This is a genomic window from Mycobacterium sp. E342 (genome assembly GCF_001667665.1).
Lineage (GTDB): Bacteria > Actinomycetota > Actinomycetes > Mycobacteriales > Mycobacteriaceae > Mycobacterium.
This window is the reverse complement of sequence record NZ_LZJM01000154.1, coordinates 1-82,320: the sequence shown is the minus strand read 5'-3', so window position 1 is coordinate 82,320 and position 82,320 is coordinate 1. Positions and strand designations below refer to the sequence as shown.

At 67.4% G+C, this 82,320-nt stretch carries 86 protein-coding genes and 4 tRNA genes; 42 read left to right on the top strand and 48 right to left on the bottom strand.

Annotated features, from left to right (window positions below):
• Positions 1-813 (bottom strand): thiolase family protein (locus tag A5692_RS10805; protein WP_068055551.1); only part of this gene is annotated, 813 nt, incomplete at its 3' end.
• A 200-nt stretch (positions 814-1,013) separates the two neighbouring features.
• Here A5692_RS10805 and A5692_RS10800 point away from each other — a divergent pair.
• Positions 1,014-1,862: a proline iminopeptidase-family hydrolase gene (locus A5692_RS10800; RefSeq protein WP_068055548.1), complete on the top strand. Its 849-nt coding sequence runs from the start codon at positions 1,014-1,016 to the stop codon at positions 1,860-1,862.
• Positions 1,863-1,889: 27 nt separating this feature from the next.
• Here A5692_RS10800 and A5692_RS10795 read toward each other — a convergent pair whose 3' ends face one another.
• Genes A5692_RS10795 through A5692_RS10780 form a run of 4 tightly spaced genes read right to left on the bottom strand, consistent with a single transcriptional unit; the run spans position 1,890 to position 6,085 of the window.
• A complete protein-coding gene (locus A5692_RS10795; protein WP_068055545.1) occupies positions 1,890-2,657 on the bottom strand; it encodes an enoyl-CoA hydratase/isomerase family protein in 768 nt (255 codons plus the stop codon).
• Positions 2,658-2,714: 57 nt separating this feature from the next.
• Positions 2,715-3,812 carry an acyl-CoA dehydrogenase family protein gene (locus A5692_RS10790; protein ID WP_068055543.1) on the bottom strand — a complete coding sequence of 366 codons (1,098 nt, stop codon included), beginning with the start codon at positions 3,810-3,812 and terminating at the stop codon, positions 2,715-2,717.
• Positions 3,799-4,704 carry an acyl-CoA dehydrogenase family protein gene (locus tag A5692_RS10785; protein ID WP_068055540.1) on the bottom strand — a complete coding sequence of 302 codons (906 nt, stop codon included), beginning with the start codon at positions 4,702-4,704 and terminating at the stop codon, positions 3,799-3,801. Before A5692_RS10785 ends, A5692_RS10790 begins: the two co-directional genes overlap by 14 nt.
• A complete protein-coding gene (locus A5692_RS10780; RefSeq protein WP_068055537.1) occupies positions 4,682-6,085 on the bottom strand; it encodes a class I adenylate-forming enzyme family protein in 1,404 nt (467 codons plus the stop codon). The genes A5692_RS10785 and A5692_RS10780 overlap by 23 nt, the downstream gene beginning before the upstream one ends.
• A 123-nt stretch (positions 6,086-6,208) precedes the next feature.
• On the opposite strand from A5692_RS10780, the gene A5692_RS10775 reads away from it, so the two are divergent.
• From A5692_RS10775 to A5692_RS10765, 3 genes are read left to right on the top strand one after another with little or no spacing between them, the layout of a single operon-like run.
• The gene (locus tag A5692_RS10775; RefSeq protein ID WP_068055534.1) at positions 6,209-6,544 is read left to right on the top strand and encodes a 2Fe-2S iron-sulfur cluster-binding protein; all 336 of its coding nucleotides are present in this window, start codon (positions 6,209-6,211) and stop codon (positions 6,542-6,544) included.
• A 23-nt stretch (positions 6,545-6,567) separates the two neighbouring features.
• A complete protein-coding gene (locus tag A5692_RS10770) occupies positions 6,568-6,882 on the top strand; it encodes a DUF4286 family protein (protein WP_068055588.1) in 315 nt (104 codons plus the stop codon).
• A gap of 3 nt (positions 6,883-6,885) precedes the next feature.
• On the top strand, positions 6,886-8,151 hold the full coding sequence (locus A5692_RS10765) for an amidohydrolase family protein (protein WP_068055531.1): 1,266 nt from the start codon (positions 6,886-6,888) through the stop codon (positions 8,149-8,151).
• 70 nt (positions 8,152-8,221) lie between these two features.
• Here the strand turns inward: A5692_RS10765 and A5692_RS10760 are convergent, their stop codons facing one another.
• Genes A5692_RS10760 through A5692_RS10735 form a run of 6 tightly spaced genes read right to left on the bottom strand, consistent with a single transcriptional unit; the run spans position 8,222 to position 13,222 of the window.
• Entirely contained in the window at positions 8,222-8,821 is a 600-nt protein-coding gene (locus A5692_RS10760) for a carboxymuconolactone decarboxylase family protein (RefSeq protein WP_068055528.1), read from the bottom strand.
• A complete protein-coding gene (locus tag A5692_RS10755; protein ID WP_068055524.1) occupies positions 8,818-9,573 on the bottom strand; it encodes an SDR family NAD(P)-dependent oxidoreductase in 756 nt (251 codons plus the stop codon). The genes A5692_RS10760 and A5692_RS10755 overlap by 4 nt, the downstream gene beginning before the upstream one ends.
• A 4-nt stretch (positions 9,574-9,577) precedes the next feature.
• Complete coding sequence (locus tag A5692_RS10750) at positions 9,578-10,855, bottom strand: cytochrome P450 (RefSeq protein ID WP_068055521.1); 1,278 nt, start codon at positions 10,853-10,855, stop codon at positions 9,578-9,580.
• On the bottom strand, positions 10,852-11,325 hold the full coding sequence (locus A5692_RS10745) for a hypothetical protein (protein WP_068055518.1): 474 nt from the start codon (positions 11,323-11,325) through the stop codon (positions 10,852-10,854). The genes A5692_RS10750 and A5692_RS10745 overlap by 4 nt, the downstream gene beginning before the upstream one ends.
• Complete coding sequence (locus A5692_RS10740) at positions 11,322-11,846, bottom strand: hypothetical protein (protein ID WP_068055515.1); 525 nt, start codon at positions 11,844-11,846, stop codon at positions 11,322-11,324. Before A5692_RS10740 ends, A5692_RS10745 begins: the two co-directional genes overlap by 4 nt.
• On the bottom strand, positions 11,843-13,222 hold the full coding sequence (locus A5692_RS10735; protein WP_068055512.1) for an SRPBCC family protein: 1,380 nt from the start codon (positions 13,220-13,222) through the stop codon (positions 11,843-11,845). Before A5692_RS10735 ends, A5692_RS10740 begins: the two co-directional genes overlap by 4 nt.
• 288 nt (positions 13,223-13,510) lie before the next feature.
• On the opposite strand from A5692_RS10735, the gene A5692_RS10730 reads away from it, so the two are divergent.
• Positions 13,511-14,119: a TetR/AcrR family transcriptional regulator gene (locus tag A5692_RS10730; protein WP_068055585.1), complete on the top strand. Its 609-nt coding sequence runs from the start codon at positions 13,511-13,513 to the stop codon at positions 14,117-14,119.
• Here the strand turns inward: A5692_RS10730 and A5692_RS10725 are convergent, their stop codons facing one another.
• Together A5692_RS10725 and A5692_RS10720 are read right to left on the bottom strand one after the other, a co-directional pair.
• Positions 14,120-15,013, bottom strand: coding sequence for an LLM class flavin-dependent oxidoreductase (locus tag A5692_RS10725; protein ID WP_231984283.1), 894 nt, complete (start codon positions 15,011-15,013; stop codon positions 14,120-14,122). It lies immediately after the preceding gene.
• 8 nt (positions 15,014-15,021) lie between these two features.
• Positions 15,022-15,915, bottom strand: coding sequence for an SDR family oxidoreductase (locus tag A5692_RS10720; protein ID WP_068055509.1), 894 nt, complete (start codon positions 15,913-15,915; stop codon positions 15,022-15,024).
• 165 nt (positions 15,916-16,080) lie between these two features.
• On the opposite strand from A5692_RS10720, the gene A5692_RS10715 reads away from it, so the two are divergent.
• Positions 16,081-16,995, top strand: coding sequence for a LysR family transcriptional regulator (locus A5692_RS10715; RefSeq protein ID WP_068055506.1), 915 nt, complete (start codon positions 16,081-16,083; stop codon positions 16,993-16,995).
• Positions 16,996-17,057: 62 nt separating this feature from the next.
• Here A5692_RS10715 and A5692_RS10710 read toward each other — a convergent pair whose 3' ends face one another.
• From A5692_RS10710 to A5692_RS10680, 7 genes are all read right to left on the bottom strand, one after another.
• Positions 17,058-18,041, bottom strand: a complete 984-nt coding sequence (locus A5692_RS10710) for a CaiB/BaiF CoA transferase family protein (RefSeq protein WP_369830285.1) — start codon at positions 18,039-18,041, stop codon at positions 17,058-17,060.
• Between the two features lie 47 nt (positions 18,042-18,088).
• Positions 18,089-19,045, bottom strand: coding sequence for an LLM class F420-dependent oxidoreductase (locus A5692_RS10705; RefSeq protein WP_068055501.1), 957 nt, complete (start codon positions 19,043-19,045; stop codon positions 18,089-18,091).
• Complete coding sequence (locus A5692_RS10700) at positions 19,030-19,461, bottom strand: cobalamin B12-binding domain-containing protein (protein ID WP_068055498.1); 432 nt, start codon at positions 19,459-19,461, stop codon at positions 19,030-19,032. The genes A5692_RS10705 and A5692_RS10700 overlap by 16 nt, the downstream gene beginning before the upstream one ends.
• Positions 19,461-21,038 (bottom strand): methylmalonyl-CoA mutase family protein, encoded by a 1,578-nt coding sequence (locus A5692_RS10695; protein ID WP_068055495.1) that lies wholly within the window; start codon positions 21,036-21,038, stop codon positions 19,461-19,463. Before A5692_RS10695 ends, A5692_RS10700 begins: the two co-directional genes overlap by 1 nt.
• A gap of 96 nt (positions 21,039-21,134) precedes the next feature.
• Positions 21,135-21,947 (bottom strand): methyltransferase domain-containing protein, encoded by an 813-nt coding sequence (locus A5692_RS10690; protein ID WP_068055492.1) that lies wholly within the window; start codon positions 21,945-21,947, stop codon positions 21,135-21,137.
• A gap of 57 nt (positions 21,948-22,004) precedes the next feature.
• Positions 22,005-22,706 carry a M15 family metallopeptidase gene (locus tag A5692_RS10685; protein ID WP_068055489.1) on the bottom strand — a complete coding sequence of 234 codons (702 nt, stop codon included), beginning with the start codon at positions 22,704-22,706 and terminating at the stop codon, positions 22,005-22,007.
• Positions 22,707-22,748: 42 nt separating this feature from the next.
• Positions 22,749-23,348, bottom strand: coding sequence for a TetR family transcriptional regulator (locus A5692_RS10680; RefSeq protein ID WP_156766018.1), 600 nt, complete (start codon positions 23,346-23,348; stop codon positions 22,749-22,751).
• 61 nt (positions 23,349-23,409) lie between these two features.
• On the opposite strand from A5692_RS10680, the gene A5692_RS10675 reads away from it, so the two are divergent.
• Positions 23,410-25,119: a CocE/NonD family hydrolase gene (locus tag A5692_RS10675; RefSeq protein WP_068055486.1), complete on the top strand. Its 1,710-nt coding sequence runs from the start codon at positions 23,410-23,412 to the stop codon at positions 25,117-25,119.
• A gap of 22 nt (positions 25,120-25,141) precedes the next feature.
• Here the strand turns inward: A5692_RS10675 and A5692_RS10670 are convergent, their stop codons facing one another.
• Together A5692_RS10670 and A5692_RS10665 are read right to left on the bottom strand one after the other, a co-directional pair.
• Positions 25,142-26,422 (bottom strand): cytochrome P450, encoded by a 1,281-nt coding sequence (locus A5692_RS10670; RefSeq protein ID WP_068055483.1) that lies wholly within the window; start codon positions 26,420-26,422, stop codon positions 25,142-25,144.
• Positions 26,423-26,453: 31 nt separating this feature from the next.
• Positions 26,454-26,666 (bottom strand): ferredoxin, encoded by a 213-nt coding sequence (locus tag A5692_RS10665; protein ID WP_068055576.1) that lies wholly within the window; start codon positions 26,664-26,666, stop codon positions 26,454-26,456.
• 228 nt (positions 26,667-26,894) lie between these two features.
• On the opposite strand from A5692_RS10665, the gene A5692_RS10660 reads away from it, so the two are divergent.
• Together A5692_RS10660 and A5692_RS10655 are read left to right on the top strand one after the other, a co-directional pair.
• The gene (locus tag A5692_RS10660; RefSeq protein ID WP_068055572.1) at positions 26,895-27,449 is read left to right on the top strand and encodes a TetR/AcrR family transcriptional regulator; all 555 of its coding nucleotides are present in this window, start codon (positions 26,895-26,897) and stop codon (positions 27,447-27,449) included.
• A gap of 182 nt (positions 27,450-27,631) precedes the next feature.
• Positions 27,632-28,471 (top strand): mycofactocin-coupled SDR family oxidoreductase, encoded by an 840-nt coding sequence (locus A5692_RS10655; RefSeq protein WP_068055480.1) that lies wholly within the window; start codon positions 27,632-27,634, stop codon positions 28,469-28,471.
• 23 nt (positions 28,472-28,494) lie between these two features.
• On the opposite strand, the gene A5692_RS10650 is transcribed toward A5692_RS10655, so the two are convergent.
• Genes A5692_RS10650 through A5692_RS10635 form a run of 4 tightly spaced genes read right to left on the bottom strand, consistent with a single transcriptional unit; the run spans position 28,495 to position 32,482 of the window.
• The gene (locus tag A5692_RS10650) at positions 28,495-29,979 is read right to left on the bottom strand and encodes an aldehyde dehydrogenase (RefSeq protein ID WP_068055476.1); all 1,485 of its coding nucleotides are present in this window, start codon (positions 29,977-29,979) and stop codon (positions 28,495-28,497) included.
• 33 nt (positions 29,980-30,012) lie between these two features.
• Positions 30,013-30,825: a carboxymuconolactone decarboxylase family protein gene (locus A5692_RS10645; protein WP_068055473.1), complete on the bottom strand. Its 813-nt coding sequence runs from the start codon at positions 30,823-30,825 to the stop codon at positions 30,013-30,015.
• Positions 30,825-31,646 carry a mycofactocin-coupled SDR family oxidoreductase gene (locus A5692_RS10640; RefSeq protein WP_068055569.1) on the bottom strand — a complete coding sequence of 274 codons (822 nt, stop codon included), beginning with the start codon at positions 31,644-31,646 and terminating at the stop codon, positions 30,825-30,827. Before A5692_RS10640 ends, A5692_RS10645 begins: the two co-directional genes overlap by 1 nt.
• 5 nt (positions 31,647-31,651) lie before the next feature.
• Positions 31,652-32,482 (bottom strand): mycofactocin-coupled SDR family oxidoreductase, encoded by an 831-nt coding sequence (locus A5692_RS10635; protein WP_068055470.1) that lies wholly within the window; start codon positions 32,480-32,482, stop codon positions 31,652-31,654.
• An 85-nt stretch (positions 32,483-32,567) separates the two neighbouring features.
• Here A5692_RS10635 and A5692_RS10630 point away from each other — a divergent pair, with 85 nt between their 5' ends.
• Positions 32,568-33,182 carry a TetR family transcriptional regulator gene (locus A5692_RS10630; RefSeq protein WP_082962561.1) on the top strand — a complete coding sequence of 205 codons (615 nt, stop codon included), beginning with the start codon at positions 32,568-32,570 and terminating at the stop codon, positions 33,180-33,182.
• 81 nt (positions 33,183-33,263) lie between these two features.
• Here the strand turns inward: A5692_RS10630 and A5692_RS10625 are convergent.
• The 3 genes from A5692_RS10625 to A5692_RS10615 form a co-directional block, all read right to left on the bottom strand.
• Positions 33,264-33,337: transfer RNA gene (locus tag A5692_RS10625), tRNA-Phe, on the bottom strand.
• 29 nt (positions 33,338-33,366) lie between these two features.
• Positions 33,367-33,440 (bottom strand) — tRNA-Asp (locus A5692_RS10620).
• 29 nt (positions 33,441-33,469) lie between these two features.
• Positions 33,470-33,542: transfer RNA gene (locus tag A5692_RS10615), tRNA-Glu, on the bottom strand.
• A 124-nt stretch (positions 33,543-33,666) separates the two neighbouring features.
• Between A5692_RS10615 and A5692_RS10610 the strand changes: the two genes are divergently transcribed.
• Positions 33,667-33,739 (top strand) — tRNA-Lys (locus A5692_RS10610).
• 33 nt (positions 33,740-33,772) lie between these two features.
• Here the strand turns inward: A5692_RS10610 and A5692_RS10605 are convergent.
• Complete coding sequence (locus tag A5692_RS10605; protein WP_068055467.1) at positions 33,773-34,669, bottom strand: class I SAM-dependent methyltransferase; 897 nt, start codon at positions 34,667-34,669, stop codon at positions 33,773-33,775.
• A 92-nt stretch (positions 34,670-34,761) separates the two neighbouring features.
• Between A5692_RS10605 and A5692_RS10600 the strand changes: the two genes are divergently transcribed.
• The 3 genes from A5692_RS10600 to A5692_RS10590 are packed head-to-tail and all read left to right on the top strand — an operon-like array spanning position 34,762 to position 35,913.
• On the top strand, positions 34,762-35,262 hold the full coding sequence (locus tag A5692_RS10600) for a nucleoside deaminase (protein ID WP_068055464.1): 501 nt from the start codon (positions 34,762-34,764) through the stop codon (positions 35,260-35,262).
• 44 nt (positions 35,263-35,306) lie between these two features.
• Positions 35,307-35,696 carry a metalloregulator ArsR/SmtB family transcription factor gene (locus tag A5692_RS10595; RefSeq protein ID WP_082962560.1) on the top strand — a complete coding sequence of 130 codons (390 nt, stop codon included), beginning with the start codon at positions 35,307-35,309 and terminating at the stop codon, positions 35,694-35,696.
• A gap of 13 nt (positions 35,697-35,709) precedes the next feature.
• Positions 35,710-35,913 carry a zinc transporter Slc39a7 gene (locus A5692_RS10590; RefSeq protein WP_068055461.1) on the top strand — a complete coding sequence of 68 codons (204 nt, stop codon included), beginning with the start codon at positions 35,710-35,712 and terminating at the stop codon, positions 35,911-35,913.
• A 6-nt stretch (positions 35,914-35,919) separates the two neighbouring features.
• On the opposite strand, the gene A5692_RS10585 is transcribed toward A5692_RS10590, so the two are convergent.
• Positions 35,920-36,972 carry an oxygenase MpaB family protein gene (locus tag A5692_RS10585; protein ID WP_068055458.1) on the bottom strand — a complete coding sequence of 351 codons (1,053 nt, stop codon included), beginning with the start codon at positions 36,970-36,972 and terminating at the stop codon, positions 35,920-35,922.
• 67 nt (positions 36,973-37,039) lie between these two features.
• On the opposite strand from A5692_RS10585, the gene A5692_RS10580 reads away from it, so the two are divergent.
• The 5 genes from A5692_RS10580 (at position 37,040) to phoU (ending at position 42,956) form a co-directional block, all read left to right on the top strand.
• Positions 37,040-37,645, top strand: coding sequence for a TetR/AcrR family transcriptional regulator (locus tag A5692_RS10580; RefSeq protein WP_156766016.1), 606 nt, complete (start codon positions 37,040-37,042; stop codon positions 37,643-37,645).
• 153 nt (positions 37,646-37,798) lie between these two features.
• On the top strand, positions 37,799-38,821 hold the full coding sequence (locus A5692_RS10575; protein WP_068055451.1) for an acyl-ACP desaturase: 1,023 nt from the start codon (positions 37,799-37,801) through the stop codon (positions 38,819-38,821).
• A gap of 5 nt (positions 38,822-38,826) precedes the next feature.
• Entirely contained in the window at positions 38,827-39,960 is a 1,134-nt protein-coding gene (dusB, locus tag A5692_RS10570; RefSeq protein ID WP_068055448.1) for a tRNA dihydrouridine synthase DusB, read from the top strand.
• Positions 39,961-40,183: 223 nt separating this feature from the next.
• Positions 40,184-42,229: an LCP family protein gene (locus tag A5692_RS10565; RefSeq protein WP_068055445.1), complete on the top strand. Its 2,046-nt coding sequence runs from the start codon at positions 40,184-40,186 to the stop codon at positions 42,227-42,229.
• A gap of 58 nt (positions 42,230-42,287) precedes the next feature.
• Entirely contained in the window at positions 42,288-42,956 is a 669-nt protein-coding gene (gene phoU / locus A5692_RS10560) for a phosphate signaling complex protein PhoU (protein ID WP_068055442.1), read from the top strand.
• 16 nt (positions 42,957-42,972) lie between these two features.
• Here phoU and pstB read toward each other — a convergent pair whose 3' ends face one another.
• The 6 genes from pstB to A5692_RS10530 all read right to left on the bottom strand — a co-directional run bounded on the left by pstB (position 42,973) and on the right by A5692_RS10530 (position 48,738).
• The gene (gene pstB, locus A5692_RS10555; protein ID WP_068055439.1) at positions 42,973-43,749 is read right to left on the bottom strand and encodes a phosphate ABC transporter ATP-binding protein PstB; all 777 of its coding nucleotides are present in this window, start codon (positions 43,747-43,749) and stop codon (positions 42,973-42,975) included.
• A 13-nt stretch (positions 43,750-43,762) separates the two neighbouring features.
• Entirely contained in the window at positions 43,763-44,677 is a 915-nt protein-coding gene (gene pstA, locus A5692_RS10550) for a phosphate ABC transporter permease PstA (protein WP_068055560.1), read from the bottom strand.
• Positions 44,674-45,705, bottom strand: coding sequence for a phosphate ABC transporter permease subunit PstC (pstC, locus tag A5692_RS10545; RefSeq protein WP_369830284.1), 1,032 nt, complete (start codon positions 45,703-45,705; stop codon positions 44,674-44,676). The genes pstA and pstC overlap by 4 nt, the downstream gene beginning before the upstream one ends.
• A 48-nt stretch (positions 45,706-45,753) precedes the next feature.
• The gene (pstS, locus tag A5692_RS10540) at positions 45,754-46,878 is read right to left on the bottom strand and encodes a phosphate ABC transporter substrate-binding protein PstS (protein ID WP_068055557.1); all 1,125 of its coding nucleotides are present in this window, start codon (positions 46,876-46,878) and stop codon (positions 45,754-45,756) included.
• 166 nt (positions 46,879-47,044) lie between these two features.
• Positions 47,045-47,956, bottom strand: coding sequence for a mycothiol synthase (gene mshD, locus A5692_RS10535; protein ID WP_068055432.1), 912 nt, complete (start codon positions 47,954-47,956; stop codon positions 47,045-47,047).
• Complete coding sequence (locus tag A5692_RS10530; protein WP_068055429.1) at positions 47,953-48,738, bottom strand: response regulator transcription factor; 786 nt, start codon at positions 48,736-48,738, stop codon at positions 47,953-47,955. Before A5692_RS10530 ends, mshD begins: the two co-directional genes overlap by 4 nt.
• Positions 48,739-48,915: 177 nt before the next feature.
• On the opposite strand from A5692_RS10530, the gene lmeA reads away from it, so the two are divergent.
• The 8 genes from lmeA to A5692_RS10495 all read left to right on the top strand — a co-directional run bounded on the left by lmeA (position 48,916) and on the right by A5692_RS10495 (position 56,642).
• Entirely contained in the window at positions 48,916-49,728 is an 813-nt protein-coding gene (gene lmeA / locus A5692_RS10525; RefSeq protein WP_068055554.1) for a mannan chain length control protein LmeA, read from the top strand.
• 80 nt (positions 49,729-49,808) lie between these two features.
• A complete protein-coding gene (locus A5692_RS30390) occupies positions 49,809-49,898 on the top strand; it encodes an Ms5788A family Cys-rich leader peptide (protein ID WP_368730642.1) in 90 nt (29 codons plus the stop codon).
• A gap of 111 nt (positions 49,899-50,009) precedes the next feature.
• Positions 50,010-50,480 carry a DUF4395 domain-containing protein gene (locus A5692_RS10520; protein WP_068055426.1) on the top strand — a complete coding sequence of 157 codons (471 nt, stop codon included), beginning with the start codon at positions 50,010-50,012 and terminating at the stop codon, positions 50,478-50,480.
• A gap of 35 nt (positions 50,481-50,515) precedes the next feature.
• Positions 50,516-51,358 carry a sulfurtransferase gene (locus A5692_RS10515; RefSeq protein WP_068055423.1) on the top strand — a complete coding sequence of 281 codons (843 nt, stop codon included), beginning with the start codon at positions 50,516-50,518 and terminating at the stop codon, positions 51,356-51,358.
• A 1-nt stretch (position 51,359) separates the two neighbouring features.
• The gene (locus A5692_RS10510; protein WP_068055420.1) at positions 51,360-51,662 is read left to right on the top strand and encodes a DUF1416 domain-containing protein; all 303 of its coding nucleotides are present in this window, start codon (positions 51,360-51,362) and stop codon (positions 51,660-51,662) included.
• 146 nt (positions 51,663-51,808) lie between these two features.
• Positions 51,809-52,465, top strand: coding sequence for an FABP family protein (locus A5692_RS10505; protein WP_068055417.1), 657 nt, complete (start codon positions 51,809-51,811; stop codon positions 52,463-52,465).
• 159 nt (positions 52,466-52,624) lie between these two features.
• Positions 52,625-54,970 (top strand): hypothetical protein, encoded by a 2,346-nt coding sequence (locus A5692_RS10500; protein ID WP_231984282.1) that lies wholly within the window; start codon positions 52,625-52,627, stop codon positions 54,968-54,970.
• A gap of 142 nt (positions 54,971-55,112) precedes the next feature.
• A complete protein-coding gene (locus tag A5692_RS10495; protein ID WP_068055412.1) occupies positions 55,113-56,642 on the top strand; it encodes a sensor domain-containing protein in 1,530 nt (509 codons plus the stop codon).
• 242 nt (positions 56,643-56,884) lie between these two features.
• Here the strand turns inward: A5692_RS10495 and A5692_RS10490 are convergent, their stop codons facing one another.
• Positions 56,885-57,757, bottom strand: a complete 873-nt coding sequence (locus A5692_RS10490) for an aminodeoxychorismate lyase (RefSeq protein ID WP_082962573.1) — start codon at positions 57,755-57,757, stop codon at positions 56,885-56,887.
• A 149-nt stretch (positions 57,758-57,906) separates the two neighbouring features.
• On the opposite strand from A5692_RS10490, the gene A5692_RS10485 reads away from it, so the two are divergent.
• Positions 57,907-58,989: a folate-binding protein YgfZ gene (locus A5692_RS10485; RefSeq protein ID WP_068055406.1), complete on the top strand. Its 1,083-nt coding sequence runs from the start codon at positions 57,907-57,909 to the stop codon at positions 58,987-58,989.
• Positions 58,990-59,135: 146 nt separating this feature from the next.
• Positions 59,136-59,321: a DUF3073 domain-containing protein gene (locus A5692_RS10480; protein WP_068055403.1), complete on the top strand. Its 186-nt coding sequence runs from the start codon at positions 59,136-59,138 to the stop codon at positions 59,319-59,321.
• A 64-nt stretch (positions 59,322-59,385) separates the two neighbouring features.
• On the opposite strand, the gene purM is transcribed toward A5692_RS10480, so the two are convergent.
• From purM to A5692_RS10465, 3 genes are all read right to left on the bottom strand, one after another.
• A complete protein-coding gene (purM, locus tag A5692_RS10475) occupies positions 59,386-60,480 on the bottom strand; it encodes a phosphoribosylformylglycinamidine cyclo-ligase (RefSeq protein ID WP_068055400.1) in 1,095 nt (364 codons plus the stop codon).
• 71 nt (positions 60,481-60,551) lie between these two features.
• Positions 60,552-62,078 carry an amidophosphoribosyltransferase gene (purF, locus tag A5692_RS10470; RefSeq protein WP_068055397.1) on the bottom strand — a complete coding sequence of 509 codons (1,527 nt, stop codon included), beginning with the start codon at positions 62,076-62,078 and terminating at the stop codon, positions 60,552-60,554.
• Positions 62,079-62,217: 139 nt separating this feature from the next.
• Entirely contained in the window at positions 62,218-62,607 is a 390-nt protein-coding gene (locus A5692_RS10465; protein WP_068055393.1) for a sterol carrier family protein, read from the bottom strand.
• 19 nt (positions 62,608-62,626) lie between these two features.
• Here A5692_RS10465 and A5692_RS10460 point away from each other — a divergent pair, with 19 nt between their 5' ends.
• The gene (locus A5692_RS10460) at positions 62,627-63,841 is read left to right on the top strand and encodes an MCE family protein (protein ID WP_068055390.1); all 1,215 of its coding nucleotides are present in this window, start codon (positions 62,627-62,629) and stop codon (positions 63,839-63,841) included.
• On the opposite strand, the gene A5692_RS10455 is transcribed toward A5692_RS10460, so the two are convergent.
• Genes A5692_RS10455 through A5692_RS10445 form a run of 3 tightly spaced genes read right to left on the bottom strand, consistent with a single transcriptional unit; the run spans position 63,823 to position 67,588 of the window.
• Positions 63,823-64,461: a CPBP family intramembrane glutamic endopeptidase gene (locus A5692_RS10455; RefSeq protein WP_068055387.1), complete on the bottom strand. Its 639-nt coding sequence runs from the start codon at positions 64,459-64,461 to the stop codon at positions 63,823-63,825. The two genes, A5692_RS10460 and A5692_RS10455, sit on opposite strands and share 19 nt — an antisense overlap.
• A gap of 19 nt (positions 64,462-64,480) precedes the next feature.
• The gene (gene purL, locus A5692_RS10450) at positions 64,481-66,778 is read right to left on the bottom strand and encodes a phosphoribosylformylglycinamidine synthase subunit PurL (RefSeq protein ID WP_068055384.1); all 2,298 of its coding nucleotides are present in this window, start codon (positions 66,776-66,778) and stop codon (positions 64,481-64,483) included.
• Between the two features lie 18 nt (positions 66,779-66,796).
• Positions 66,797-67,588 (bottom strand): helix-turn-helix domain-containing protein, encoded by a 792-nt coding sequence (locus tag A5692_RS10445; protein ID WP_068055381.1) that lies wholly within the window; start codon positions 67,586-67,588, stop codon positions 66,797-66,799.
• Positions 67,589-67,713: 125 nt separating this feature from the next.
• Between A5692_RS10445 and A5692_RS10440 the strand changes: the two genes are divergently transcribed.
• Complete coding sequence (locus A5692_RS10440; protein ID WP_068055378.1) at positions 67,714-68,109, top strand: nuclear transport factor 2 family protein; 396 nt, start codon at positions 67,714-67,716, stop codon at positions 68,107-68,109.
• Between the two features lie 118 nt (positions 68,110-68,227).
• Here A5692_RS10440 and A5692_RS10435 read toward each other — a convergent pair whose 3' ends face one another.
• Together A5692_RS10435 and A5692_RS10430 are read right to left on the bottom strand one after the other, a co-directional pair.
• A complete protein-coding gene (locus A5692_RS10435) occupies positions 68,228-68,575 on the bottom strand; it encodes a VOC family protein (RefSeq protein WP_068055375.1) in 348 nt (115 codons plus the stop codon).
• A gap of 18 nt (positions 68,576-68,593) precedes the next feature.
• Entirely contained in the window at positions 68,594-69,868 is a 1,275-nt protein-coding gene (locus A5692_RS10430; protein WP_082962570.1) for a M18 family aminopeptidase, read from the bottom strand.
• 166 nt (positions 69,869-70,034) lie between these two features.
• Between A5692_RS10430 and A5692_RS10425 the strand changes: the two genes are divergently transcribed.
• From A5692_RS10425 to A5692_RS10415, 3 genes are all read left to right on the top strand, one after another.
• The gene (locus A5692_RS10425) at positions 70,035-71,045 is read left to right on the top strand and encodes a Dyp-type peroxidase (protein WP_068055369.1); all 1,011 of its coding nucleotides are present in this window, start codon (positions 70,035-70,037) and stop codon (positions 71,043-71,045) included.
• Positions 71,042-71,839 (top strand): family 1 encapsulin nanocompartment shell protein, encoded by a 798-nt coding sequence (locus A5692_RS10420; protein ID WP_067921096.1) that lies wholly within the window; start codon positions 71,042-71,044, stop codon positions 71,837-71,839. Before A5692_RS10425 ends, A5692_RS10420 begins: the two co-directional genes overlap by 4 nt.
• Before the next feature lie 65 nt (positions 71,840-71,904).
• Positions 71,905-72,645 (top strand): SDR family NAD(P)-dependent oxidoreductase, encoded by a 741-nt coding sequence (locus A5692_RS10415; RefSeq protein WP_068055366.1) that lies wholly within the window; start codon positions 71,905-71,907, stop codon positions 72,643-72,645.
• 14 nt (positions 72,646-72,659) lie between these two features.
• Here A5692_RS10415 and A5692_RS10410 read toward each other — a convergent pair whose 3' ends face one another.
• On the bottom strand, positions 72,660-74,363 hold the full coding sequence (locus A5692_RS10410) for an MOSC and FAD-binding oxidoreductase domain-containing protein (protein WP_068055363.1): 1,704 nt from the start codon (positions 74,361-74,363) through the stop codon (positions 72,660-72,662).
• A gap of 203 nt (positions 74,364-74,566) precedes the next feature.
• Here A5692_RS10410 and A5692_RS10405 point away from each other — a divergent pair, with 203 nt between their 5' ends.
• The 7 genes from A5692_RS10405 (at position 74,567) to A5692_RS10375 (ending at position 81,360) form a co-directional block, all read left to right on the top strand.
• Positions 74,567-75,439 (top strand): alpha/beta fold hydrolase, encoded by an 873-nt coding sequence (locus A5692_RS10405; RefSeq protein WP_068055360.1) that lies wholly within the window; start codon positions 74,567-74,569, stop codon positions 75,437-75,439.
• A 79-nt stretch (positions 75,440-75,518) separates the two neighbouring features.
• Positions 75,519-76,880 (top strand): TetR/AcrR family transcriptional regulator, encoded by a 1,362-nt coding sequence (locus A5692_RS10400; protein WP_068055357.1) that lies wholly within the window; start codon positions 75,519-75,521, stop codon positions 76,878-76,880.
• Between the two features lie 139 nt (positions 76,881-77,019).
• Positions 77,020-78,066 carry a zinc-binding dehydrogenase gene (locus tag A5692_RS10395; protein WP_068055354.1) on the top strand — a complete coding sequence of 349 codons (1,047 nt, stop codon included), beginning with the start codon at positions 77,020-77,022 and terminating at the stop codon, positions 78,064-78,066.
• A gap of 76 nt (positions 78,067-78,142) precedes the next feature.
• A complete protein-coding gene (locus tag A5692_RS10390) occupies positions 78,143-78,736 on the top strand; it encodes a TMEM175 family protein (RefSeq protein WP_231984281.1) in 594 nt (197 codons plus the stop codon).
• Between the two features lie 2 nt (positions 78,737-78,738).
• Complete coding sequence (locus tag A5692_RS10385) at positions 78,739-79,419, top strand: haloacid dehalogenase type II (RefSeq protein WP_068055349.1); 681 nt, start codon at positions 78,739-78,741, stop codon at positions 79,417-79,419.
• A 27-nt stretch (positions 79,420-79,446) separates the two neighbouring features.
• Positions 79,447-80,901: an NAD(P)/FAD-dependent oxidoreductase gene (locus A5692_RS10380; RefSeq protein WP_068055346.1), complete on the top strand. Its 1,455-nt coding sequence runs from the start codon at positions 79,447-79,449 to the stop codon at positions 80,899-80,901.
• Between the two features lie 3 nt (positions 80,902-80,904).
• The gene (locus tag A5692_RS10375; RefSeq protein ID WP_068055343.1) at positions 80,905-81,360 is read left to right on the top strand and encodes a cupin domain-containing protein; all 456 of its coding nucleotides are present in this window, start codon (positions 80,905-80,907) and stop codon (positions 81,358-81,360) included.
• 3 nt (positions 81,361-81,363) lie between these two features.
• On the opposite strand, the gene A5692_RS10370 is transcribed toward A5692_RS10375, so the two are convergent.
• Positions 81,364-81,771, bottom strand: coding sequence for a VOC family protein (locus A5692_RS10370; protein WP_068055340.1), 408 nt, complete (start codon positions 81,769-81,771; stop codon positions 81,364-81,366).
• A gap of 129 nt (positions 81,772-81,900) precedes the next feature.
• Between A5692_RS10370 and A5692_RS10365 the strand changes: the two genes are divergently transcribed.
• Positions 81,901-82,320 (top strand): GntR family transcriptional regulator (locus tag A5692_RS10365; protein ID WP_156766012.1); only part of this gene is annotated, 420 nt, incomplete at its 3' end.

Genomic DNA, 82,320 nt, shown 5'->3' with positions numbered 1-82,320 from the left:
GGCGGGGTCGACGCCCACCGACGCCCAGGACCGCACGGTCGCCAGCGCCGGCAGGCCGAGTTCGTCGCTCGCGATCGTCAGCGCGGCCGCACCGTCGTTGGCGCCGCACGCGTTTCCCGCCGTGATGGAAAACCCCTCGATCTCCGGATGCAACGGCTTGAGTGCGGCCAGCTTCTCCATGGTGGTGTCGCGGCGGGGGTGCTCGTCGACCGCGAACAGCCCGTGCGGCGTCTCGATCGGGACGATCTCCTCTTTGAAGCGGCCCTCGTCGATCGCGGCGATGGCGTTGCGGTGCGAACGCAGCGCCCACGCGTCCATCTCTTCCCGACTCACGCCGGCTTTCACCGCGGCGTTCCAGCCCACGGTGATCGACATGTCGAGGTTCGGCGCCTCCGGACTGTCCGGGTGGGTCGGGGGGAACCAGTCGACCCATTCGCCGTCCACCTGCATCCGTGCCCGTGGGGACGTGGACGCGGAATTCACGCCGCCGGCGATGACAAGCCGGTCCATCCCGGCGCGAACACTCGCCGCCGCACTCTGCACCGCCGCCTGGCCGGCCGCGCAGTGGCGATTGTTGGCCAGGCCGGGCACCTGGGTCAGGCCGGTCGTGATGGCGGCGTGGCGTGCGATCACGCCGCCGCCGTAGAGCCCTTCGCCGAGGATCACGTCGTCGACTTGCGTGGGGTCTAAGTCCTTCGCCGTTTCGGAGACCACGTGGTGCGCGAGGTCGAAGGCACTGGTGTCGCGCAACGTGCCCTTCCGGGCGGTGCCGATGGGGGTGCGCAGGGCGGACACGATGACGGCTTCAGGCACGGTCTTCTCCAGTTCGGCGAGCGCGTGGCGGGCGCTCGACGGCCCCCGCGATACATGAGAACACTATTCTCTCATTCTGAGAGTCAGCGTTGCAAGGAGCGGTGCGGTCGCGGGCAGTCGCAAAATCGCATATACCGGCATCGCAGGCTGCGACTTCGCGTCTGCTCACCAACCGAGGAGGCATCGTCGGAGTGCAGGGAATGATCGCGGTCCCGGGCGGCAACGTGTGGTTCGAGCGGGCCGGCGGCGGCGCGGGTCTTCCCCTGCTGGTGGTTCACGGTGGGCCCGGTCTGCCCCATAGCTACTTGCGTTCGCTGGAACGGTTGGCCGACGAGCGAGAAGTCATCTACTGGGATCAGCTCGGCTGCGGCAAATCCGACCGCCCGTCCAACCGCGAGTTGTGGACCATGCAGCGGTCGGTGGCAGAAATGCACGCCGTGGTGACGGGACTGGGACTCGACCGCTTTCACATCTTCGGCAATTCGTGGGGCGGCATGCTCGCGCAGCAGTACGCGCTCGACGTGCCGTCCACCGCCCGCAGCCTCACCATCTCGAACAGCATCGCGTCCATACCGCGGTTCGCGCAGATGGTGGCCCGGCTCAAGTCCGAGCTGGATCCGGCCACCCAATCGGCCATCGAACGACATGAGGCCGCGGGCACGACGTACACGGCCGAATACCAGGACGCGATCCGCACCTGGAACGAGACCTACCTCTGCCGGCTGCGTCCCTGGCCGCCAGAGCTTTTGGCGGCCTTCGCCGAGATGGGCACCGAGATCTTCGAGACGATGTTCGGACCGAGTGACTTTCGCATCGTCGGGACCATCCGGGAGTGGGACGTGTTCGAGCGGTTGGCCGAAATCCGGCTGCCCACCCTCATCCTGGCCGGCAGGTTCGACGAATGCGTGCCCGAACACATGTGGGACATGCACCAGCGCATTACCGGCTCGCGGTTCGAGCTGTTCGAGTCGACCGCCCACATGCCCTTCATCGAAGAGCCGGGAAAGTTCGACCGCGTGATGCGTGAGTTCCTGCAGTTGCACGACTGACCGCGGGCTGGGAATCGCCCCGGTCAGTCAGTTCTTGCCGGCCGCCAGCTTGGTGACGATCGACCGGAAGTCCTCGGTCGTGAACGACTGTTGTTCGGCCGAGAGGGCATAGTCGAGGCTGGCCAGCACCGCCCGCTCCAGGTGAATGTTGAGCACCCGCTTGGTGCTTTCGACCGCCTGCTGGGGCAGCTCCAAAATCTTCTTGGCACAAGCGATTGCCTCGGCAAGCGGGTCGGACGCCACGTGGTTGGCCAGCCCCAGCTCGACGGCGCGCTGCGCGCTGATGCGGGTGCCGGTCAATGCGAACTCCTTGGCCAGCAGCAGGCTGATGTGCAGCGGCCAGGTCAACGGGCCGCCGTCGGCGGCCACCAACCCCACCTGCACGTGCGGGTCGGCGAGGTAGGCCTCCTCGGCGATGTACACGATGTCGCTCAGCGCCACCAGGCTGCAGCCCAGTCCGACGGCCGGCCCGTTCACTGCGGCCACCACGGGGATTCGGCAGCGCGCCATGCCCAGGACGATCTCGCGCCCGTCCCGGATGGTCTTGGCGCGCAGATCGGCGTCGGCCGACAATTCCTTGAGGTATGAGAAATCGCCGCCGGCCGAAAACGCCCGGCCGGCGCCGGTGATCACCGCGGCGCGAGCCGTCGGGTCGTCGGTCAACCGCTGCCACAGCCGCGCGAGCCCGACGTGCAGGTCGTCGTTGACCGAGTTGAGCGACTCCGGCCGGTTCAAGGTGATGATCCGCAGCGGTCCGTCGGCTTGGACGTCGATTTCGGCAGGCATGTCGTACACGTCAGACTCCTTCTATGGTCGTGACCCGCTTCACCCGGGCTCCGCCCGCGCTCGCGATCACTCCAACAATCCCAAGATGCGTGAAGCGATGATGTTCTTTTGTATCTGTGATGTCCCGCCCATCACGCTCTGCGCGCGGCTGTACAGGTAGGCGCTGAGCAGGTCCGGATCGCCGGTTCCGGTGACCGCCAATGCGGCGTGCCCGACGGACTGTTCGACCCAAGTCATCAGCAGCTTGTCGAGTGACCCTTCAGGCCCGTGCGAGACACCGTCGAGCTGTTCGGACAGCCGCCGCCGCACGTGGTGGGTCAACATCTCCGACTGGACCGCCGCCCACGCGAGCTCTTCGGGAACCGGGCCTCCGGAATGCCGGTTGCGCGCGTAAAGGTTTCGCACCAACTTCCCGTATCGGGCCGCGTAACCGAGCGTGGAGGGTTCGCGCTCGTGCCCGACGACGGTCATGGCGACCGTCCAGCCGTCACCGGGCGCGCCGACCATGCGGTCGGCCGGTATCTTCGCGTCGTCGAAGAACACCTGACCGAACTCGTTGGTCACCCCGTTGATCATCCGAAGCGGGCGCTGTTGCACGCCAGGCTGTTTCATCTCCAGCACGAACGCCGACAGGCCGCGGTGGCGTTTGGCCTCGGGGTCGGTGCGCGCCAGCAACAGGCACCAGTCCGCGACATCGGAGTAACTGGTCCAGATCTTGTGCCCGTTGACCACATAGGTGTCACCCTCGAGGCGAGCGGTGGTGGTCAGCGAGGCCAGATCGGAGCCGGCGCCGGGCTCACTGAAGCCCTGACACCATCGTTCGGTGCCGTTGATGATCCCGGGCAGGAACCGTTGCCGCACTTCGTCGTTGGCGTGCCGCCCGATGCCATAGATCAGGTAGCCCACGCTGGGGCGCGGTGGGGCGCCGGCTCGGGCGAGTTCCTCGTCGACGATGACGTCATACACCGGCGGCAGCTCCCGTCCGCCGTATTCGCGGGGAAACGACAGCCCGAAGAAGCCCTCCCGGTACAGGGCCTGGTGCCATTCCGCCTGGCGGGCCCAGTATTCGTCGCCGGATCCGGCGAACTCCGCGGCGTGCACGGAAAGCCAGGACGACAGCCGCTTCCGGAAGGCGGCTTCCTCCGGTGAGTCACGAAAGTCCAAGGTCGATCTCCTTCGGCGCGACGGGCCACAGCTCGGTCGATATCAGGGCGCGCCGCAGGTAGACGTGCGCCAAGCAGTCCCAGGTGTTGCCGATTCCGCCGTGCACCTGAATGGCCGTCTCGCAGACGGTGCGGGTGGCGCGCGCGCAGTAGGCCTTCGCGACCTGCGCGGCGCGGATTGCCTCGGCGGGGGGCAGTTCGTCGACCGCCCAGGCTGCATGCCGCGATACGCTGATCGAACCTTCAATCAGCGCAAGGCTTTCGGCGAGCAGGTGGGCGATGGCTTGGTAGGAGCCGATCGGCTTGCCGTATTGTTCGCGGATCTTGGCGTAGTCGCAGGCGACGGCGTGCGCCCCCCTGGCGATCCCCACCAGGTCCGCCGTCGTGGCGACCAGTGCGAGCGCCAGCCACTGCGCCGCGACGTCGGCGGACACGTCACCCAGCGCCACCGACGTTCCCGCGATGTTCGCATCCATCCGGGTCAAATCCGCGCCGACCCTCGAGTCCAGCACGTCGGCGGCCAGTACCTTGCCATCGGAGAGGCTCAGCGCCCGCTGGGCGCCACGCGCGTCGATGGCTCGGCCGTCGACCGCGACCGTCGCGCCCGCGCCTGAGGCAACGACGCGGCGGGTCAGGTCGTCGGCGAGCACCGAACCGAGAAACGGTGTGTCGACCAGCCGGCGCCCGAATTCCTCGGCGACGATGGCCACTTCGACACCCGAGGCTCCATCGGAGCGCAACGACCTCCAGCCCGTCCCCGCGATCTGCTTGTCCAGGCGGGCAATCCGGCTCTGGTCGTCGAGGTCCTGGACCGCCGAGGGTCCAAGGTCGTCGGCCAACTTGGCGGCGGCGTCGCGCAGTTGCCGCTGTTCAGCTGTCAGACGTACATCCATAGCGCTCCTTCAGAACTCGGCGCAGCACCTTGCCCGAAGGCAGGCGGGGAATGTCGGGCACGAACACGACACGGCTCAGGTGTTTGTAGGAGGCCAGTCGCTGATCGACCCGGGCGGTGAGCTCGCCGGCGTCAACGGGTGCGCAGGTCGCCACCGCGGCGACCACCGCTTCGCCGTTGATGCCGTCGGGCACGCCGAATACCGCGCAGTCCTTGACGGCCGGATGACCGTGCAGCACCGTCTCGATTTCGGCGGGCGCGACCTGGAAACCGCGCACTTTGATCATCTCTTTGAGTCGGTCGGTGATTCGCAGCCAGCCGCCGGCGTCGAGCCAGCCGACGTCGCCGGTCCGGTACCACCCGTCGTGGATGACCTCGGCGGTCGCTTCGGCCGGCAGGTAACCGGCCATCAGCGACGAAGACCGGGCCTGGATCTCGCCGACCTCGCCCGGACAGGCCGGCTCGCCCGTCTCGAGTGAGACCACCCGCACGTCCACGCCCGGCACCGGACGCCCGACGGCGTCCAGCCGGGCGCCGTCGATCGGATTGCAGGCGATGACAGGCAGTTCCGTGGTTCCGTAAGCCGGGACCCAGCCGACGCCGGTGCGCCGGGTCACCGTCTGCGCAACCTCGGTGCTGACCGGAGTGGCCCCCCACATGATGTAGCGCAGGGAGGACAGGTCATAGGACTCGAGCGCGGGATGCGAGGCGATCGCCAACGCGATGGGCGCGACCGCCATTTCCACTGTGATGCGGTCGGTTTCGATGTGATGCAGCATCCGGTCGACGTCGAATCGGGGGTGCAGCCGGACTGGGGCCCCGGTGCGCAGCGCGGTGAGGATGTTGAGCAGCCCGAGGATGTGCGACGGCGGAGTGGCGACTTGAATCCGGTCGCGCGGCGTCAGTCGCAGCGCCTCGCGCCAGTGCCGCACGGCCTCGTCGAGCGCCGCGTGGGTGTGCCGGACGGCCTTCGGCAGCCCGGTGGTGCCGGAACTGAACACCAGCACCGCGTCGGACCGAGGCGGCGGCGTCCCGTACAACGGCTCCCCGGATGCCACCGGCTCGTCGAGGTGGCGCATCGGCATCGCGGCGGCCAGCACGGGATGGTCCCCCACGGCGTGGGCGGGGTCGGTCAGCGCGAGCGCGTGGTCGACCTCGTCACGCTTCCATGCCGGGCTGAGGAGTACCGCCGTTGCCGCCCTCCTCCAGATGCCCAGCACCGCGGCGACGAATTCCGGCCGGTTCGACGCCATCACCGCGACCCGTTGACCCGGGGCGACACCGCTTTTTGCCAGGGTGGCGGCCCAGCCGTCGGCCAAAGCGTCGAGCTGAGCCGGGCCGAATCGCCGGTCCTCGAACACGACCGCAGCCGGCTCGGTCACGTCCCGTCCTTCCCTGACAGGCCGGGCCGACCTGACATCCGCACAAGCTTGAGAAGATCCTATCGCTCTGTGAGAATAGTATTCTCTATAGTGAAGAATGCAAGTACGGGAGGGTGGTGACGAATGACAGTCACCCGAAGCATCGAGGAGACCCCACGGGTGACTGATCCGTCAAACGGCTCCGGGGCGGGAACGGTGACCATCCACTTGGACCGCAAGAAGGTCTCGGTGCCGCTGGTCCCCGGCGAGACGCTGCTGCAGAGCGCGCGGCGCGCCGGTCTCGAGCCACCGTTCAGTTGCGAGGCGGGTAACTGCGGCACGTGCATGGCCAAGCTCGAAGAGGGCCGCGCGACCATGCGGGTCAACGACGCTCTCGACGACGACGAGGTCGCCGAGGGCTACATTCTGACGTGCCAGGGCGTGCCGGACACGGATTCGGTCACGGTGCGCTACGAGTAGCGGCCCGAAGAGAGGTGGCGGCGATGGCCAAGGGCATCATGTACGTCGAGAGTCGGCCCAGTTCCCCGGACCGCGAGGACGAGTACAACACCTGGTACGACGAGGTACACATACCCGAACTTCTGAGGCTCGACGGAATCGTCGCGGCACGCCGGTTTCGTCCGGTCGACGGGAACGGCCCCTATGTCGCCATCTATGAGCTGGAGGGCGATGACCTGCAGGCCATCTTGGACAACATGATCGCCAATGCCGGGCAGCTGCACATGTCCGATGCGTTGCTGTTGGATCCTGCGCCCGTGCCCCGAGTGCTCAAGACGACTAGCGACCAGAGCCGCTGAATCATGGATGTCGACGACCTGATCCTGGTGAGCATCGACGACCACGTGGTCGAGCCGCCGGACATGTTCCTGCGCCACGTGCCCGCCAAATACCGGGACCAGGCCCCGATCGTCGTTGTCGACGAGAAGGGCGTCGACCAGTGGATGTACCAGGGCAGGCCGCAGGGCGTGAGTGGGCTCAACGCCGTGGTGTCATGGCCCGCCGAGGAATGGGGCCGCGACCCGGCCGGTTTCGCCGAGATGCGTCCCGGCGTCTACGACGTCCATGAACGCGTTCGGGACATGAACCGCAACGGCATCCTCGCGTCGATGTGCTTCCCGACCTTCACCGGCTTCTCCGCGCGTCACCTCAACATGACGCGCGAGGATGTCACTTTGGTGATGGTGTCGGCCTACAACGACTGGCACATCGACGAGTGGGCCGGCTCCTACCCCGATCGCTTCATTCCGATCGCGATCCTGCCGACCTGGAATCCAGAGGCCATGTGCGCCGAGATCCGCCGGGTGGCGGCCAAGGGCTGCCGGGCGGTGACCATGCCGGAATTGCCTCATTTGGAAGGGCTTCCGAGCTACCACGACGACCACTACTGGGGACCGGTCTTCCGCACGCTCTCCGAGCAGAACGTGGTGATGTGCCTGCACATCGGCACCGGGTTCGGCGCGATCAGCATGGCCCCGGACGCGCCGATCGACAACCTGATCATCCTGGCCACCCAGGTCTCGGCGATGTGCGCGCAGGATCTGCTGTGGGGTCCGGCCATGCGCGGCTACCCCGACCTGAAGTTCGCGTTCTCCGAGGGCGGCATCGGCTGGATCCCGTTCTATTTGGACCGCAGCGACCGCCACTACACCAACCAGAAGTGGCTGCGCCGCGACTTCGGCGACAAGCTGCCCAGCGAGGTCTTCCGCGAGCACTCGCTGGCCTGCTACGTCACCGACAAGACGTCGTTGAAGCTCAGGCACGAGATCGGCGTCGACATCATCGCCTGGGAATGCGACTATCCGCACTCGGACTGCTTCTGGCCGGACGCGCCCGAGCGGGTGCTGGCCGAGCTGAACGCCGCCGGTGCCGACGACTCCGACATCAACAAGATCACCTGGGGCAACGCCTGCCGGTTCTTCAGCTGGGATCCGTTCGCGCGGACGCCCCGCGAAACCGCGACCGTGAAAGCATTGCGCGCGAACGCCGTTGACGTGGACGTGTCGATCCGGTCCCGCGCCGAATGGGCGCGGCTCTATCAGGAAAGGCAACTGGCCGGGCTGAGCTAGCGCGGCAAGTCCACGGGCGCTCGACGCCCTGTGTGCAGCCGGCTGCACACAGGGCGGTGGCCTTTTAGGTTCAGGGCAACGGCGCACTTCCGGCGGGAGGCGCAAGCCCCCAGGTCTGAAAAGCCATGGACAACATCGTGTACGTGCCGACGACGAAGATCAGTTCCATCGCGGCGTGCGTGTCGAGCGCGGCGACCAGCCGCTCCCACGTCCCGCCATCTACGCGCCCGTCGGCGAGCATTTCGTCGGTTGCCTGCAGGGTGAGCAGGTCGGCGCCGGAGAACCCCTCGTTACCTTCGGCGAGCCTGGCGATGTCCTCCCCCGGGACACCGCATTCGACCGCCAGTTTGGTGTGCTCACCCCAGAAGAAGGCTGAACGGCCGATGTGGGCGACCCGCAAGATCGCCAACTCACGAAGGCGCGGCGACAACTCGCCGCGCCGCAACAGGAAGCCGTTGAAGGTCAAGAATGCTTGAGCCAGCCCAGGGTGGCGGGCAAGCAGGCCGATGATGTCGAATTTCAGGGGGTCCAGGGCGTGTCCCGAACCGGCGCGGGGCACCTTCTCCCCCGGAATCCCCAGCAGGACAGCGAAAGCCGCATACTCCGCATCGCCCCACTGGTCAGGGGCCAGTGGGGCCAACGTTTGCCGCGGGACGCTTTCGTCGGTCATGTTCTCCGCCCTCCGTTGACGCCGATGACTTGGCCTGTGATGTAGGACGATTCGTCTTGGCAAAGAAATATCGCCGCGTTGGCGATATCCTCCGCGCGGCCGGCCCGACGCACCGGTGTGATGCTTGCGAAGTGCTCCAGGCTCGCGGTAAACCTGCCTTCCGCGATCGCCTTCTCCAGCATCGGCGTGACCACCATGCCGGGCGGGATGGTGTTGACCGTGATGCCCTTCGGGCCCAGTTCCAGAGCAAGACTCTTGGTCAGGCCGATCACACCGGCCTTGGAGCTGACGTAGGCGGCCATCCGCGCCTGACCACCCTGGGCGCTGGATGACGAGATGTTGACGATGCGGCCCCACCGGGCGTCGAGCATGTCCGGCAACACCGCCTGCGTGCAGATGAACGGACCGCGCAGGTTCACCGCCATCACCCGATCCCACTGCTCATCGGTGATCTCGGCGAATTTGCCGAACTGCTCAATTCCGGCGTTGTTCACCAGCATCAGCACCGGGCCGAGTTCGGCCCGCACCTTGGACACTGCGGACTCGACCTGGGCGCGATCGGACACGTCGACGACATGGCCGCTGACGGTGGCACCGTTTTCGGTCAGCCGAGCCACCTGCGCCTCCACCGACTCGGCGGCGATGTCGAAGATCGCGACCTTGGTGCCGCGGGCGGCGAGGGCCTCGGTGATGGCCAAGCCCAGCCCCATGGCGCCGCCCGTCACGATCGCGGTTGTTCCCGAAAATGGCATCCCGCTACTCGAATCGGATGTGTAACCGGGTGAGCCCCCGCAAGATGAACGTGGGCAGATACCGGTAGCGGCGATCGCCGGGAGGGCCGTGCCTCTCCTCGTCGATCCGAATATCGTTAGTGCGGGCAAGGAGCCGCTCGAGACTGACCCGCGCCTCGGTGCGTGCCAGCGGCGCCCCGGGACAGGCGTGCGGGCCGCGGCCGAACGCGACATGGCTGCGCGCGTTTGGGCGGTGGATGTCGAATACATCGGGGTCGGGGAATTTGCGGGGATCGCGATTGAGTGCGGCGTTGACGAGCATCACGGTGGTGCCCGCCGGAAGATCGACGCCGCCCACAGTCACCGGGCACTTGGACAGGCGGAAGTCGCCGCGCACGGGGCTCTCGTAACGCAGCGCCTCCTCGACGAAGTCGGGGATCAGTTCGCGGTTGGCACGCAACTTGCGTTGCAACTGTGGGCTTTCCGCGAGCATCATCACCGCGGCGCTGAGCAGGCGCACCGTCGTTTCTTGCCCGGCCGCGAAGAGATTCGCCGCCACGCGCACCGCGTCGATCACCTCCGGCGTGCTGCCGTCGGGGAAGGTGGCCGCCGCGACTCCGGTCAGCACGTCGCCGCGCGGGTTGCGACGCCTGTCCTCGATGTAGGCGGTGAACTTGTCGTAGAGGTACTCCAGCGGCGAATGACGCATCGTATCGCCCTCGCTGCTGCCGATGGTGCCCGCCTCGCTGAGCAACGCGACGCGGAACTCCTCGTGATCCGACTCGGGCACACCCAGCAAGTCCGCGATGACCAGCATCGCGAACGGCGAGGCGAATTCCCCGATGAATTCACACCGTCCACCGTCGAGCGCGACGTCCAGCTGACGGTCGGCGAGACGCCACATGAATTCTTCGTTTTCCTTGAGCCGCTTGGGGGTGATCATCCGCGACAGCAACGCCCGGTGCGAGGTGTGCGCCGGCGGATCGAAGGTGGGCAACTGGTCGTTGAACGGCAACTCTGCGCGCCGCGTCGCGATCAGCTCGGTGATGTCATCATCGCCACGATCGTCCAGTGCCACGGTGAATCCCGGAAAAGGCCCCGTCACCGAGATGCACGACGAGAACCTTTTGGTGTCGTTGTAGATCGCCACACCCTCGTCATATCCGGTGACCATTACCACGCCGTGGTGCTGCTCGCGGCGCAGCGGGCATTCCTCGCGCATGGCCGCGAGATAGGCGTACGGATCGGCGAGCAACTCGTTGTCGGTGAAGAAGTCCCTTGTGTCGATGTCGTCGGCCTTCACTGCGGCAGTTCCACTCCCTCAAAGCTTTTGAACATCTCCGACTGTGGCGGTGCCATCTGAAGGTAGAGGTCGATGTGGCGAATCCTGTCGTCGTCGGTGAACTCGTATACCGACAGCGAGTTGACGACGCTGTTGAAATCGCCTACTTCGCTGCGTTCCTCGAGTTCGAGGAACACGCGGTGCCCGGACTCGGTGATGTTTTTGAACGAGCACTCCCACTTCGACGATGTGGCCCAGTTGGTGAGGAATTCGACATAGCTTTGCCAGTCCATCACCTCTTTGAAGGCGCCGACTCGTTGGAACGCGTCGACAGCGACCAGTTCCGCCAGCGGCCCCCAACTGCCCACCGAGAAGCCGGGTTCCTTCGCTTCGTCGACCAGACGTTTCGTCACGGCGCAGTACTGCAGCACCGTGCGCGACCGCCCGGTGTGCGACTCGATGACATCCTCGACCTCGAGCAAGGCCTTCACACCGATACCCCGGCTTTCGCCAGGCAACGTTCGAGCGCTTCGACGTACTCCCCGGTGCCATGGAACGGGCCGTGCACTCCGATGGCAACGTCCAAGAACGCGTTGTACTCGTCGTTGACGTGGGTCTCCCAGCGGGTCAATTCCCCCACATCGTTGGTCTCGATGAAACTGTATGAGTAAAAACCCATCTGGACGCCGTCCTTGGTGTGGCCCTCCCAGCGGGTCTTCATGACGACACCGTTCTCGGCCGGCCAGTATTTGAAGTCTGCTGGTTTCCAGTCCGGGAAGGTGAGCGAGTAGGCCTTGGCCTCCATGGTGGAGGCACGCGCGGTGTCCTCGGGGAACTGGCTAAATTTGAACACCTGGTCACCCGTGAAGTACGGCGAGACGTAGATCCCGTCTTCGGCGAACTGCCACGCGTCGGCGAACGCTTCGCCGCTTTGCACCCCCTGGCGCAGGTAGGCGTCGCGGTAGGCCTCGGCCATCCGGCGATGGTGGGCGATGCGCTCTTCGATGTTCATTCGGCTCGCTTCGGGGTTGGGGCGCCGTTGGCCATGTAGCGGTCCACGACCGAGTGGTAGTGGGCGATGACGACTTCCTCTTTGACCAACGACATGTGGTCCAGTCTGTTGTTGCGTAGACCGAGTTGCTGCCGTGGCATCTGCTCGTAATCCTGTTGCAGCGCTTCGAAGTACTTGTAGCAACCGGGTTCGTCGACTTCGGTCAGCGGGACGCTGAAGGCGTCACGGTGCTCCGGCGGCAGGTACATGTAGCTGCTGACGTGCCAGATGCACCGATTCGGATCCCCGTCGGGATGAGGCACCGCCATGATGACGTGACATTCGCCGGCGCGAATTGTCATGAAGTAGTTGGGAAACAACACCCAGCCCTGGTTGTCGCTCATCTGGTCGTCGGTGAGGCCACCGACGTCCAGCCCCATCACGGTCAGGGTGTCGCGGGTGGCCCGTTGGAGCAACTTGCGCGCGGTCACGCCGTCGGGAAACTCGACCGAGCCGTCCGACGCCCGGTATTCGGCGACCAGTTCCTGGAAGCGCGGGATGACCGCGACGGTCGAGGGGAAGGTGTCCGGCAGGTTCAGGATGCCCTCGATCTGCTTCTCGGCACTGGCGCCTTTCACTTCGAACGGGGCGACCGCGACACTGTGGTTCTCGAAGAACCGGTATCGGGCGGTCGTCGGATCGATGACGAGCACACTGAGGAGTTGCGGGTGGATGCCGTTGATGTGGTAGCCCTCTTCGAAGGCATCCATGACGACTTTCCAGTTACACTCCAAGGCTTCTCGAACATCCATCACGGTGACCATGTCGGCGAGATGGTAGGGGGCGAGCAGTTCGATGACATCAGGGCCGAGAAAGTCGCTGAGCGGCTGCGCGTTTGGGTCGGGGTTGAGGAAGATGAATCCGCCGAAGGTGTCGACCGGCACTTCCAGGAGGGAGTTCTCGTTCTTGTCGATCGGGCCGGCGAGGTTCTCCCGCAGCATCCCGCGCAGCCTGCCGTCCAGGTCGTATGACCAAAGATGGTATTGGCAAAGGAAGCCGCGCTTGGCATTCCCGGCGGCGGCGTTGCAAAGGATGTTTCCGCGATGGCGACAGGCGTTGACGAATCCGCGCAGTTTCTCGTCCTTGCCACGGACGATCACGAACGATTGGTTCAGAATCCGGTACTGCTTCCAGTCACCCGCATTCGGAAGCTCGTCGACTCGTCCGGCGATCTGCCACACCCGCATCCAGATGCGCTCGTGCTCGTGCTGGGCGTAGTCGCGCGACGTGTAGCGGTCGGTTGAGATGGACATGTTGAAGGCGTCGAGGTCTGGCCGGTCGATGCCCAGCCCTGCATCCCGCTCCACCCACTGTCCCGGTCGGGTCACCTGGCTCATGCCGATCTCCTCATCGTGGTGACGTCGTACGCGAGCGGAGCCCACCGCCAGTGCGGTGTCCGCTCCATGTGACGGCTGTCACCTTATACAGAGATGCATGAAATATACAATAATGTATTAAAGTGGTGGGCGTCACATAGGTGTGCGTTGCGGCCACGGTCTTGACGTCGGGCGCGCGCGCCGGCACGACGGCCTGGCGATCGGGTAGGCAGAGCAATCAATAGCTCTGCGCACCAAACTATTTCGATGAATCGCAGTGGGTGAGCTGCAATGTGGGAGGATGGGCCGGTGGCGGAACGGTGGACGAGGGAGCGACGCCTCGAGCACACCCGCGGCCTCTTGCTCGACGCCGCGGAGGAGGTCTTCGCGCGCAAGGGCCTCAGCGGTGCAGCGCTGGAGGACATCGCCGATGCGGCCGGGTATACCCGCGGCGCCATCTACTCGCACTTCGGCGCCAAAGAAGAGTTGTTCCTTGCGGTGACTGACCGTCAACGCCAACGGTTCCTCGACGGCTTCGCCGAAATCATTCAGTCCTTCGACCGGCTCGGCGACATCGACATCGACGAACTCGCCGATCGGTGGGCCCAGGCCAGCAGCGATCCGAACCGGGCTGCGCTCAACTACGAACTCACGTTGTTCTTACTGCGGAGCCCGGCGGCGCGCGACCGGCTCGCCGTCCAGCGACTGGAGACCATCCGCTCGCTGGCAGAATTCATCGCCAAAAACGTGGCGAGACTGGGCGCCGTCCTCGCGATGCCGGCCGATGAGCTGGCCCGCGTCATCCTTGCGGTCAATGACGGTGTCACCCTCGGCAGCCACCTCGACGGGGTGAATCTCTATCGCCCCTATCTGCAGCTGGTGGTGTCGGCGGTGGTGCCCACCGGTGACACGTCGTAACTAGAGCTCGGCCAACGCCGGACCCAGTTCTGCGAGTTGGTCGATCCCGGCAGCGAATTCGCCGCCCATGGTTGGCATCAGCGTGACGTGGTCCGCGCCGGCGGCCAAGTGCTCCCGGGCTTTGGCAGCGATGTACGCCGGATCACCATGGGCGACAAGCGCGTTGACCAGCCCGTCGCTCATCTCGTCGATGTCACGGGCCGAGTAGCCCAACTCTGCCAGCCTGGACGCATACGACGGCACGCCGAGCCGGCCCGACACCGCGTCCCGCGCGCTCTGGATGTCGCGGACGACAGACAGCCCGACGACCAGAAGCTTGTCCGGTCCGAGTGTGTGCCGCGCCCGCGCGGTGAACTCCGTCGGCAGACCGGCGGGAAAAGCCCCATCGGCGAGCTCACCCGCCAGCGCGAGCATCTTGGGCCCGTTGGCGGCGACGATGCGGGCATAACCTGCGTCGGGCGCCGGCGGCCAGGTGGCGCTGTTCATCCGGCCGAGGTAGTCGCGCATCGTGGCCAGCGGGCTGCCGAAATCCTGACCGACGCTGACGGCCTGCTCCGGGTAGCCCACCCCGAGTCCGAGCACGATTCGGCCCGGATAGGCCTGCGCCAGTTGGGCGGCCGCGGCATGCATGGTCTGAGCCGGCCGCGCCCAGATGTTGGCGATGCAGGTGCCGAATATCGTTCGCTCGCCGTCGCTCAGCAGCAGGGCGAGTTGCACCAGCGCGTCCTTGCCTACGAGCTCGTTGGTCCACACCGCCCGGTATCCGGCCCGTTCCAGCCGGCCCACCGCCTCCCTTTGCAGCTGGACAGGTGGCGGCCTGGTGAATGAGACCGGCAGGCATACGCCCGCCGGTCCCAACGCTTTCCGGGCGGCGTGGACGACCGAAGCAGCCACGGCGTCGCTCACTCGCCGAAGTAGTGGCCGGCGTCGAGGTCCTCGAGCAGTCCCGGCCCCTCGGGTTGCCAGTCCACCACTTTCTGCGTCAGCGCACTCGACGTCGGATTGTCCAGCGCCGCGAAGAGGGCAAGGAAGCCGAAATGACCGGCTTCTTCCGCGGGAAGGCTGACCGTCGGCACATCCAGGTGGCGGCCGATGACGGCGGCGATCTCGCGGAACCGCACCCCTTCGTCGGCTACACCGTGCAAACGCGTTCCCGGGGGCGCCTTTTCGAGCGCAAGCCGGTAAAGGTGGGCGGCGTCCAGCGTGTGGACCCCGGGCCAGCGGTTGGCCCCGTCACCGATGTATGCGGACTTTCCGGTGCCGCGGGCGGTGCTGATGAGGTGATTCGTGAAGCCGTGGTGGTCGAGGTCGCTGTGCACGATTGGGGACAGCCGGATCACCGAGGACCGCACCCCGCGCTCGGCCAGTGCGATCACCGCGTTCTCCGAGTCGACCCGCGGCCCGCCGGGCAGCGTGTCCTGTTCCGTTCCAGGACCGCCATGCCCCAGCAGCGAGAGAAGCAGGGTGCCCGAGGTGCTGACAAACGGGCGGTCGGAGCCGACGAGCACCTCCCCGATGGCCTGCACGGCGCGCAGGTCCGCCTCGGCGGCGCCCACGAAGTCGTCGAAGTCGTGTTTGAAGGCGAGGTGGATGACGCCGTCGGACGCCGCGGCGGCGGACCGCAAACCATCGAGGTCGTCGAGGTCCCCGCGGTGCACCCTGACGCCCTTCGTCGCCAGTGCGGCGGCAGACTCGTCGGAGCGGGCCAGGCCGGTGACCTGATGCCCGGCTTCCAGGAGTTCGTCGACGACGGCCGAACCGATGTGCCCGCTCGCTCCCGTCACAAAGACATGCATGAAAGTCCCTTTCGCTGTTCCATGTTCGCGAATTCCAGTCAACTGACCCGGCTCACCGGCTGTCCAAGACCCGTTTCATATGACGTGATACCGAATCGACATCACCGCACGTCACTCTGGGCTTGCAGCGCGCAGCGCGGCTGCCGACGCCGTTACACTTCTCGCATGACCGAATCGGTATTGCCCGTGATCGACCTCGATCTGCGGCTGGTCGGATACTTCGTCGTGGTGGCCGAACATCGACACTTCGGCCGGGCCGCGACCGCGTTGCGCGTGGCGCAGCCGTCGCTGAGCCGGCAGATCCGCCGGCTCGAGCAACAACTGGGCGCTCGACTGCTGGATCGCACGCCGCAAGGCAGCAAGCTGACCGAGGCCGGGGAGGTGTTTCTGCCGCGGGCCAAGGCCCTGCTGCGTTCGGCCACGCAAGCCGCCGCGCAGGCCCGGGCCGCCGCCCAGCCGAGCCGAATTGCGATCGGATACACGACCGGGATGATCGTCACCCCCGCGGTACGCGAGATGCGCCGCGAGCACCCCGACGCCGAAGTGCAAGTCTCGCACCTGGATTGGGACCAGGCCCTGGACGCGCTGCTCGGGCATCGGGTGGACGCGGTGGTCACCCGGCTACCGTTCCCGACCGACGGCCTACACGTGACGGTCCTGTACGACGAGCCGCGGGTGCTGGCGATCCCCGTTGACCACCGCCTGGCGGGCCGGGATTTCGTGACACTCGACGACATCGCCGACGAGCCGATGCCCCGCGTGCGCAACTCGGACCCGGCGTGGAGCGCCTATTGGCGAATCGACCCCCGACCCGATGGCCGCCGGGCGCCCGACGGCCCGTTCATCGACGCACTCGAGGACAAGTTCGAACTCATCGCCTCGGGACAGGCCGTGGCCATCACGGCGGGGTTTCACGGCAACAGCCTGCGGCCGGACATCACCACGGTCCCGTTGAAAGGCGTCGACCCTTGCCATGTGGTGCTGGCGACGCGCGCCGGAGACCGCAGCCGGTTGGTGGCGGCGTTCCGCAAGCTCGCCGAGGCACACCTCACGGGACCGCGCGCCTCAGCCCGAGCGTGAAACCAACCTCACGGTCGCGCCCGTGGGCGTGAAACTACGTTCACGCTCGGCGGCGGCCGCGGCTACCCCTCCGGAAGCTCGGGCGGCGGCCGGTAATCGGGCTCGTAGCCCGCGATGCGGATCGGACTGCCGACCAGGCGGAAGTCGCCCGCGGTGATGACGGCCTCGGGGGTGGCTTCGAGCGCCTCGGGCAGCGTCCTGACCGCTGCCGCCGGCACCCCGAGTGGTCGCAGTCGGCCTTCCCATCCGGCGGCGGTGTCGGTCGCCAGCATCGCCGAGACCACCGCCAGCACTTCGTCGCGGCGGGCCACCCGTTCGGCCATCGTCTCGAAGCCGCCGATACCTGCCTCGCTGGCGAAGGATTTCCAGAAGCCGTCGTGCGTGATGAACAGCGCCAGATACCCGTCGGCCGTCGGGAAGAGCTGGGCCGGAACGTAATACGAATGCGCCCCATAGGGGTGACGCTGCGGTTCGACGCCGCCGTTGAGGTACGCCGACGCGTGATAGTTCAGCTGCGACAGCATGACATCGCGCAGCGACACATCGACTTGTCCGCCGGTGCCGGAAATGATCTTGGCCAAAAGTCCTAGGGCCGCGCACATCCCGGTCGAGTTGTCGGCCGAGGAGTAACCCGGCAGGGTTGGCGGGCCGTCTGGGTCACCGGTCAACGCGGCGATCCCGAAACCCGCCTGGACAACGTAGTCGAAGGCCGGATCGTCGCCGCCGTGCAGACCGAACCCGGTGATCGCCACGCAGACGATCCGCTCGTTGTGCCCTCGCAGCTGCTCGTAGGTCAGCCCCAGCCGGCGGATCGCCGACGGCTTGAGATTGACCAGCAGCGCATGGGATTCCGCGGCCAGCTCGCCCAGGTGATGCTGCCCCGCCTCGGAGTTCAGGTCCAGACAGACGCTCGACTTGTTGCGGTTGAGGCTGGCGAAGTAGGTCGCCCCGACCCCGCGCGAGATCTCGCCGCCGCGCGGCTCGATCTTGGTGACCTCGGCGCCGAGGTCGGCGAGCAGCATGGTCGCGTACGGGCCGGCCAGCATGGTGCCGACCTCGAGGATGCGGATTCCGGCGAGCGGCCCTTCAGACGTCAACGCAATTCCGTTGCGAGCGAGGCGATCATCTCGCGGGTTCGACGTTTGGACGCGACCAGCTCGTCGCGGTTGTCACCAATCGGCAGCAGCCGCACCGACAGATCAGTCACGCCGGCATCAGCGAACCGGCGCATCCGGGCCAGGATGGCCTCCGAGTCTCCGGCCGCACAGAGATCGCCGACGTCGCGGGCATCGCCGCGTTCGAGGAGGCGCTGATAGTTGGGCGACACCTCGGCCTCGCCCAGGATGCGGTTGGCCCGCTCCTTGGCCTCGTCGACCTGCGCCGGTGCGCAAAGGCATACCGGGATGCCCGCGACGATCCGCGGTGCGGGGCGTCCGGCGTCCGCGGCGGCCTTGGTGATCTTCGGCGCGATGTGGTCACCGATCGCGCGCTCGTCGGCCATCCACAACACGGTGCCGTCGGCGAGTTCGCCGGCGATCTGCAGCATCACCGGCCCCAGCGCGGCGACCAACACCGGCATCGGGGTGTCGGCCCCGATCGCCAACGGGTTGTGCACCGTGAACGAATCGTTCTCGACGTCAACCGGTCCCGGGCCGGCGATGGCGACGTTGAGCACCTGCAGGTAGTCGCGGGTATACGCGGCCGGCTTGTCATACGGCAGGCCGAGCATGTCCCGGATGATCCAGTGGTGCGACGGCCCCACCCCCAGCGCCAGCCGACCGGCGGACACCGCGTGCGTCGAAAGCGCTTGGCGGGCAAGGGCGATGGGATGTTGGGCCTGCAGCGGCACCACCGCGGTGCCCAGCTCGATGTGTGAGCTGTGCGCGGCCATCAGCGACACCATGGTCAGGCAGTCGAAGTCGTCGGGCACCTGCGGCATCCATGCGGTGTCCAGGCCCACGGATTCGGCCCACTCGATGTCGGCGGCCAGCTTGTTCACCTTACGGGCCATATCGCCGCGCTCGGCGCCGATCATCACTCCGACGCGCACTGTTCCTCTTTTTCTGCAACGGGTTCGGGGGTGCCGGTCAGCGCACGGATTTCGCGCACCAACCCGTCCAGCGGTGTTCCGGTGGGGAATACCGCTGCGGCGCCGGCGGACAGCAGCTTGGGCACATCGGCGTGCGGGATGGTTCCGCCCACCACGACGGCGATGTCCGCGGCGTCGGCGGCCCGCAACGCTTCGATGGTGCGGGCGGTCAGCGCCAGGTGCGCACCGGACAGGATGCTCAGGCCGACGACCGCCACGTCCTCCTGGACGGCGATCGACGCGATGTCCTCGATGCGCTGCCGGATGCCGGTGTAGATCACCTCGAACCCGGCATCGCGCAGCGTGCGGGCGACGATCTTGGCGCCTCGATCGTGACCGTCCAGGCCGGGCTTGGCGACGAGAATCCGGGCGGCCACTAGAACACCACCGGTTGCTGGAACTCGCCCCACACCGCCTTGAGCGCGGAGACCATTTCGCCGACCGTGCAGTACGCGTTGGCGCAGTCGACCAGCTTGTGCATCAGATTGTCGTCCCCTTCGGCAGCACGCGAGAGCGCGGCAAGACTGGATTCGACTGCCGCCGAGTCCCTTTCGGACTTCACCTGAGAGAGTCGCTTGAGCTGGAGATCGCGGCCCTCCGCGTCCAGTTCGTAGGTCACGACGTCCGGTTCCGGCTCTTCGGTCACGAACCTGTTGACCCCGACGACGGGCCGGACGCCGGCCTCGATGTCCTGGTGCACCCGGTAGGCCTCGTCGGCGATCAGGCCCTGCAGGTAGCCGTCCTCGATGGCATGGACCATCCCGCCGTGCCGCTCCAGGTCGCTCATGATCTCGATGATGCGGGCCTCGGTGGCGTCGGTGAGCGCCTCGACGAAGTAGGAGCCGCCGAGCGGGTCCGCGACGCTGGCCACGCCGGTCTCGTGGGCCAGGATCTGCTGGGTGCGTAGCGCCAGTGTCGTGGTTTCCTCGGTGGGCAGGGCGAACGGCTCGTCCCAGGCCGCGGTGAACATCGACTGGACGCCGCCCAGCACCGCGGCCATCGCCTCGTAGGCCACCCGGACTATGTTGTTGTGGGCCTGCGGCGCGTACAGTGACGCACCGCCACAGACGCAACCGAAGCGGAACATCGCCGCCTTGGCCGTGGTCGCCCCGTAGCGCTCGCGCACGATCGTGGCCCAACGGCGCCGCCCCGCACGGTATTTGGCGACCTCCTCGAAGAAATCGCCGTGCGTGTAGAAGAAGAACGAGATCTGCGGTGCGAACTGGTCGATGGTCATCCGGCCGCGTTCCACCACGGTGTCGCAATAGGTCACGCCGTCGGCCAGGGTGAACGCCATCTCCTGCACCGCATTGGCCCCGGCGTCGCGAAAGTGCGCACCCGCCACCGAGATCGCGTTGAAGCGCGGAACCTCGGCCGCGCAGAACTCGATCGTGTCGGCGATCAGCCGCAGCGAGGGCTCCGGCGGCCAAATCCAGGTTCCGCGCGACGCGTACTCCTTGAGGATGTCGTTCTGGATGGTGCCGGTCAGCTTCGCCCGCGGTATCCCCTTTTTCTCGGCCGCGGCGACGTAGAACGCCAGCAGGATCGCCGCCGTCCCGTTGATCGTCATGCTCGTGCTGAGCTTGTCCAACGGGATGCCGTCGAACAGGATCTCAAAGTCGGCCAGGGTATCGACCGCGACGCCGACCCGGCCGACCTCCTCGCCGAACTCGGGGTCATCGGAGTCGTAGCCGCACTGAGTCGGCAAGTCGAGCGCCACCGACAGCCCGGTCCCGCCCTGCTCGAGCAGGTAGCGGTAACGGCGGTTGGACTCCTCGGCGGTGCCGAAGCCCGAATACTGGCGGAACGTCCAGAGCTTGCCGCGGTAGCCGGACGCGAAGTTACCTCGGGTGAAGGGGAACTCCCCGGGTGGCGGCGGTGTCGCCGCGAGATCCCCGGGGCCATAGACCGGCGCAAGCGGAATGCCGGATGGTGTCTGGGCCGCGTTATCCATCGTTGAATAACGTACTTGCAAAAAAAGAGAATGCCAATACCGCATAGCTGACCAGGCGAAACACGCCCGCGTCGGCCCCTTTCTCGCCCCGATCGGCTACGCCCGGCAGAGGATTTCGCCGTGCGGGACGGCGATCCAGCCGTCCGGCGCGGCCGCCCAGGCGCGCCACGCCGCGGAGATCTCCTCGAGTTGCGCCGCCGTGGCCAGCCCCGAATCCAGCAGGTCGCGCGCGACCCGCGAGTGCAGGATTCGGTCGGCCCACATGTCGCCCCACCATTCGCGGGCCTCCGGCGTCGCGTAGCACCACACGCTGCCCGTGGGGGTGACGTCGGCGAAACCGGCCTGCTGGGCCCAGGACAGCAACCGCCGCCCCGCATCGGGTTCGCCGCGGTTGGCGCGAGCGGCCCGCCGGTAGAGCTCGCGCCACAGATCCAGCGCCGGCGACTCCGGGAACCAGATGAAGCCGGCATAGTCGGCGTCGCGGGCCGCCACGACGCCCCCCGGTGCGCACACCCGCCTCATCTCACGCAGGGCGCCCACCGGGTTGGCGACGTGCTGGAGCACCTGGTGCGCGTGCACGACACCGAATGCGCCGTCGGGAAAGTCGAGCCGGTGCACGTCGGCGGTGGCGAACGAGACGTTCGCAAGCCCACGCTGCTCGGCCTCCGCGCGGGCCACGCCGAGCACGTCGGCCGACCGGTCGACGGCGGTTACCGGCCCCGGTGCGACCCGGGCGGCGAGGTCGGCGGTGATCGTCCCGGGTCCGCAACCGATGTCAAGGAGCGACATTCCGGACTTCAGGTGGGGCAACAGGTATGCCGCGGAATCGTCCGCGGTGCGTCGCCGGTGACTCCGGAGCACCGACTCGTGGTGTCCGTGCGTGTAGGCGGCCCCGGGTTCGTCGGTCATGCCCGAAGCCTACCGACTCGCTCATATTTTGAAACTATTGTCTCGCTATATGAGACGCTAATCGACCGGCACGTTCAGGATCGGCCGGTCGACCGCGGCGCCGGGGCCGTCGAAATGCCACCACTCCCCGGAGTACGGGGCCAGGCCGCCGTACTTCATCGCGTCCCGCAGCGCCGCACGATTGGCCTGCGCGTCGGCGCTGACGCCCTGGGTTGCGAAAGCGGTTGCACGCGGGGAGAAGTCGTCGAAGTCGGTCCCCATGTCGGCCAGGCAGAGGCCGTCGGCATGCTGGCCGGACGCGCACGGCTGCTGCGTCGTTGTGAACGTCACGTCCACCGAGCGCCCCGATTCGTGGCTGTGCGCATACTGGCCGGGGCGCGCGACCCACGCCGGATTCGGGACGACGTTGAACATCTTGACCTGCGCATCGTGCGGCCGGTAGCAGTCCCAGAACACCAGGAGGTGCCCCTGCGGGCGCAGCGCGGTCGCGGCCGCCGCCAGCCCCGAAGCCATCGATTGATGCACGAGGCATCGGGCGTCGGAGGGGTACAGCTGCGTGTGCGTGAAGTTGTTGGTCGTCGCGTAACGCAGGTCGATGATGGCGTCGGGGACGACGCTGCGGACGTCGACGAACCCGGCCGCGCGCGCCGCATCGCTCACCGGCGGGACATCGGGGCCGGCCTGGGCGCTCCCGGCCCCGCAGACCGCGACCAGACCCGCGACGGCCGCAGGCGCAAGGAGCCGGGGCAAGACACGCATCCGGCCATTGTCGCGGTTGGCGCCCGTGACTTGCGTTATCTGCTACGCGATGTCGCCCTCGACATAGCGCTGCAGGTTCGGCGCCATCGCCGCCACCACCTGGTCGTCGGGCATCGAGGCGATCGGCTCGATCTTCCAGACGTAGCGCAACAACGCGAAGCCGATCAGCTGGGTGGCGATCAGCCCGCTGCGCCGCAGTCGTTCGTCCTCGCCGGCACCCAGGGTGGAACCGCCGATCAGGCCGCGCTCCACGATCAACCGCAGCTTCTCGCGGGTCTTGTCCTCGTGGGCGGCGGTCAGCACCACTGCGCGCAGGATCGGACCGACCTCCTCATCGGTCCAGGTGTCCAGCACCGTGCGGATCAATTGCCGACCCAGGTCGGCCTTGGGCGTCGCCCAGGTCGCCGCCACCGCGTCGAGCCACTTCTGCGGTGGCGTGGTCGCGGCGTCGAGCAGGCCCTCCTTGGAGCCGAAGTAGTGGTAAATCAGTGCCGGATCCACGTCCGCGGCCCGGGCGACGGCACGAATGGCCGTGCCGGCCCAGCCATATTCGGCGAATTCGTCACGAGCGGCGGCCAGGATGCGTGCCGCCAGCACGCCGCGCTCGTCGCGCGGACCGGGGGTGATCGGTCGCTTCGGCACCGCCCCACCATACCTGAAGTCTCATCTTGCGTTGAAACTAGTTTCAACGTAGCGTGAATTTGTGACGACGCTCAACGGCCCCCAAACCACGGGCCGCGAATACCGGAACCTCAGTGAGCCGCAGTACGTGGTGTGCACCGACATCAACACCGCGATCAGGATGCGCGACGGCACAACGCTTTTGGCCGATGTTCACCGGCCGGACGCCGAAGGCCGCTTCCCCGCACTGCTGGCCGCCTCGCCGTATCCACGGCAGATGCAGGACCTGGGCGCACCGGCGGGGTTCATCGAGGCCGGCAGGACGGACTTCTGGGTCCCGCGCGGCTACGTGCACGTCATCGCCAACCTGCGCGGTACCTGCGGCTCCGAGGGCACTTTCAACTTCTTCGACGCGCAGGAGCGCCGCGATGTGCACGACCTCGTCGAGTGGGCCGCGGCCCAGCCGTGGTGCGACGGCAACGTCGGCATGATCGGCATCAGCTACTTCGCGATGACCCAACTCGAGGCGGCCGTCGAACGGCCGCCACACCTAAAAGCGATCTTTCCCCTTGCCGTGACGAGCGACCTCTACGAGGGCGCCAACCACCACGGGCTGCTGAGTTCGTCATTCATCACCCCGTTTCTCGCGATGATGGGCCTGACCTCCGACCGCAGCGACAAGCTGTGGCGCAGCAGGCCGATCGGTTTGGCGCGGCGCGTACTGAACAGTCCGGGCGTGCACAAGAGATTCGAGACCATGAACGGCGAGGCGGCGGTCACCATGCTGCGCCAGCTGCTCAGGCTGCCACACGATCCACACCCGTGGGACGAACTATGGCAGGAGGCGGCGGTCAAGCACCCGACGCGCGACGAGTGGTGGGAGGAGCGAAACCTGTTGCCGTTGCTCGAGAAGATCGACATCCCGGTCTACCTGGGGTGTGATTGGCAAAACGTGCCGTTGCACCTGCCCTCGACGTTCGCCACCTGGAACGCGCTGTCGCACAACGCACACGTGCGCATCGGCATGCTTGGCGAGTTCGGGCTGACCTGGCCGTGGGAGAGCATGCACACCGAGGCGCTGGCCTGGTACGACCATTGGCTGAAGGGCCGCGACACCGGCATCGCCGAGGGGGCGCCGATCCGCTACTTCCTGCCCGGCGCCGACGAGTGGCGAACCGCCGACTGCTGGCCGCCGTCAACGGCCCCGCATCGCGAGCTGGCCCTGCGCGCCGACGGCGCGCTGGATGCCGAAGAGGGCGAGCCCGGCGGTCGCGAATTCATGGTGCTCGGCTCCGGTTTGGGCCGCGTCAAAGCCAGCCCGCTCGACCCGCCGTCGATCCTGACCTGGACCAGCGCACCACTGGACCAGGACGTCGATGTGGTCGGGGATATCGAGCTGCGGCTGATTGCGTCAGCGACGGCGATCGACACCGCCTGGATGGCGATGCTGCACGACGTGGCCCCCGACGAGGAGACGACCGCCGTGACCGCGGGCTGGTTGCGTGCCAGCTTGCGGGAGGTCGACGAAGCGGCCAGCCGCCCCGGCGCGCCGGCGCTGCCCTGCCGCCACCCGCGAGCGGTACCGCTGGGAGAAGACGTCGAATATCGAATCCCGTTGGTTCCCAATGCTCGCCGGTTCAGGGCGGGCCACCGCATTCGCCTGACCATCACCAGTGACGACCAGGCCCCGTCGACACCGGCGATCATGAACTTCCGGCACGCCAGCGTCGGCACCTCGAGCCTGAACACGGTGCGCTCGTCGTCGCGGCTACTGCTGCCGGTGCTCGGGTAGCCGTCGCCGCAAAGATGAATCGTCAGTCCACCGGGGTGAATTCGATGTGCAGGTCGGTAAGCCCGCGCAGCAGGAAGGTGGACTCGTAGCGATATTGACGATGGCCGGGTGGGCCGTGTTTGGCCTCGCTGATCAATATGTCGCGTGCCCGGTCCAGAAGGCGGTTGATGGTGATCTGTCCTTCCACCCGCGCGAGCGGGGCGCCCGCACAGGTGTGGATGCCGCGCCCGAAGGCGATGTGCTCGCGAACGTTCTTGCGGTCCACCCGGAATTCGTTGGGATTCTCGAACTTTCGCGGATCGCGGTTCGCCGCTCCCAGGCACAGCATGATCACCGTGCCGGCCTGGATGTGCACCCCGCCCAACGTGGTCGTCTTGCGCGCGAGCCGGAAGTCGACCTTGGTGGGACTCTGCATGCGCAGCGCCTCTTCGATGAACGGGCCAATGAGGTCGCGGTCGGCGCGCAGGCGCTCCTGTAGCTCGGGTTGATCACCGAGGACCTGGACTGCCGAGCTCAGCAGCTTGGTCACGGTCTCCTGCCCGGCCGCGAACAAGAAGGTGGCCGGCCGGACCACCTCCAGCAGGGGCGGGGTCGAACCGTCGGGATAGGTCGCGGTGGCCAGGCCGGTGAGCACGTCCTCGCGCGGCCGCTCTCGCCGCTCGGCGATGTAGCCGCTGAAGAGGTGATCGAGGTACTGCAACGGGTTACTGCCCACCGGTTCGTGGTCGAGGGCACCCACCCTGGCGCCCGGGGCGTTGCCGGCCCCGAGGTTGCGGCGGATCTCGGGGCGATCCTCGTCCGGGACCCCGAGCAGGTCGGCGATCGCCAGCGTGGCGAACGGTTTGCCGTAATCGGCGAGGAATTCGCAACGACCGCCGGCGAGGAATTCGTCGAACTGCCGGTCGGCCAATTGCCAGATGTAGTCCCTGTTTTCCTGCAACCGGCGCGGCGTCAGGAGCCGGCCCAGCAGAGAACGCGCCTTGTCGTGTTCGGGCGGATCCATGACGACCATGTGCTCGAAGATCGGGAATTCGTGGCGATGCGCTTCGATCTGCTCGCTGATGTCGTCGCCTTCCGGTGTAAACGGTAGCGGCGGGAAGGGACCGCCGATCGCGTTGACCGCGGAGAACGAATCGACGTCTTTGAAGGCGGCTTGGACTTCGTGGTAACCGGTGACCGCCACCACACCGTAGTGCGGCTCGCGGAATACCGGTCCCTGCTCGCGCAGGTAATCCCAGTACGAATAGGGGTCCTGGGCGATGTCGGCGTCGGTGAAGTAGTCGACGTCGGCGAGATGGGTCATGAGTCCAAATCCTTTCCCGGCATGCGGAAGTTCAAGCGCGGCGCATCAGGCAGATGTCTCTTGCGTGACCGCTGATGGCCTGACGCGGACAGGCGGCCACTGCGGCTTCCACGGCGGGCCCCAAGGACTCGTCGGGTTCCTCGTCGCAGGTTGCGATGTCCTCACCCAGATCGAAGACGTCGGGGGCGATCTCGACGCATAGGGCATGCGCCTCACACAGCCGGGGATCCACCCGGACACGCAGCCGAGCGGTCGCCGCCGGCGTACTGCCGCCGGTGGCACCGGCCTTCGCCGTGATCTGCACTGCGCCTCCCGCGTGGCTACCGCGTAGCAATTTGGTCGATCGACCAAATTGTTAGGATGCGGTATGACTACCACGCGCCGCACGGACCGGTCAAGCAGGCCGGGGGCCCCGAGCCCCACGGCGAATCGGCGGAAGAAGGGGAACGACGATGCCGGCGCGCGCGGCAAGCTGATCGAGGCCACCGCTCGCATCATGCGCGCCGAGGGCTACGCCGCGGCCACGTCACGTCGCGTCGCCGCCGAGGCGGGCGTCCGGCAGGCCCTGGTTTATTACTACTTTCCGACAATGGACGACCTGTTCGTGGAGGTGCTGCGCGCCGGCGCGGAGGCGGCCCTGACACGCATGCGCGGCCTGTTGGGCGAAGACGATCCCCTGGCGGCGCTCTGGCACTTCAACAGCGAGCCCGCCTCGACCGTACTCAATGCCGAATTCATGGCGCTAGCCAATCACCGCAAGGCAATTGGCGCCGAGCTCAAGGCGTATGCCGAGCGCGTCCGCGACATCGAGACGGCCGCTGTCACGATGGTGCTCCGCGCCAACGGCATCGACCTCGAGGAATACCCCCCGGTGGCGATTTCGATGCTCATTGCACAGACGGCACGCAGTCTGTGCAATGAGAACGCCGTCGGCGTCACCCAGGGGCATGAAGAGTTACGCGCATTCGTCCAACGCCAGCTGAGCCGGCTGAAGGCGCCCACCGCGACGCCGCCCCGCCGCGCCTAGCACCGGGTGCGCCGCGGCACCGATGCCGCGTTTGGACGGCTCCCGCACGCTGGCCCATCGGAGGCTTCCGCCAGACCCCTGTTGACAGTGCCGCGAATTGCTGCCAGGCTTCCTGATCGATCGACCAAATTTTATGCCGGAGCGTGCAACTACCCGGCCTCTGCGAACAGTGAGGTGCAATCGTGGGCGGACGAGTCGAGGGCAAGGTTGCGTTCATCACCGGCGCGGCCCGCGGGCAGGGGCGCAGTCACGCCGTGCGCCTGGCGCAGGAAGGCGCCGACATCATCGCGGTCGACATCTGCAAACCGATCAGCAGCAGCAGCGAGATTCCGCCCTCGACGCCGGACGACCTGGCCGAGACTGCCGACCTGATCAAGGGCCTCGATCGACGCGTCGTGACCGCCGAGGTCGATGTGCGCGACTACGACGCCCTCAAAGCGGCGGTGGACGGCGGTGTCGGGCAGCTGGGCCGGTTGGACATCATCTGCGCGAACGCCGGTATCGGCAACGGCGGGCAGACCCTCGACAAGACCAGCGAAGACGACTGGCGCGACATGATCGACGTCAACCTCTCCGGGGTTTGGAAGACGGTCAAAGCGGGGGTCCCACACCTCATCTCGCAAGGCCAGGGCGGATCGATCATCCTCACCAGCTCGGTCGGCGGGCTCAAGGCATACCCGCACACCGGGCACTACATCGCCGCCAAGCATGGCGTCGTCGGCCTGATGCGGACCTTCGCCATCGAACTCGGCCAGCACTTCATCCGCGTCAACTCCGTCCACCCCACCAACGTGAACACGCCGATGTTCATGAACGAGGGAACGATGAAGCTGTTTCGGCCCGACCTGCAGAACCCCGGGCCCGAAGACCTCAAGGTCGCCGCGCAGTTCATGCACGTGCTGCCGATCGGGTGGGTGGAGCCCGTGGACATCAGCAACGCGGTGCTGTTCCTGGCATCGGATGAATCCCGTTACATCACCGGTCTTCCCGTCACCGTCGATGCCGGAAGCATGCTCAAATAGGACCGCGCGCCGATAGGCGACGGTCACTTGCCCGACATCCCGATACGGATGTTCTTGGCTTGCAGGAATTCGTATAGCCCGTCGGGCCCACCGCTGCGGCCGAACCCGCTGGTCTTGTAACCGCCGTACGGCCCCTGCGGCTCGATGTCGCTGTGGGAGTTGACCCAAACCGATCCGGCTTCAAGCCGTCGGGCAACACGGTGTGCGCGTTGCAAATCGCTCGTCTGCACGAACGCGTTGAGTCCGAAGGCGGTGTCATTGGCCAGTTCGACGGCCTCGTCCTCGTCGCGGAATCTGGCCACCGACACCACTGGGCCGAACGTTTCCTGTTGAGCCAACGCGGCACCGCGGTGGACGTCGGCGAACACGGTCGGCTCGATGTAAAAGCCGTCATCGAAGTCGCCGGCGATTTGGCGCCCGCCCAGAATGAGTTCTCCGCTCCCCGAACTGATCGTGTCCTCGATGGCGGCGACTATCCGCTCGCCGGCCACACGACTGATGACCGGTCCGAACAACACGTCGGGTCGCAGTGGGTCGCCGACCGGCGCAGACCGTAGGATGCCGAGGAATCGCTCTATGAAGGAGTCGAAGATGCTGTCCTGGACCAGGATCCGGCTGGCGCAGGCGCAGCTTTGACCGGACTGCGTCAGCGGTCCCTGAAAAGCCGCCAAGGTAGCGGCGGCATCGAGGTCGGCGTCGCAGAAGACGAGATTGGCGGACTTCCCGCCGAGTTCGGCTACCACCGGCGTCAGATTGCCGGCCGCGGTGCGCAGCACCTGGCGGGCCGTGGCCTGACCGCCGGTGAAGTGGACCTTGCCGATTCCGGGATGGGCGACCAGCGCCTGCCCACCATGGGCCTCGGCGGGCAGCACATTGACCAGCCCCGGCGGAAGCCCCGCCTGTAGGCACAACTCGCCAAACCGCAGCGGAGCAAGTGGGGCCAGTTCGGAGGGTTTGACGATGACGGCGTTACCGGCGGCCAAGGCCGGGGCGACCGCCAGCCCGATCACCACCAGCGGGCCGTTCCATGGTGTGATCACGCCGACTACGCCGTAGGGTTCGCGTTCGACGATGTTGACGTCGAAGCTTCCGCTGACGGGGGTACTGAGGCCGTGGAGCTTGTCAACGTAGCCGGCGTAGTAGCGCAGGAAACGCTCGGTGAGCAGCGAATTGCCCGCCATGGCGATCGGCACGCCGTAGTCACAGGCGTTGATGCGCGCCAATTCGTCCGCGTGCTGGGCCACCAAGTCAGCCAGACCCATCAGAAGATCACGACGCTTATCCACCGAGTAGCTCAGCCATCGTCGCTGCGCGCCACGGGCGACAGCCATCGCGTGGTCGAACTCGTCAGGGCCTGCCAGTTCGATGGTCGCGTTCGGTCGGCCATTCCCGGGATAGACGTGCTGATGGGTACCGCCCGATGCCCCGGTCACCCGTTCCTCTCCGATGAGCAACGCGCCGGAAGGCAACCCGGCGGGATCGCTGATGGTTTGGGTGACTTCAGCCATCGACGGCCTTTCCGTAGTCCGGGTGCGAGCCGATCACCGCGTCAGCGGTGCGTTGGAGCCGGTCTCGTCGAGGACCCGTTGCTTCTGCTCGGCGATGACCTGGTTGAGATAAGAGGCTTTCGGCCACCCGTAGTAGGCGGCGAAATGCAGTGCAAACTCGCCCATTTCGTCGAAGGAGACGTCACCGCTCTTCAATGCGGCGTACACGTGGGACATGATCGGATACTGGGCATCCTGGAATCCCACGCAGGCCAGCGTGATCAGGCGGCGTTCCTTCATCCCCAGGCCGGGTCGCAGCCACATCTCCCCGAACACGAAGTTGAGGATGCCCGCGCCCGAATACGGGTTATCCCGCGCCGGCGCGAACGGCAGGCAGTTGATCTCCCGGAACGCGGCCTCCCCGCCGGCCAGTCGTGCCTCGGGATCGCTCGCTGTGGACAGCGGCAATAACGGAGGCGGCGGCGGACCGGCAGCGCCACGCTCCTGCGATATGCGCTCCCACTGCGCGTCCACGACCATGTTGAACTGCGAAGCTTTCGGCCATCCGGCATAAACCGCGAAATGCAGTACCGCCTCGCGTATTTCGGTGATCGCAATATCACCGCTGTTCAGGGCGGCATAGACGTGCTGCTCGAGGGCCGGCGTGGCATCGGCGCCGGCCACACAGGCCAGCGTGACAAACCGGCGGTCGCGCCGACTCAGGCCCGGGCGGGTCCACACCTCGGCGAACACGAAATCGATCAGTCCGTTGGTCACCACCGGGCTGGTGTCCGCGGGCGGGCCGACGGTCATCACTTCGGCGAAGGCCCGCAGGCCACGTTCGCGCCTCTGGCTCCGGCTGCTCATTATCTGATGGTTACCCCGGCGTCGACGGTGAACTGCAGCCCCGTCACGTGACGGGCCTCGTCGGAGATCAGGAACAGGACCGCGTTGCTGACGTCGATCGCCTCCGTCATGAGGACCGGCAGCGCGTTCATGAAGATGGGGCCCAAGTCGGGGCGTTTCTCGACGATGAGTTCGTGCATCGAGGGTGGCGCCATGCCGGTGGGTACCCCGGTGGGATGAACGGTGTTGACCCGAACGTTCTGCGCGGCAAGCTCATTGGCCAGGGCCAGGCTCATCCCGACGATGCCGTGCTTGGCGGCCGTGTAGGGCGTGTGCAGCGGGGTGCCCTTGATGCCGGCCGCCGAACTGATGTTGACGAGGCTGCCGCCGCCGGCGGCCAGCAGGTGAGGCAGCGCCGCCGCGCACGTGTTCCAGGCGCCGATCAGGTTGACGTCCACCACCAGCCGCCACTGTTCGGGCGTGGTGGTGTCCCAGGTGCCCACGGTCAATACCCCGGCATTGGCCACCGCTGCGTCCAGTCCGCCGAGCTCCGCGGCACCCTCGTCGACCGCTGTCTTCAGCGCCCGCGCGTCTCGCACGTCGCAGACCTTCTCGACGACCGACCCCCCGTGCTGCGCGACGAGTTCCGCCGTTTGGCGCAGATCATCCTCGGTGGCCAACAGGTACTCCAAACCGTCGGGGGTCGCGCAGATGTCGATCAACAGACAATCCGCGCCCTCTTCGGCCAGCCGCACCGCATGGCTGCGGCCCATGCCACGCGCCGCGCCGGTGATCACGACCCGTTTGCCCGCCACCCGACCCGCCGCCCGTCGTTGCGTCACAGCGGTCACAGCTTGTTGCAGAAGCCGGCGTCCACGGGGAAGGTCACCCCGGTGACGTACTTGGCTTCGTCGGAGACCAGGTAGGCGATGGCCGCGCTGATGTCTTTGGGTTCGAGCAACTGCACGGGCAGCGGGTTCTGCAGGTGCGCACCGCCTTCGGGGAAGCTTTCCAAGAACTCCGTCATGGCCGGATTGACGGCCATCATCGTGCGGACCGCCGTGGGATGCACCGTGTTGACCCGAATGTTGCAGGCCGCCAAGGCGTTCGCGAGTGCGCGCATCAAGCCGACTATCCCGTGCTTGGAGGCGGCGTAACCCAGGCCGCCGCCCTGCAGACCGCCGAAGCCACGCAGCCCGGCCGTTGAGCTGGTGAACACGATGGCCCCGCCGCGCTGCCCGGCGATCAGATGTGGGATCGCCGCCCAGGCGGTGTGATAGGCGCCGTCGAGGTTGACCGCGACCGCCGCCCGCCACTGCGCCAATTCCTCCTCGATGCTGAGCTGACGAAACGCGACGGGTGCGATTCCCGCGTTGGCGCAGACGATGTCGAGGCGACCGAAATGCTCAACCCCCGCGTCGAGCGCGTTCTTGACCTGATGAAAATCGCGGACATCGGCGACCGCGCCGACCATCTTGCCGCCCTGGGCTTCGACCAACGCGATAGTTTCCTCGAGTTCGTCGCGGCTGGCCATGGCGTAGTGGTTCGCCTCGATGTCGGCGCAGATGTCGATCCCGATGATGGCGGCGCCCTCGCCGGCCAGCCGGACCGCGTGGCTGCGACCCTGCCCGCGCGCGACTCCGGTGATAAACGCCACCTTGCCCTCAAGACCACCCATCACGCCCTCGCTCGTCCGCGCGTCGCCGCTGTGTACTTTTGGCGAGTAACTGCGTTACCCAGGTTCGGACAGTAACATCGTTATCGTGGTCGGTAAAGCCTCTCCGCAGCGCGGCAACACATCGCCCGCGCCACCGGGCGTCGCACCCGATCCGCTGATCGACATCGTCGTCGACCTGATCGACACAGAAGGGTACGACGCCGTCCAGCTGCGGGAGGTGGCGCGGCGAGCCCGCATGTCGCTCACCACCATCTACAAGCGCTACCCCACCAGAGACGACCTGATCGTTGCGGCCCTGCGGTGGTGGATGGACACCCACCGCTACGCCGCCGTCGCGTCGCGCTCTGCCGACAGCGACTCGATCTACGACGGGCTCATGTGGATCTTCCGGGCGATCTTCGAGCCCTGGGAGAAGCACCCGCGCATGCTGCAGGCCTACGTGCGCGCTCAGGCCGGACTCGGGGGCGACGAACTCACCCAGCACGGCTTCGACGTCGTCGTGCCGGCGGCGAAATCCGTGCTCAGCGGCTGCGACGAGCGCTTCGCCGACGACCTGGGTGTCATCATGACGGGGGTCGTCTACGGGGCGCTGGGCCAGTTCGCGGCGGGATCCATCGCGATCACCGACATCGTGCCGACGATCGAACGGGCCGTGTACTGGCTGGCCAAGGCCCACGAGAGCACCTGCCATCACCGCTAACGCGCAGGGGACCAAACGTGATCCGGTCCATCGTGTTTCGGGCGAGAGGACGCAACCCGACGTCGGTCGGTTCTTAAACGGTGGCCAGGGGCGGGATCGAACCGCCGACCTTCCGCTTTTCAGGCGGACGCTCGTACCGACTGAGCTACCTGGCCGGAAGGCATGAAGTGCCTCGCCGAATCGGCGACCCTGACGGGACTCGAACCCGCGACCTCCGCCGTGACAGGGCGGCGCGCTAACCAACTGCGCCACAGGGCCTTGCTGCTGCTCCGCGTTACCGCGTCGCGTACCCCCAACGGGATTCGAACCCGTGCTACCGCCGTGAAAGGGCGGCGTCCTAGGCCACTAGACGATGGGGGCCAGAACCGAATCACTCCGGGGTACTCGCAACGTGGTTTCGTTAGGAGCCACGTCAGCTTAGGTCACCGCGGGCCCAATCCTCAAACGAGCCGAACTTTGGGCCCAAGTATCCTGAATCTCCGCGGCCCCTATAGCTCAGTTGGTAGAGCTACGGACTTTTAATCCGCAGGTCCTAGGTTCGAGTCCTAGTGGGGGCACCGACGGATGGGACCTCGGCAGAGCGGCGCTCATCACCCGAGCACCGCGCTGCTGTAGGTCACATCGGCGAATGCCTGGGCGACCTCGTCGTCGGCGTAGACAAAGCCGTTGGCGGCATGCAGTTCCGCGACGGTTTGCGACGAAGTGCGCCAGCCCCGCCGGCCGAGGTGGTCGACGACGTGGCTGCGCTCGCCGTGATAGACGAGGTCGTTGAAGTCGACCTCGAACCCGAGCTCGCTCATCCGGTCGTGGTGCGCCCGCCACCGCGGGTCGGCGAAAACGGCGGTGTCCGGCACGAAGTCGAAGGCCAGCCGGCTGCCCGGGGCGCTCAGGGCGGTGATGTTGTCGAACAGCGCGTCCTGGGCCTCCTCCGGCAGGTACACCAACAGGCCCTCGGCGCTCCACACGGACGGCGCCTGCGGATCGAAACCGGCGTCGCGCAGCGCCGTGGCCCAGTCGTCGCGCAGGTCGACGGCGACGGTGCGCCGCTCGGCCGTCGGCTCGGCGCCCAGATCCTCGAGGGTCAGGGTCTTGAACTCGATCACCTCGGGCATGTCCACCTCGTAGACGACGGTCCCCGCCGGCCACGGCAGGCGGTAGGCGCGCGCGTCCAGCCCCGACGCGAGGATTACCGCCTGCGAGATGCCATGGCGCGTCGCGTCCAGGAAGAAGTCATCGTAAAACCTTGTGCGGCAAGCCATCCCCCGCGCCATTCGGTTCGGGTCGAACTCGGAAGCCCCGCCGGTGGGGATGTCGCCGTTGACCAGCCGGACGTAGACGTCGATCCCGACGGCGCGCACCAGCGGGGCCGCGTACGGATCGTCGATCAACTTCGCGTCGGAGGACAGGGCCCGCTGGGCGGCGACCATCGTCGCCGTCGCTCCCACGCTCGTCGCCAGATCCCAACGATCACGATCGGTGCGCGCCATGGTGCTCCCTCATCCCAATCACAAATTGCATAGACGATCTAGTCAGTATCACAGCGCCGGTTCCGAACCCTCGCGCGACTACCCTGCGACCTGTGACCGACTTCGCCCAGCGGACGATCGAGCTGGCCCGCCGAAACGTCGCGGAGGGCGGTCGCCCGTTTGCGACGGTGATCGTCAAAGACGGCGAGGTCCTCGCCGAGAGCGCCAACCGGGTGGCCCAGACGAACGACCCGACGGCGCATGCGGAGATCCTGGCCATCCGTGAGGCGTGCATGAAGCTGGGCACCGAGCACCTCGTCGACGCCACGATCTACGTGATGGCGCACCCGTGTCCGATGTGCCTGGGATCGCTGTACTACTGCTCCCCCCGGGAAGTGATCTTTCTGATCACCCGCGAGGCCTACGAGCGGTACTACCTCGATGACCGCAAGTACTTCGAGGTGTCCACGTTCTACGACGAGTTCGCGAAGACTTGGGACCGGCGGCGCCTGCCCATGCGTTACCAACCCCGCGACGACGCGGTGGACGTCTACCGGTTCTGGAACGAGCGCAACGGCGGCGAACCGCGGTCCACGGTCGTCCCCTCGCCCTGACCGCACCCGTTGGCACCGCCGCGCCCGTTGAATATTATTTGCGTATGCATGCAGGTAATAGCGCAGCCCGGCTGCCGGATCACCAGGTGAGCCTGGTGGTCGAGGTGTTCCGGATGCTGGCCGACGCCACCCGGGTGCAGGTGCTGTGGTCGCTGACCGACCGGGAGATGTCGGTCAACGAACTCGCCGAGCACGTGGGCAAGCCGGCGCCGTCGGTCTCCCAGCACCTGGCGAAGCTGCGGATGGCGCGCCTCGTCCGCACCCGCCGGGACGGGACCACGATCTTCTACAGCCTGGAGAACGACCACGTTCGCCAGCTCGTCATCGACGCGGTTTTCAACGCCGAACACGCCGGCCCGGGCGTGCCCGGTCATCACCGCAGGGACGGCGGGCTGAAAGCCGTCGGCGATCAGCAGAACGCATCTATTACCTAAGGAGGCGGCACCCATGACCGAGCACCACACCCACGACGCGCCCCACGCGCACGAACACCAGCACGGCGACGTCACCCACGCACACGCGCACACCGCGCACGAACACGACCACCTCGAGCACGAACACGCCCACCACCACGCCGACGGCACCGAGCACAGCCATCAACACGTGCATCAGGCGGGGTTGGAGGACGCGCACGGTCACCCGCACGCATAACGCGGCCTAGGAGACCACCGGGCAGTAATGCTTCGGGTCGCCGCGCCCGTCCAGGGGCGGCAGATTGCGCGCCGGTGTTTGCGGCAGTGGCGCGTCGGCCGGGATGCGCCCGGATGCGCGGTCGAGGCCGGCGCGGGCCCGTGGGTGCTTGCGGTACCTGGGCGGCACGACCGCGAAGATCAGCCGCACCAGGTTGCCGAAGCGCCGGTGCAGCCACTCGTCGCGGTCGGTCCACCCAAAGCCCAGCCGTTCGCGAACGGCCGGGTGATACAGGCCGACCGTGAGCCAGACGAAGAACGGCCGCGACAGCTTGGTCAGACCGCCCCACAGCCAATCCGGGAGCCAGGGAGCGATCGGCAGTTTGTCGTATATGGTCAGATCGAGCACGGCTCGCGTCGCGTAATTGTCCTCTAATACGTTGCGGCACATGTGATCCCAGTAGACCTGAAACTCTTCCCAGGTCTTGGGCACCGGACGCATGCTCATGCCGTACATCCGGTACCACTGAATGTGTTCGTCGAAGAGTTGCCGCTTGTCGGCCTCGGTCAGACCGCCGCCGAACCGTTCGGCCACCAGGATTGTGCCCATGAAGAACGTGGAGTGCGCCCAATAGAAGACGTCGGGATTCAGTGCGTGGTACCGACGCCCTTGGTCATCCACACCCTTGATGTCGGTGTGGTAATCGCGGACCTCGGCACCTGTCTTCGGAGCACGGTCTCCGTCGAAGACCACCCCGCCGATCGGGTAGAGCGACCGCATCACCCGCGGCAAAGGTTCCCGGAAGAAGGTTGAGTGGTCGATGACGGCCGCGCCCAACTGCGGGTGCATGTTCTGCATGGACCCCGCGAACGGGCCCTGCAGCATCCCGCGCCAGTCCCCGAAATACCGCCACGTCAGGGACTCGGGGCCCAGCGGTGCCGGTGGCGCGTCGTAGCCCAGCGGCGAGACCGGGCAGCTGCCGGCCACGCCGCCCGGCAGATCGGTCCCGGCGGGGGTGGCCGAACAGCCGCTTGCGACGTCGCTGGTCGGCGGGCGGGTTCCGGACGTATGTTGAGTCACTATTGGATTCCTGTAGGTATCTGCAAAACTGACTACATGCGTTGTCATTTTCAAGCTTAGGAGCGATGTGCAGTCCGGTCAACGACGGGGCCGTTGGACCGGCGTCCCCTTGGAGGATCGCCTCGCCCTCCGTCGCGACAACCTCATCGCCGCCGGCGTGCAATTGCTCGGCGGCGACAGCCGACCGGCGCTGACGGTGCGCGCGGCGTGCCGCAAGGCCGCGCTGACCGAACGCTACTTCTACGAAAGCTTTTCGGACCGCGACGAGTTCGTCCGCGCCGTCTACGACGACGTGTGCACGCGCGCCATGAACACGCTCACGTCGGCGAATACCCCCCGCGACGCGGTCGAAAAGTTCGTCGAGCTGATGGTCGACGACCCGGTCCGCGGGCGGGTGCTGTTGCTGGCGCCGGCGGTCGAGCCGATACTGACCCGCTCGGGCGCGGAGTGGATGCCCAACTTCATCGAACTGCTGCAGCGCAAACTGTCCCGGATCGCCGATCCGGTGCTGCAGAAGATGATCGCCACCAGCCTGGTCGGCGGGCTATCGGGCCTATTCACCGCGTACCTGAACGGACAACTCGGCGCCACGCGCAAAGAGTTCATCGACTACTGCGTCAACATGCTCTACGTGACGGCGGCCCCGTACGTTCCCGCCCCCGACCTGGGCTAGCACCACCACCTGTTTACCGGGCGCGCCATAGCGGCAAACCCCAAGAACGAGGGTCATTAATCCGTTGCGCGGCGCGCGGTGAGGCAGCTTGATGCTACTGATGTACACAGATATATTGACTGCTACCCGTCGACACAGATAACTGGAGGCCGTATGTCAGCCGAGCTGACAAACCTACAGCTGCTACATGAGCTCGAACCGGTGGTCGAGAAGTGCCTCAACCGGCACGAGAGCATGCACAAGGACTGGAACCCGCACGACTACATCCCGTGGTCGGACGGCAAGAACTTCTACGCGCTGGGCGGGCAGGACTGGCATCCCGAGGAGAGCAAGCTCTCCGACCTCGCCCAGGTGGCGATGGTGCAGAACCTGATGACGGAAGACAACCTGCCGTCATACCACCGCGAGATTGCGATGAACTTCGGCCTGGACGGTGCCTGGGGCCAGTGGGTCAACCGGTGGACCGCCGAGGAGAACCGGCATGGGATCGCGCTGCGCGACTACCTGGTGGTGACCCGCGCGGTCGACCCGGTCGAGCTGGAGAAGCTGCGCATCGAGGTGGTCAACCGGGGCTTCAGCCCGGGCCAGAACCAACAGGTGCGGGCCGATCTGTTCGCCGAGAGCCTGTTCGACTCGGTCATCTACGTGACGTTCCAGGAGCTGGCCACCCGGATCTCGCACCGCAACACGGGCAAGGCCTGCAACGAGACGATCGCCGACCAGCTGCTGGCCAAGATCTCGGCCGACGAGAACCTGCACATGATCTTCTACCGCGATGTCAGCGAGGCCGGGTTTGAGATTGCACCTAATCAGGCGATGAAAGAGCTACACAAGGTGCTGCGCAATTTCCAGATGCCTGGCTATCAGGTCCCTGAGTTCCGGCGCAAGGCCGTGTTCATCGCCGTCGGGGGGGTCTACGACCCCCGCATCCACCTCGAAGACGTGGTCATGCCGGTGCTGAAGAAGTGGCGCATCTTCGAGCGCGAGGACTTCACCGGCGAGGCGGCGGCGATGCGTGACGATCTCGCACTGCTGATCAAGGAACTCGAGCAGGCCTGCGACAAGTTCGAGATCTCGAAACAGCGCCAGCTTGATCGGGAAGCCCGCACCGGCAAGCGGACCACCGCATTCGAGCTGCACCAGACCGCCGGCAAACTGGCTATGAGCCGCCGGTAGCGGCCTTGCGCATCGGTCCGATCACGCTCGCCAGCCCGGTGGTGCTGGCCCCGATGGCAGGCGTGACCAACGTTGCATTCCGCACGCTGTGCCGTGAGCTGGAACAATCGAAGGTCGGCACGGTCAGCGGGCTGTACGTCTGCGAGATGGTGACGGCGCGCGCGCTCGTCGAACGCCACCCGGTCACCATGCACATGACGACGTTCGCGCCGGACGAGTCACCGCGCTCGCTGCAGCTCTACACCGTCGATCCGGCGACCACGTACGCGGCCGCCAAGATGATCGCCGATGAGGGCCTGGCCGACCACATCGACATGAACTTCGGGTGCCCGGTGCCCAAGGTCACCAAGCGCGGCGGCGGGGCGGCGCTGCCGTACAAGCGACGGCTGTTCGGCCAGATCGTGGCGGCGGCCGTGCGCGCAACCGAAGGCTCCGGGATTCCGGTGACCGTCAAGTTCCGCGTCGGGATCGACGACGAGCACCACACGCACCTCGACGCCGGCCGCATCGCCGAAGCCGAGGGGGCCGCCGCGGTGGCGCTGCACGCCCGCACGGCGGCGCAGCGCTACTCCGGCACCGCTGATTGGGAGCAGATCGCCCTGCTCAAGCAGCACGTGCGAACGATTCCGGTGCTGGGCAACGGCGACATCTACGACGCCAGCGACGCCCTGACGATGATGGCCACCACCGGATGCGACGGCGTCGTGATCGGCCGCGGCTGCCTGGGCCGGCCCTGGCTTTTCGCCGAACTCTCGGCGGCGTTCACCGACAGCCCGGCCCCGACCCCGCCCATGCTGGGCGAGGTCGCCGACATCGTCCGCCGCCACGGTCAGTTGCTGGCCGCGCACTTCGGCGAGGACAAGGGCATGCGCGACATCCGCAAGCACATCGGCTGGTACCTGCACGGTTTTCCGGCCGGATCCGCGTTACGCCGGGCGCTGGCGATGGTCACGACGCTGCGCGAACTCGATTCGCTGCTAAGCCAATTGGACGGCACGGTCCCCTTCCCGGACGCGGCCAGCGGCCCACGCGGCCGGCAGGGCTCCCCGGCGCGGGTGGCCCTGCCCGAAGGCTGGCTGACCGACCCCGACGACTGCACCGTTCCGGCCGGCGCCGACGTGATGCACTCCGGCGGCTGACCGACCGCTCGAAATCGCATCCGGACCGATAACTCAGTACGATGTGGACCTTGCCGCAGTGCGCGTTCCTGGGGCGGATCGGTAACGCGCCGCCGCCCGGGCGCGACAAAGGGGTGCAACCAGCGGGTGGCACGAGCCGCAGCGCTGACAACGTCAGGCACTGGGACGGCACCGCGCACGGACGGGCTGAGATCCGCATCAGAGCTTCGGAGGCCGGTAGGACATGAGTGACGCCGAGGGCGACGCCACTCCTGACGCTCGGCGCACGGCGCTGGGCGCCGCCCCGTGGGAAAGGTTCTCGGAGCCGCCGTCCGACTACAGCCTTCACTTGTGGCAGCCCGACAGCACCGTCGAACCCGTCGAACCCGTCGAACCCGTGCAGCCTCGAGCGGCCGGTGACGAGGGATCCGGATGCCACACCGGTGGCGGAGTCAGCGTCGCCGATCTGATCGCGAAACTGGGCGCCCCATCGACGGGCCGGTCCACTCACCGCCGCGCCGAGCCGGAGGTCGAATCCGCCCCCGCCGACTCGCAACTGCCGGTCGAGCTGAGGGAAACCCAGGTGATCGAGGACCTGGCCTACTCACTGGATCTGGTCACGGAGCTCCCCGACCTGGGGGCCGCCGACTACCAGGACGGCGACGGGTCCGCATCCCACGGGACTGCCGGCGCTGACGAGCGCAACGCACGGCACCGGCGCCGGCCGATGCTGCTGGCCGGGCGGTCGGTCGCGGCCCTGCTCGCCGTACTCGCCATCGTCATGACCGGCGGTGCGTGGCAATGGAGCACGTCGAAGAACGCCCGGCTCAACACCATCAGCGCGCTCGACCCGCAATCGGACGACATCCGCGACCGCAACGGACAGTACGGGGACGAAGACTTCTTGATCGTCGGCCTCGATTCCCGCGCCGGCGACAACGCCAACATGGGCGCCGGAACCACCGACGACGCCGACGGCGCCCGGTCGGACACCGTGATGCTGGTCAACATTCCCGCCAACCGCAAACGCGTGGTGGCGGTCTCGTTCCCCCGCGACCTGGCGATCACCCCGATGCAATGCGAGGCGTGGAACCCGAACACGGGTAAGTACGGGCCCCTCTACGACGAGAAGACCAAGACGTGGGGTCCGAAGACGGTCTACACCGAGACCAAACTGAACTCGGCGTTCGCCTTCGGCGGCCCGAAATGTCTGGTGAAGGAAATCCAGAAGCTGTCCGGTCTGAGCATCAACCGCTTCATCGCCGTCGACTTCGCCGGGTTCGCCAAGATGGTCGACGCCCTGGGCGGTGTCGAGGTCTGCTCGAAGACCGCGCTGCACGACTACGAACTGGGCACGGTCCTCGAACACGGCGGGCGTCAGGTGCTGGACGGCCCGACCGCGCTGAACTACGTGCGAGCCCGGCAGGTCACCACCGAAACGAACGGGGACTACGGCCGCATCAAACGCCAGCAGCTGTTCTTGTCGTCGCTGCTGCGGTCGTTGATCTCCGAGGACACGTTGCTCGACCTCAACAAGCTCAACAACGTCGTCAACATGTTCATCAGCGACACCGTCGTCGACAACGTGCAGTCGAAGGACTTGATCCAACTCGGACAGTCGTTGCAAGGGATGGCCGCCGGACACGTCACGTTCGTGACCGTGCCGACCGGCATCACCGACCAGAACGGCGACGAGCCGCCCCGCATGGGCGATATGCGGGCGCTGTTCGACGCCATCATCAACGACGATCCGCTACCCGAGGAAAACGACCAGAACGCAAAGAATCTCGGGCCCTCCGACGACAAATCGGCGCAGGCCAAGGCGCCCGCCACCAAGCAGGCCCCAGCCCCCGCGGCGGCTCCCGAGGCCCGACACGAGCAGGTCACCACCACCGCGCCGGGCGACGTCACGGTGCGGGTCTCCAACGCCACGACGCAGAGCGGCCTGGCGGCCACCGCCACCAGCCAGCTCAAGCGGGACGGCTTCAACGTGATGACGCCGGACGACTATCCGAGTGCGGTGAACACGACGACGGTGTTGTTCTCGCCCGGCAACGAGCAGGCCGCGGCCACCGTGGCCTCGTCTTTCGCCAACGCGAAAGTCCAGCGGGTCTCCGGCTATGGACAAGTCGTTCAGGTGGTGCTCGGTCCCGACTTCAAGACGGTCGCCACACCCCAACCGAGCGGCTCGTCGATCAGCTTGCAGATCGAACGCGGCTCCAGCAGCGCCCCGGCCAAGCTGCCCGAGGACCTGACCGTCACCAACGCCGCCGACACCACCTGCGAATAACCGCATTTGGTGGCGCTGCGCCGCCCCTTTCCGGCGCCGAGAACGTAGGCTTGACGATATGCGGACCGCCTACCATGAGCAGCTCTCGGAGTTATCCGAGCGGCTCGGCGAGATGTGCGGGCTGGCGGGCATGGCCATGGAACGGGCCACCCAAGCCCTGCTGCAAGCGGATCTGGTGCTGGCCGAACAGGTGATCTCCGATCACGAGAAGATCGCCACGCTGAGCGCCCAGGCCGAAGAGAGCGCTTTCGTGCTGCTGGCCTTGCAGGCGCCGGTCGCCGGTGATCTGAGGTCGATCGTGAGCGCCATTCAGATGGTGGCCGACATCGACCGGATGGGGGCGCTGGCCCTGCACGTCGCGAAGATCGCCCGCCGCCGGCACCCCCAACACGCGCTGCCAGAGGAAGTCAACGGCTACTTCGCCGAAATGGGCAGGGTGGCAGTCGAATTGGGCAACAGCGCGCAAGAGGTGGTGATGTCGCGCGACCCGGAGAAAGCCGCCCGGATCCGCGAAGAGGACGACGCGATGGACGACCTGCACCGCCACCTGTTCTCGGTGCTGATGGACCGCGAATGGAAGTACGGTGTGGCGGCCGCCGTCGACGTGACGCTGCTGGGCCGGTTCTACGAGCGATTCGCCGACCACGCCGTCGAGGTGGCGAGGCGCGTCATCTTCCAGGCGACCGGCAGGCTGCCGGACGAGGAAACCAACCCCGCCTCGCAGTGAGCGAAGGCGCGTCCGGCTAGCCGAAGCGGCCCGAGATGTAGTCCTCGGTCGCCTTCTGGCTGGGGTTGGAGAAGATCTTCTCCGTGTCGTCCACCTCGACCAACCGCCCCGGCTTCCCGACGGCCTCCAGGTTGAAGAACGCCGTGTAGTCGCTCACGCGGGCCGCCTGCTGCATGTTGTGGGTGACGATGACGATGGTGTAGTCCTGCTTCAGCTCGCTGATCAGCTCCTCGATGGCCATCGTCGAGATCGGGTCCAGCGCGGAGCACGGCTCGTCCATGAGCAGCACGTCGGGTTGCACGGCGATCGCCCGCGCGATGCACAGACGCTGCTGCTGGCCCCCGGACAGGCCGCCGCCGGGCCTGTCCAACCGGTCTTTGACCTCGTCCCACAGGTTGGCGCCGCGCAGCGAGTATTCGGCCGTCTCGTCGAGCACCTTGCGATTGCGCACGCCCTGCAGCTTCAAACCGGCCACCACGTTGTCGCGAATCGACATGGCGGGGAACGGGTTCGGCCGTTGGAACACCATCCCGATCGCCCGGCGCACCCCGACCGGGTCCACTCCGGCACCGTAGATGTCCTCGTCGTCGAGGAGCACGCTGCCCTCGACGCGGCCGCCGGGCACCACCTCGTGCATCCGGTTCAGCGTGCGCAGCACCGTCGTCTTGCCACAACCCGACGGGCCGATGAACGCGGTCACACTGCGGGGCAGGATCGACAGCGTCACATCCGCCACCGCGTGAAACGAACCGTAGTAGATGTTGACGGCTTTGAGGTCCAACCGCTTGGCCACTTAGTGCTCCTGCCTATGACTTGTTGGCGCCGACGAATTTCGCTAGTACTCGGGCCCCGATGTTGATGGTGGCGATCACCAGGATGAGGGTTAGGGCGGCACCCCACAACCGATCCGTGGGGACGGGGTTGACGCCGGCACCGGCACTGGTCTGGTTGTACATCATGCCAGGTAGCGTTCCCATGAACCCGCTGAAGATGTCGAAGTTCATCGACTGCGCATAGCCGACGAGAACCAGCAGCGGCGCCGTCTCGCCCATCACCCTGGCCACCGCCAGCATGATGCCGGTGATGATGCCGGAGATGCCGGCGGGAAGCACGACGCGGACGATCGTCTTCCACTTCGTGATGCCCAGCGCGTAGCTGGCCTCGCGGAGATCCAGCGGGACGATCCGCAGCATCTCCTCGGTGGCTCGCACGATCACCGGAAGCATCAACAGGACCAGCGAGAGCGACACCGCGAGTTCGGAGCGCGGAAGACCCAGCGTCGCCACGAACAGCGCGTAAACGAACAGGGCCGCCACGATTGAGGGCACCCCACTGAGGATGTCCACCATGAACGTGGCCAGCCTGCCCAGCGGCGTGCCTCCCCCGTATTCGGCGAGATAGATGCCGAGCATCAGGCCGATCGGGATGGCGATCAGCGCGCATACCGATCCTTGCAACACGGTGCCCACGATCGCGTGGTATGCGCCACCGCCGGCCACGAAGGCGGTCATGCCGGCTTGCGAGTGGGTCCACCAAGCGGTCGACGCGACGGCCGCGAAGCCCTTGGCGATCACCGAGTGCAACACCAACAGCAAGGGCGTCACCGCGATCGCCATCGATAGCGAAACCAGCGCCAAGGCAAGGCGATCGGTGGCCCGGCGGCGCCGGCTCGGCCGCGAGAAGGTGCGCGGCTTGAGCGGGCGGTCCAGCATCGAGGTCATCGGCCGCCCCATCTGGTTCGGGCGGCGGCGCCACGCGCCAGCGCGTCGACGACGAAGGTGAGCACGAAGAGCGCCAGCCCCGCGGCGATGTACGCGCCGGCCTTGTACTGGTCGTTGAATTGGGCAGCCGCCCCTGCGATTTTGGTGGCGACGGTGGAGCCGCCGTCGAACAGCGACCAGCCAAAGGCCGCCTGGGTTCCCCGCAAGATGATCAGCAAAGCGACCGTCTCCCCCAGGGCGCGACCGAGCCCCAGCACGGCCGCGCTGATGTATCCCGACCACCCGAAGGGCAGCACGATCGTCTTGACCACTTCCCAGCGGGTGGCGCCGAGCGCCAGCGCCGCCTCGACCTGCTCCTGCGGCGTCTGGATGAACACCTCGCGGGTGACCGCGGTGATGATCGGCAGGATCATCACCGCCAGCACCACGCCGCCGGTGAAGACGGTGCCGCCACCCGCGACCGACGCGTCACCGTCGGCGAACAGGAAGCACCAGCCCAGGGAGCGGTTCAGCCAGATGGCCAACGGCCGCAGCTGTGGCGCCAGCACGTACAGGCCCCACGCGCCGTAGACGATCGAGGGCACCCCGGCCAGCAGGTCGACGGCGTAGGCCAGGGGGCCGGCGGCGCGCCGCGACGAGTACTGCGTGATGAAGATGGCGACGCCCAGCGCGACGGGCATGGCCAGGATCAACGCGAACGCCGACACGAACAGCGTGACCTTCAGCAGATCGGAGATGCCGAAGTGCATCGCCGACGTGTCGGTGGTGACCCAGTTGCCGCCGTAGCTGAAGAAGTTCTCCCGGTCGCGTTTCAAGGCCGGTATCGCGCGCAGCAACAGGAATCCACCGATCGCCGCGATCACGACCACGATCAACGCGCCGGAGCCCTTGGCGAGCCAACGGAATGCACGATCCCCGACCTGCGGGCGCCCGTCTCCCCACGGGCTGATCGGTATCAGCGGCGCCTCCGGAAACGGCGCGGCGACGGTCGCGCCCGAACCGGCGTTGAAGGGGTTGGGCGTGGTCACGGTGATCCCGGCACGGTTCTGTCGCTCCTTGAGTCCGGGGCAACCTGGTTACTGCAGGGCGTCGATCGCGGCGGCCAGCCGCACTTTGACCTTATCGGGCAGCGGCACGTAACCGGCCGAGGGAAGATCGGTCTGGCCGCCGCCCGCGGCGACGGTGAGGAACGACTTGATCGCTGCGGAGGTGTCGGGGTCGGAACCTTTCGAGCACACGATCTCGTACGTCGCCAGCACCAGCGGGTAGGCGCCCGGCTCCTGCGAGCTGTACATGGCGTTGAGGTCGAGCACCAGGTCGTTGCCGTCGGCCAGGAAATTCGCCGCCTTCACGGCGTTGGTGGCCGTGTCGTTGGTGAGCGGGACGACGACGCCCCTGTTGTTGGCGATTCGGGCGTAGGGGAGGGCGCCCTGGTCGGCGAACCCCTTCTCGACGTATCCGATGGCACCCGGGGTGGCCCGCACCACCTGCACGACCCCGGCCGACTTCGTGGCACCCTCGCCCACCCCGCCCTGAAACTCGGTGCCCACGCCTTTGGTCCAGCTCTGCGGCGCGGCGGCCGTCAGATATTTCTGCAAATTGTCGGTGGTCCCCGACGAATCCGTACGGTAGATCGGCGTGATCCTGGTGTCGGGCAGCGCGACGCCGGGGTTGAGGGCCGCCAGGATCGGGTCGTTCCAGGCCGTGATCCGTCCGCTGAAGATCTTGGCCAACGCGTCGCTGCTCACCACCAGGGCGGGGACTCCGGCCAAGTTGTAGACCAGGGCGATCGGCCCGAACACCAGCGGCAAGTCCCACGCCGGGTTGCCGTCGCAGCGCGCGGCGGCAGGACCGATCTGGTCGGCGGCCAGCGGGGAGTCGGCGCCCGCGAAGTCGACATGGCCGGCGATGAACTGCTCACGCCCGGCGCCGGAGCCAGTCGGGTTGTACGCCACGCTCTTGCCCGGGCAGTACTGCCCCCAGACCTGGTTGAAAAGCGCCATGGCGTTTTGTTGGGCCGTCGAGCCTTCCGCCGTGAGCTTGTTCTTGCCGCTGCATCCCGCTGTACCCGTGGACCCGGAGACGGCCGCCGGCGACGCGCCCCGACGGTTCTGATCGCTGCCACAGCCCGTCATGACGACCGCCGCGAGGGTCACCACCCCCAGCGTCGCCAGCGCCCTGCCTCCCCTGTCGAGCCTCACCGCTCCCGCTTCCTCACCATTCGGACCCGCGCGTGCGCCGCCGGCCATCTCCCAAGAGGTTGCCGGGTCACGGCCAAAATATGCTCCGACGCAGCCCGCGGCACCAGTTGAGTAGCAAGCGCAGGTGAACGGCCGGGGATATCGGACCCGCCGCCCGCGCGTTCGGTCACTCGGGGGCGACGGCGTAGGCGGTGTCCACGCTGTAAGTGCTGAAGCCCAAGCGCTGGTAGGTGCGCACGGCGGCGACGTTGTCCGACTCCACGTAGAGCAGCACGGTCGGTTCGGCCGAGCCGGCCAGCCGCCGCGCCAACGACTCGATCCCGACGGCCGTCAACATCTGCCCCATCCCGCGGCCCTGCGCCGACGGGTCGACGCCGACGACGTACACCTCCCCCAGGCCGGGCTGATCGGGATGCACCTTGGTCCAGTGGAAGCCCAGCAACTTGCCCCTCTGACCGGTGTCGGAGTCGTCGAACGCCAGGAACAGACCGGCCGGGTCGAACCACGGTTCGTTGCGCCGCTCGGCCAGCTGGACCTCGGTCCAGCCGCCCTGTTCGGGATGGCCGGCGAAGGCAGCGTTGTTCACGCGCAACAGCTCGGCGTCATCGGTGGTGCCCGCGTAGGTGCGGATCCGCACGCCGGGCATTGGATGCACCAAGTCGTGGATGTCACGCAACGTCCGTCGCATCTGCAGCAGTTGACGCACGGGAACCAGACCCATCGCGGAGGCCGTCGCCCGGGCCGGCTCGAGAGTGCCGTGTGCCCAGAACCGGTTGCGCCCCGCGGTCTCGGCCAACGCCGAGCGCACCAGCGCCGTCCCGTAACCATGCCGCCGGACCCGGGGGTGCACCACGAGTTCGGCCATTCCGGCCTCGGCGTCGCGCGTGAGGTTGAGGTAGCCGACGATCCCGTCGGCCTCGGTGATGAGCAGATGCCCGGTGCGGTCGTGCGCGAGCTCGCGCAGCACTTGCTCGCCGACCGGGGCCACCCCGTCGAATGCCGTGGCCGCCGTGACCAGCTCACGCACTTGCCGCTGCTCGTCCGGGGTCAGCGTCGAGCGCCAGGCCGGCGCGATCACTGACTGCGCAGGGCGTCGCCCAGAGGCTCTCGCAGGCCCTCGGAACCGGGCTCGACGTCGTCGGCGCCCTCGGCGTCCTGGTCCTCGGCGGCGTCCGCGATCGGCGCGCGCCCGCGTGCCGGCCGGACGGCCTTGTACCCGACGTTGCGGACGGTGCCGATCAATGCCTCGTATTCAGGCCCGAGTTTGGCGCGCAGCCGACGCACGTGCACGTCGACGGTGCGCGTGCCGCCGAAGAAGTCGTATCCCCACACCTCGTGGAGCAACTGGGCGCGGGTGAAGACGCGGCCGGCATGTTGGGCCAGGTACTTCAGCAACTCGAACTCTTTGTAGGTCAGGTCGAGTGGGCGGCCCCGCAGCCTGGCCGTGTAGGTGCCCTCGTCGATCACCAGCTCGCCCAGGCTCACTTTGCCGGCACTCTCCTGGTCGGCGAGCCCGCCGCGACGACCGACTACCAACCGCAGCCTGGCGTCGATCTCGGCGGGCCCGGTGCTGGGCAGCAGGATCTCGTCCAGCCCCCAGTCGGCGCTGACCGCCACCAGGCCGCCTTCGCTGACCACAGCCAGGACGGGGACCGATCGGCCCGCGGTGCTCAACAGCCGGCAAAGGCCGCGCGCCGACGACAGGTCGGTGCGCGCGTCCACCAGTACCGCGTCCGCCGTCCCCGCCTCGAGCAACGACGACGGCTCCGCCGGCGCAGTCCGGACGGTGTGGGGAAGCAGCGATAGCGACGGCAGGACCGGGTCGGGATGCAGCTCGGAAGTCAGCAGTAATAGCTCCAACTAGCCCCTCCAGCTCGGGGGAACGGCATCTTCACAATTCGCAACGCAACGACGCGTTAGTTGCCAGGTCATCTAACGATAACTTGCCACCTGCCATTTTTGCGTGGCGACGATGCCACTGTGAGCCCCGCCACCGTGGCGGTCCGCCGCACGGCGGTCGCCGGGTTACGCCACAATGTGCGGGTGCGCAAGGTCCTGATCGGGGTGGCGGTCGCGGCGGCCGCCATCGCCGTGGTCGCGCTCGGCGCCGTGGCCGTCGATTATGGAAGCAGCATCTATGCCGAATACCGGCTCTCGTGCAGCGTCCGCAAGGCGGCCAACCTGAGGTCGGACCCGTTCGTCGCCATCGTGGCCTTCCCGTTCATTCCCCAGGCGATGCGCGACCGCTACAACCAGGTCGAGATCAAGGCCAACGCCGTCGACCACGCGACGGTCGGTAAGGCCACGCTGGAAGCCACGATGTATTCGGTCGACTTGACCCACTCGTCCTGGCTGATCGGGCCCGACGCGAAACTGCCGGTCGGCAAGGTGGAGAGTCGCATCATCATCGGCTCGACGCACCTGGGCCGATACCTGGGCATCAGCGATTTGATGGTCGAGGCGCCGCCAAAGGAAACCAACACCGCCACCGGCGGCATCACCGCGTCGGGCATCTCCGACAGCCACGGCCTGGTGTTCAGCGGCACCCCACACTCCGCCGATTTCGAGCACCGGGTCAGCGTCTCGGTGGATCTCTCCATCGCCCCGGAGGATGAGGCGACGCTGGTGATCACGCCGACGGGCATCCTCACCGGGCCCGACACCGCGGACCAGGCCGTCCCGGACGACAAGCGGGAGGCCGTGCTGCGCGCCTTCACCACCAGGGTGCCCAACCAGCGGCTTCCGTTCGGAGTGGCACCGAAGACCGAGGGGGCGCGCGGCTCCGACGTCATCATCGAGGGCATCAGCTACGGAGTGACCGTCAACCTGGACGGGTTCAAACAGTCCTGAGCCCGTCACCGCCCAAAGCGTGCGGTGGCGGCAACCGCCGCTGATTTGATCGTTTCCCGTCATTCGGTAAGCTTGCCGACGTGCTAGCCCGCCTCGAGCCGTTGCTCACCCAACGCCGCGCAGTCGATCTGTGCCGCACCGCGGGCTGTTGCTGTCGCTGTAGCTGCTGAGTCGCGCGCCTTCGCGTAGCACTCGGAGCAGCCCGGAACGTTGCCGTGGCCTGACTCCCGTCGTTCGTTCCCAAGAGCAGATAAGCAACAGGCGTATCCAGGAGTAGTACCGTGCCGAGCACCAACACCAGCACCCAGCCAGACACCGTCGACGTGCGGGGCCCCAGGTTCGCCGCCTGGGTTACCACCGCAGTCCTGGTGATAGCACTCGCCGTATCCGCCGCCAGCCCGCCGGCGGCGGCGGCAATTCTGGGGGTGCAAGCCATCATCTTCGCCGTCGGCGCCGTCGGCGGCCCACGCAAGCACCCGTATGGGCGAATTTTCGCCGGCGTGGTGGCGCCCCGGCTGGGCCCCGTGACGGAGCGCGAACCGGTCGCGCCCCTGAAGTTCGCCCAGCTCGTCGGCCTGCTCTTCGCGCTCGCGGGTGCCACCGCCTTCGCCGCGGGAGCGTTCGTGATCGGCGTCGTCGCCACCGCAGGCGCGCTCGTCGCCGCCTTTCTCAATGCGGCCTTCGGCATCTGCCTGGGGTGCCAGCTCTACCCCTTGGTCGCGCGTTTCCGAGCCGCCGGGCGCGCCTCATGATCTGTTCATAGAAAGCGATCGAAAGGATCCCCCGCATGGCACGCTCCGACGTCCTGGTCTCCGCGGACTGGGCCGAGAGCAATCTCAGCAATGCTCAGGCCGCCGGTGTCGTCTTCGTCGAAGTCGACGAGGACACCAGCGCATACGACACCGGCCACATTCCCGGCGCGATCAGGCTCGACTGGCGTTCGGACCTGCAGGACCCGGTCAAGCGGGACTTCGTCGACGCGCAGCAATTCTCCAAACTGCTCAGCGAACGCGGCGTCTCCAATGACGACACGGTGATCCTCTACGGCGGCAACAACAACTGGTTCGCCGCCTACGCCTACTGGTATTTCAAGCTGTACGGCCACCAGAAGGTCAAGCTGCTCGACGGCGGCCGCAAGAAGTGGGAACTCGACGGTCGCGCGCTGTCCAGCGACGCGGTCAGCAGGCCGGCCACCTCCTACACCGCCGCCGCGCCGGACAACAGCATCCGGGCGTTCCGCGACGAGGTGATCGCCGCCATCAACGTCAAGAACCTGGTCGACGTGCGGTCGCCCGACGAGTTCTCCGGCAAGATCCTGGCCCCGGCGCATCTGCCCCAGGAGCAGAGCCAGCGGCCCGGCCACGTTCCGGGAGCGATCAACGTGCCGTGGAGCCGGGCCGCCAACGAGGACGGCACCTTCAAGTCCGACGAGGAGCTGGCGAAGCTGTACGCCGACGCCGGCCTGGACGGGACCAAGGAGACGATCGCGTACTGCCGTATCGGGGAGCGTTCGTCGCACACCTGGTTCGTGCTCCGGGAATTACTCGGCCACAAAAACGTCAAGAACTACGACGGAAGTTGGACGGAATACGGCTCCCTGGTGGGTGCCCCGATTGAGTTGGGAAGCTGATATGTGCTCTGCCCCGAAACAAGGAGTGACGTTGCCCGCCAGCGTCGACTTGGAGAAGGAAACGGTGATCACCGGCCGGGTCGTGGACGGCGACGGCCAGGCGGTGGGTGGCGCGTTCGTCCGCTTGCTCGACTCCTCGGACGAGTTCACGGCCGAGGTCGTCGCGTCGGCCACCGGCGATTTCCGGTTCTTCGCGGCGCCCGGGTCCTGGACGCTGCGCGCCTTGTCGTCGGCCGGTAACGGCAACGCCGTGGTGACCCCGTCGGGTGCGGGCATCCACGAGGTGGACGTCAAGATCGCCTGAGACCCCCCGCTGCCCCGACCGGGATCTCGCGGGGCGAATAGACTTGTCGCCGTGGTGCTGTTCTTCGAGATCATGCTGGTCGTGTCCGTCGTGGTGATCTCATGGTTTGCGCTGTACACGCTGTACCGGCTGATCACTGACGAATCGTGATTCCTGACGAACCGTTGAGTTCTGCAAGCTCCGGCGATCGTGCGGTGGCCGCCGCCGCCGAGCGCGCCAAGCTGACCGCCGGCCGCAACATCCCCGCCTTCGACGACCTGCCGCTTCCCGCCGACACCGCCAACCTGCGTGAAGGCGCCAACCTGCACGACGCACTGCTGGCGCTGCTGCCGCTGGTCGGTGTCTGGCGCGGACACGGCGAGGGCCGTGGACACGACGGGGATTACCGGTTCGGCCAGCAGATCGTGGTCTCGCACGACGGCGGCGACTACCTGAATTGGGAGTCCCGGTCGTGGCGGCTCAGCGACACCGGCGATTACCAGGAACACGGGTTGCGTGAGACGGGCTTCTGGCGCTTCGTCAGCGACCCCGACGACCCCAGCGAATCTCAGGCCATCGAGTTGTTACTCGCCCATTCGGCCGGATACGTCGAGCTGTTCTACGGCAGGCCGCGCACCCAGTCGTCGTGGGAGCTGGTGACCGATGCACTGGCCCGCAGCCGATCGGGCGTGTTGGTCGGTGGCGCGAAACGGCTGTACGGCATCGTCGAGGGCGGCGACCTGGCCTACGTCGAGGAGCGAGTGGACGCCGACGGCGGCCTGGTCCCCCATCTTTCGGCACGGCTTTCGCGCTACGCGGGATGACCGCCGACCCGTTGCCCGCCAGGGCAACCGGGTCGTGCGCACCGGCCCGGAATCGTTGCTTTCGGCCGATCTTTTGCGTGTACTGTTCGACGTCCGAGCAGCCGATACCGCGCGAAGGGAGATCGGCGGATGCGTCCTACGAGGGCACCCTCGCCCGTCTTGCGGTGGGGCGTGACCGCGGTCGGCCTGCTCCTCATCGCCTATCTGACCGTGCTGGACCTGCAGCCCTCCCTCATCGACGCGCTACCGCCGGCCGTCGGGTGGTTCGGCAGGCCCGGATCGATGCCCACGCTCGCGATCGTGGTGACGGTGCTGATCTGGGCGTCCGTGCTGACCTTCCGCTCGGGCAGTAGCCACCGGGTGGTGGGCGTTTCGTTCACCCTGATCGCAGCCCTGGTCCCCATGACGGCGATCCTGGGCCTGAGCTCGTACTGGGGTTGCCACGACGCCAACCACCCGGCCTTCTTCACCCCGCTGATGGCGACGGCCAGTCTGGTCAAGGGCGGCACCGGTGACTTCTCGGTGAGCGGGCGGACCTGCCCTAATCCGACACCGGTCGGCCTGGAGTTGGCCCGCATCGCGGCGCTGTCGGCGATCTTCACCGGGCTGGGCGGCGTCGTGGTCGGGGTCTTCCGCGCCCAGGTGGATCGGTTGCGGGCCAACCTGGCCGATTCCGTCACCGCCATCGTCGGCGTCGACGGCGACACGCAGTCGATGATCAGCGCGGTCGCGCGGACGCTGGACCGGCGCGGCACGCTCGTGGTCATCACCGGTGCCAGCGACGACCGGGTGCAGCGGGCCCGCAGACAGGGCGCCCGGGTGGTCCAGGTGGACTTCAACAACCCGTCCACCCTGGTCTCGCTGCGGCTGTGGCGCCACCTGTCCCGGCTCTATCTGATGGCACCCGACCCGGCCATCAACCTGCTGTGGCTGGACATGATCGGCCGCCGGCTCGACGAGGTCGCCCACAAGCGGCGGTTGCCGCTGATCGTGCGGATGGACGATCCGTGGCTGGCCCAGGCCTGGCGGGCTCAGCAGTTCGGCGGATCGGACACCCGCTGGGCGGCCGACGTGGTCGGCAAGTACGAGGTGACCGCGGGCAGACTGCTCGACGGCATCATCGCAACGGGGCGCATCAAACGCGTATTCGTCTGCGGCACTTCACAATTGACCCTAGCACTGTGCGCGGACCTCACTCAGCGCGCCCTGGAACGCGACTTCTACACCCCACCCGGGGCGGTGCCATTGCCCGCGCTCACGCTGGTCGAAAGGGATGCCCAGGAGTACCTGGCGGATCACGAGTTCTACCGGCAGCAGGCGGGATTCGCCTCGGAGGGGCCGAGCATCGATGCCACGGCGGAGGCGCCGACGGTGCCGACCATGCTGCAGCTGATCGGCGACGCCGACCCGACGAGCAGCGCCGTGATCTTCGTGGACTCGCACGCGGCGACGACCGCCGCCAGGCTGGCGGCCCGCTTCCCCGACATGCCGATCTACGCCTCGGACCTCAACACCAGCATCAGCGACGACTCGATCCAGGTGGTCGGCCGGCTGCAGTCCTACTCGCTGGTGCTGGAAACCCAGGAGGACCAGGTGCGGGACGCCTGGGAGCGCGCGGCCAGGCTGATCCACGAACGGTACGTCTCGACGATCGCTCCAGGCGCGCCGCGGTCCCCCGCCGCCAAGCCGTGGTCCGAGCTCAACGAGTTCTACCGCGGGTCCAATCGCCGGCAGGTGCGCAACGCGCTGTGGATGGTCGAGCAGATCGCGGGGCACACCTGGAACACGTGGGGCAGCCCACCGGCACAGCTGTCCGGCCACGAGATGGCGGCACTGCCCCCCTTGGAACAGCTCGCCCTGATGGGCTTCGACCGGGATTCGGCGATGAGCATGGCCCGCGCGGAGCACGAGGATTGGTGTCGCTACTACCGACGCAACGGCTGGAAATACGGTTCGCCACGCGACGATTCACGCAAGATCCACGACAAGCTGGTGGACTGGTCGGTGGTGGAGAGCGACCCGGATCTACTCAACGCCGCGGTACGCAGCCTGGCGGCCACGTTGTGGAGCCTGCGCCAGCTCGGTTTCCGGTCGCGTCCGCTGTGGCAGTCCTTCACCCGGGTGGGAACGGTGACCGCCGAACAACGAAGCGCCCCATGGACATGGACGTCGGATTCGGGGCACGTCATGCACGCCGACGCCGGCGACTGGGCTATCCAGGAAGACGGCAAGGTGTGGTCCGTTCGCGACGACATCTTCCGGGCCACGTACGAGGCCGCCGGCGACGGGCGCTGGCGGCGAACGGGGCGCGTTCAGGCCCGCCCGGCCTACCCCGGGGAGACCGTGAACACCCTGGAGGGTCCGACGACCGCGGCGGAGGGCGACTGGATCGTCCGGGGATCCACCGGCGAACAGTGGCCGGTTCCCGGTGACGAATTCTCGCGTCGCTATGCCGAATTCCACCCGCCCGAGGAAGCGTCCGCGGTGGACGGCGGACACGGATGAGATTGGTCGCCGCCGCCCCGGGCGACCGCAAATTTGCGCGGCCCGACACGGCCCGGCACTGATACGGTATCGGCGCATGCCCAATAGCGGCATGCGCCGATTTCACCCGTCCGTTTGCTACGCCTGCCCGTAGGAGACCGCGATGCCGCTGTTCATCAGCTACTCGAGCCAGGACAGGGCGACGGTCGACGCCCTGACGACCGCGCTCCGCCGCGGACAGCAACAGGTTTGGTTCGATCAAGAGCTCGGCGGCGGTGAGTCGTGGTGGCACAAGATTCTCGAGCAGATTCGCTCGTGTGACGTGTTCATCGTGGCGCTGTCCAACAATTGGCTGCAGTCCAAGCCCAGTCAGGCCGAGCTGCGTTACGCACGGGCGCTGAATCGGCCGATCCTTCCGGTTCGGATCGGCGACATCGACAGCATGCGCGTGAATCCCCTTGCCTCGTTGCAGATCATCGACTATCGCGAACCGACCGTCGACGCGGGCATCCAACTCGTCACGGCGGTGCACGCGTTGCAAAGCAAGCCGGTGCCGTTGCCGGACCCGCTGCCCGACGAGCCGCCGGTGCCGTTCGGGTACATCACCCGGTTGGGCAACACCCTCGCCGAGAAGGAACTCAGCCCGCAGCAGCAGACCCAGCTGCTGATCGAACTCCGCCAGGGGCTCGACGAGGACGGCGACGATCCCAGCGCTCGCGGGGACATCGGCCAACTGCTGCGCATGTTGCGCCTGCGCCATGACGTCACCTACCGCACCCGCACCGAGATCGACAACGTGCTGGCCGAGATCGAGGCCAGGGACGGTTCGCCGGACGGCGCGGCCACGCAAAAGGCGCAGGCACCGGCATCGGGCCCGCCGCAGCCCGACGCCGCGGCGCCAACCGGCGGTCCGCCCAAGGCTGCCGCACCGACCGCGGTGGGCGCGGGTGCCGGAGGTGGATCCAGCAAGCGGCTGATGATCATCGGCGGCGCGGCCGCGGCCGTCATCGCCGTGATCGCGATCGTCGCCGTATTGGCCACGCAGGGCGGCAAGACGAAGCCGTCCCCGACAGCCACCACGGGCACACCGACCGCAGCGGCGCCGAGCGCCCCGACCGCCGCGAACGTCCCGAATCTGGACGCATATCTACTCGGCCCCGCCGACGTGAGCGCGATAGTGGGCGAGCCGAACCTGGTCGTGTCCGACAAGACGAGCGGGATGCGTTCGCCCCGGTGGACCCTGTCCAACCCGGACTGCCTGGGCGCCTACGAGCCCATCGCGGAATCCGCGTACCGGGAGAGCGGCTACACCGCGGTTTCCGGCCAGGCAGTTCACAGTCCCGGCCAGGAGCCCGCCCACCGGGTCTTCGAATCGGTGGTGGCTTTCCCGTCGGCCGACAAGGCCGGTGCCTTCGTCCAGGCGTCGGCGGAGAAGTGGAAAGCCTGCGCCGGGCAATCGGTGACGGTGACCGCCACCAACGGCAAGACCACCGGATGGAAATTCGACGACGTCACCGGCACCGTGCCGAAGATCTTCCAGGAGCGGACGGAGGCGGAGGGAACCCGGTTCTGCCACCACGCGCTGCACGCGGTGTCGAGTGTGGTCGTCGACCTGTTGCTGTGCGGCCCGGACGCTGAGAACGGTCAAGCGGGCAAACTGACCGGGCAGATCGCCGCGAAGGTTGGCCAGTAACGGCGCCTGATATGGAGCGGCCCCCGAGCGTGGTTACCGGTTGGACACACCGGAAGCTCGGGGGCCGGGTGGCTACGGGGAATTCGCCAGCGCGCGTATACCGCCGGCTCTTCGAAAGCCACTGCTGCTAGCGCGCAGCCACCTCACATGTCCATGAAGCTATCAATTTCGCGGACCACCTCCTTCCTTGTGTACGGCCGACCGTACCCGGGATTCCGCGAGGCGACAACACAATTCAGCGCTCAGCGATCGCTGACGATCGCGGAGTCGATCAACGCGGCGAATTCGGCCGCCATCGGCGACCGAGCCAGTGGACGACCGTCCAGCGTGTGCACGCGTGCCGCCAACGTCATGCTCGAGACCAACCAGAGTCCTTGCGCGGCATGCAGATCGGCGAGCCGTAGCGCGCGATAGTCGCAGTCGTAGCCCTTGGCCCGGGCCACTTCGAAGAGGGCCTGCTGCGTGGTGCCCCGCAAAATCGGATACCACGGCGGAGGCGTCAGCAGGCACAGGTTCCCGCCTCCCGGTGTTTCGGCATCGGTCGCGATCACCACGGTCGAGCGCGGGCCCTCCAGGATGTAGCCGTCCGAGCTGACGAAGATCACGTCGCCCGCGCCCTGCCGGGCGGCATGACGCAAGGCGGCCATGTTCACCGCGTAGGACAGCGTCTTGGCCCCGGCCAGCAGCCACGGCATCGTCCCGGTACCGGCGGCGGCCAGCCCGCGGTCCAACGTCACCGCGGCCAGGCCCTCGCGCCGAACCGCCGTCACCCGTTCGGGGACAGGGGTGATCATCACGTAGGCGGTCGGCGCCGTGCCGCTCTCCCGGCCGCGGCTATAGATCAGCCGCATCGCCCCTTCGTCGGCGGTGTTCGCCGCCCACTGCCCGGTGGCCAGGCCGATCGCGTTGCGCCAGGCGGGCAGGTCGGGCTCGGGCAGATCCATCAGCCTGGCCGACTGGGTCAGCCGCTGCAGATGGGACTCGACCAGGCACGGCCTGCCGTCGCGGACCAACAGCGTCTCGAAGATGCCGTCGCCGCGGACCGCAGCCAGGTCGTCGGCATGCAGCAGCGGCACATCGGGCGGATGGATCGCGCCGTCCAGCGTGACGATCACACCCATCTGGCCTGCCATGGGGATAAAGCGTAGCCGCGAGCGTAAAGCCGGCCGCACGCTCGTCGGACGGGGCCCATGGGTCCGTAGAGTTGACGTGTGTCTCGCGCCGGCGACGATGCAGAGAGAAGCGATGGGGAGGAGCGGCGCACATGTCTGCAGTACCCGCACCCGAGGCCGGACCCGACGCCGGCGCCACTTGGCATTACGGCGACCCGCTGGGCGAGCAGCGCGCCGCGGAAACCGGCGCGATAGTGGTGGATCGCTCGCACCGCGCCGTGCTCACCCTGACCGGCAGCGACCGCCAGAAGTGGCTGCACAGCATCTCCACCCAGCACGTCAACGACCTCCCCGACGGCGCCAGCACGCAGAACCTGAGCCTCGACGGCCAGGGCCGCGTCGAGGACCACTGGATCCAGACCGAACTCGGCGACACCACCTACCTCGACACCGAACCGTGGCGGGGCGAGCCGCTGCTGGCCTACCTGCGCAAGATGGTCTTCTGGTCGGATGTCGCCCCGGCCGCCGCCGACATGGCCGTGCTTTCGCTGTTGGGTCCGCGACTGGCCGACCGGGCGGTGCTCGACGTGCTCGGCCTGGACGCGCTGCCCGCCGAGCTGACGGCGCTTCCGCTGGCCGGCGGTGGCTTTGTGCGCCGGATGCCCGGCGCCCCCGCCGGGCAGATCGAACTCGATCTGCTGGTCCCCCGTGGCGACTCCGCCGGTTGGCAGGAACGTCTGGTGCAGGCCGGCCTGCGGCCCGCGGGGGTTTGGGCCTACGAAGCCCACCGGGTGGCGGCGCTGCGGCCGCGACTGGGCGTCGACACCGACGAGCGCACGATTCCGCACGAGGTGGGGTGGATCGGCAGCGCCGTTCATTTGGACAAGGGCTGTTACCGCGGGCAAGAGACCGTCGCCCGCGTGCACAACCTCGGCAGACCGCCCCGCATGCTCGTGCTGTTGCACCTCGACGGCTCCGTCGAGCGTCCCTCGACGGGTGACCCGGTGCTGGCCGGCGGGCGCGCCATCGGCCGCCTCGGCACCGTGGTGGATCACGTGGACCTCGGGCCCGTGGCCCTGGCGCTGTTGAAGCGCGGGGTGCCGGCCGACACCGAACTGGCGACCGGCCCGCAGGGCGCGGTGGCCGCGGTGATCGACGCCGATTCGCTGCCGCCGACGGAACAGATCGGCGCGGGACGGCTGGCCGTTGAACGGTTGCGGGGCGGTGCGAGATAATTGTGAATGACGTCCGCCACAGCGGCAGGGGGCACCGACGCCCAACCGTAAGGCACGGTAAACTGTCGGCAGGACAATAACGACACCAGGAGATCGGAGCCGCCTACTCGTTAGGCCGCTCCGTTATTGCGCGAGGGGGTTCCCCCATGGGCCGCGGCCGGGCTAAGGCAAAGCAGACCAAGGTTGCTCGAGAACTCAAATACAGTTCTCCGCAGACCGACTTCCAGCGGCTTCAGCGCGAGCTGGCGGGGTCGGATGCCGCCGACTCCAGCGAGCCGGAGGACGACGGGGTCGGCGACTCCTGGGAAGACAGCGACGACTGGCGTCGCTAAGACTCACGTCGCTGTGCCGGCCCTGCAATCCGCTTCGATTCGGCGCTGACCCGGCTTTCGCCTTCTAAAACCTCGGGTGCTGCCCGACGAGCTTTGCCCGCGGGCCTTCTTTTCCGCCTTTGCACACTGTGCCCAACACCCAGCAGTCCAAGTGGCGGGCCGTCAGGATGGCCAGTGCGCGGTCGGTGTCCTCCGGCGCGACAACGGCGACCATGCCCACGCCCATGTTGAACGTCTTCTCCATCTCCTCGCGCGTCACCCGCCCGCGCTGGGCGATCATCGCGAACACCGGTGCGGGCGTCCAGGTCCCGCGGTCGATTTCGGCGACCAGGCCGTGCGGGATGACGCGTTGCAGGTTGCCGGCGAGCCCGCCACCGGTGACATGGCAGAAGGTGCGGACATGCGTTTCCGCGGCCAGCGCCAGGCAGTCTTTGGCGTAGATCCGCGTGGGCTCCAACAGCTCTTCGCCCAGCGTGCGGCCGAACTCCTCGACGTAGCCGGCGAGGTTCATCCGATCGATCTCCAGAAGCACCGCACGGGCCAGCGAGTAGCCGTTGGAATGCAGGCCGGAGGAGCCCATCGCGATGATCGTGTCGCCGGGTTTGACGCGATCGGGCCCCAGCACGTCGTCCGCCTCGACGACGCCGATACCCGTCGCCGAGATGTCGTAGTGGTCGGGTTCCATCAGGCCGGGGTGCTCGGCGGTTTCCCCGCCCAGCAGCGCACAGCCGGCACGCACGCATCCCTCGGCGATACCCGCCACGATGGCGCTGAGGCGTTCGGGCACGGTCCGGCCCACCGCGATGTAGTCCTGCAGGAACAGCGGCTCGGCGCCGCAGACCACGAGGTCGTCGACCACCATCGCGACCAGGTCCAGGCCGACGGTGTCGTGCTTGTCCATGGCCTGGGCGACCGCCAGCTTGGTTCCCACACCGTCGGTGGACGCGGCCAGCAGCGGTTCGCGGTAGTCGTTGCGCAAAGCGAACAACCCGGCGAACCCGCCCAGGCCGCCCCGCACCTCTGGTCTGGTCGCCTTCGTCGCCAGCGGCTTGAACATCTCGACGGCACGGTCGCCGGCCTCGATGTCCACCCCGGCCGACGCGTAGGTGATGCCGTGGCTGCCCGGGTTTCGTCCGGGGCTTTTTCCGGGATCCGTCATCGCGATAAAGGCTACCGGGCGCCGCCGACCGCCGTAATCAAACGTCGTGGAAGGGGCGAACCGGACGTCCGTCAGTGGACGATCGGGACTTCGTCGGGCGCCAGCTCGTCGAGCCCGGCTCCGCGCGCGGCGTTGGCGAGCATGTGCTCGATGACGTTCTTACCCAAGGCCGTCTCCTCGGGCAGCTCGATGGGATAGCGGCCGTCGAAGCAGGCGGTGCACAGCCGCGACGCGGGTTGTTCGGACGCCGCGACCAAGCCGCGCAGCGAGATGTAGCCAAGGGAGTCGGCGCCGATGGCGTGCCGCACCGCTTCGAGCATTTCTTCCTTGTCCTGCACGGCGTTCGCGATCAGCTCGGCCGGCGACGGGAAGTCGATGCCGTAGAAGCAGGGCCATTTCACCGGTGGCGAGGCGATCCGGACGTGGACTTCGACGGCCCCGGCCTCGCGCAGCATGCGTAGCAGCGCGCGCTGGGTGTTCCCGCGCACGATCGAGTCGTCGACGACGATCAGCCGCTTGCCGCGGATGACCTCACGAAGTGGGTTGAGCTTCAGCCGGATACCGAGTTGGCGGATGGTCTGGGACGGCTGGATGAAGGTCCGCCCGACATAGGCGTTCTTCATCAGGCCCTGCCCGTAGGGAATGCCCGACTCCTGCGCGTATCCGACCGCGGCGGGGGTGCCCGACTCGGGGACACCGATCACCAGGTCGGCCTCGACCGGGCATTCGCGGGCCAGGCGGCGGCCGATCTCCACCCGGGTGGCGTGCACGGACCGGCCGGCGATCGTGCTGTCCGGGCGTGCCAGGTAGACATACTCGAAGATGCAGCCCTTGGGGGTTGGGTTGGCGAAGCGCGTGGAGCGCACGCCGTCGGCGTCGATCGCCAGGAGCTCGCCCGGCTCGATGTCGCGCACGAACGAGGCGCCGACGATGTCCAGCGCCGCCGTTTCCGAGGCCACCACCCAGCCGCGATCCAGCCGACCGAGTGAAAGGGGCCGCACGCCGTGGGGATCGCGGCACGCATACAGCGTGTTCTCGTCCATGAACGTCAGGCAGAACGCGCCACGCACGGTGGGCAGCAAGTCCAGGGCCGCCTGCTCGAGGGTGGAATCCGCCGCGCCGTGCGCCAGCAGCGCGCCCAGGATGTCGGAATCCGTCGTCGCCGGTGCCGGGCAGCGCCGGGCGATCAGTCCCGCGTCGCGGGCGCGGGCGGCCAACTCGGCGGTGTTGACCAGATTTCCGTTGTGCCCCAAGGCGACACCGGTGCCGGCTGCGGTGTTGCGGAACACCGGCTGCGCGTTCTCCCAGGTGGTGTCGCCGGTGGTTGAGTAGCGGCAATGGCCGATGGCCACGTGACCCTGCATCGCGGCGAGCGTCTGCTCGTCGAAAACCTGGCTGACCAAGCCCAGGTCTTTGAACACGAGCACCTGTGATCCATCGGCGACGGCGATGCCCGCGGCTTCCTGCCCGCGATGCTGCAGGGCGTACAAGCCGTAATAGGTGAGCTTTGCAACGTCTTCACCCGGGGCCCAGACCCCGAATACACCACACTCTTCACGGGGCGAGTTCAGGTCCTGCTCGGGTTCCTGGTTGGTCACAATTGGGGGGCTCCCTGGGGAACGGTTGGTGACGTAACGGAGTCTACGGGTCCGACGCCCGCGACCGCGAATTAACCGCGCGTGTTGCAGGGCGAAAATTCCCGTGCCCGACTGTAAACCTGCACTTCAGGCTTACTATTCAGCCGAGATCGAACAGCGGCAGACAGTGTTCGATCTCACCGGCCCGAGAGCCGGAAAGCCCCAGCGCACCGCCGTCCTTCGCCCGTTGGAAGGACAACATCCCGGTCGCCAGCAGCAGCCACGTCCGCGGATCGGTCTCCACCACGTTGGGCGGCGTGCCACGCGTGTGCCGGGGGCCGGCGATGCACTGCACCGCGACGAAGGGCGGAATCCGCACCTCGACACTGGCGCCGGGTGCCGCGGCGGCCAGGGTGCGGGCGGTGAGCCGAACGGCGGCGCCGAGGCTCTCGCGGTCGGGGGCCGGCCGGGATTCGTCGCGCAGCCAGTCCGCGACGGCCAACACGGCCTGCTGAGTCTTTGCCGGATCGGCCTTTTGACGGGCGGCCATACCCTAGGGTCTCAAACTCATGGGGCGTCGGCGCGTGCGGCGCGGGCCACCGTATAGGTCCGTCGGGCTCGTGACGGTGGTCATCATCGGGTTGGTCGGGTCGCTGCTGTACCTGCAGTTCCGCGGTGACCTCACGCCCACGACGAAGTTGACCATGGTGGCCGCCCGGGTCGGCCTGGTCTTGGACCCCGGCTCCAAGGTCACCTACAACGGGGTCCAGATAGGCCGGGTGGTCGGCATTTCCGAGATCACCCGTGACGGCACGCCTGCCGCCAAGCTGGTACTGGACATCACCCCGAGGTACCTCAAGCTGATCCCGGCCAACGTGGCGGCCACCATCAAGGCGACCACGGTGTTCGGCAACAAGTACGTCGCGTTGAGCTCGCCGCCGCGGCCGGCGCCGCAACCGATCACACCGACGACGGTGATCGAGGCGACGTCGGTCACCACTGAGTTCAACACGGTGTTCGAGACGCTCGTCTCGATCGCGCAGCAGGTCGACCCGGTCAAGGTGAACCTGACGCTCAGCGCGGCCGCGCAAGCCCTGACCGGATTGGGCGCCAGGTTCGGCGCCTCCCTGATCAACGGCAACGCGATCCTCGACGACGTGAACCCGCGGATGCCCGAAATCCGCGCCGACGTCGCGCGGTTGGCCGCTCTCGGCGAGACCTACGCCAATGCCTCGCCGGACCTGTGGGCCGCGCTCGACCACGCGGTGACCGCGGCACGCACGCTCAACCGCCAGCAAGTCGATCTGGATGCCGCGTTGCTCGCCGCGGCCGGGCTCGGGGACACGGGCGCCGACGTCATCGGCCGCGGGGGCCCATACCTTGCACGGGGGGCCGGCGATTTGGTCACCTCCAGCCAGCTGCTCGACGAGTACAGTCCGGAGATCTTCTGCACCATCCGCAATTTCGCGGAGGTCGGGCCCAAGATCCACAACGCCCTCGGCGACAACGGCTACTCGCTGGGCGCACACGCCGCGGGCGCGATCGCCGGGGCGCCGAACCCGTACATCTGGCCGGAAAATCTGCCCCGCACCAATGCCAGGGGCGGCCCCGGCGGGCGGCCGGGCTGTTGGCAGACGATCACCCGGCAGCTGTGGCCGGCGCCGTTTCTGGTGATGGACACCGGCGCAAGCATGGCTCCCTACAACCACTTCGAGCTCGGCTCACCACTTTTCGTCGAGCACGTATGGGGCCGCCAGGTGGGCGACTACACCATCAACCCCTGACGCCACCGCACGCTAAGCGCGGCGATCGCGCCGGCCTCGTTGATGGCCAGGTGCACCAGCATGGGCGCGGCGAGGCTGCCGGAGCGGTCCGCGAGCCAGGCGAACAGCCAGCCCGCGACGCCCGTCACCAGCACGGTGCCCAGCACCGGCTCGCCCGTCGCCCTCGCGTCGGCAATGTGGGAGAGCCCAAAGGTCGCCGCCTGCAACAATCTTCCGCCCTGCGCGCCGAAGGCACCGGATGCGGCGGTGGTCAGCGCCGCACGGAAGGCGGCCTCCTCGGCCCAGACGGTCCCGACGGGAATCTGCAGCAGCAGCCAGCCGGGCGCCGACCCGGGTGCCTCACGGTCGGCCATGGACGCCCGCACCAACGGCACCGTCGTCGTCGCGGCGATCACGGTCGCCGCCGCCGCACCGGCCGTCGACCCCAGGCGCAGCCCCGACCACAGCCGCGGCGGAGATAGCCCCAGCGGTGCGCGCGTCACAAGCACCAGCAACCCGGCCGCACCCGCCTGGAGGGCGCTCCGCCAAGCCGTGGGCAGTCGCGGGCCGACGAAGCTCCAGCCGACCAGGGCGGCGGCCAGAGAGAACACCTGGGTCCGACGAAAACCGCTGTCCCCCATCAGGGTTTGCCGCTACGGCTCATCCGAACAGCCGCGGCAGCACCGCCTCGGACGTCTCGCGCAGTTCGGCCAGCGACACGGTGAACAGGCCCTGAACCTCGACCGCGGCCGAGGCCTCGTCGACAACGCCGACGCGCACCGCCGGCAGTCCGCGCGCCTCACACATGGCCCGGAACCGGCTCTCCTCGGTCCGCGGCACCGCCACCAGGGCCCGCCCCGCCGACTCGGAGAACAGCATCACGAACGGATCGGCCCCCTCGGGAAGCACGATGCGGCAACCGGTTTCACCCGCCAGCGCCGCCTCCACAACGGCCTGCGCGAGGCCGCCTTCCGATAGGTCGTGCGCCGCGGACACCAGCCCGTCGCGAGACGCCGCGCTCAACACCTCGGCCAGCAGCTTTTCGCGCGCCAGATCGACCGCGGGCGGCAAGCCACCCAGATGGTCGGCGGTTACCTGCGCCCAGATGGAACCGTCGAACTCGTCGCGGGTATCTCCCAGCAGCATCAGGGTCTCGCCCGGTTCGGCGCCCAGGCCGGTGGGGATGCGCCGGGCGACGTCATCGAGCACGCCGAGCACGCCCACGACGGGCGTGGGCAGGATCGCCACCGAGCCGGTCTGGTTGTAGAAGCTGACGTTACCGCCGGTCACCGGAATGCCAAGCGCCGCACACCCATCGGCCAGCCCCCGCACCGCCTGGGAGAACTGCCACATCACGCCGGGGTCTTCCGGGGAGCCGAAGTTGAGGCAATTGGTGACCGCGACCGGGGTGGCGCCGGTGACGGCGACGTTGCGGTAGGCCTCGGCCAGCGCGAGTTGCGCCCCGGCATAGGGATCGAGCAGCGTGTAGCGCCCCGACGCGTCGGTCGAGAGCGCGATGCCGCGGCCGGTGGCCTCGTCGACGCGGAGCACGCCGCCGTCGGCGTGCTCGGCCAGCACGGTGTTGCCGCGCACGTACCGGTCGTACTGTTCGGTGATGAAGGCGCGGCTGCACAGGTGCGGGCTACCCAGCAGCGCAAGCAGAGTCGCGTGCAACTCCTCCCCGGTCTTCGGGCGCGGGAGGCGCGTTGACCGGTCGGCGTTCAGGGCGTCCTGCGACTCGGGCCGTGCGACCGGCCGCTGGTACACCGGCCCCTCGTGGGCCACGGTGCGCGGCGGCACGTCGACCACCGTCTCGCCGCGCCAGGTGATCCGCAACCGGTCACCGTCGGTGACCTCTCCGATCACGGTGGCCAGCACCTCCCACTTGCGGCACACCGCCATGAAGGCGTCCACGTTCTCCGGTGCCACCACCGCGCACATCCGCTCCTGCGACTCGCTGCAGAGCACCTCCGCGGGCGTCATGTCCTTGGCCCGCAACGCGACGGTGTCGAGTTGGACCGCCATGCCGCCATCTCCGGCCGACGCCAATTCGGAAGTGGCGCAAGCTAATCCCGCACCGCCAAGGTCCTGGATGCCGATCACCAAACCGCCCGCGTAGAGCTCGAGGCAGCACTCGATGAGTACCTTCTCCATGAAGGGGTCGCCCACCTGGACCGAGGGCAGCTTCTTGCGGGATCCCTCAGCGTCGAAGGTGTCCGACGCGAGCACCGACACCCCGCCGATGCCGTCGAGCCCGGTGCGCGCACCGAACAGGATGATCTTGTTGCCGGTGCCCGAGGCGAACGCCAGGTGCAGGTCCTCCTGGCGTAACACGCCCACGCACAACGCGTTTACCAACGGATTGCCGGCGTAGCACGCGTCGAAGACCGTCTCGCCGCCGATGTTGGGCAGCCCCAGCGAGTTGCCGTAGCCGCCGATGCCGCGGACCACCCCGTCGACCACCCGGCGCGTGTCGGGCGCGTCGGCGGCGCCGAACCGAAGCTGGTCCATCACGGCGACCGGCCGCGCGCCCATGGCCATGATGTCGCGAACGATGCCGCCCACGCCGGTCGCCGCGCCCTGATAGGGCTCGACGTAGGACGGGTGGTTGTGGGACTCCACTTTGAAGGTGACGGCCCAGCCGTCGCCGATGTCCACCACACCGGCGTTCTCGCCGATGCCGGCCAGCATGCCGGCGCGCATCTCGTCGGTGGTGGTCGCGCCGAAGTAGCGCAGGTGCACCTTGGACGACTTGTACGAGCAGTGTTCGCTCCACATCACCGAGTACATCGCCAACTCGGTGTCGGTGGGCCTGCGGCCAAGGATCTCGCGGATCCGCTGGTACTCGTCGTCCTTGAGGCCGAGTTCATGAAACGGTTGGGGCTGGTCGGGGGTACTGGCGGCGTGTTCGACGGTGTCGATGGTGTGTGCGCGCGCGCTCGTCCCGGAGACAGTCACCCGAACAGTGTAAGAGCGCTACCTGCCATGGAGCAGGGTGGCGCTGGCGGCGTCGGCCGGATAGAACAGCTCGACGGTCAGTTCGGCGAGGGTGACGTCGAGCGGAGTCCCGAACGTCGTCAATGTCGTGAACATCGACAGCGGTTGCCCGCCGCCGATATCCAGCACGAAAGGGATGAGCAGCGCGCCGGCGCCATCCGGTGGCGCGCCGCGCGCGTCGGCGGCGGCCGCGACTCCCGGATATCCGCGCACCTCGTCATCGAGCGCCTGCAGGCCCGGATCGCCGGTGATCGCGATCGCGCGCCGGAGCTGGTGCAGCAAGCAGCCCGCCCATTCTCCGAAATTCAGCGTCCGTCCGGCCAGGCCGTCGGGGTGCAGCGACAGCCGGTAGACGTTGGCCGGTGGGCCGAGCAGCTCCGCGGGCAGGCCTGCGGTCAGCGCCGACGCCGCGGCGTTGGCCCCCACGATGTTCCAGCAGCGGTCGATCACGATGCCCGGGTAGGGGTCGTGGGCATCGAGGAGGCGCTGCACCGCGTCACGGGCTGGGGTCATCGCGGCATCCTCGAGCGGGCGCGACTGGTAACGCGGGGCGAATCCGGCGGCAAGCAGCAGCGTGTTGCGCTCCCGCAGCGGAATGTCGAGGCCTTCGGCAAGGGCGAGCACCATCTCCGCACTGGGGCGCGAGCGGCCGGTTTCTATGAAGCTCACGTGCCTGGCCGACACACCCACAGTTAGCGACAGGTCGAGCTGACTCACCCGTCGACGCTCCCGCCATTCGCGCAACAGGGCGCCTACCGCCGCGTGGCTCACCAAGCCACGGTAACCACGCCGGTGTACCCGTAGCGATGACCTCGGAGGTAATTGTGCCGCCGCACGCCGCCGCGACACGCTTGGCGCAACGCGCTCGACGGGAACGCCAGACCCAAGGAGGAACAATGACCGACGTCCAATCCGCCCCCAAGTTCAGCGCCGAGGTGTTCGCGGCGTACTGGGCCGCGCCGACCATGTCGCGCGGCTTCGACATCTTGGCCGATGACATCGTGGGCTACTGGCCGGGTGACCCCGAGCCGGTCCGCGGCATCGAGCCCTACACGGCGAAGATCGCCGAAATACTCGACGCCGCACCGGATTTGAAGCTCGAGGTGATCGACAGCGCCACCGTGCCCGGCGCGGACCCCGGCGAGGAACTGGTGTTTTTGCACTACGTCGGCCGCGGCACCGGACCCGACGGGCCGTTCCAGATCCGGGGAATCGACCGGGTTCGCACCCGCGACGGAATCGTCGTGGAGAACGTCATCCGCTACGACCCGCTGTTCCTCGCCCACGGCTGAACGGCAAGACTCGAGTGTGCGCTCCGGTACTTCGGTGTGCGCGGGTGGCGGGAATCGCGCGATAATCCCGCCCTACCTGCACACTCAACGCCGAGGGCGCACACTCGTCGGCCGCGAGCTATTGACCCACGATGCAGAAGACGTTGCCCTCGGGGTCGGCCAGCACCACCCAGCGAAAATCGTCGCCGAACGTGTGCCGGCCGACCTCGGTGGCCCCGGCGGCCGTCAGCCGGGACGCCTCGGCATCAACGTCGGCGGCACCGAAGTCGAGGTGCACGCGGTTTTTCCCGGGCGTGGGATCGGGCACCTTCTGGAATCCGAGCCGCGGTCCCGCCGACAAACTCACCGCGGTGAACTCGTCGGCGAGCAACTCCTGCGTCGTGCCACCGAACTGCTCGGCCCACCATGCGGCCAGCTGCGCGGGATCGTGGCAGTCGAAGGTGATCATCTCCACGCTGAGCGCCATACCGCCAGACCTTAGGCCTCAGAGGGGTTCGGGCGAAAGGAACGCCCGCATCGCCGCCGAGTAGGCGGCCACGTCATGAGCGCCCATCAACTCACGGGCGGAATGCATCGCCAGCTGCGGAGCGCCCACGTCGACGGTGGGGATCCCGGTGCGCGCCGAGGCCAGCGGACCGATCGTCGACCCGCACGGCAGGTCGGCGCGATGCTCGTAACGCTGCAGGGACACCCCGGCCTGCGCACAGGCCAAGGCGAAGGCCGCGGCCGTGCGTCCGTCGGTGGCGTACCGCAGGTTCGGGTGCACCTTGAGGACGGGTCCGGCGTTGACCTCGATGAGGTGACCGGGCTCGTGGCGCTCCGGATAGTTGGGGTGCGTGGCGTGCGCCATGTCGGCCGAGGCCAGCAACGAGTCGGGCAGCCGGCGCAGGAAGTCTTCCCGGGTGCCGCCGGCCGCGAGCACGATCCGCTCCAAAACGGTGCCCAGCAGGTCGGACTGGGCTCCGTGGTCGGAGGACGAACCGACCTCCTCATGGTCGAAGAGCACCAGCACGGGCAGGAAATCCCGCGGCAACGGAGCCTCGTCCAAGGTCAGCAACGCCTCCATGCCGGCATAACAACTGGCCTGGTTGTCCAGCCGGGGCGCACTCAGCAGGTCGGCGTCGGCGCCGACCACCGTCGACGGGGTCAGGTCGTGGGTCATCAGGTCGGCGGCCAGCACGGCGGTGGGCGACACCCCGGCGCGTTCGGCGACGAAGTCGACGAACGGTTTCGCTTCGGCGCCGGCGCCCCACACCGCGTTGACGTGTCGCTGCGGGTCCAGCGTCAACGACTTTCGGTCCTCGGCCAGGTGGATGGCCAGTTGCGGTACCCGCAGGATCGGGTCGTCGACCCGGACCAGCCGGTGCTCGATCCCGGCGCCGTCACGCACCGACAACCGTCCGCTGATGCCGAGGTCGCGGTCCAGCCACGAGTTCAGCCACGCTCCCCCGTACGGCTCGAGGGCCAGAACGCGCCAGCCGGCGACCAAGCGATCCGGATGCTGCTTGACCCGGAGATTGGGGCTGTCGGTGTGCGCGCCGACGATCCGGAACGGACCGTCTTTTCCGTCGGAGTGCCAGGCGACCAGCGAGCCGGCCCGCACCGTGAAGTAGCGCCCCGGTGTGTCCGGCCAGCGCTCGGCCTCTCGCAGTTCGGTGTAGGCGGCGGCGGTCAACCGCGCGGCCACCGTCGCGCAGACGTGAAACGGCGACGGAGAAGCGTCGATGAAATCGCAGAGGCCTGCGGCGCTGGCCGACATGTTCAACATCATGGCTGTCGGCGACGTGCGTCGCCACGCTAGGTCCCATTGCGCGGCTCCTTACTCACGCCCTTCCGGCGCTCGACGTCGCCACGCTAGGTCCCATTGCGCGGCTCCTTACTCACGCCCTTCCGGCGCTCGACGTCGCCACGCTAGGGTCAGGAGAGTGCCCCCCGTCCAGCTGCAGCCGATCCTCGAGCCGTTGACGCCGGCGGCGGTCTTTTTGGTAGTGACCATCGACGACGGCGGAGAAGCCACGGTTCATGACGCGCTGCCCGACATTTCCGGGCTGGTGCGCGCGATCGGTTTTCGCGAGCCTCCGAAACGGTTGTCGGCCATCACCTCTATCGGCTCGCAGGCGTGGGACCGCTTGTTCACCGGCCCGCGTCCCGCAGAGTTGCACCCGTTCGTCGAATTAAAAGGCCCGCGGCACACCGCCCCGGCCACGCCCGGGGACCTCTTGTTTCACATCCGTGCCGAGAGCCTGGACGTGTGTTTCGAACTCGCCGACCGCATTTTGAGGTCGATGGCCGGTGCGGTCACGGTGGTCGATGAGGTGCACGGCTTTCGCTACTTCGACAACCGTGACCTGTTGGGCTTCGTCGACGGCACCGAGAACCCCGACGGTCAGCTGGCCGTCAGCGCCACCGCGATCGGCGCCGAGGATCCCGAGTTCGAGGGCTGCTGCTATGTGCACGTGCAGAAGTACCTGCACGAAATGGATTCGTGGAATTCGCTTTCGGTCAGCGAGCAGGAGCTGGTCATCGGCCGCACCAAGCTGGAGAACCTCGAACTCGACGACGACGATAAGCCGGCCAACTCCCACATCGCCCTCAACGTCATCACCGACGACGATGGCACCGAGCTGAAGATCGTGCGGCACAACATGCCATTCGGTGAACTCGGCAAAGGCGAGTACGGCACCTATTTCATCGGCTATTCCCGCACGCCGCGGGTCACCGAACAGATGCTGCGGAACATGTTTTTCGGAAATCCGCCCGGCAATACCGACCACATCCTCGAATTCTCCACCGCGATCACCGGTGGCCTGTTCTTCTCCCCCACCGTCGACTTCCTCGACGATCCACCGCCACTGCCGGCAGCGCCGGTGGCGGAAACGCCTGCCGCACAGGACGGCTCGCTTTCGATCGGCAGCCTGAAAGGAACCCCTTCATGAACAACCTCTACCGCGACCTGGCACCGGTCACCGAAGCCGCCTGGGAAGAAATCGAATTGGAGGCGACCCGGACGTTCAAGCGTCATGTCGCCGGACGCCGGGTGGTGGACGTGAGCGGACCCGGCGGCCCGGTGACGGCGGCGGTCAGCACCGGCCGGCTGATCGATGTGGCGTCGCCCTCCGACGGTGTGGAGGCTCATCTGCGGGCAAGCAAACCCCTTGTCCGGCTGCGGGTTCCGTTCACCCTGTCCCGCTACGAGATCGACAACGTGGAACGTGGCGCGCAGGACTCCGACTGGGACCCGGTCAAGGCCGCCGCCAAGAAGCTGGCATTTGTCGAGGACCGCGCCATCTTCGAGGGCTACCCCGCCGCGTCGATCGAGGGCATCCGCGCGGCCAGCTCGAACAAGCCGTTGACGTTGCCGGCGGATCCCCGCGAGATTCCGGACGTCATCACCCAGGCGATCTCCGAACTGCGGCTGGCCGGTGTCGACGGCCCCTACTCGGTGCTGCTATCAGCCGACGTCTACACGAAGGTCAGCGAGACCACCGAACACGGATATCCGATCCTCGAACACATCGACCGGTTGGTTCCCGGCGACATCATCTGGGCGCCGGCGATCGACGGTGCTTTCGTGCTGACCACCCGGGGCGGGGACTTCGACCTGCAGCTGGGGACCGACGTCTCGATCGGCTACACCAGCCATGACGCGGAGACCGTGCAGCTGTATCTGCAGGAGACGCTGACGTTCCTGTGCTACACCGCGGAGGCCGCCGTCCCACTGGGCTCCTAGGAATAAACGCCAGCGACCCGCTGCTGACGGGGAGGCAAGTAACTCTCTCCTGGAGGCAGGGTTCGATGGCAGCAACAATGGCCGGCTCCACCGCGCTAGTGACCGGGGCCACGTCAGGGATCGGCCGGGCGATCGCGCTACAACTCGCCGAACGCGGGGTCGAGGTGGTGGTACACGGCCGCAGCGCCGAACGCGGCGAGAAGACCGTCCGTGAGATCGAAAATGCCGGTGGCAGAGCGCGATTCGTGGGCGCAGACCTCACCGACAGCGCAGACGTGCGCCGCCTGGCGGCCGAAGCGGGACCGGTCGACATACTGGTCAACAACGCCGGCATCTACCAATTCGGAGCCACCGTTGACACCGACGACGCAACGTTCGACGACCATGTGAACGTGAACTTGCGCGCCCCGTACATCTTGGTCCAGCAACTGGTGCCGGCAATGATCGAGCGCGGCGGCGGCGCCGTCGTCAACGTCGGCACCGTTGCAGCCTCGGTGCCGGCGAGCGGGGCAGGGATCTACGGCGCCACCAAAGCCGGCCTGGAGCTGCTGACGCGCGTCTGGGCGGATGAGTTCGGCCGGTCCGGGGTACGGGTGAACGCGATCGCGCCAGGGCCAACCGACACTCCCGGTGTGGCGGTCACACCGGGAGTGCTGGACACGGTGGCGGCCAGCACCGCGATCGGCCGGCCGGCCGAGCCGAGTGAGATCGCGAGCGCGGTCGTCTTCCTCAGCTCCCCCGACGCCAGCTATGTCAACGGCGCTGTCGTCCCCGTGAGCGGCGGTCAACGCGCGATCGCCGCCTGAGGCAACGGTTTCCGCTACAGATCGAGCACCAGCTCGGTGTCTGGGGCCGCCGAGCAGATGAGCACGGTCCCGGGCTCGGGAGGCTCCAGGGGCTGTTGCACATATCTGGCGCTGCCGGCAACGATGCCGGTCACACACACGTGGCAGACCCCGCTTCGGCAGGAATATCGAGTGGGCACGTCGCACGCTTCGGCCAACTCGAGAATGCTTGCGCAGTCGGAGGACCAGGGAACCGTCAGGCCGCTGCGCGCGAACGTGATCGCCGGCCCCGTCCCCGGACGGCCCGCCGGGGGATGCGGTGGGTTACGAGGGGCACCGTCGACGATGCCGGGGTTGATCGGCGGCAGGGTGCCGAACAGTTCACTATGGATCCGTTGAGGGTCGAGCCCAGCAGCGGTCAAGGCATCGCGCATGTCGCTCATGAATTGGGTTGGGCCGCAAAGGCACGCCGTCGCGTCGGCCGGGATACCCAGCGCCGCGATGGCCGGGCCGTTCAAACGGCCTTGTGCCTGCGTGTAGAACACCGACTTCCGCGCCCGCGGCAGTGATCCGATCAAGCTGGCGACTTCGGTTGCGAACGCTTGTGTTTCACGATTGCGGTCGGTGTGTACCCACCAGATGTCGCGGTCGCTGCGGGCCGCCGAGAGCGCATGCAGCATGGCCAGGACGGGCGTGATGCCGATACCCGCCGACATCAGCAACACCGGGTTGTCGCCATCGGTGAGGTAGAACTCGCCGCGCGGGGCGGCGGCCTCGACCACCGAGCCCGGCTCGACGTGCTCGTGCAACCATCGGCTCACCAGACCGCGCTCTTCGCGTTTGACGCTGATGCGGTAGTACCCCGCGGCGGGGTCTCCCGAGAGGGAGTAACTACGCAGCGGGGGCGGCGCGCCCGCGCCGGGTATCCGCACCGTGAGGTATTGCCCCGGGAGCGGCGCCGGCAGGTCGGAACCGTCATCAGCCTCCAGTTGGATGGACATCACTTGTGGGCTCTCCCCGCGTGTTGCGCTGACGCGCAACGGGCGAAATCCGACCCATGCCGCTGGTGCGCCCGGGAGTACGGATGTGGATCCCAGCGGTGATTCGAGCATGTCCCGAAACGACTGCTGCCAGCCGGGGCTGAGCGCAGGCACGTCGACGATCTTGCGGAGCTGGCCGAGTCTGCGGTTCGGCAGATACAACAGCGCGTCTACGTCGGCGACGCTGAGCCCGTGCCGGCCGCGGCGAATTCGCACGATCTCGTCGCCCGCGCGGACCTGCCCCTCGGTGATCACCCGAAAGTAGAAGCCCGGCCGACGTTGCGATACAAGGAGATTCGGCATTCTAGGCTCGTCCAGACGCATTCCGACCCGGAAGCATGTGACCCGGGGCTGGGTGACTTCGAACTCGGCTTCACCAATCCGGTAGCGGTCCCCTATACACACATCGTCGTCGGGCAGGCCGGTGACCGTGAAATTCTCCCCGAAGTCGCCGGGCACGAGGTCGTCACGTCCCAGATATTGCTTCCAGAAGTCATAGGATTCGGTCTGGTACACCATGACGGCACGCTGCTCACCGCCGTGGCCGGCGAGATCACCCTGGCCGTCGCCGTCGATGTTCAGGCGGCGCACCGTGACCGGCCCCTCAACCGGCGATTTCCAGATCCCCGTGTAGACGGTCTTGTCCCGCCACCGCACGTCCTTGGGCATGCCGACGTTCACCGAAATCAGCGCGCCCATAGCGTGACCTCCGAACCCCGTAACTGGGATGGCTGGCCCAGAATATGCCGCGCCGGGCCGGCAGGCAACAGGAGGCGGCACTGGTGCCGCGAACCCGTTATGGTGCATACTGGGTTGTGCAACCCATTATCGCGAGAAGCGGCAGAGTTCTACCCGTCCACCGACGCCCCGGCGTCGGAGGACGACAACCGAGGAGGAAAGTCATGCCGGCTGTCCATCATCGATACGCCACCGTCGACGGTCACCGGCTCTTCTTCCGCCAAGGGGGCGACCCGAACGCTCCCGCGCTCGTGCTGTTGCACGGCTTTCCGACCAGCTCCTACATGTTCCGGCATCTGCTGCCGGCACTCGCGGACCGCTATCACGTCATCGCACCCGACCACCTCGGCTTCGGGCTTTCTGACGCGCCGTCGGTGCAACAGTTCGACTACACCTTCGACGCGCTGACCGACCTCACCGCCGGCCTTGTCCGCGCGCTCGGCATCGACAGATATGCCATGTACGTCCAGGATTACGGCGCGCCGATCGGTTGGCGACTTGCGCTGCGCGACCCGTCGGCGATCACGGCGATCATCACCCAGAACGGCAACGGCTACGACGCGGGATTCGTCGACGACTTCTGGAAGGTCGTGCGGGCCTACCAAGGCGAGCAAACGCCCGAGACCGAGGCCGCGGTACGGCAGTTCCTCACGCTGGACGCCACCCGGTGGCAATACGTCACCGGCGTTCCCGACGAGACCCTGCTCGACCCCGAATCCTGGCTACACGACTACGCGCTCATATCGCGTCCCGGCAACGACCTGGTGCAGTTGAAGCTGTTGCGGGACTATGCGACCAACGCGCCGCTCTATCCACGCCTGCATGACTACTTTCGCGCCAGCCAGGTGCCCCTGCTCGCGGTGTGGGGTCGCGGCGACGAGATATTCGGCCCGGCCGGTGCCGAGGCGTTCACCGACGACCTCCCCGATGCCGAGATCCGGCTGCTCGACGGCGGGCACTTCCTGCTGGAGTCCGCGCTGGACGAGGTCGCCGAATTGATACTTCGCTTCCTGGCAAAGGTTGACATGACCGCTTGACCGGGACCGCCGGCGCCTTGGGCGCTTCATTGGGTTGGATATCCCATAGTTCGGGGCGGCCGCGAGTTAGCCTGACGCGATGGCCCATCCCGACGTTCAGGACGAACAACGGTTGACCGCCAAGGGGCGTGCCACCCGGGACCGCATCGTGGAAGCGGCCGCCCAACTGATCGTCACCGAGGGCCTCTCCGCGTCGAACATGGAGAACGTGCGCAGGGCGGCGTCCGTCAGCGGTTCGCAGCTCGCCCATTATTTCGCCGACAAGAACGCCCTCATTCGCGCGGTCATCCGGCGTCAGATCGGCGTGGTTTTGGACTTTCACCGGCAGCCCAAGCTCGGTGGTCTGGCTTCGTTCGCCGACTTCGAGCGGTGGGCCGACCTCAACATGCGATACCTCAGGCGCATTGGATATTTCGGCACGCCCACCTATCACGCTCTTGCCGCGCAGCTGGCGAAGTCCGACGACGCGACACGCGAAACGCTGGGAGCCGGCTATTGGCAGTGGGTCGACCTGCTCGACGCGGCGATCCAGCGAATGAAAGACGACGGCATCGTGGTCGCTGAAGCCGACTCGCGAGCGCTGGCGATCGTGATCGTCGCCGCCCATCAGGGCGGTGGCACATTGGCCTTCACCTACCGCGCGGAATGGCCGCACGCCGACGCCGTCCGCTTCGCGATCAACCACCTGCGCAGCTTCGCCACCGATCCCGGCGAGCGGGTTGCCCGGCCCGCCCGGCGTCCTCGGCGCCTGCGCGAGGGCCGCGCCCTAACTGACGACAGCTCAACACGTTTCACGCGCAAGGGGCAGGCAACACGCGCGCGCGTCGTCGAGGTCGCCGCGCGCCTCATGTTCGAGCGCGGCGTCGCCGGCACCAGCATCGAACAGGTGCGGCGAGCGGCCGGGGTCGGAGGCTCGCAGATCGCGCATTACTTCCAGGACAAGCGCGAGCTGACCCGTCAGGTGATCGCCGCCCGCCGCGAGGACGTACGGGCCTTCCACACTGCGCCACCGCTGGGCGACCTGGACACCCTCCAGGCCCTGCAGGCGTGGGCCGATGCCTGCGTCGCGGACACCGACGCCGTATACCGCTTAGGAGGTTGCGTCTACGGCGCTTTGGCGGGGGAACTGATCGACGCCGACGACGAAGTGCACGACGATCTCTCCGCCGGCTATGACCAGTGGATCGAGCTTTTTCAGACCGGCCTTGCCACCATGCGCCGTCGCGGCGAGCTGCGCCCCGATGCCGACCCGCGCCACCTCGCGGTATCGCTGGTGGTCGCGCACCAGGGCGGAGCGATGTTGACCTACGCCACCGGGGACCCGGAACCGTTGCGGACCGCAGTCAATGCCGCCGTCGACTACGTTCGCGCATTCACCCCACACGCCCGTAAGAGCCGATCCACTCCGGCGCGACGCCGCGGCCCGACCCGGGCCAAGTAGCATCACCGCCCCCTGGACAGATTGGGATAGATAGCCCATAATAATTGGGTCAGCTGACCCATTACGGGCGGATAGCTCTCCGGCTCCGTTCGGCATATCCAGACATGAATGCCCACTGAGCATTCGGGAGGAGCGGCAAGTGTCGACCACCGAAGCGCCCCAGCTGCCCACCGCGCCGGTAGTGGTGCGCGAACAAGCAGGGGGCGAAACCATGCGAGCGATCATTCTGAAGGGATTCGGCGGCCTCGACAAACTGGTCTACACCGACATCCCCAAGCCGCTGCCAAGAGACGGCGAAGTGGTCATCGAGGTCAAGGCGTTCGGCGTCAATCACGCCGAGATGCACATGCGCCGGGGGGAATGGGCTGAAGCCGCGGAAGTCAGCGGCATCGAATGCGTCGGCGTCGTCGACTCGTGTCCTGGCGGTGAATTCCCCGTGGGCGCCAAGGTGGCGGCGTTGATGGGTGGCCTGGGCCGTACCATCAACGGCAGCTACGCGCAGTACACGCGTGTACGCGCGGCCAACGTCGCCCTCATCGAATCCGGGCTGCCCTGGGCGGATTTGGCGGCGCTGCCCGAAACCTACGCGGTCGCGTGGACATGCCTCTTCCGCAACCTCGACCTGAAGGCCGGGCAAACCCTGGTGCTGCGCGGGGCGACCTCATCGCTCGGGCAAGCCGCGCTCAAGCTGGCCGTGGCCGCCGGTGCGCGTGTCATCGTCACCGCGCGAAGCAGTAGCCGGTCTTCCCTGCTAGAGGGGCTGGGCGCCTCCCGCGTCGAATTGGAACGGCGCGACCTGGCCGACCATCTCCCCGAGGCGAAGCGGGTGGACGCCGTCCTGGACCTGGTCGGCAACAGCACCATCTTGGACTCCCTGGACATGCTGTGCCGCGGCGGGACGGCATGCCTGGCGGGATGGCTGGGCGGGCTTGACCCCATCGGGGATTTCAACCCCCTGTTGCGCATGGCGAGCGGCGTGAACTGGAACTTCTTCGGCAGCTTCGTCTTTGGGGCTCCCGGCTTTCCGCTGTCAGATGTGCCGCTACAAGACATCGCGCGGCAGGTCGCCGAGGGCACGCTGGAGGCCAAGCCGTCTCGCGTCTTCTCTTTCGACCAGATCCGTGAGGCGCACCGCGTGATGGAAGCGGGAAGGGCCGGCGGGAAGATGGTCGTCGTGATGCAGTGAGCACCAACCGTCCGAGATTGTTCGCGAGAGGGTCCGTCGAAGTCGCGATCCTGCGGGCTGGGTCCCAGGAGGCGAAGTGGCCGTGCGGAGAACAGGTCCGGAGCGGGTAGGAGCGTTTTCCGATGGCGTGTTTGCGGTGGTCATCACGATCCTGGTGCTCGAGCTCCACTCGCCGACAGCCCACAGCTTCAGCGCCCTGCTACCCCTATGGCCCACCGGTTTGAGCTATGTGGTCAGCTATCTGTTCATCGCGATCGTGTGGGTCAACCACCATCACATGTTCAGCTACGCGGAGCTGGCGACACCGCGGCTGGTGTGGTCGAATTTCTCGCACCTGTTTTCGGTGTCGCTCATCCCGATCACCACCGAGCGGATAGCCGACAGCAGGCTGGCCGCCGCGCCCGTGGCCTTGTATGCGTTCGTCTTCGTTCTCGTCAACATCACCTATCTAGCGCTGTGCCGCGAAGTGGTCGACCGGCCGGCCCACGAGGACCTCACGGATCGGATGCGCCGGTTGATTCGGATGAGGTCGTTCATCACGGTCGGCGTCTTCACGATGGCCGGGGTGATCGCACTTCGGTGGCCGTTGCTCGGAATGGCATTGATTTGCTTGTGTTTGATCGGGTATCTAAGGCCCGACGTTGCCACTCTCAAGAAGGTCGAGCCCTAGCCATGCCCACACCGTCCGTCCTGGTTTTCGACGTCAACGAGACGTTGGTCGACATTGATTCCCTCGCAACGCTTTTCACCGAGCTGTTCGGTGATGAAAGGGTGCTCCGCGAGTGGTTCGCCCAGCTGGTCATGTACTCGATGTCCGCGACACTGGCGGACAATTACGTGAACTTCTCCACGCTCGCACAAGGCGTGCTGCGCATGGTCGGCGATATTCACCACGTCCACGTCTCCGACGACGACCTGCACCGCCTGAAGACCGGTCTGCTCACCATGCCGGCACACCCGGAGGTGCCCGAGGGGCTCACCAGGCTGCGAGACAATGGTTTTCGCCTGGTTACGCTGACCAATTCACCGCCCAACCCGGACGGACCGACGGCCTTGCAGAGTTCCGGGCTGGCCGATTTCTTCGAACACCAATTGAGCGTCGACGCTTGCCGCGCCTTCAAGCCGGCGCCCGCCGTGTACCGATATGTGTGTGAAACGCTCGGGGTCGCGCCGATCGACTGCATGATGGTGGCCGCGCACGTGTGGGACACGCTCGGCGCACAAAACGTCGGCTTCAGCGCGGCGCTCATCACGCGCCCGGGCAATCCACCCCTACCGGTAGAGGGGCTGCCCCAGCCGAACCTCATAGCGAGCGACTTATGCCAGCTGGCCGAGAAGCTCACAGCCAACTGACGGACACCAACGAAAGGTTCATCCACCATGGCGGTCGACAAGGAACGGGACTACGACGTCATCGTGCTCGGCGCCGGGCCGATCGGGCAGAACGTCGCGGAACGCGCCCGGGCGGGCGGCCTGAGCGTCGCGATGATCGAGCGCGAACTGGTCGGTGGCGAATGCTCCTATTGGGCCTGCGTACCCAGCAAGGCTCTGCTGCGTCCGGTGATTGCCGTCTCCGACGCCCGCCGGGTCGACGGGGCGCGGGAAGCCGTCGCCGGCCCCATCAGCGCCGCGGGAGCCTTCGGCCGCCGCGACCGCTACGTCAGCGACTGGGACGACAGCGGGCAGGCCGACTGGGTGAAGGGGATCGGCGCCACCCTGGTACGCGGCCACGGCCGGTTGGATGGTGCCCGACGAGTCGCCGTCACCGCTGCCAGCGGTGAGACGTCGGTGTTGACCGCGCGACACGCGGTCGTGGTCTGCACCGGAAGCCGGCCCGTTCTCCCCGACCTGCCCGGCATCGACGACGCCGACCCGTGGACCAACCGCCAAGCCACCGACAACAGCTCCGTCCCCGGACGACTCGCCGTTGTGGGTGCCGGTGGCGTGGGCGTCGAAATGGCAACCGCCTGGCAAGGATTGGGGTCGCAGGTGACTCTGCTCGCGCGTGGATCCGGCCTGCTACCCCGAATGGAACCCTTCGTGGGCGAGCTGATCGTACGCGGGCTCACCGCGTCGGGCGTGGAGGTGCGCGTCGGGGTATCGGTCCGCGCGCTGCACCGGGCCGATGACGGGCAGGTAAAACTCGAATTGGACGACGGTTCCGAGTTATCAGCTGACGAAGTGCTTTTCGCTACCGGCCGCGCGCCGCTCACCGAGGACATCGGCCTAGAGACCGTCGGGTTGACACCGGGCGCCTGGCTCGGCGTCGACGACACCTGCCGAGTGCGAGCGATCGAGGACGGCTGGCTCTATGCGGCAGGCGACGTCAATCACCGAGCCCTGCTGACCCATCAGGGCAAGTACCAGGGCCGCATCGCCGGCGCGGCCATCGCAGCCCGTGCGGTGGGCGCCCCGTTGGACACCGCACCGTGGGGACGGCATGCCACCACGGCTGACCATTACGCCGTCCCGCAGGCGTTCTTCACCGATCCCGAAGCCGCCTCGGTGGGCCTGACATGCCAGCAGGCGCAGCGGGCCGGGCACCGGGTGCGCACAGTCGACATCGAAGTCGGCGACGCGGTGATGGGGGCCAAGCTCTACGCCGATGGGTACACAGGCCGGGCGCGGATGGTGGTCGATCTCGATCGCGAGCGCCTGCTCGGGGTCACGCTGGTTGGACCCGGGGTCACCGAAATGCTTCACTCCGCCACCATCGCCGTCGCCGGGCAGGTGCCCATCGACCGGCTGTGGCACGCCGTGCCCTGCTTCCCGACGGTCAGCGAGCTGTGGCTGCGGCTTCTCGAGGCGTATCGGGATGCGTCGGACCATAATTGACCCATGGCCACCGCAGACGGATTCCACCCGGACTTCGACGAGAAGGCGCCGGAAGCCACCGGCAGCCGGGTGCACCACATCAAGGCGTCGGACATCAGCTCCGACACCGCGCAATCGGACGGGCTTCGTCGCTTCGCCGCGCTCAGCGGCGCGTCGGTCGGCGCCGAAAAGCTCTGGATGGGAGAGACGCACGCAATGCCGTCGACCGTCTCTTCAAACCACCATCACGGCGACTCGGAAACCGCCATCTACGTGCGCAGCGGCCACCCGGAATTCGTGTTTCACGACGGCACCCGAGAGGTGCGCATCTCGACCTCACCCGGGGACTACGTCTTCATTCCGCCGTATCTGCCGCACCGCGAGGAAAATCCCGACCCGAACACCCCGGCGGAGGTCGTCATCGCGCGCAGCACCCAGGAGGCTGTTGTGGTGAACCTGCCGGCGCTCTACCCGCTCTGATCCCTAGACCGTTCCGTAGAAGGCGATTTCGACGAGGTTCCCGTCGACGTCGCGGCAGTAGTGCGACGTCATTGGGCCGAGTGCGCCGGTCCTGGTGACCGGACCCGCGACGACCTCCACTCCACACTCGGTGAGGTGGGCGCGCACCTCGTCGGGTCTGCTGCGCGTGATAAAGCACAAGTCGGCGGAGCCGGCGGCCTCGACGGATCCAGTAACCCACTCGGGATCGTCGGCCAGCGCCCCGACGGGCCGCAGGTTGAGTTTCTGCTCCCCGAAGCGCAGCCCGATACGCGCGGACGGCCCGAACGTCTCCCGGCGCATCCCGAGCACCCGCTCATACCAGGCCGCGGTTGCGTCGACGTCGTGGCAATTCAGCACGACATGGTCGATCCCTTCCACCGCGACTCCCATGTCCGGACCTCCTGAGGTGACGCGAAAATCGGTCGGCACCAGCGTAATCCGTACTCGGTGGACCAGTCGCCGTGGCGTGGGCGGTGACCGGTCTTTACCCTCCGCTCACCAGACGTTTTAATACGTCTTATGACCAGCCGGTCGCTCGACCTCGAGTCCGCCGATCTGCGAGTTCGGCGCGGCAGCGTACCCGCGAGCACCCAGCTCGCCGAGGCGCTCAAGGCCGCGATCATCAAGCAGCGCCTGCCCCGCGGCGGACGCCTGCCCAGCGAGCGGGAGTTGATCGATCGCTCCGGTCTGAGCCGGGTAACCGTGCGCGCGGCGGTCGGACTACTCGAGCGGCAGGGCTGGCTGGTCAGACGCCAGGGCCTGGGAACCTTCGTGACCAACCCGGTGCGACAGGAATTGGGCTCCGGCGTGCGCACCATCACCGAAGTCCTGGCGAGTTCGGGGATCACCCCCCACGTCGACGTCCTGTCGCACCGCGTCGAGGAGCCCCCACAACGGGTCGCCGAAACGCTGGGCTTGCCCAGAGTTCTGTGCATCCAG

Excerpts from the sequence above, each read along its gene's own strand:
- A5692_RS10800 (WP_068055548.1), top strand. The coding sequence starts at position 1,014 with ATGATCGCGGTCCCGGGCGGCAACGTGTGGTTCGAGCGGGCCGGCGGC.
- A5692_RS10785 (WP_068055540.1), bottom strand. The coding sequence starts at position 4,704 with ATGGATGTACGTCTGACAGCTGAACAGCGGCAACTGCGCGACGCCGCC.
- A5692_RS10775 (WP_068055534.1), top strand. The coding sequence starts at position 6,209 with ATGACAGTCACCCGAAGCATCGAGGAGACCCCACGGGTGACTGATCCG.
- A5692_RS10770 (WP_068055588.1), top strand. The coding sequence starts at position 6,568 with ATGGCCAAGGGCATCATGTACGTCGAGAGTCGGCCCAGTTCCCCGGAC.
- A5692_RS10765 (WP_068055531.1), top strand. The coding sequence starts at position 6,886 with ATGGATGTCGACGACCTGATCCTGGTGAGCATCGACGACCACGTGGTC.
- A5692_RS10760 (WP_068055528.1), bottom strand. The coding sequence starts at position 8,821 with ATGACCGACGAAAGCGTCCCGCGGCAAACGTTGGCCCCACTGGCCCCT.
- A5692_RS10755 (WP_068055524.1), bottom strand. The coding sequence starts at position 9,573 with ATGCCATTTTCGGGAACAACCGCGATCGTGACGGGCGGCGCCATGGGG.
- A5692_RS10740 (WP_068055515.1), bottom strand. The coding sequence starts at position 11,846 with ATGAACATCGAAGAGCGCATCGCCCACCATCGCCGGATGGCCGAGGCC.
- A5692_RS10735 (WP_068055512.1), bottom strand. The coding sequence starts at position 13,222 with ATGAGCCAGGTGACCCGACCGGGACAGTGGGTGGAGCGGGATGCAGGG.
- A5692_RS10720 (WP_068055509.1), bottom strand. The coding sequence starts at position 15,915 with ATGCATGTCTTTGTGACGGGAGCGAGCGGGCACATCGGTTCGGCCGTC.
- A5692_RS10715 (WP_068055506.1), top strand. The coding sequence starts at position 16,081 with ATGACCGAATCGGTATTGCCCGTGATCGACCTCGATCTGCGGCTGGTC.
- A5692_RS10710 (WP_369830285.1), bottom strand. The coding sequence starts at position 18,041 with ATGCTGGCCGGCCCGTACGCGACCATGCTGCTCGCCGACCTCGGCGCC.
- A5692_RS10695 (WP_068055495.1), bottom strand. The coding sequence starts at position 21,038 with ATGGATAACGCGGCCCAGACACCATCCGGCATTCCGCTTGCGCCGGTC.
- A5692_RS10690 (WP_068055492.1), bottom strand. The coding sequence starts at position 21,947 with ATGACCGACGAACCCGGGGCCGCCTACACGCACGGACACCACGAGTCG.
- A5692_RS10685 (WP_068055489.1), bottom strand. The coding sequence starts at position 22,706 with ATGCGTGTCTTGCCCCGGCTCCTTGCGCCTGCGGCCGTCGCGGGTCTG.
- A5692_RS10670 (WP_068055483.1), bottom strand. The coding sequence starts at position 26,422 with ATGACCCATCTCGCCGACGTCGACTACTTCACCGACGCCGACATCGCC.
- A5692_RS10650 (WP_068055476.1), bottom strand. The coding sequence starts at position 29,979 with ATGGCTGAAGTCACCCAAACCATCAGCGATCCCGCCGGGTTGCCTTCC.
- A5692_RS10645 (WP_068055473.1), bottom strand. The coding sequence starts at position 30,825 with ATGAGCAGCCGGAGCCAGAGGCGCGAACGTGGCCTGCGGGCCTTCGCC.
- A5692_RS10635 (WP_068055470.1), bottom strand. The coding sequence starts at position 32,482 with ATGGGTGGTCTTGAGGGCAAGGTGGCGTTTATCACCGGAGTCGCGCGC.
- A5692_RS10605 (WP_068055467.1), bottom strand. The coding sequence starts at position 34,669 with ATGGCGCGCACCGATCGTGATCGTTGGGATCTGGCGACGAGCGTGGGA.
- A5692_RS10595 (WP_082962560.1), top strand. The coding sequence starts at position 35,307 with ATGCATGCAGGTAATAGCGCAGCCCGGCTGCCGGATCACCAGGTGAGC.
- A5692_RS10590 (WP_068055461.1), top strand. The coding sequence starts at position 35,710 with ATGACCGAGCACCACACCCACGACGCGCCCCACGCGCACGAACACCAG.
- A5692_RS10575 (WP_068055451.1), top strand. The coding sequence starts at position 37,799 with ATGTCAGCCGAGCTGACAAACCTACAGCTGCTACATGAGCTCGAACCG.
- A5692_RS10565 (WP_068055445.1), top strand. The coding sequence starts at position 40,184 with ATGAGTGACGCCGAGGGCGACGCCACTCCTGACGCTCGGCGCACGGCG.
- phoU (WP_068055442.1), top strand. The coding sequence starts at position 42,288 with ATGCGGACCGCCTACCATGAGCAGCTCTCGGAGTTATCCGAGCGGCTC.
- pstA (WP_068055560.1), bottom strand. The coding sequence starts at position 44,677 with ATGACCTCGATGCTGGACCGCCCGCTCAAGCCGCGCACCTTCTCGCGG.
- A5692_RS10515 (WP_068055423.1), top strand. The coding sequence starts at position 50,516 with ATGGCACGCTCCGACGTCCTGGTCTCCGCGGACTGGGCCGAGAGCAAT.
- A5692_RS10510 (WP_068055420.1), top strand. The coding sequence starts at position 51,360 with ATGTGCTCTGCCCCGAAACAAGGAGTGACGTTGCCCGCCAGCGTCGAC.
- A5692_RS10495 (WP_068055412.1), top strand. The coding sequence starts at position 55,113 with ATGCCGCTGTTCATCAGCTACTCGAGCCAGGACAGGGCGACGGTCGAC.
- A5692_RS10485 (WP_068055406.1), top strand. The coding sequence starts at position 57,907 with ATGTCTGCAGTACCCGCACCCGAGGCCGGACCCGACGCCGGCGCCACT.
- A5692_RS10480 (WP_068055403.1), top strand. The coding sequence starts at position 59,136 with ATGGGCCGCGGCCGGGCTAAGGCAAAGCAGACCAAGGTTGCTCGAGAA.
- purM (WP_068055400.1), bottom strand. The coding sequence starts at position 60,480 with ATGACGGATCCCGGAAAAAGCCCCGGACGAAACCCGGGCAGCCACGGC.
- A5692_RS10465 (WP_068055393.1), bottom strand. The coding sequence starts at position 62,607 with ATGGCCGCCCGTCAAAAGGCCGATCCGGCAAAGACTCAGCAGGCCGTG.
- A5692_RS10460 (WP_068055390.1), top strand. The coding sequence starts at position 62,627 with ATGGGGCGTCGGCGCGTGCGGCGCGGGCCACCGTATAGGTCCGTCGGG.
- A5692_RS10455 (WP_068055387.1), bottom strand. The coding sequence starts at position 64,461 with ATGGGGGACAGCGGTTTTCGTCGGACCCAGGTGTTCTCTCTGGCCGCC.
- A5692_RS10440 (WP_068055378.1), top strand. The coding sequence starts at position 67,714 with ATGACCGACGTCCAATCCGCCCCCAAGTTCAGCGCCGAGGTGTTCGCG.
- A5692_RS10435 (WP_068055375.1), bottom strand. The coding sequence starts at position 68,575 with ATGGCGCTCAGCGTGGAGATGATCACCTTCGACTGCCACGATCCCGCG.
- A5692_RS10430 (WP_082962570.1), bottom strand. The coding sequence starts at position 69,868 with ATGTCGGCCAGCGCCGCAGGCCTCTGCGATTTCATCGACGCTTCTCCG.
- A5692_RS10420 (WP_067921096.1), top strand. The coding sequence starts at position 71,042 with ATGAACAACCTCTACCGCGACCTGGCACCGGTCACCGAAGCCGCCTGG.
- A5692_RS10415 (WP_068055366.1), top strand. The coding sequence starts at position 71,905 with ATGGCAGCAACAATGGCCGGCTCCACCGCGCTAGTGACCGGGGCCACG.
- A5692_RS10410 (WP_068055363.1), bottom strand. The coding sequence starts at position 74,363 with ATGGGCGCGCTGATTTCGGTGAACGTCGGCATGCCCAAGGACGTGCGG.
- A5692_RS10405 (WP_068055360.1), top strand. The coding sequence starts at position 74,567 with ATGCCGGCTGTCCATCATCGATACGCCACCGTCGACGGTCACCGGCTC.
- A5692_RS10400 (WP_068055357.1), top strand. The coding sequence starts at position 75,519 with ATGGCCCATCCCGACGTTCAGGACGAACAACGGTTGACCGCCAAGGGG.
- A5692_RS10385 (WP_068055349.1), top strand. The coding sequence starts at position 78,739 with ATGCCCACACCGTCCGTCCTGGTTTTCGACGTCAACGAGACGTTGGTC.
- A5692_RS10380 (WP_068055346.1), top strand. The coding sequence starts at position 79,447 with ATGGCGGTCGACAAGGAACGGGACTACGACGTCATCGTGCTCGGCGCC.
- A5692_RS10375 (WP_068055343.1), top strand. The coding sequence starts at position 80,905 with ATGGCCACCGCAGACGGATTCCACCCGGACTTCGACGAGAAGGCGCCG.
- A5692_RS10370 (WP_068055340.1), bottom strand. The coding sequence starts at position 81,771 with ATGGGAGTCGCGGTGGAAGGGATCGACCATGTCGTGCTGAATTGCCAC.